The 109,896-nt window shown below is 41.6% G+C and carries 125 protein-coding genes, 1 tRNA gene, 1 rRNA gene, 3 pseudogenes and 1 riboswitch (1 of these 131 only partly in view); of the genes and pseudogenes, 47 read left to right on the top strand and 83 right to left on the bottom strand.

Annotated features, from left to right (window positions below):
* The 7 genes from CRO17_RS14325 to CRO17_RS14295 form a co-directional block, all read right to left on the bottom strand.
* Positions 1-249, bottom strand: a 16S ribosomal RNA gene (locus CRO17_RS14325); the annotation flags it as partial.
* A gap of 396 nt (positions 250-645) precedes the next feature.
* Positions 646-1,518: a nucleotidyltransferase-like protein gene (locus CRO17_RS14320; RefSeq protein WP_097043162.1), complete on the bottom strand. Its 873-nt coding sequence runs from the start codon at positions 1,516-1,518 to the stop codon at positions 646-648.
* Positions 1,519-1,666: 148 nt separating this feature from the next.
* Positions 1,667-2,110 (bottom strand): peroxide-responsive transcriptional repressor PerR, encoded by a 444-nt coding sequence (gene perR / locus CRO17_RS14315; protein WP_038558837.1) that lies wholly within the window; start codon positions 2,108-2,110, stop codon positions 1,667-1,669.
* A 121-nt stretch (positions 2,111-2,231) separates the two neighbouring features.
* Positions 2,232-2,777: a cob(I)yrinic acid a,c-diamide adenosyltransferase gene (locus tag CRO17_RS14310; protein ID WP_097043161.1), complete on the bottom strand. Its 546-nt coding sequence runs from the start codon at positions 2,775-2,777 to the stop codon at positions 2,232-2,234.
* Entirely contained in the window at positions 2,777-3,733 is a 957-nt protein-coding gene (locus CRO17_RS14305; RefSeq protein ID WP_097043160.1) for a D-2-hydroxyacid dehydrogenase, read from the bottom strand. Before CRO17_RS14305 ends, CRO17_RS14310 begins: the two co-directional genes overlap by 1 nt.
* A 325-nt stretch (positions 3,734-4,058) precedes the next feature.
* On the bottom strand, positions 4,059-4,529 hold the full coding sequence (bcp, locus tag CRO17_RS14300) for a thioredoxin-dependent thiol peroxidase (protein WP_097043159.1): 471 nt from the start codon (positions 4,527-4,529) through the stop codon (positions 4,059-4,061).
* A 60-nt stretch (positions 4,530-4,589) separates the two neighbouring features.
* The gene (locus tag CRO17_RS14295; protein ID WP_245864804.1) at positions 4,590-5,015 is read right to left on the bottom strand and encodes a potassium channel family protein; all 426 of its coding nucleotides are present in this window, start codon (positions 5,013-5,015) and stop codon (positions 4,590-4,592) included.
* A 126-nt stretch (positions 5,016-5,141) separates the two neighbouring features.
* Between CRO17_RS14295 and CRO17_RS14290 the strand changes: the two genes are divergently transcribed.
* The 3 genes from CRO17_RS14290 to CRO17_RS14280 all read left to right on the top strand — a co-directional run bounded on the left by CRO17_RS14290 (position 5,142) and on the right by CRO17_RS14280 (position 8,601).
* Entirely contained in the window at positions 5,142-6,431 is a 1,290-nt protein-coding gene (locus tag CRO17_RS14290) for a glutamate-1-semialdehyde 2,1-aminomutase (protein WP_097043157.1), read from the top strand.
* Between the two features lie 140 nt (positions 6,432-6,571).
* Entirely contained in the window at positions 6,572-7,639 is a 1,068-nt protein-coding gene (locus CRO17_RS14285; protein ID WP_097043156.1) for an FUSC family protein, read from the top strand.
* A gap of 83 nt (positions 7,640-7,722) precedes the next feature.
* The gene (locus CRO17_RS14280; protein ID WP_097043155.1) at positions 7,723-8,601 is read left to right on the top strand and encodes an aminoglycoside 6-adenylyltransferase; all 879 of its coding nucleotides are present in this window, start codon (positions 7,723-7,725) and stop codon (positions 8,599-8,601) included.
* A 34-nt stretch (positions 8,602-8,635) separates the two neighbouring features.
* Here the strand turns inward: CRO17_RS14280 and CRO17_RS14275 are convergent, their stop codons facing one another.
* From CRO17_RS14275 to mutY, 4 genes are all read right to left on the bottom strand, one after another.
* Complete coding sequence (locus CRO17_RS14275) at positions 8,636-10,408, bottom strand: ABC transporter ATP-binding protein (RefSeq protein WP_097043154.1); 1,773 nt, start codon at positions 10,406-10,408, stop codon at positions 8,636-8,638.
* 72 nt (positions 10,409-10,480) lie between these two features.
* Positions 10,481-11,008: a nucleoside tri-diphosphate phosphatase gene (gene ntdP, locus CRO17_RS14270; RefSeq protein WP_097043153.1), complete on the bottom strand. Its 528-nt coding sequence runs from the start codon at positions 11,006-11,008 to the stop codon at positions 10,481-10,483.
* Between the two features lie 186 nt (positions 11,009-11,194).
* Entirely contained in the window at positions 11,195-11,473 is a 279-nt protein-coding gene (locus CRO17_RS14265; RefSeq protein WP_371747626.1) for a gamma-type small acid-soluble spore protein, read from the bottom strand.
* A 65-nt stretch (positions 11,474-11,538) separates the two neighbouring features.
* Positions 11,539-12,636, bottom strand: coding sequence for an A/G-specific adenine glycosylase (gene mutY, locus CRO17_RS14260; protein ID WP_097043152.1), 1,098 nt, complete (start codon positions 12,634-12,636; stop codon positions 11,539-11,541).
* Positions 12,637-12,702: 66 nt separating this feature from the next.
* Here mutY and CRO17_RS14255 point away from each other — a divergent pair, with 66 nt between their 5' ends.
* Positions 12,703-13,698: a metal-dependent hydrolase gene (locus tag CRO17_RS14255; protein WP_097043151.1), complete on the top strand. Its 996-nt coding sequence runs from the start codon at positions 12,703-12,705 to the stop codon at positions 13,696-13,698.
* A gap of 29 nt (positions 13,699-13,727) precedes the next feature.
* On the opposite strand, the gene CRO17_RS14250 is transcribed toward CRO17_RS14255, so the two are convergent.
* Positions 13,728-13,988, bottom strand: coding sequence for a YfhJ family protein (locus CRO17_RS14250; protein ID WP_097043150.1), 261 nt, complete (start codon positions 13,986-13,988; stop codon positions 13,728-13,730).
* Between the two features lie 102 nt (positions 13,989-14,090).
* On the opposite strand from CRO17_RS14250, the gene CRO17_RS14245 reads away from it, so the two are divergent.
* Positions 14,091-14,255, top strand: a complete 165-nt coding sequence (locus CRO17_RS14245; RefSeq protein ID WP_077304285.1) for a YpzG family protein — start codon at positions 14,091-14,093, stop codon at positions 14,253-14,255.
* Between the two features lie 31 nt (positions 14,256-14,286).
* Here the strand turns inward: CRO17_RS14245 and CRO17_RS14240 are convergent, their stop codons facing one another.
* A complete protein-coding gene (locus tag CRO17_RS14240) occupies positions 14,287-14,616 on the bottom strand; it encodes a YfhH family protein (protein ID WP_097043149.1) in 330 nt (109 codons plus the stop codon).
* A gap of 19 nt (positions 14,617-14,635) precedes the next feature.
* Positions 14,636-15,463: a recombination regulator RecX gene (gene recX / locus CRO17_RS14235; protein ID WP_097043148.1), complete on the bottom strand. Its 828-nt coding sequence runs from the start codon at positions 15,461-15,463 to the stop codon at positions 14,636-14,638.
* Positions 15,464-15,546: 83 nt separating this feature from the next.
* Between recX and CRO17_RS14230 the strand changes: the two genes are divergently transcribed.
* Positions 15,547-16,443 (top strand): TIGR01777 family oxidoreductase, encoded by an 897-nt coding sequence (locus CRO17_RS14230; RefSeq protein ID WP_097043147.1) that lies wholly within the window; start codon positions 15,547-15,549, stop codon positions 16,441-16,443.
* Positions 16,444-16,762: 319 nt separating this feature from the next.
* Positions 16,763-17,908, top strand: coding sequence for an AI-2E family transporter (locus CRO17_RS14225; RefSeq protein WP_097043146.1), 1,146 nt, complete (start codon positions 16,763-16,765; stop codon positions 17,906-17,908).
* A 40-nt stretch (positions 17,909-17,948) separates the two neighbouring features.
* On the opposite strand, the gene CRO17_RS14220 is transcribed toward CRO17_RS14225, so the two are convergent.
* Positions 17,949-19,088 carry an alcohol dehydrogenase catalytic domain-containing protein gene (locus CRO17_RS14220; RefSeq protein WP_097043184.1) on the bottom strand — a complete coding sequence of 380 codons (1,140 nt, stop codon included), beginning with the start codon at positions 19,086-19,088 and terminating at the stop codon, positions 17,949-17,951.
* A 415-nt stretch (positions 19,089-19,503) separates the two neighbouring features.
* On the opposite strand from CRO17_RS14220, the gene CRO17_RS17645 reads away from it, so the two are divergent.
* The 4 genes from CRO17_RS17645 to CRO17_RS14205 all read left to right on the top strand — a co-directional run bounded on the left by CRO17_RS17645 (position 19,504) and on the right by CRO17_RS14205 (position 23,419).
* Positions 19,504-19,677, top strand: a complete 174-nt coding sequence (locus tag CRO17_RS17645) for a hypothetical protein (protein WP_179637100.1) — start codon at positions 19,504-19,506, stop codon at positions 19,675-19,677.
* 68 nt (positions 19,678-19,745) lie between these two features.
* Positions 19,746-20,168 (top strand): YkvA family protein, encoded by a 423-nt coding sequence (locus CRO17_RS14215; protein ID WP_097043145.1) that lies wholly within the window; start codon positions 19,746-19,748, stop codon positions 20,166-20,168.
* Between the two features lie 202 nt (positions 20,169-20,370).
* Complete coding sequence (ltaS, locus tag CRO17_RS14210) at positions 20,371-22,302, top strand: lipoteichoic acid synthase (RefSeq protein WP_097043144.1); 1,932 nt, start codon at positions 20,371-20,373, stop codon at positions 22,300-22,302.
* 259 nt (positions 22,303-22,561) lie between these two features.
* Entirely contained in the window at positions 22,562-23,419 is an 858-nt protein-coding gene (locus tag CRO17_RS14205; RefSeq protein ID WP_097043143.1) for an AEC family transporter, read from the top strand.
* Positions 23,420-23,459: 40 nt separating this feature from the next.
* Here the strand turns inward: CRO17_RS14205 and CRO17_RS17640 are convergent, their stop codons facing one another.
* Genes CRO17_RS17640 through CRO17_RS14190 form a run of 4 tightly spaced genes read right to left on the bottom strand, consistent with a single transcriptional unit; the run spans position 23,460 to position 26,776 of the window.
* Entirely contained in the window at positions 23,460-23,609 is a 150-nt protein-coding gene (locus CRO17_RS17640; protein ID WP_179637098.1) for a hypothetical protein, read from the bottom strand.
* Between the two features lie 45 nt (positions 23,610-23,654).
* Positions 23,655-25,412: an ABC transporter ATP-binding protein gene (locus tag CRO17_RS14200; RefSeq protein ID WP_097043142.1), complete on the bottom strand. Its 1,758-nt coding sequence runs from the start codon at positions 25,410-25,412 to the stop codon at positions 23,655-23,657.
* Positions 25,394-25,846, bottom strand: coding sequence for a hypothetical protein (locus CRO17_RS14195; RefSeq protein ID WP_097043141.1), 453 nt, complete (start codon positions 25,844-25,846; stop codon positions 25,394-25,396). Before CRO17_RS14195 ends, CRO17_RS14200 begins: the two co-directional genes overlap by 19 nt.
* Positions 25,847-25,888: 42 nt before the next feature.
* Positions 25,889-26,776, bottom strand: coding sequence for an exonuclease domain-containing protein (locus tag CRO17_RS14190; RefSeq protein ID WP_179637096.1), 888 nt, complete (start codon positions 26,774-26,776; stop codon positions 25,889-25,891).
* A 141-nt stretch (positions 26,777-26,917) separates the two neighbouring features.
* On the opposite strand from CRO17_RS14190, the gene CRO17_RS14185 reads away from it, so the two are divergent.
* Positions 26,918-26,990 (top strand) — tRNA-Ala (locus CRO17_RS14185).
* An 81-nt stretch (positions 26,991-27,071) separates the two neighbouring features.
* Here the strand turns inward: CRO17_RS14185 and CRO17_RS14180 are convergent.
* The 6 genes from CRO17_RS14180 to CRO17_RS14155 all read right to left on the bottom strand — a co-directional run bounded on the left by CRO17_RS14180 (position 27,072) and on the right by CRO17_RS14155 (position 31,098).
* Positions 27,072-27,251, bottom strand: coding sequence for a hypothetical protein (locus CRO17_RS14180; protein ID WP_097043139.1), 180 nt, complete (start codon positions 27,249-27,251; stop codon positions 27,072-27,074).
* Between the two features lie 68 nt (positions 27,252-27,319).
* Complete coding sequence (gene nadD, locus CRO17_RS14175) at positions 27,320-27,931, bottom strand: nicotinate (nicotinamide) nucleotide adenylyltransferase (protein ID WP_097043138.1); 612 nt, start codon at positions 27,929-27,931, stop codon at positions 27,320-27,322.
* A 1-nt stretch (position 27,932) separates the two neighbouring features.
* Positions 27,933-29,393: a nicotinate phosphoribosyltransferase gene (locus CRO17_RS14170; RefSeq protein ID WP_097043137.1), complete on the bottom strand. Its 1,461-nt coding sequence runs from the start codon at positions 29,391-29,393 to the stop codon at positions 27,933-27,935.
* On the bottom strand, positions 29,390-29,953 hold the full coding sequence (locus CRO17_RS14165) for a cysteine hydrolase family protein (protein WP_097043136.1): 564 nt from the start codon (positions 29,951-29,953) through the stop codon (positions 29,390-29,392). The genes CRO17_RS14170 and CRO17_RS14165 overlap by 4 nt, the downstream gene beginning before the upstream one ends.
* 18 nt (positions 29,954-29,971) lie before the next feature.
* The gene (locus CRO17_RS14160; protein WP_097043135.1) at positions 29,972-30,748 is read right to left on the bottom strand and encodes an NUDIX hydrolase; all 777 of its coding nucleotides are present in this window, start codon (positions 30,746-30,748) and stop codon (positions 29,972-29,974) included.
* 113 nt (positions 30,749-30,861) lie between these two features.
* On the bottom strand, positions 30,862-31,098 hold the full coding sequence (locus CRO17_RS14155) for a hypothetical protein (protein ID WP_097043134.1): 237 nt from the start codon (positions 31,096-31,098) through the stop codon (positions 30,862-30,864).
* A gap of 87 nt (positions 31,099-31,185) precedes the next feature.
* On the opposite strand from CRO17_RS14155, the gene CRO17_RS14150 reads away from it, so the two are divergent.
* Complete coding sequence (locus CRO17_RS14150) at positions 31,186-31,446, top strand: hypothetical protein (protein ID WP_097043133.1); 261 nt, start codon at positions 31,186-31,188, stop codon at positions 31,444-31,446.
* Here CRO17_RS14150 and CRO17_RS14145 read toward each other — a convergent pair.
* The 3 genes from CRO17_RS14145 to CRO17_RS14135 form a co-directional block, all read right to left on the bottom strand.
* The gene (locus CRO17_RS14145; protein ID WP_097043132.1) at positions 31,439-32,023 is read right to left on the bottom strand and encodes an NAD(P)H-dependent oxidoreductase; all 585 of its coding nucleotides are present in this window, start codon (positions 32,021-32,023) and stop codon (positions 31,439-31,441) included. The genes CRO17_RS14150 and CRO17_RS14145 overlap by 8 nt on opposite strands.
* Positions 32,024-32,124: 101 nt before the next feature.
* Positions 32,125-32,355: a hypothetical protein gene (locus CRO17_RS14140; protein ID WP_097043131.1), complete on the bottom strand. Its 231-nt coding sequence runs from the start codon at positions 32,353-32,355 to the stop codon at positions 32,125-32,127.
* A 178-nt stretch (positions 32,356-32,533) separates the two neighbouring features.
* Complete coding sequence (locus tag CRO17_RS14135) at positions 32,534-33,979, bottom strand: alanine/glycine:cation symporter family protein (protein ID WP_425444457.1); 1,446 nt, start codon at positions 33,977-33,979, stop codon at positions 32,534-32,536.
* Positions 33,980-34,114: 135 nt separating this feature from the next.
* Between CRO17_RS14135 and CRO17_RS14130 the strand changes: the two genes are divergently transcribed.
* The 3 genes from CRO17_RS14130 (at position 34,115) to CRO17_RS14120 (ending at position 35,053) form a co-directional block, all read left to right on the top strand.
* Positions 34,115-34,294: a hypothetical protein gene (locus CRO17_RS14130; protein WP_097043130.1), complete on the top strand. Its 180-nt coding sequence runs from the start codon at positions 34,115-34,117 to the stop codon at positions 34,292-34,294.
* Positions 34,294-34,482, top strand: coding sequence for a hypothetical protein (locus CRO17_RS14125; RefSeq protein WP_097043129.1), 189 nt, complete (start codon positions 34,294-34,296; stop codon positions 34,480-34,482). Before CRO17_RS14130 ends, CRO17_RS14125 begins: the two co-directional genes overlap by 1 nt.
* Positions 34,483-34,744: 262 nt before the next feature.
* A complete protein-coding gene (locus CRO17_RS14120) occupies positions 34,745-35,053 on the top strand; it encodes a DUF3243 domain-containing protein (RefSeq protein WP_179637094.1) in 309 nt (102 codons plus the stop codon).
* Between the two features lie 35 nt (positions 35,054-35,088).
* On the opposite strand, the gene CRO17_RS14115 is transcribed toward CRO17_RS14120, so the two are convergent.
* Positions 35,089-35,991, bottom strand: a complete 903-nt coding sequence (locus CRO17_RS14115) for a ComEC/Rec2 family competence protein (protein WP_097043127.1) — start codon at positions 35,989-35,991, stop codon at positions 35,089-35,091.
* 126 nt (positions 35,992-36,117) lie between these two features.
* On the opposite strand from CRO17_RS14115, the gene CRO17_RS14110 reads away from it, so the two are divergent.
* The 6 genes from CRO17_RS14110 (at position 36,118) to CRO17_RS14085 (ending at position 40,330) form a co-directional block, all read left to right on the top strand.
* On the top strand, positions 36,118-36,699 hold the full coding sequence (locus CRO17_RS14110; protein WP_097043126.1) for a GNAT family N-acetyltransferase: 582 nt from the start codon (positions 36,118-36,120) through the stop codon (positions 36,697-36,699).
* Positions 36,700-36,789: 90 nt separating this feature from the next.
* Positions 36,790-37,635 carry a glycosyltransferase family 8 protein gene (locus CRO17_RS14105; RefSeq protein ID WP_097043125.1) on the top strand — a complete coding sequence of 282 codons (846 nt, stop codon included), beginning with the start codon at positions 36,790-36,792 and terminating at the stop codon, positions 37,633-37,635.
* Positions 37,636-37,751: 116 nt separating this feature from the next.
* Positions 37,752-38,267 (top strand): signal peptidase I, encoded by a 516-nt coding sequence (gene lepB, locus CRO17_RS14100; RefSeq protein WP_245864803.1) that lies wholly within the window; start codon positions 37,752-37,754, stop codon positions 38,265-38,267.
* A gap of 136 nt (positions 38,268-38,403) precedes the next feature.
* The gene (locus tag CRO17_RS14095) at positions 38,404-38,772 is read left to right on the top strand and encodes a GntR family transcriptional regulator (RefSeq protein ID WP_097043182.1); all 369 of its coding nucleotides are present in this window, start codon (positions 38,404-38,406) and stop codon (positions 38,770-38,772) included.
* Positions 38,769-39,629 (top strand): ABC transporter ATP-binding protein, encoded by an 861-nt coding sequence (locus CRO17_RS14090; protein ID WP_097043123.1) that lies wholly within the window; start codon positions 38,769-38,771, stop codon positions 39,627-39,629. Before CRO17_RS14095 ends, CRO17_RS14090 begins: the two co-directional genes overlap by 4 nt.
* Complete coding sequence (locus CRO17_RS14085; protein WP_097043122.1) at positions 39,629-40,330, top strand: hypothetical protein; 702 nt, start codon at positions 39,629-39,631, stop codon at positions 40,328-40,330. Before CRO17_RS14090 ends, CRO17_RS14085 begins: the two co-directional genes overlap by 1 nt.
* A gap of 39 nt (positions 40,331-40,369) precedes the next feature.
* On the opposite strand, the gene CRO17_RS14080 is transcribed toward CRO17_RS14085, so the two are convergent.
* The 4 genes from CRO17_RS14080 to CRO17_RS14065 form a co-directional block, all read right to left on the bottom strand.
* Positions 40,370-42,511 (bottom strand): ATP-dependent Clp protease ATP-binding subunit, encoded by a 2,142-nt coding sequence (locus CRO17_RS14080; RefSeq protein WP_097043121.1) that lies wholly within the window; start codon positions 42,509-42,511, stop codon positions 40,370-40,372.
* A 455-nt stretch (positions 42,512-42,966) separates the two neighbouring features.
* Complete coding sequence (mbcS, locus tag CRO17_RS14075) at positions 42,967-44,547, bottom strand: acyl-CoA synthetase MbcS (RefSeq protein ID WP_097043120.1); 1,581 nt, start codon at positions 44,545-44,547, stop codon at positions 42,967-42,969.
* Positions 44,548-44,658: 111 nt separating this feature from the next.
* The gene (locus tag CRO17_RS14070) at positions 44,659-45,531 is read right to left on the bottom strand and encodes a DNA-3-methyladenine glycosylase family protein (RefSeq protein WP_245864802.1); all 873 of its coding nucleotides are present in this window, start codon (positions 45,529-45,531) and stop codon (positions 44,659-44,661) included.
* Between the two features lie 12 nt (positions 45,532-45,543).
* Positions 45,544-46,431 carry a LysR family transcriptional regulator gene (locus CRO17_RS14065; RefSeq protein ID WP_097043180.1) on the bottom strand — a complete coding sequence of 296 codons (888 nt, stop codon included), beginning with the start codon at positions 46,429-46,431 and terminating at the stop codon, positions 45,544-45,546.
* A 113-nt stretch (positions 46,432-46,544) separates the two neighbouring features.
* Between CRO17_RS14065 and CRO17_RS14060 the strand changes: the two genes are divergently transcribed.
* Entirely contained in the window at positions 46,545-47,081 is a 537-nt protein-coding gene (locus CRO17_RS14060; protein ID WP_097043119.1) for a flavodoxin family protein, read from the top strand.
* A gap of 102 nt (positions 47,082-47,183) precedes the next feature.
* Here the strand turns inward: CRO17_RS14060 and pdaA are convergent, their stop codons facing one another.
* The 4 genes from pdaA to CRO17_RS14040 all read right to left on the bottom strand — a co-directional run bounded on the left by pdaA (position 47,184) and on the right by CRO17_RS14040 (position 49,546).
* Positions 47,184-47,975, bottom strand: coding sequence for a delta-lactam-biosynthetic de-N-acetylase (pdaA, locus tag CRO17_RS14055; protein ID WP_097043118.1), 792 nt, complete (start codon positions 47,973-47,975; stop codon positions 47,184-47,186).
* Between the two features lie 89 nt (positions 47,976-48,064).
* A complete protein-coding gene (locus CRO17_RS17635; RefSeq protein WP_179637092.1) occupies positions 48,065-48,217 on the bottom strand; it encodes an SE1561 family protein in 153 nt (50 codons plus the stop codon).
* Between the two features lie 71 nt (positions 48,218-48,288).
* Complete coding sequence (locus CRO17_RS14045) at positions 48,289-49,086, bottom strand: YfkD famly protein (RefSeq protein WP_097043116.1); 798 nt, start codon at positions 49,084-49,086, stop codon at positions 48,289-48,291.
* A gap of 64 nt (positions 49,087-49,150) precedes the next feature.
* Complete coding sequence (locus CRO17_RS14040; protein WP_097043115.1) at positions 49,151-49,546, bottom strand: OsmC family protein; 396 nt, start codon at positions 49,544-49,546, stop codon at positions 49,151-49,153.
* A gap of 137 nt (positions 49,547-49,683) precedes the next feature.
* Between CRO17_RS14040 and CRO17_RS14035 the strand changes: the two genes are divergently transcribed.
* Positions 49,684-50,862 carry an MFS transporter gene (locus CRO17_RS14035; protein ID WP_097043114.1) on the top strand — a complete coding sequence of 393 codons (1,179 nt, stop codon included), beginning with the start codon at positions 49,684-49,686 and terminating at the stop codon, positions 50,860-50,862.
* A gap of 35 nt (positions 50,863-50,897) precedes the next feature.
* Here CRO17_RS14035 and CRO17_RS14030 read toward each other — a convergent pair whose 3' ends face one another.
* The 3 genes from CRO17_RS14030 to CRO17_RS14020 are packed head-to-tail and all read right to left on the bottom strand — an operon-like array spanning position 50,898 to position 53,373.
* Positions 50,898-51,587, bottom strand: a complete 690-nt coding sequence (locus CRO17_RS14030) for an amino acid ABC transporter permease (protein ID WP_097043113.1) — start codon at positions 51,585-51,587, stop codon at positions 50,898-50,900.
* The gene (locus CRO17_RS14025; RefSeq protein WP_097043112.1) at positions 51,584-52,471 is read right to left on the bottom strand and encodes a transporter substrate-binding domain-containing protein; all 888 of its coding nucleotides are present in this window, start codon (positions 52,469-52,471) and stop codon (positions 51,584-51,586) included. Before CRO17_RS14025 ends, CRO17_RS14030 begins: the two co-directional genes overlap by 4 nt.
* 26 nt (positions 52,472-52,497) lie before the next feature.
* Positions 52,498-53,373, bottom strand: a complete 876-nt coding sequence (locus CRO17_RS14020; RefSeq protein ID WP_097043111.1) for a transporter substrate-binding domain-containing protein — start codon at positions 53,371-53,373, stop codon at positions 52,498-52,500.
* Positions 53,374-53,610: 237 nt separating this feature from the next.
* Here CRO17_RS14020 and CRO17_RS14015 point away from each other — a divergent pair, with 237 nt between their 5' ends.
* Positions 53,611-55,446 carry a heavy metal translocating P-type ATPase gene (locus CRO17_RS14015; protein WP_245864801.1) on the top strand — a complete coding sequence of 612 codons (1,836 nt, stop codon included), beginning with the start codon at positions 53,611-53,613 and terminating at the stop codon, positions 55,444-55,446.
* A gap of 16 nt (positions 55,447-55,462) precedes the next feature.
* Here CRO17_RS14015 and CRO17_RS14010 read toward each other — a convergent pair whose 3' ends face one another.
* Positions 55,463-56,284 (bottom strand): YihY/virulence factor BrkB family protein, encoded by an 822-nt coding sequence (locus CRO17_RS14010; protein ID WP_097043109.1) that lies wholly within the window; start codon positions 56,282-56,284, stop codon positions 55,463-55,465.
* A 45-nt stretch (positions 56,285-56,329) separates the two neighbouring features.
* A complete protein-coding gene (locus CRO17_RS14005) occupies positions 56,330-56,668 on the bottom strand; it encodes a hypothetical protein (RefSeq protein WP_097043108.1) in 339 nt (112 codons plus the stop codon).
* Positions 56,669-56,900: 232 nt separating this feature from the next.
* On the opposite strand from CRO17_RS14005, the gene CRO17_RS14000 reads away from it, so the two are divergent.
* Positions 56,901-57,926, top strand: a complete 1,026-nt coding sequence (locus CRO17_RS14000) for a S66 family peptidase (RefSeq protein WP_179637090.1) — start codon at positions 56,901-56,903, stop codon at positions 57,924-57,926.
* 18 nt (positions 57,927-57,944) lie between these two features.
* Here CRO17_RS14000 and CRO17_RS13995 read toward each other — a convergent pair whose 3' ends face one another.
* The 3 genes from CRO17_RS13995 to CRO17_RS13985 form a co-directional block, all read right to left on the bottom strand.
* Positions 57,945-59,309 (bottom strand): LLM class flavin-dependent oxidoreductase, encoded by a 1,365-nt coding sequence (locus CRO17_RS13995; RefSeq protein WP_097043106.1) that lies wholly within the window; start codon positions 59,307-59,309, stop codon positions 57,945-57,947.
* 79 nt (positions 59,310-59,388) lie between these two features.
* Positions 59,389-59,490, bottom strand: a riboswitch (SAM riboswitch).
* Positions 59,491-59,501: 11 nt separating this feature from the next.
* Positions 59,502-59,873 carry a DnaJ family domain-containing protein gene (locus CRO17_RS13990; RefSeq protein WP_097043105.1) on the bottom strand — a complete coding sequence of 124 codons (372 nt, stop codon included), beginning with the start codon at positions 59,871-59,873 and terminating at the stop codon, positions 59,502-59,504.
* A 72-nt stretch (positions 59,874-59,945) separates the two neighbouring features.
* Positions 59,946-60,926: a CAP domain-containing protein gene (locus CRO17_RS13985; RefSeq protein ID WP_097043104.1), complete on the bottom strand. Its 981-nt coding sequence runs from the start codon at positions 60,924-60,926 to the stop codon at positions 59,946-59,948.
* 500 nt (positions 60,927-61,426) lie between these two features.
* Here CRO17_RS13985 and mreBH point away from each other — a divergent pair, with 500 nt between their 5' ends.
* Positions 61,427-62,434 (top strand): rod-share determining protein MreBH, encoded by a 1,008-nt coding sequence (gene mreBH, locus CRO17_RS13980; protein WP_097043103.1) that lies wholly within the window; start codon positions 61,427-61,429, stop codon positions 62,432-62,434.
* 12 nt (positions 62,435-62,446) lie between these two features.
* On the opposite strand, the gene CRO17_RS13975 is transcribed toward mreBH, so the two are convergent.
* The 3 genes from CRO17_RS13975 to CRO17_RS13965 are packed head-to-tail and all read right to left on the bottom strand — an operon-like array spanning position 62,447 to position 63,677.
* Positions 62,447-62,812, bottom strand: coding sequence for a VOC family protein (locus CRO17_RS13975; protein ID WP_097043102.1), 366 nt, complete (start codon positions 62,810-62,812; stop codon positions 62,447-62,449).
* Between the two features lie 12 nt (positions 62,813-62,824).
* Positions 62,825-63,457 (bottom strand): uracil-DNA glycosylase, encoded by a 633-nt coding sequence (locus CRO17_RS13970; protein ID WP_097043101.1) that lies wholly within the window; start codon positions 63,455-63,457, stop codon positions 62,825-62,827.
* 1 nt (position 63,458) lies between these two features.
* On the bottom strand, positions 63,459-63,677 hold the full coding sequence (locus CRO17_RS13965) for a YdbC family protein (RefSeq protein ID WP_097043100.1): 219 nt from the start codon (positions 63,675-63,677) through the stop codon (positions 63,459-63,461).
* 86 nt (positions 63,678-63,763) lie between these two features.
* Between CRO17_RS13965 and CRO17_RS13960 the strand changes: the two genes are divergently transcribed.
* Positions 63,764-64,000 carry a DUF2164 family protein gene (locus tag CRO17_RS13960; RefSeq protein ID WP_218668034.1) on the top strand — a complete coding sequence of 79 codons (237 nt, stop codon included), beginning with the start codon at positions 63,764-63,766 and terminating at the stop codon, positions 63,998-64,000.
* On the opposite strand, the gene chbG is transcribed toward CRO17_RS13960, so the two are convergent.
* Positions 63,982-64,725 (bottom strand): chitin disaccharide deacetylase, encoded by a 744-nt coding sequence (chbG, locus tag CRO17_RS13955; protein WP_097043099.1) that lies wholly within the window; start codon positions 64,723-64,725, stop codon positions 63,982-63,984. The genes CRO17_RS13960 and chbG overlap by 19 nt on opposite strands.
* Before the next feature lie 123 nt (positions 64,726-64,848).
* Entirely contained in the window at positions 64,849-65,199 is a 351-nt protein-coding gene (locus CRO17_RS17630; protein WP_179637088.1) for an IDEAL domain-containing protein, read from the bottom strand.
* Between the two features lie 283 nt (positions 65,200-65,482).
* On the opposite strand from CRO17_RS17630, the gene corA reads away from it, so the two are divergent.
* Positions 65,483-66,439: a magnesium/cobalt transporter CorA gene (corA, locus tag CRO17_RS13945; RefSeq protein ID WP_097043097.1), complete on the top strand. Its 957-nt coding sequence runs from the start codon at positions 65,483-65,485 to the stop codon at positions 66,437-66,439.
* A gap of 33 nt (positions 66,440-66,472) precedes the next feature.
* Here corA and CRO17_RS13940 read toward each other — a convergent pair whose 3' ends face one another.
* The 4 genes from CRO17_RS13940 to CRO17_RS13925 form a co-directional block, all read right to left on the bottom strand.
* Positions 66,473-66,784, bottom strand: a complete 312-nt coding sequence (locus CRO17_RS13940) for a carboxymuconolactone decarboxylase family protein (protein ID WP_097043096.1) — start codon at positions 66,782-66,784, stop codon at positions 66,473-66,475.
* A gap of 133 nt (positions 66,785-66,917) precedes the next feature.
* Positions 66,918-67,460 (bottom strand): Rossmann-fold NAD(P)-binding domain-containing protein, encoded by a 543-nt coding sequence (locus CRO17_RS13935; protein ID WP_097043095.1) that lies wholly within the window; start codon positions 67,458-67,460, stop codon positions 66,918-66,920.
* A 53-nt stretch (positions 67,461-67,513) separates the two neighbouring features.
* The gene (locus tag CRO17_RS13930; protein WP_097043094.1) at positions 67,514-69,169 is read right to left on the bottom strand and encodes an SLC13 family permease; all 1,656 of its coding nucleotides are present in this window, start codon (positions 69,167-69,169) and stop codon (positions 67,514-67,516) included.
* Positions 69,170-69,366: 197 nt separating this feature from the next.
* Positions 69,367-70,545, bottom strand: a complete 1,179-nt coding sequence (locus tag CRO17_RS13925; RefSeq protein ID WP_097043093.1) for a M20 metallopeptidase family protein — start codon at positions 70,543-70,545, stop codon at positions 69,367-69,369.
* 315 nt (positions 70,546-70,860) lie between these two features.
* Here CRO17_RS13925 and CRO17_RS13920 point away from each other — a divergent pair, with 315 nt between their 5' ends.
* Positions 70,861-74,397 carry an alpha-L-rhamnosidase gene (locus CRO17_RS13920; RefSeq protein WP_097043092.1) on the top strand — a complete coding sequence of 1,179 codons (3,537 nt, stop codon included), beginning with the start codon at positions 70,861-70,863 and terminating at the stop codon, positions 74,395-74,397.
* Between the two features lie 32 nt (positions 74,398-74,429).
* Here the strand turns inward: CRO17_RS13920 and CRO17_RS13915 are convergent, their stop codons facing one another.
* From CRO17_RS13915 to CRO17_RS13905, 3 genes are read right to left on the bottom strand one after another with little or no spacing between them, the layout of a single operon-like run.
* The gene (locus CRO17_RS13915) at positions 74,430-75,503 is read right to left on the bottom strand and encodes a site-2 protease family protein (protein WP_097043091.1); all 1,074 of its coding nucleotides are present in this window, start codon (positions 75,501-75,503) and stop codon (positions 74,430-74,432) included.
* Positions 75,503-76,033 carry a DUF2812 domain-containing protein gene (locus tag CRO17_RS13910; RefSeq protein WP_097043090.1) on the bottom strand — a complete coding sequence of 177 codons (531 nt, stop codon included), beginning with the start codon at positions 76,031-76,033 and terminating at the stop codon, positions 75,503-75,505. The genes CRO17_RS13915 and CRO17_RS13910 overlap by 1 nt, the downstream gene beginning before the upstream one ends.
* Positions 76,033-76,365, bottom strand: a complete 333-nt coding sequence (locus tag CRO17_RS13905) for a PadR family transcriptional regulator (RefSeq protein WP_097043089.1) — start codon at positions 76,363-76,365, stop codon at positions 76,033-76,035. Before CRO17_RS13905 ends, CRO17_RS13910 begins: the two co-directional genes overlap by 1 nt.
* A gap of 131 nt (positions 76,366-76,496) precedes the next feature.
* On the opposite strand from CRO17_RS13905, the gene CRO17_RS13900 reads away from it, so the two are divergent.
* Positions 76,497-76,832 (top strand): SdpI family protein, encoded by a 336-nt coding sequence (locus tag CRO17_RS13900; RefSeq protein ID WP_097043088.1) that lies wholly within the window; start codon positions 76,497-76,499, stop codon positions 76,830-76,832.
* A 45-nt stretch (positions 76,833-76,877) separates the two neighbouring features.
* Here the strand turns inward: CRO17_RS13900 and CRO17_RS13895 are convergent, their stop codons facing one another.
* Positions 76,878-77,780: an RluA family pseudouridine synthase gene (locus CRO17_RS13895; protein ID WP_097043087.1), complete on the bottom strand. Its 903-nt coding sequence runs from the start codon at positions 77,778-77,780 to the stop codon at positions 76,878-76,880.
* Positions 77,781-77,960: 180 nt separating this feature from the next.
* Between CRO17_RS13895 and CRO17_RS13890 the strand changes: the two genes are divergently transcribed.
* Positions 77,961-78,911: a LysR family transcriptional regulator gene (locus tag CRO17_RS13890; RefSeq protein ID WP_097043086.1), complete on the top strand. Its 951-nt coding sequence runs from the start codon at positions 77,961-77,963 to the stop codon at positions 78,909-78,911.
* Here CRO17_RS13890 and CRO17_RS18080 read toward each other — a convergent pair.
* Positions 78,796-79,203, bottom strand: coding sequence for a GGDEF domain-containing protein (locus CRO17_RS18080; protein WP_425444461.1), 408 nt, complete (start codon positions 79,201-79,203; stop codon positions 78,796-78,798). The genes CRO17_RS13890 and CRO17_RS18080 overlap by 116 nt on opposite strands.
* Before the next feature lie 460 nt (positions 79,204-79,663).
* Between CRO17_RS18080 and CRO17_RS13880 the strand changes: the two genes are divergently transcribed.
* The 3 genes from CRO17_RS13880 (at position 79,664) to CRO17_RS13870 (ending at position 84,288) form a co-directional block, all read left to right on the top strand.
* A complete protein-coding gene (locus CRO17_RS13880; RefSeq protein ID WP_097043084.1) occupies positions 79,664-80,878 on the top strand; it encodes a hypothetical protein in 1,215 nt (404 codons plus the stop codon).
* Between the two features lie 18 nt (positions 80,879-80,896).
* Entirely contained in the window at positions 80,897-82,252 is a 1,356-nt protein-coding gene (locus CRO17_RS13875) for a M20/M25/M40 family metallo-hydrolase (protein WP_097043083.1), read from the top strand.
* 242 nt (positions 82,253-82,494) lie between these two features.
* Entirely contained in the window at positions 82,495-84,288 is a 1,794-nt protein-coding gene (locus CRO17_RS13870; RefSeq protein WP_097043179.1) for a rhamnogalacturonan lyase, read from the top strand.
* Positions 84,289-85,044: 756 nt separating this feature from the next.
* Here CRO17_RS13870 and CRO17_RS17625 read toward each other — a convergent pair.
* Complete coding sequence (locus CRO17_RS17625) at positions 85,045-85,185, bottom strand: hypothetical protein (RefSeq protein ID WP_179637086.1); 141 nt, start codon at positions 85,183-85,185, stop codon at positions 85,045-85,047.
* A gap of 16 nt (positions 85,186-85,201) precedes the next feature.
* Positions 85,202-86,254, bottom strand: a complete 1,053-nt coding sequence (locus CRO17_RS13865) for a tetratricopeptide repeat protein (protein ID WP_097043082.1) — start codon at positions 86,252-86,254, stop codon at positions 85,202-85,204.
* Positions 86,255-86,717: 463 nt separating this feature from the next.
* Here CRO17_RS13865 and CRO17_RS13860 point away from each other — a divergent pair, with 463 nt between their 5' ends.
* Positions 86,718-86,942, top strand: coding sequence for a cupin domain-containing protein (locus CRO17_RS13860; protein ID WP_179637084.1), 225 nt, complete (start codon positions 86,718-86,720; stop codon positions 86,940-86,942).
* A 51-nt stretch (positions 86,943-86,993) separates the two neighbouring features.
* Here the strand turns inward: CRO17_RS13860 and CRO17_RS13855 are convergent, their stop codons facing one another.
* The 6 genes and pseudogenes from CRO17_RS13855 to CRO17_RS13835 form a co-directional block, all read right to left on the bottom strand.
* The gene (locus CRO17_RS13855) at positions 86,994-88,454 is read right to left on the bottom strand and encodes an aldehyde dehydrogenase family protein (protein WP_097043081.1); all 1,461 of its coding nucleotides are present in this window, start codon (positions 88,452-88,454) and stop codon (positions 86,994-86,996) included.
* Between the two features lie 14 nt (positions 88,455-88,468).
* Positions 88,469-89,338, bottom strand: coding sequence for a methyl-accepting chemotaxis protein (locus tag CRO17_RS13850; protein ID WP_097043080.1), 870 nt, complete (start codon positions 89,336-89,338; stop codon positions 88,469-88,471).
* Between the two features lie 231 nt (positions 89,339-89,569).
* Complete coding sequence (locus CRO17_RS13845) at positions 89,570-89,761, bottom strand: hypothetical protein (RefSeq protein WP_097043079.1); 192 nt, start codon at positions 89,759-89,761, stop codon at positions 89,570-89,572.
* 14 nt (positions 89,762-89,775) lie between these two features.
* Positions 89,776-89,949, bottom strand: a pseudogene (locus CRO17_RS17375) (GNAT family N-acetyltransferase); the annotation flags it as partial.
* A 4-nt stretch (positions 89,950-89,953) separates the two neighbouring features.
* Positions 89,954-90,136 carry a hypothetical protein gene (locus tag CRO17_RS13840; RefSeq protein ID WP_097043078.1) on the bottom strand — a complete coding sequence of 61 codons (183 nt, stop codon included), beginning with the start codon at positions 90,134-90,136 and terminating at the stop codon, positions 89,954-89,956.
* Positions 90,137-90,259: 123 nt separating this feature from the next.
* The gene (locus tag CRO17_RS13835; RefSeq protein ID WP_097043178.1) at positions 90,260-90,631 is read right to left on the bottom strand and encodes a GNAT family N-acetyltransferase; all 372 of its coding nucleotides are present in this window, start codon (positions 90,629-90,631) and stop codon (positions 90,260-90,262) included.
* A gap of 187 nt (positions 90,632-90,818) precedes the next feature.
* On the opposite strand from CRO17_RS13835, the gene pabB reads away from it, so the two are divergent.
* Positions 90,819-92,549: an aminodeoxychorismate synthase component I gene (pabB, locus tag CRO17_RS13830; RefSeq protein ID WP_179637082.1), complete on the top strand. Its 1,731-nt coding sequence runs from the start codon at positions 90,819-90,821 to the stop codon at positions 92,547-92,549.
* On the opposite strand, the gene CRO17_RS13825 is transcribed toward pabB, so the two are convergent.
* The 6 genes from CRO17_RS13825 to CRO17_RS13800 form a co-directional block, all read right to left on the bottom strand.
* Entirely contained in the window at positions 92,546-93,295 is a 750-nt protein-coding gene (locus tag CRO17_RS13825) for a class I SAM-dependent methyltransferase (protein WP_097043076.1), read from the bottom strand. The genes pabB and CRO17_RS13825 overlap by 4 nt on opposite strands.
* Positions 93,296-93,441: 146 nt before the next feature.
* Entirely contained in the window at positions 93,442-93,900 is a 459-nt protein-coding gene (locus tag CRO17_RS13820; RefSeq protein WP_179637080.1) for a helix-turn-helix domain-containing protein, read from the bottom strand.
* Between the two features lie 177 nt (positions 93,901-94,077).
* Positions 94,078-94,410: a hypothetical protein gene (locus CRO17_RS13815; RefSeq protein ID WP_097043074.1), complete on the bottom strand. Its 333-nt coding sequence runs from the start codon at positions 94,408-94,410 to the stop codon at positions 94,078-94,080.
* A gap of 6 nt (positions 94,411-94,416) precedes the next feature.
* Positions 94,417-95,100: a type 1 glutamine amidotransferase gene (locus CRO17_RS13810; RefSeq protein WP_097043073.1), complete on the bottom strand. Its 684-nt coding sequence runs from the start codon at positions 95,098-95,100 to the stop codon at positions 94,417-94,419.
* 13 nt (positions 95,101-95,113) lie between these two features.
* Complete coding sequence (locus CRO17_RS13805) at positions 95,114-95,554, bottom strand: GNAT family N-acetyltransferase (RefSeq protein WP_097043072.1); 441 nt, start codon at positions 95,552-95,554, stop codon at positions 95,114-95,116.
* Between the two features lie 32 nt (positions 95,555-95,586).
* Positions 95,587-96,282, bottom strand: coding sequence for an AAA family ATPase (locus CRO17_RS13800; RefSeq protein WP_097043071.1), 696 nt, complete (start codon positions 96,280-96,282; stop codon positions 95,587-95,589).
* Positions 96,283-96,911: 629 nt separating this feature from the next.
* Here CRO17_RS13800 and CRO17_RS13790 point away from each other — a divergent pair.
* From CRO17_RS13790 to CRO17_RS18075, 4 genes are all read left to right on the top strand, one after another.
* Positions 96,912-97,817 carry a S8 family serine peptidase gene (locus CRO17_RS13790; RefSeq protein WP_097043069.1) on the top strand — a complete coding sequence of 302 codons (906 nt, stop codon included), beginning with the start codon at positions 96,912-96,914 and terminating at the stop codon, positions 97,815-97,817.
* A 13-nt stretch (positions 97,818-97,830) separates the two neighbouring features.
* Positions 97,831-98,685, top strand: a complete 855-nt coding sequence (locus CRO17_RS13785; RefSeq protein ID WP_097043068.1) for an SAR2788 family putative toxin — start codon at positions 97,831-97,833, stop codon at positions 98,683-98,685.
* A 13-nt stretch (positions 98,686-98,698) separates the two neighbouring features.
* On the top strand, positions 98,699-99,007 hold the full coding sequence (locus CRO17_RS13780; protein WP_218839530.1) for a hypothetical protein: 309 nt from the start codon (positions 98,699-98,701) through the stop codon (positions 99,005-99,007).
* Positions 99,008-99,351: 344 nt separating this feature from the next.
* On the top strand, positions 99,352-100,008 hold the full coding sequence (locus tag CRO17_RS18075) for a tyrosine-type recombinase/integrase (RefSeq protein ID WP_179637078.1): 657 nt from the start codon (positions 99,352-99,354) through the stop codon (positions 100,006-100,008).
* A gap of 217 nt (positions 100,009-100,225) precedes the next feature.
* On the opposite strand, the gene CRO17_RS13770 is transcribed toward CRO17_RS18075, so the two are convergent.
* Together CRO17_RS13770 and CRO17_RS17925 are read right to left on the bottom strand one after the other, a co-directional pair.
* Positions 100,226-100,471, bottom strand: a complete 246-nt coding sequence (locus tag CRO17_RS13770) for a hypothetical protein (RefSeq protein WP_097043065.1) — start codon at positions 100,469-100,471, stop codon at positions 100,226-100,228.
* A 300-nt stretch (positions 100,472-100,771) separates the two neighbouring features.
* Positions 100,772-100,906 (bottom strand): hypothetical protein, encoded by a 135-nt coding sequence (locus CRO17_RS17925; RefSeq protein WP_281253833.1) that lies wholly within the window; start codon positions 100,904-100,906, stop codon positions 100,772-100,774.
* 409 nt (positions 100,907-101,315) lie between these two features.
* Here CRO17_RS17925 and CRO17_RS13765 point away from each other — a divergent pair, with 409 nt between their 5' ends.
* Complete coding sequence (locus CRO17_RS13765; protein WP_097043064.1) at positions 101,316-102,083, top strand: hypothetical protein; 768 nt, start codon at positions 101,316-101,318, stop codon at positions 102,081-102,083.
* Positions 102,084-102,107: 24 nt separating this feature from the next.
* Here CRO17_RS13765 and CRO17_RS13760 read toward each other — a convergent pair whose 3' ends face one another.
* The 3 genes from CRO17_RS13760 to CRO17_RS18070 all read right to left on the bottom strand — a co-directional run bounded on the left by CRO17_RS13760 (position 102,108) and on the right by CRO17_RS18070 (position 103,875).
* Positions 102,108-102,458: a hypothetical protein gene (locus CRO17_RS13760; protein WP_097043063.1), complete on the bottom strand. Its 351-nt coding sequence runs from the start codon at positions 102,456-102,458 to the stop codon at positions 102,108-102,110.
* Positions 102,459-102,807: 349 nt separating this feature from the next.
* The gene (locus CRO17_RS13755; RefSeq protein WP_179637076.1) at positions 102,808-103,014 is read right to left on the bottom strand and encodes a winged helix-turn-helix domain-containing protein; all 207 of its coding nucleotides are present in this window, start codon (positions 103,012-103,014) and stop codon (positions 102,808-102,810) included.
* A gap of 30 nt (positions 103,015-103,044) precedes the next feature.
* Positions 103,045-103,875, bottom strand: a complete 831-nt coding sequence (locus tag CRO17_RS18070) for a PH domain-containing protein (RefSeq protein WP_425444456.1) — start codon at positions 103,873-103,875, stop codon at positions 103,045-103,047.
* Between the two features lie 318 nt (positions 103,876-104,193).
* On the opposite strand from CRO17_RS18070, the gene CRO17_RS13745 reads away from it, so the two are divergent.
* Positions 104,194-104,340 carry an aureocin A53 family class IId bacteriocin gene (locus CRO17_RS13745; RefSeq protein ID WP_097043060.1) on the top strand — a complete coding sequence of 49 codons (147 nt, stop codon included), beginning with the start codon at positions 104,194-104,196 and terminating at the stop codon, positions 104,338-104,340.
* Between the two features lie 248 nt (positions 104,341-104,588).
* Here CRO17_RS13745 and CRO17_RS13740 read toward each other — a convergent pair whose 3' ends face one another.
* Positions 104,589-104,870, bottom strand: coding sequence for a hypothetical protein (locus CRO17_RS13740; RefSeq protein WP_097043059.1), 282 nt, complete (start codon positions 104,868-104,870; stop codon positions 104,589-104,591).
* Positions 104,871-105,170, bottom strand: coding sequence for a DUF2089 family protein (locus CRO17_RS13735; protein WP_041592289.1), 300 nt, complete (start codon positions 105,168-105,170; stop codon positions 104,871-104,873). It abuts the gene before it with no gap.
* A 254-nt stretch (positions 105,171-105,424) separates the two neighbouring features.
* On the opposite strand from CRO17_RS13735, the gene CRO17_RS13730 reads away from it, so the two are divergent.
* The 3 genes from CRO17_RS13730 to CRO17_RS17965 all read left to right on the top strand — a co-directional run bounded on the left by CRO17_RS13730 (position 105,425) and on the right by CRO17_RS17965 (position 107,000).
* Complete coding sequence (locus CRO17_RS13730) at positions 105,425-106,060, top strand: hypothetical protein (RefSeq protein ID WP_245864800.1); 636 nt, start codon at positions 105,425-105,427, stop codon at positions 106,058-106,060.
* A complete protein-coding gene (locus tag CRO17_RS17970; RefSeq protein WP_342748987.1) occupies positions 106,060-106,491 on the top strand; it encodes an ATP-binding cassette domain-containing protein in 432 nt (143 codons plus the stop codon). The genes CRO17_RS13730 and CRO17_RS17970 overlap by 1 nt, the downstream gene beginning before the upstream one ends.
* Before the next feature lie 167 nt (positions 106,492-106,658).
* The gene (locus tag CRO17_RS17965) at positions 106,659-107,000 is read left to right on the top strand and encodes an ATP-binding protein DrrA1-3 family domain-containing protein (RefSeq protein ID WP_342748986.1); all 342 of its coding nucleotides are present in this window, start codon (positions 106,659-106,661) and stop codon (positions 106,998-107,000) included.
* Positions 107,001-107,915: 915 nt separating this feature from the next.
* On the opposite strand, the gene CRO17_RS17620 is transcribed toward CRO17_RS17965, so the two are convergent.
* Positions 107,916-108,086: a hypothetical protein gene (locus CRO17_RS17620; RefSeq protein ID WP_179637072.1), complete on the bottom strand. Its 171-nt coding sequence runs from the start codon at positions 108,084-108,086 to the stop codon at positions 107,916-107,918.
* A 294-nt stretch (positions 108,087-108,380) separates the two neighbouring features.
* On the opposite strand from CRO17_RS17620, the gene CRO17_RS13715 reads away from it, so the two are divergent.
* The gene (locus CRO17_RS13715; RefSeq protein WP_097043057.1) at positions 108,381-109,091 is read left to right on the top strand and encodes a hypothetical protein; all 711 of its coding nucleotides are present in this window, start codon (positions 108,381-108,383) and stop codon (positions 109,089-109,091) included.
* Between the two features lie 248 nt (positions 109,092-109,339).
* Here the strand turns inward: CRO17_RS13715 and CRO17_RS13710 are convergent.
* Together CRO17_RS13710 and CRO17_RS17920 are read right to left on the bottom strand one after the other, a co-directional pair.
* Positions 109,340-109,612 (bottom strand): annotated as a pseudogene (locus tag CRO17_RS13710) (DNA/RNA non-specific endonuclease); the annotation flags it as partial.
* Between the two features lie 96 nt (positions 109,613-109,708).
* A pseudogene (locus tag CRO17_RS17920) lies at positions 109,709-109,896 on the bottom strand (AAA family ATPase) (its annotated part continues 22 nt past the right edge of the window); the annotation flags it as partial.

The following is a 109,896-nucleotide window of genomic DNA, read 5'->3' as shown; positions in this document are numbered from 1 at the left end:
ATCTGTAAGTGACAGCCGAAACCGTCTTTCCATTTTCAATCAGGAGAAAGAAAATACTATCCGGTATTAGCCCCGGTTTCCCGGAGTTATCCCAGTCTTACAGGCAGGTTGCCCACGTGTTACTCACCCGTCCGCCGCTCATTCCACTAGAATCACCCCGAAGGGGTCATCTAGCTTCCTGCGCTCGACTTGCATGTATTAGGCACGCCGCCAGCGTTCGTCCTGAGCCAAGATCAAACTCTCCATGAAAGTGTGATGCTTTGCTTCTTGCGCTGACGTTGATCTTATAAAAGACCATGTCGTTTAGTTCGTAATTGGTTGTTTTGTTCAGTTTTCAAAGATCAATTTTGTTTTGCCGCTTAATAGGCGACTAGAACATCATATCATGTTTTGACTTTCACTGTCAACATGTTTCTTAATTTCTGTTTGTCAGCCGTTGTTGCTCATCGGCGACGCATATAAATATAACACGCTGTTTCGTCCATCGTCAACAGATTTTTTAAGAAAAACATCAAATCAATTGATACCACGAAAATAAAGCTTTTCCAGCTTACCACAGCAGCACGCTGAAAATCACGTGATACAAGCTGTTTTTACTCACTAGGACAGCTTTCAGAAAACAAAAGCCGCCCTCTTATCTAGTTATCATAATTCTTTGATTTGATACTCCCGATGGTAAATCGCTTTGCCTTTCGTCTCTGTCAGCACCGCTTCAATAATCTCTTTTTCCTCTAAATAGTTAAGGAGCGCACTCAAATCAGCAGCATATGCTTCCACTTCTGGCCTATTCTTCAGTTCGCCGAAAGTCCAAGCTTCTTCCTTCATACGCATAACGTTCAGTAGATGATGCGCCGCGGAGTGTGATCTGGCATTGATAGCCACATTGACAGCAAGCAGCATCAGCTGTACACGCTGATCAGTCTCTTCATTGCTTTGAATGAATTCTTCACAAAGCTTATATACTTCCGAATCTATTCTACGCACTTGATTCCAAACTGTTACTTCCGGATGATGTCCTTTTTCAATAATCGAAAGCCGTGCTAAATAATGCAGACATCTGACCATCCTTGTGTAAGCATCTAAATATTGTCCGCTGTCATGAAGATCCTTTGTTTCTGCATAAGCACGAATCAGTTTCGCAAACTCGATTGTCATTTTCAGCTTGCGCTTCTCATAAGGAAAGCTTGCCAGCTCATGTTTTAAGTTGTCGATATATTCATTTCGATCGAAGACGACTTTCCCCTCGAAGATCCATTCAACGGCACGTCTATATGTACTTGTATCAATCCAGTATTGAAGCAGTGACTCTTCGACAATATGCATCGCAGCAATCATTCCTTCATAACTGTAATGCTTCGTATACCATGGTTCCTTAGCATCTTTTACAATGATAAGCAGAATCATATCAAAGTTATCGGTTGTCGGGCTATTCGGTCGTGTCTTCTCTACTAATATGATTCCAAGTGTATTCGGCATACTTGCACGTTCTTGATAAATTGGTCGAAGAATGTTCTCCAAGGCAAATCCCTCCGCTGCTCTTTTCTATATATTTTAGTAATAATTCAACATACTTCTTCAAATTCCCTTTTAAAATAACAAAAAGAAAAACCTTCATCACGAAAAAAGTGACAAAGGCTTTTCTATCTATAGAAGAAATCCGCTGAGGTTAATGCTTGGTTGTTTGCTGACAATCCGGGCACGTACCATACAGTTCCAAGCGGTGATGGGTTACATCAAAGTTTGTCACCTGGGCAGCGAGTTTCTCTACTTCATAAAGGCTTGGGTAATGGAAGTCGACGATTTTGCCACATTGATCACAAATCAAGTGGTAATGTTCTTCCGTATCACAATCGAAACGGCTGGAGGAATCTCCATATGTTAATTCCCGCACCAAACCGTTCTCACGGAATACGCGAAGGTTATTATAAACCGTCGCCACGCTCATATTCGGAAACTTATCCTCCAGCGCTCGATAGATATCATCAGCGGTAGGATGGATCTTGGAATTCAGCAAGAACTCAAGCACCGCATGACGCTGTGGTGTAATTCTGACGCCAGATTCTTTTAGTCGCTCCACTGCTGCTTGTAATCTCTGTTCAGACACCGTCATGCACCTCGCTTTCACTTGTAGATAATACATTTTTTCTAAACGATGACTATTATTACATTATACTTCTTCTAAATTGTAAAGCCGTCTCCCTTATCTTGTCAATAAAAAAACACAGAGGGTATCAAATATCCGGTGCAAGCAGTACTTCATCTGTGTCATGCAGAAGATTAGCATACCTAGCCGCTGTAAAAAGATAATCCGACAAACGATTAACAAAACGAAGGACTTCTTCGGTGCGTACTTCTGTTTCGAAAGACACGATTAACCGTTCTGCTCGTCTTACGATTGTTCTTGCCTGGTGCAGTGCAGCAGCACTTGGACAGCCGCCCGGCAGAATAAATTGCTTCAATGCCGGCAGTTCGGCCGCCCACTGATCCACTTCTTTTTCCAGCATCTCGGTATGCTGCGGCGTTAGCTTCCAATGTACTTCTTTATCAGCTGGTGTTGCCAATTCACTACCAGCATGAAACAGCAATGTCTGCACGCGCTGCAAGGATTTTATAAATGATTCGTTTTCTGCAGTCAGCAGACTGACTGCAGTGCCAATGGCCGCATTCGCTTCATCCAAGGTGCCATATGCTTCTACCCGGGGATGATTTTTAGGAACACGTGCGCCATAGATAAGAGACGTATCTCCCTTATCACCTGTTTTTGTGTAGATTTTCATTAGTATCCTCTGTTCAAATCAATTTTATTTAGATATTGCTTTTCCTTTGCATCCTCGGTATAGAGGCCTAAGTTCTGCTCAAAGATATTCATTGCCCGTTCCATATAATGAGGAGATTGACCTGCCATATGCGGTGTCAGGATAACACGAGGATGATCCCAGAATGGATGGTCCTCCGGAAGCGGCTCTTCCTCAAACACATCTAGTACGGCTGCTTTTATTTTGCTTTGATTCAATGCTTCAAGCAAGACATCAGTCGCTACTGCGTCTCCGCGACCCATATTCAGGAATACTGCGTGCTTTGGCATCTGATCAAAGTGTTCTTTCTTATAGAAGTACTTCGTTTCCTTTGTACTAGGAAGAATGGAAATTAAGTAATCTGCATGCGGCAATACTGTTTCAATCTCTGTCTGCTTATACACTTCATCAAAGTGCTCTTTCGGAGAACCGCTGCGGCTCACTCCAATTGTATGCATACGAAAGGCCTTCCCTAGGCGTGCGACTTCCTGTCCAATAGCGCCAGCCCCGACTACCACGAGTTTTTTTGCGGTAATTTCGTCAATCTTCAGCTCTTTATCCCATACATGCTCTTCCTGCTTTTTCAGATAGTCACGCTCTTTACGGGCTACTGCTAGAATAGATGAAATTGCGTATTCAGCCATTTGAATACGATGAATGCCATTGGCGTTCGTCAGCATAATACCTTTTTCACTCATCAATTCAAGCGGCAGGTTATCAACTCCAGCAGAAATGACATGAACCCACTTGAGCTTATCGGCTGCGCGAATGGAGTCTTCATCCGCCCCTCTTCCGCCGGTTACTAGTATTTCTGCTTTCTTGATTAACTCAGCTACTTCTTCTTTCTCTGTACTGAAATGGAATGTTACACCTGGATAAGAACTCTCAAAATGCTGCTTCATCTGCTGATCTACTTTCAACGCTACAAGAACTTGCATATGTATCCCCTCCAAAAGTGTTTGTTGTCTTTCTTCTACTATACCTCTTTTCCTTTCTGTACGAAAAGCATCATCTCTTCATAAAAAAAGCTCAGACGATAAACGTCTGAGCAACTATCATGTAGGGGAGGTTTCGTACTGTACTTTATGCACAGCGAGCGCCCCTGGTATATGCACTTGTCACGAATCGAGAATTATCAATTTACTGAGTGTGAAAATTCCGTCTTTTATATTGAGTGTTTCATCATAAAATATCCCATACACTGGAGGACTAGCCCCGATAACATAAAAGCGATCCAACGTATGTACATTGGACCGCCATTTCTTATTGTAAATTATCTCGGATAAACGCAAGCGCTTCTTCTGTATGGCCATCAACTTTTACTTTACGGAATTCCTTCTGAAGGTTTCCTTCTTTATCAATGATAAAAGTGGAGCGCTCAATGCCGTAATATTCTTTGCCGAAGTTCTTTTTCAGCTTCCAGCATTCATAATCCTCTGCCACCGTGTGCTCCACGTCTGCAAGCAATAGGAATGGCAGATCAAATTTATTGATGAATTTCTCATGACTTTCAATCGGGTCTGGACTGACACCGATGATGATCGCATTCAGGTCAGTAAATTTCTCATGGTTGTCACGGAAACTGCATGCTTCTGTTGTACAGCCTGGTGTGTTGTCTTTTGGGTAGAAATAAAGCACGATGTTTTTGCCTTTGAAGTCCTGCAGCGATACGATATCGCCATTTGTTGCTGGCAGCGTAAAGCTTGGAGCTGCTTTGCCGATTTCTGTTGTCATGGATAGGCCTCCCTTAATACGGATATCTCTTAGCGTATCCGATTTGGACAAGGAGCACAACTATTCTCCTTCACCCTTCATCCGCTGCCGTACAACCGTATGCTGCCATACTTTCAGCACAAGACCTGAAGGAAGCAAATAGCCAATTAAAGCTTCAATTAATGCGAGTAAACGGCCAAACCCGACAGGCAGGATATCCCCGTAGCCGACAGTGAGCAGCGTGACACCGCTGAAATAAATGGAATGCAGCAAGGACCCTGCCAGCGAGGAGTCAATCAAGTCGCCGCCTTCGGCCAAAACAATGCCCTCAATGGACAGCATAAAATAGATTAAACCAAAAGCAAGCATCACACTGATATAGAGAAACAATAAGGATAAAAACAAATCTATTGAAAACATAGAAGAGGGTTTTACTTCATGTTTAAAAAAAGAATACATGCAGCCAATCAAGGCAATGAATATAAAGATTACCAGCACAAATACCATGTCCATCCCTCCGCACTATCAGTTTACGAGCAGCCTGTCCATACTATGTGCAGCAAGCTTCTTTTTTTCGAAGCTTTCTATCGATATGCTATACTGGAATAGAGAAAGATACGGAGGTTTTCCTACATGAATAAAACAAAATCAGAACAATTACATAAAGAAGCGCTCGAACATATTGTTGGCGGCGTTAACTCCCCTTCCCGCTCATTTAAAGCGGTTGGCGGCGGCTCACCAGTTTATATGGAAAAAGCGGAAGGTGCTTATTTCTGGGATGTAGACGGCAATAAATATATTGATTATCTGGCGGCATACGGTCCAATTATTACAGGACATGCTCACCCGCATATCACAGAAGCCATTACAAAAGCCGCCCAAAACGGTGTGCTATACGGAACGCCGACACGTCTGGAGAACCAATTCGCCCAAATGCTGAAGGAAGCAATCCCTTCCTTGCACAAAGTCCGTTTCACTAACTCTGGTACCGAGTCTGTTATGACGACAATCCGGGTAGCACGTGCTTACACGGGGCGCAACAAACTGATTAAGTTTGCCGGCTGTTATCACGGCCATTCCGATCCTGTACTTGTGGAAGCAGGCTCCGGTCCATCTACATTAGGCACACCCGACTCTGCAGGTGTTCCGGCATCCATAGCAGCCGATATGATTACAGTTCCTTTCAATGATACAGAAGCGTTGCACGATGCTTTGGAAAAATGGGGCGATGAGATTGCCGGTGTTCTTGTCGAACCAATTGTCGGCAACTTCGGGATCGTAACGCCGGAACCTGGATTCCTGGAAAAAGTAAATGAATATGCACATGCAAAAGGTGCTCTCGTTATTTACGATGAAGTTATTACAGCCTTCCGCTTTACTTACGGCAGTGCACAGCAGCTGCTCGGCGTTGAGCCGGATCTTACGGCAATGGGAAAAGTTATTGGCGGCGGTTTGCCAATCGGTGCCTATGGCGGTAAAAAAGAAATCATGGAACAAGTCGCACCGCTAGGTCCCGCTTATCAGGCAGGTACAATGGCCGGAAATCCAGCATCTATGGCGGCGGGAATTGCTTGCTTGGAAGTATTGCAGCAGCCAGGTGTATATGATCGCTTTGAAGAGCTTGGCGCGAAACTGGAAGCTGGCATTAAACAGCACGCTGCTGAGGCTGGCGTCACAATTACTGTTAACCGCTTGAAAGGTGCGCTTACTGTCTACTTTACAGACGAGAAGATCACGAACTATGCACAAGCTTCCAATTCAGACGGTGAGAAATTCGCTCAATTCTTCCAGCTCATGCTAGAACAAGGCATCAACCTCGCTCCATCTAAGTATGAAGCATGGTTCCTTACAACCGCACATACAGAAGAAGATATCGAACAAACATTAAAAGCTGTAAAAACAAGCTTTGAGCAAATGAAATAAGGGTACTCTAAAAGGCATTAGCACTTCCGCTGGTGCCTTTTTGGTATGAAATAATTCTGCAGTTAATACTTTATTATCTAGGAGCATTCGTGTAACATCATATAGAATAGTCTTTCATAGAAAGATCGGAGGATCCGAGCATGAAACTTGGTGCCAGAATGTTAAAAACTGGCGTGGCAATTACACTTGCCTTATATGCAGCAACTTTGCTTAACTTGACGCCGGTATTCGCTGCTATCGGAGCTGCTTTTTCGATGCGGCAGTCTGTTTATCAGTCTTATATCGGACTCATGGATCAAGTAAAAGGGAATATCGTCGGACTCGTTGTCGCTATTACGATGTTCTACACATTCGGTACGGAGCCGATTATTATTGGTGTATCGGCCATCTTAACAATTGGACTTTGTGTAAGTTTGAAGATAAAGGAAAGTGTCATTGCAATCGTTTCACTCGTGGCAGTCATGGAGAATAACAGCGGAATAGATTTTCTTCCTTTCGCTATGCTCCGTTTCTCGACATTGACACTAGGTATTCTTTCCGCTTTCTTCGTGAATTTAGTATTTCTGCCACCTAAATATGAAGTGGTATTACTACAGAAGATTGATCAATTCAGCACAGAGATTCTGCAATGGCTGCGCGTCGCGACACGCAGCTGGTCTGACCAGCCCGCTTTAAAGGATGAAATTGCAAGAATAGAAGCTGAGATCGGTAAAATAGACGATATCTATACCCGCTTCCAAGAAGAACGCACATACACGAAAAAGCAAAAACTCGTGAAAGCACGTAAATTAGTTGTCATCCGCCAGATGATTACGACCTTGAAACAATCACACGGAATCCTGGAAGAAGTCTATAATCTAGGCGATAAGATGAACGATCTGCCAACACGCTCCAGCGATACATTTGTAGAAGAGCTCGACAAAGCCATTATGTCTCACGAGAAACTAATTTTATGTGCAATGGGACGGATTAAGCTGCAGCAAGATGAGAGTACTTTAAGAGAAACTCTTGATCCCGACATCCCAGCGCTTGTCGATCTGTTAATCCATGTATTCGAAAACAAAGAGAACGAAGAGAAAATGCTTTTCCTTCCGCTCTCTTCCCGATTGATGGAATACCATCGAGAGCTTGACCACTTGAAACGACTGCTGAACAGTTACTTGCAGTACCATAATGAAGATTCTACGGTAGTCATGCCTAAGGAATAGCAATTCATACATCACTCTTATTGGGTGGTGTATTTTTTTATATACTGATACAAAGTGGTATAACAGAAGAGGAGGATTCCAAATTGAGAAACGAAAAGGATATGACGAGCTTGTTTAAATCTGTGGCTCAACGAGATGAAAGGATTCGCGCAGTGTATATGAATGGATCCAAAACGAATCCTTCTGCACCGAAAGACATTTTTCAAGATTATGATATCGTATATGTTGTATCAGAATTAACTTCCTTTCTTTCTGATTCACAGTGGCTCGAGATTTTTGGGGAAATACTGATGAAGCAAGAACCTGATAAACTAGCTTATCTCGAAAGTAAAGAACAGATTAACTCCTATGGCTATTTGATGCTTTTTCATGACGGCAATCGAATTGACCTTCGATTGCAGACAATAGCTGATATGCAGCATACCTATACAAAAGACAGCTTGACCGTCCCTATTTTGGACAAAGACTCCATTCTTCCAGCCATTCCTCCAGCTTCTGACCGAGACTATCATGTTGAAGAACCAACAGAATCTGCTTATTATGCGTGTACAAACAATTTTTGGTGGTGTTTGCAAAACGTCGCTAAAGGTATTTGGCGATCAGAGCTTCCCTATGCAAAGCAGATGTTCGAACAAGTAATTCGACCTTGTCTCGATGAAATGGCAGCTTGGCAAATAGGCTGTACCAACGATTTTCAAGTGTCCCCCGGTAAAATGGGCAAATACTTTAACATTTATCTGCCAAATGACTATTGGCAGTTATACGAATCCACATATTCTTCCGGCGAAACAGAAGCTTTCTGGAATAGCATATTTGCAGCGTGTACTTTGTTCCGCCTGCTCGCATTGGACGTTGCATCACATTTATCTTTTTCTTATGCGGAAGAAGAGGAAACCGCTATGCTTTATTACTTGCGGTCAGTTCAAGATCTGCCTAAGGATGCTTCTGCAATACTTTTATAAAAAAAGATAGATGAAAACAAGTCTCCCTGTTCATCTATCCTTTTTCTGTCGTTAATGTAGAATGATCATCAAGATGCTGAATTTGATACAAATTGAAATAGTTCCCTTTGAGCGCCATTAAGTCGACGTGCGAGCCTTGCTCGACAATTTCGCCGTTTTGCACGACGACGATACGGTCTGCATGCGTGATGGTGGCCAATCGATGGGCAACGATAAATGTTGTCCGGTCCGATGCAAGTTTTTCTAATGCTTCTTGAATCAAGTGCTCGCTTTCCAAGTCCAGCGCCGAAGTGGCTTCGTCCAAAATGAGAATCGGCGGGTTCTTCAAGAAAATGCGGGCGATAGCGATACGCTGCTTTTGGCCGCCGGATAGTTTCACACCGCGTTCGCCGACGAGTGTGTTGTATCCTTCTGAAAGATTTTCGATAAACTCATGGGCGTTCGCTGCTTTAGCCGCCGCTACCACTTCTTCATGGCTCGCTTCGGGTCTGCCAAGCTTGATATTCATTTCGACTGATTCACTGAACAGAATATTATCCTGCAGCACCATGCCGATTTTATCGCGCAAAGAACGAGACTGCACATCGCGGATATCAGTTCCATCGATTGTAATCCTGCCGCTCGTCACTTCATAAAAGCGCGGAATCAGGCTGACGATGGTTGACTTACCGCCTCCGCTCATCCCGACAAAGGCTACTGTTTCTCCTCGCTTTACATCTAGTGAGATATCTTTCAGCACAAGCTCTTCATTCTCGCCATATTGGAACGATACATTTTCTATTGCTACATCTCCAGCCACATGCTTCAATTCTGGAGCATTTGGTTTATCCTCGATATCGTATTTCTCATCAATAAATTCAAATACGCGATCCATCGAAGCGACTGCTTGCGTAAGGGTGGTTGAAGAGTTGGCCAGCCGACGGAGCGGACTGTACACACGATCCATAAAACCAGCAAAAGCAACCATTGTTCCTAAAGTTAAATTGCCTTGAATTACTTCATAAGCTGCATAGGCAATGACGATTAGCGGTGCTAAATCGGTGATTGTGTTAATAACCGCAAATGTCTTCGCGTTCCAAGATGTATGCTGAATGGCGCTATCCAGGAAGTTACGGTTTTGGGTGTCAAATTGGTGCTGTTCGTAATCCTCCAGCGCAAAACTTCTCGTTACCGGTATTCCCTGCACCCGCTCATGTAAATGACCCTGCACTTCAGCTAATGCCTGCGACCGTTTTCGTGTCAAACTCCGAAGTCGCTCATAAAAGTACTTGATGGCTACACCATATACCGGGAACAGCACAATTGCGACAAGCGTAAGCGATACGTCCATTGTAAACATAATAGCAACTGCAATAATGATGGTAGCCAAATCAAGCCAGACGTTCATCAGACCTGTCATAATGAAGTTCTTCGTCTGTTCGACATCATTAATGACCCGGGAAATAATTTCCCCTGTTTTTGTTTGCGAATAATAGCGCAAACTTAAGCGCTGAATATGGTCAAACAGCTTGTTCCGGATATCATAAAGCACCCGGTTTCCTGTCCATTGCGCTAAGTATTGACGGTAATATTCAATTGGCGGACGCAAGACGAGGAAGACTATCAATGATCCGCCAATAATCCAGAAGAGCCTTTGCACTTTTTCTTCCATCGCTAAATCTGCATTCACGATATGGTCGACAACGTATCCTAAAATTAACGGAATCAGCAAAGGTATTGCGAATTTTACTATTCCAATTAAAATTGTAAAAATGATTTTCCATTTGTACGGCTTCACAAAATATAAATACCGTTTTGTACTGCTCATACGTATCACCTCTCTGTTGTATACAACGACAAATCCCTGCCGAGGCTGGCAAGGATCTGTAGCTTACGTTATTTATCTGTAGGTTAGGAACAGCTCATACCAGGTATCAATAAAATCTGGGGAAAAAGGACCTTTTCCTTGCCGGATCCAGCTAATCAGGATGTCCACCTGATTCCACAAAATCCGTTCTATCTCGGGCGGATAGTTCATTTGGCGCTTATGAATATTAAACTCGTCCTCATCAAGCAGCGTAAAAGTCATATCGGGATATATCTTAATATCCAAATCGTAATCAATATACTTCAGCGCCTCCCCATCGTATGCATACGGGGAACTAATATTACAATAATAATAAATGCCATCTGTGCGCAGCATACCGATAATATTGAACCAGTACTTCGCATGGAAGTAGACAATGGCTGGTTCACGCGTTATCCATGTCCGTCCGTCACTTTCCGTTACCATCGTCCGATCATTGGCACCGATCAAGATCTCTGCCGTACTCTTCAATACTGTGCTGCTTTCCCATACCCGATGGAGCTGGCCATTATGTTTATAGCTCTGTATCTGAATTTTCGTACCTGTCTCTGGGCCAGCCATGCGAATCTTCCTTCCTTGGTTATTTTCCTATATGTATGATCATTTCTTCTTATTATAAAGATATTTCAGACACAATGGAAATGAAACACGCTGGCCGCCACTCTATTATGACTAAAATAGCCCCCCAGCGTGCGCTGAGGGGCTGCATTTACCTATACGAAAATAACAATTCAAACAAAATTCGCCTTACTTACGGGACTGCTGGTTCTGCTGCTGTACTTGCTGTACATCAGTTTCAGAAGCGAATTCAGTTCCGAACTGCTGGCTGCTGGAAGCGCCAGTTGCTTTCTGACGAGACTGCTGGTTCTGCTGTTGAACCTGCTGTACGTCTGTTTCAGAAGCAAATTCAGTTCCGAATTGCTGGCTGCTGGAAGCGCCAGCTGCTTTCTGACGAGACTGCTGGTTTTGTTGAGTAACGTGGTTTACTTCAGTACCAGATTGTGTCTTCTTGTTCAATGTTATCACCTCCGCCACATTACTTTCTCCCGAATGTGACGTTGTTATCCAAGAAATATAAAAAAGTAACTGGTTTATTCTGGAATGTGAATTTGCTGGATTATTTTCTGGTGCGGCACCGGAAAAGGATAATTTGCTATGTCTTCACGAGAGACAAACCGCCCCTTGTCTGGCACTTCTCCATCACTGACTGTTGTTGCACGAAGCACAATTACTTCCCAAATAATGTGCGAGAAAACATGCCGAACTGGCAATAATGTTTCCTCTACCTTAATCTCCAGTCCGTACTCCAGTTTGAACCAATAAGCCAGCTGCTCTATCGTTACTTCTGTCGCATCAGCCATTGGAAACTGCCACAAACTCGCCAGCAAGCCTTCCTCGGGTCTTTGCTCAATGAGCAGCTCCCCTTTTTCGTTTTCCACGATCACAGAAAGGTAAGGCTTGGTTCGCTGCTTCTTGCCTTTCGATTTGATTGGTAATTCTTCCTGAATCCCTTGCTTGAAAGCAGCACAATGTTCTTGAACCGGACATAGCATACAGGCTGGTTTTTTCGGCGTACAAATTAAGGCGCCCAGCTCCATGAGTCCTTGGTTGAAGGAAGAAGGGTCTTCCTGTGAAATCATTTTCTCTACTGCTGCTTCAAAGATTTTTCTCGTCTTTGGTTTGGCAATGTCTTCTGTGATGAATAATATTCTGGACAGAACGCGCATCACATTGCCATCAACTGCTGGCTGCGGAATGCCGTAAGCGATACTGAGAATCGCACCTGTTGTGTAAGGTCCCACTCCTTTCAGCTTTCCTAGCTCCTCCGCGTTAGCAGGTACTTGGCCATCATATACTGTCGCCACTTCCCGTACAGCGTTTTGAAGATTACGTGCTCGGGAATAGTAACCTAAGCCTTCCCACGCTTTCAGAACATCTTGCTCGTCTGCTTCTGCTAATGCCTGGATGGTTGGGAAACGTTCCATAAATCTGTTGTAAAAAGGGATAACCGTATCTACCTTGGTCTGCTGGAGCATAATTTCAGAAACCCAAACCCGGTACGGATCTTGATTTTCACGCCATGGCAGTGACCGTTTTTCTTGCAGAAACCAATTAATTAAGTCATCTTGAAATAAATCAATCGAAAATTGCTGAAACTTATTATATAAATCGTCTAATTCCAAATTCATTCACACTCCGTGTTACAATATAATTATTATGGGTGGTTTGGTTTGATCAGAAGGAGGACTCAACAGATGGACACTGGTACCCATATCGTCATGGGGGTAGCCCTAGGGGGGCTTGCCACACTCGATCCTGCTGTTCACCAAGATCCTGTCTTGTTCAATGCTGTACTTGCAGGCACAATCCTTGGTTCACAGGCACCAGACTTTGATACAGTACTGAAATTACGGAACAACGCTTCTTATTTGCGAAACCACCGGGGAATAACCCATTCCATTCCTGCCGTCATTTTGTGGGGATTGGCAATATCGCTTCTTTTGTATATGTCAATACCAGATATCAGCTTCCTGCATCTATGGCTATGGACTGGCGGCGCAGTAGTGCTGCACGTGTTCGTTGATGTATTCAATGCATACGGCACACAGGCATACCGGCCATTTACCCGGCGCTGGGTTGCGTATGGCTTTATTAACACATTCGATCCATTCATCTTTACGATGCATGCAATCGGGATTGTCCTATGGCTTATTGGTTTCGAACCTGGCATAACATTCCTCGTCATTTATAGTATCCTTGCGCTTTATTATGTGAAACGTTACATGGATAAACGCAGGATTATCAAACAAGTAAAGGAAGAAATACCCGATGCTCAAATCATTGCCACTTCTCCAACAATGAAACAAGGATTCTGGCGTGTTGCTATCACTGCCCCTGATCGATTCTGTGTTGGGAAGGTAGAAAATTGGCAGCTGCGTCTCATCGATGAATTCGAACGAAAACCATTGCCGGATAACGAGCTAATGGAAGTTGCCAGAGAAGACAAGAATATCTCCGCATTTCTCAGCTTCTCTCCTGTGTTTACTTGGGAAGTGAATCTGTATGATGATTTTACTGAATTGCGGCTGATTGACTTGCGCTATCACAATAGTGCACAGCATTATCCATTTAAGGCTGTTGTGCAGATTAATGACAATCATCAAGTTATGAGCTCGTATACAGGATGGATCTTCTCTGAGCAAAAGCTGCAGCGCAAGCTGTTTACAGATGATAATCCTTCCGCATTATAAAACCTGGAGAAATTTTTCTCCAGGTTTTTTTATTGCTTTCGTTGTATAAATAAATGGTGATATTTCGGGTTTCGTTCCAGGAACTCATCTAATCGTTGTCCATAATGCTGAATCCACTGCCGAACGATGGACTCTGTCATCTCTTGCCCTTCGTATTTACGTCCCGCTTTCGCACGTGTTGCCTCAAAATCTTCCCATAATATCTCCACCCAAGTGCGGGCCTCGTCCATTGTCAGCCGCTCATTTTGCTGCTTCAGCAGGTCGGCAAGTTCTTGAAATTTTGTTTCCATCATTTTTTCTTCCTTTCCAGCATAAACCCAACATAAAGATAAAAAAAGCGCACAAGCTAGTAGTATTGCGGGCCACCCAAATTGCTTGAGGAGGCAGATAACATGTCCAAGTTTGATCGTTTTTCCAAGTACGGCACCATTAATTCCATTATTCAATCCCCTCGCTCATCCGCGAAGCATGCGAATAATCAGGTGAACGGGGAAACACGTCGAACACAAACCGATATGATCGTCGCTACTCAATCAACGAAGAATAACCGCAAATAAAAGCCACCTCGGCTCTTGTGAGCCGAGGTGCTTACATAGTTGTTTTGCCTAACACACTTATCGGCAGGGCTTCCAGCTCTTGCCCTGTTTCAGTGCCTTGTCTGCGATACCCCCAAGCAAAGACACCATTCATATAATCGATTGTAAAGACATGTGAACGATCACCTTTGATTTCATACGTGGCACCAGCTTTAAAGTCATGCGGATTCAACGTATACGCTTTAGCCATCTGCCGCTTGCGCTCCAATATCTGATATTCACTGAAATTACCCATTTGCTCAGCCTTTTGCTGCTGTATCTTCAGCTGTTTCAGCTCATCTTTTAATTGCTCTATTGTCAAATCACTATAACGTAATTGCATCCTCTGCACCTGCTTTCCGTCAGTAAAGGTCTTGTTCCTTGGCTTCATCCAGATATTTTTGAATCAAATCCATCGAGAAGCCTTTCCGATACAATCCCATCTTTATTTTCTGCACCAGCTCATAGCCTTCTGCTTTTTGTACATATTTACGTACCAGCTTGTCTCCTTGGTAGCGGACAGCGTCCAGTTCAGCATCAACATCTGGTTCTGCTTCTGACAATGCCTGAGAAACAGCTTCTTTTGCTGCAGATGATGTGAATCCTTTCGTGAGAAGCTGCTGCTGCGCAAGCTGACGCTTTTCTTGTTGAGATTTCTTCGATTTGGACTGCAACTTTGTGTTTGCCAGCTTGACAGCTTTTTCGAGTTCTCTTTCAAAACTGTAAAAGGTCATTGCATCATCCGCAATCTTGCCGGTAATGCCCTTTTCCTGCAGTTCTTTGCGAATAACAAGGGGTCCTTTGCTCGTTGTATTTACTTTTGTCCGCACAAAGGCAGCAGCAAAAGCAGCATCATCCGTATACCCTTGTTCTTCAAGTCTTCTTAAAGCTTCCTCCACATGGTCGGGGTGCTGCTCTTTTTTAAGAAGATATGTCTTTATTTCTTTTTTTGAGCGCATACGGTAGCTTAAATATTGTAAGGCCAGGGTAAAGCACTTATGAGCAGCATCTTTTTCAACGAGAGATTGAAGTGCTTCTTCGGACATTTCTTTCCCTTTCGCAATTCCGCTGCGTATGAGAAGATCCTCATCTAAACCAAAGCCGAATTTCTCGCCCTTACCATCATCAAGGAAAATGTTATAACGGCCAATATTATTTTTCTGGGTCGTGATTTTTGCGATTTTCACCATTTTCGACACCTCTTATGTGTTTATTCTACCATGAAATAACGTCATGCAAAATTGTAAGCTTATGCGATAAGGAGGATTCAAAAATGAACATTGTAATTAGCGGCGGCACTGGATTCGTTGGCAAACAGCTATCTGAGACTTTAATGGAACAAGGTCATCATGTGTACATTCTGACAAGATCTCCAGAAGAAAAGCTGGATACAAAACAAGTCACCTACATTGGCTGGCTGAAGAAAGGCTATGATCCTCTTTCCCAGCTGCCGGAAATCGACGCTGCAGTGAATTTAGCAGGGACTAGTTTGTTCGGCAAATGGACAAAAGAGAAAAAGAAAAGCATTCGCAGCAGTCGTCTGGAAGCAACGGAAACACTTGTTGATATGATTGGGAAAATGCCAAAGAAACCAAAAGTCTTGGTCAGCGGTTCTGCTGTCGGATTTTATGGTACAAGTGAACAGGATTCTTACACAGAAGAAACGAATAAACGCGGAGAGGACTTTTTGGCAGATGTAACATATGAATGGGAACAAGCAGCTCTCCAAGCAAATGCTCTTGGTGTCCGGACTGTTCTGGCACGCTTTGGCATCGTCCTTGGTCATAAAGGAGCACTTCCGCTGATGCAGCTGCCTTTCCGTTACTTCGCAGGCGGTAAGATTGGCAGCGGCGAACAGTGGCTTTCTTGGATTCATGTACAAGATGCTGCGGGAATGATTGCTTATGCAATAGAACAAGAATCCATTAAAGGAGCTCTAAACGTGACTGCACCGCATCCGCGCCGAAATAAAGATTTCAGTAAGGCGCTTGCGAATACACTGCACCGCCCTTATTGGACAATTGCTCCAGCACCAATTATTCAAAAAGCATTAGGAGAAATGAGCACATTAATCCTTGAAGGCCAATGTGTGTATCCGAGAAAAGCCATGGAGAACGGGTATACTTTCCATTATCCTAATTTATCTGAAGCATTGGAACATGCGTTGTAAAGCTGGATTACGTATAGGAAAGGAATAAATGCAATTCCTGTGGAGCAGACTTGTGCACAAATATCCTTTTTATTCTTGTGGATAATGTGCATAAGTCTCTTTTTCGCTTTAATAAAAGCATAACGCATGTGGATAATATTGTTCATAACTTCATCTGTTATTTCTATCAACATTTTTATATGACGAACCCGTTTGCTTCAGTAGCTAAATTCATTTCGAACGATTACAATGAATATACGATTACTTGCCATAATTTTAGGCTATAATGGTAGAAAAACTAGAATTTTGGAATAGCAGGCCACAAGAGGAGAGGATTGCCATGCCAGATTTTCAAAGAACCAAACAAGGGAAATTTCGTAATTTTTTCTTGAATAATAAATTTGTTATTGCAATGCTGGTTCTGTTTATCATCGGTTTAAATATATTGGTCTATTCGCGTGTATCCTTTATATTTACACCGATTGTTGTCATTGTAAAAACAGTGATATTGCCTATCATACTTACCGGAATCGTCTATTATCTGACAGTTCCAATCGTCAACTATTTAGAAAAGAAACGTGTAAAACGAGTTTACTCGATTATTGCCCTCTATCTTGTGATCATTGGACTGCTTACGATTTTAATCGTTTCTGTTATTCCAGTGCTAAAAGAACAAACATTAAGTCTAATAAACAATAGTACAGAGTATTTTGATCAAGGTGTAGAGATGGTTCAATCAATAACCGGCAGCAATATTGTAAATCAATTACAGCAATCCGGGAATTTTGATCTGAACCAAGTTCTGAATGAACTGCAAACACGCGGAACAAGCTTATTAAATAATTTCTTCTCCAATTTAACGAGCTTTGTCGGTGCTGTAACAGAAGTAGTTATTTCCATCGTGACTGTACCTTTCATCCTCTTCTATTTATTGAAGGATGGAAAGAAACTGCCGGCATATATCCTGAAACTTCTTCCGGTTCGCTTCCGCAGCCAAACTTTCGAAGTGATGTCTGAAATGAACCATCAGATCAGTTCTTACATACGCGGTCAGATTATTGTCAGCTTTGTCATCGGTATTCTTTTATATATCGGCTATCTGATTATTGGTCTGGAATACGCACCAGTTCTTGCCGTTATCGCGGCGTTTACAAGTGTCGTGCCATACCTTGGCCCAGCTATTGCCATTACTCCTGCGATCATCATTGCAATCGTCACGTCGCCGTTTATGCTGCTAAAGCTTGTTATCGTCTGGACGATTGTACAGCTGGTGGAAGGAAAACTAATCACACCGCAGATTATGGGACGCAACATTCGCGTACATCCGATTACGATTATCTTTGTAATTCTGACAGCCGGAAACCTATTTGGCGTCGTCGGCGTTATTCTCGCGGTACCTGGATATGCGATTTTGAAAGTAATTGTCACGCACACATTTCACTGGTTTAAGAAAAGATCTCATCTGTATGAGGAAAAAACAAAATAAAACGAAGAAAAGGAGCTGCTTTTTTTGCAGCTCCTTTTTCTTATGGCTTTAATAATACTTTGATATTATTATCTTTTTTTTCATCAAAGATCTTATATGCCTCTTTTGCTTCGCTAATTTTCATTGTGTGGGTAATAATATCTGTCGGATCGAAGACACCCTCTTCTACCATTTGGTACAACTTAGGCATCAAGTGTATGACCGGAGCTTGTCCCATAGTCAGTGTCACATTTCGAGAAAAGAAATCGCCAATCGGAAAACCATTCGCTTCTGTTCCATACACACCCGTCAGCTGTACCGTACCAAATTTGCGCACCGATTCACTTGCGGTAATAATCGGCTGGATTGTCCCAAACTGATTCTCGTGTTCAGAACCGAATGGCACGCCGTCTGGTACAGTACCATCCATTCCAACACAATCAATTACTACATCTGCTCCTCCATTTGTTTCACTATGAAGCAAAGAGCCAATTTCTGCGTTATCAGCAAAATTGTATGTTTCCACGTTATTCATTTTCTTAGCATGATCCAGCCGATGGGGTACGCTATCTACAGCTATCACGCGTTCAGCACCTTTCAGCCAGGCAAATTTTTGTGCCATTTGGCCGATAGGTCCTGCTCCAAGAATAATAACTGTATCCCCTTTTTTGAGAGCGCTGTTTTCTACACTCCAGTACGCTGTTGGGATAACATCAGATAAAAACACTACGCTTTCATCTTTCAGCTCACTTGATTCTGGTACTTTAAAAGAGGTAAAGTCGGCATAAGGAACGCGCAAGTATTCAGCTTGCCCACCCGGATAATCGCCGAATTGGTCAGCAAAACCAAAAAGACCTCCTGCATCGGTATGCGGGTTGGAATTCGAATTATCACATTGACTCTCCATTTGGTGGCTGCAATAGTAACATTCACCGCAGCCTATGTTGAATGGAATAACAACTCGGTCACCTTTTTGCAAGTTTTTCACTTCAGAGCCTACTTCCTCTACAATTCCCATAGGCTCGTGACCAATAATATAATCTTTTTCTGGTTTAATGCCCCCATGATACAAATGAAGATCCGACCCACAAATACCTGTTGCTGTTATTTTCACTATCATATCCGTTGATTTCTGAATAGAAGGTACTTCGACTGACTTGACTTCAATATTTTCTTTGCCTTGAAATGTGACAGCTTGCATCATGAATGTCTATCTCCTTTATCATGTAGTTGCTCAACTATACCTGTTGCCTGCTGTCTCTAAACCTTGTAAAACTTTTCTTTAAAAAGTTGAAACCTTTTCCCAAAGACGTACGTCTATATATTGAGAACGAAAAATATGTATTTCTAACAACATTACCTCCCACATATTTTTGTCTTCTCACCACACTTATTTCTAACAACAACAGAAAAGCAGGCAGCCCCCGCTGCCTGCTTTTCCTCGTTTGTGAGCTTTGTCACTTTCTCTCTGTGCACACTTTCTATATAATAGATAAGTGATTCCTTTTTATCTCTGCATTTATCTATTTTTAAAGTTACCTGTTACGAATATCACACCTATGTTTTTTTGATAGAGATTTCTTTAGGGTCCTATCGATTTACGAGAGGAGAGCATCATGTTCAAAGTCATAGCAGTTGATTCGAATCAAGTGAAGCTTGAATTCGCCAGTAAGGACGGCAAGAACTTCACCTTTGAAACATATGAGGAAGCAGAATCCTTTATGCAGGAAGTAAAAGCAAAAGATACACTCCCAGAACGATATCGCGTGCTCATCAAGAAGATCGACTAACCCCTTTGTTGCATGATAGGAGACAATTCCATCATAATAGAAACAGAAGAAAACAAGGAGGCAACCAAATGAAATGGAACTTAACACAGCTCCTGGAGAAACAGCATGCTTATACACCAAAAGCAAAAGCTTTGCTGCAGGATAAGGAAAAATCAAAGGAGCTCCTTGCGAATGTTTCAACAAAAGCAAGCGACAATAAAGGCAAGTTAGCAGAGATTTGGTCGGATTTGCAGCTTATGGTTAATATACTTCGCGACTGGCGCAAAGGCACTTACAAACAGCTGCCGAAGAAGTCATTGCTCATGATTGCAGCGACGTTCCTCTATTTTCTTAGCCCGATTGATTTTGTACCTGATTTCCTACCAGGAGGATTGCTTGACGATGTCGCACTGATTGGTTTTACTTTCACACAAATACAATCAGATGTTGCAGCCTACAAAGAATGGAAAAATCAACAGCCAATTAAAACCACTTCAATAGATATTTCGTAAAGAAGAGTGCATCGGGCACTCTTTTTTAAATAGATTCATTCCTTTTACTTTCTAATTGAAATCTGTTATACTAGTAGATTAAGACCCCGATTTTATCATTTGGGTTATACTTGTTTTTTAGAAATATAATCTGATAGAATATTTGTCGCAGTTCAAATTAAAAGACATTGCCTGATAAGAAAACAAAGAGGTGAAAGATAATATGAAGAAGCTTCTTGCTTCAAAGAAAGGATTTTTTGCGCTGGCCGTTATTTTCTTATGGGCCAAGACGTATTTTTCCTACCAAACAGTATTTAATTTAGATATAACGAATGCCTTGCAGGAATTCTTGCTGGTACTCAACCCACTCAGCGCGAGTATTGTATTCCTAGGTCTTGCTTTCTTAGCGAAGGGCCGACGGATGGGGATTTGGCTCCTTGTCTTAGATTTCCTAATGAGTTTCTTGCTTTACGCCAACGTCTTGTACTACCGATTCTTCAATGACTTCGTTACGCTTCCAACTTTGAAGCAGACGGACAATTTAGGTTCCGGTATGGGCGGAAGTATCTTTGGCCTGATGGAAGGCTATGATTTTGTCTACTTCTTAGACATTGCCTTGCTTATTGTGTTGTATGTTTTTACCAGAAAGAATTGGAGCACCGAGCGTCTTGCATTCCGAAAGACTGCTATGGTAGTAATCTCCGGTGTCGCTCTATTCGCAGTCAATCTTGGACTAGCAGAGGCCGATCGTCCGCAGCTGCTGCAGCGAACGTTCGACCGTACGTACTTGGTGAAATACCTAGGACCGTACAACTACACAATTTATGATGCTGTACAGAACGCTAAGACTTCCACACAGCGTGTTATGGCTAGCCCGAATGATATTAACGAAGTAAAAGAATACACAGATGCAAATTACGCCGAACCAAACCCAGAATACTTTGGGAATGCAGAAGGCATGAACGTAATTAAGATCCATCTGGAAAGCTTCCAAAGCTTTTTGATTGATTACAAACTTCACGGTGAAGAAGTAACACCGTTCTTGAATTCGTTGGTGCATGATAAGGAAGTAACCTATTTCGATAACTTCTTCCACCAGACAGAACAAGGAAAAACAGCTGATGCAGAGCTGCTGATGGATAACTCACTTTACGGACTGCCGCAAGGCTCTGCCTTCTCGGTTAAAGGTACAAACACATACCAAGCAGCACCTGCTATCCTGAATCAGGAGCAAGGCTATACAAGTGCAGTATTCCACGGTGACGAGAAAACATTCTGGAACCGTGATGAAATTTACAAACAGTTTGGAGTCGATCACTTCTTTGATTCCACGTATTACAACATGGAAAACTCAGTGAACTATGGATTAAAAGATAAACCTTTCTTTGAAGAATCCATGCCACTGCTTAAATCGCTGGAAGAGCCGTATTATGCACATCTCATCACACTGACGAATCATTATCCGTTCCCGCTTGATCCGGAGGACGCAACGATCGAAAAAGCTGATACAGGTGATAGAACGGTTGATAATTACTTCCAGACTGCACGTTATTTGGATGAAGCATTAGAACAGTTCTTTAATGATCTGAAGGAATCTGGTATGTATGAGAATTCTGTCATCCTGCTTTACGGAGACCACTACGGTATTTCGACGAACCATAACAGAGCAATGGAACAAATTATGGGTAAAGAAATTACCGAATATCAAAATGCGCAAATGCAGCGTGTACCGCTTATGATCAAGGCACCAGGTCTTGAAGGCGGCGTAAATCATACGTATGCTGGTGAACTCGATGTGCTGCCAACATTAGAGCATTTGCTTGGCATTGACAGTTCAAAATATATTCAGTTCGGAACAGATATATTGTCCGAAGAGCATGATGGCACAGTCGGCCTACGTAACGGTAACTTTATCAGCAAGGACTATACTGTACTTGGTGATGATTATTACGATACTGCTACCGGCGAAGTGATTGAAGATGAAGCTAAGATCAAAGAGATTAAAGCACAGAAAGAAAAGCTTGCGAAAGAATTAAGCCTTAACGATAAAATTCTTTATGGCGACTTGCTTCGCTTCTACGATCCAGAAGGCTGGACACCAGTTGATCCAAGTAACTACGATTACAACAATCGTTCAGAATCAGAGGAAGAATAAAAAAATTGCACCTGCCATCATGGCAGGTGTTTTTTTATGACTTAATAATTTCTTTAGACAATACCTTCTAACATCGATACAATGAACAATGCTGTATATAATAGAAAACAGGGAATACATTAGCTGAAAGGAGGAAAGCCTTATCGCAAGCTTTATTTATGCTATATCCATCATTCTTATTGGACTTATCATCGGCAGAGTTATACGGCTTATTGCCGAAAAATACCGGCTTCCGGAGTGGTTTTCACTCAATTATTTTATGAACACACTTATTCGGATTGTGCTGCTTGTCCTCAATCCAATTATCTTAATCAGCGCCTTCTGGTCAGCTGACTTAACAAATATCCGGCTCATTTACTTGCCGGTATTCGGTATCGCGACAATCTTCCTAGGTGCGGGCTTCGCGTACGCATTTGCCAAGTGGAAGCGTCTGCCAAACGATCAGATTGGTTCTATGTTTGTATCCGGTGCTTTTTTGAATCTAGGAAGCTTTGGCATGCTGTTTTGTGTGCTGTTTATCGGTGAAGAAGCAGTAGCCTATGCAGCCATGTTCCGTCTCCTAGAAGAATTTACGTACTATACAATTATTTATCCAATTGCGAAGTCGTATGGCTCTAGTGTAGAAAATGCAGCAGGATCGCGTTTTATGCGTATTCTAAAAGATCCTTTCATTATGATTACCTTCTTCTCTATCGTCATTGGCGCCATACTAAATCTATCTCCAATTGACCGATTTGGCTGGCTTGGTGCGAGCAACTCCGCATTGGTTGCTTTAGCATCCATCTTGCTTCTTGTACCAATTGGCTTTAGCATGCGTATCGTATCGGTTAAAACATATTGGAAACGCAGCATCTGGCTTATCCCGCTCAAATTCTTGGTTGTACCGCTTATCATTACTGGTACTGCTTACCTTATTGGCCTTGGTAATCTATATGACGGCATTCTGTTACAAGTTTTGCTTATCATGTCCGCCATGCCGCCAGCAGTCGCATCGCTCGTACCTCCACGGCTGTACAACCTTGATATGGAATTGGCCAACTCAAATTGGATTGTAACGACTTCCTCGCTTATTTTTGTACTGCCAATTCTTTTTATAGTCGTTCATTGGATGGCATAGAAAAAGCAGGAGCCTCTCTTCTGAGGGGCTCCTGCTTTTTTTAATCTTCCTTAGCAGAAATATATTCGTTTTCTGCACCGCCAGATCCATTAACATTATTTTTGAACTGGCTCAATCGGCCATTCCGCTTCTCGCCATGATTTTTGTTTTCCTTGAATTGATGATCATTATTGGCTTTTTTCTTCGGCATTGTGTGAACCCCCTTTTCCGCTTAGTATGCGGAAAAGAAATTATGTTAATCCACCTTTCCAGCTAATAATTGCTGCTGGGAGGCAAACTGACGGTACAGTTCATGGCGTTCAAATAGCTCCCCATGTGTTCCAATACCAGTAATACGTCCTCTTTCAATGAAGACAATTTGATCCGCATCCACGATTGTAGATAATCGGTGCGCTATCACGAATGTAGTTCTGTTTTGCATTAAGTTTTGCAGAGCTCGTTGGACATAGATCTCTGAGCTGCTATCCAAACTTGATGTCGCTTCATCCAGCATTAGTATTTGTGGGTCACGCAAAAGTGCCCTGGCTATTGCGATTCGCTGGCGCTGTCCTCCCGAAAGTTTAACACCCCGCTCGCCAACTTTTGTTTCAAAGCCTTCCGGCAATTCCTCAATAAATTGCTTTGCGTAAGCCATTTCTGAAACACGTTCCAGTTCTTCCTGCGGTATTTCCCGTTCCAGCCCATAACAGATATTCTCTCGAATCGTACCAGACAATAAAGCAGTTTCCTGTGCGACATAGCCAATTTGACGGCGCCAGTCTTGCAGCTTGAAATTGCTGATGGGTTCCGTTCCCAACCGAATCACTCCGCTTGTTGGCTCATAGTAACGTTCCAATAAACCAAACAAAGTCGATTTTCCGCCCCCACTTGGTCCAGCAATAGCGGTTACTTTACCTGCTGGTGCTGAGAAGCTGAGGTTGTGCAGTACTTGCTCTGCTTGATAGGCAAAGCTCACCTCATCCATGTGCAGATCACCGTCAACGTGCGTGATCGGTTTGCCTTTCTCCGCATCCTCCGTCTCTTCTCCCAGGACATCGTAAATACGCTCTGTTGCTCCCATCGCCTTTTGCAAATGTGTGAAGAACATCGACAGTTGTGTCATTGGCATAATGATTTGGAACAAGTACAAGATGAACGCGACCATATCTCCCGCCGATAAAGCGCCTGAAGCAACACGAACGCCGCCATAACCGATAATCGTCACAAGAAGCAGCATCATAATAAACAGCATAAGAGGAGACAGCAGCGCCTGGATTTTGGCTTCCTTCAGCCCGTAGGTGAATAAAGTACGGATGCCTTTATTGCCGCGTTCCTGCTCAACATGCTCTGCATTTGAAGCTTTAACAAGTTTCATTTCCGGCAGCACTTGGTTGAGCACTGCAGTGAATTTGGCTGTTTCTTCCTGCATCATCTTCGATACACGGTACATTTGGCGTCCAAGCACCATAATAATAATGATTGCTACAGGAACAGCCAGCAGCATGACGATCGTCATTTTCCAATCCAAAATAAGCAAGATGATAATCGATCCAACAATCGAAATAATACCAGTAACGAAACTAGTTAAATGTTCGGTAATTAACTCTTTTACGATGCTTGTATCATTTGTAACACGGCTGAGTGTTTCGCCTGTATCGTTATTATGATGAAAGCGGACCGGCAAACGAAGCAATTTATCCCATAATTTCTCTCGCAGTTTGGCGACTACATGATGCCCCACTTTAGCAAGCAGATAAATGGATAACCCGCTTGCGAGAGCCTGCAGCACAAACGCAGCGACCAAGATGGCAATCTGATTTCCCGTAAACGACTGTCCGGAAAAGCCATCAACGAGTCTCTTCGTAAACAACGGAACAGCAAACCCAACACCTGTCGTCAGCAAGCTCATTACAAGCGCCGTAATCATAATTCCGCGCGGTGGATTCGTTCCCTTTACTAAAGCAAGAAACAACCGCCAATCAAATTTTTTCTTTTCTACTCGGTTTTGTTCCATTTTGTCCCCCTAAGTTCTGCTAGATATCTATCTTCTGCAAACAGCATGGCGTACCCTTCATGTGCATTTGTCACGAAATATTCCTTCCCTTTTTTCAAAAAGGTCAAATCCTCTGGGAGCGCTGGCTGCTGCCAGTGAAAGATGCTTTCGGCCGCCCGCAGCAGCACGTCTTGGGATTCTTTACATAGATGGTATTCGTAATTCGGCACCGACATATGTGAATCGAATAGATTTGCTCTTGTACCATTTGTATGTACAATCTCTTTTAAATATGGTTCCAGTTCCTCTAGTATGCGACACAGCGTTACACTCGGTTTCCCCATCATACACTTTGGCAGCACAGCAAAGGTAAAAGTATCGCAAACGTCACACATTCTGTTTAGCAAAGGCTTATACGCTTCAGCAGTTAAGTCTGTTTCCATTATTTCATACATAGTATTCCCCCATTAAAAAGGAGTCCTCACACCGAGAACTCCTTATACTAAGGATAGAAATTTTTCTTCTGAGATGATGCGCAGCGGTCGTCCGCTCTCAATCATGCGCTCCGCCTGCACAAGCTTACTCGTTTTCTTTCCGCTGGCGAATTTCTCATAGTCTCTTGCACCGATAATCACATAACGTGTTGATGCATCCATCTTGTCTGTATGCACGCCGCCGACGTTAACCAATCTTTGAATAGCATCTTTTCGCTTCATGCTTTTCATCGTACCTGTGAACATTACTTGCTTCCGATAAAATGGATGCGAGGGGTCAAATTGATCTGTCTGCGGTTTAATATCGCCATAACGCGATTTGCTGCCCGAAGAACTTGTATCATGAATACTTTTCCGCTTTACTTTTAAAGCTTGCGTCAGATCTTCAATCGTCTGGACACCGCAATCTGCCATCGCATGAAGGAAGATATTTGCTGCCACTCGGGCATCTTCCATTGCATTATGGTGCTGGAACGTAATCTCCTTACTAGCAGCTAGCGTATTCAGCCGATGATTCTCCATATCCGGCCATACTTTTTTTCCGATAATCCGTGTGCATAAATAGTCAAAGTCCGGCATCTCCAATCCGAAGCGCGCAACTGCTTTCCGGATAACACCCATATCAAAACTCGCATTATGTGCAATCACCACATTGCCAGCCAAGTAGCTGCTCAGTTTGGGCCAGATCTCTTTGAACGTTGGCGCATCCTCTACATCACGCGGTAAAATGCCGTGCACTTGTATATTCTGACTTTCAAACTCCATCAGCGGATTGATCAAGGTATACCATTCATCAACCACACCAGTCTCATCCGCAACTGCCACCCCGACTGAACAAGCACTCGACCAATACCGATTCGCCGTCTCAAAATCTATACTTACAAACCGCACTAGCTCGTCCTCCACATACTCTATTAGTAAGACAATTATAGCATAGCAGCCGATAGATTCTTACATTGCGTGCTTGAGAAAAAATATTGCCAAGCGAGGAAGGAAGCGCTATAATATCTTTGTGACGAATCAATTACATACGGGGCATTAGCTCAGCTGGGAGAGCGCTTCGCTGGCAGCGAAGAGGTCAGCGGTTCGAGCCCGCTATGCTCCATCTATGAAAACCCTTTTCTTAAAGGGTTTTTTCTATAATAAAAAAAGTCCCCCAGCATATGCAAGAGAACCTTAACTTCTACTATACAAAAACATCCCACACGAACGGCACCATCAATACAAGCATAATTGATCCGAACTTCCATCGGTAGCTCCATTCTTTATGTGTCTGCTTCTCTTTTTTATACCAATACACACACATATAGGCGAACGAGATAACGATAAACAGTACAGACCAGACTGTCACAAACAAAGTACTCATGCTTATACCTCCCTGCATTCTGTCTAATCTTAGGTTACCACATTCGCCCTTCTGTTAATATATCCCTTTTATTTATAAATCTCATGCTCTTTAATATACTGATAACAACTCTCGGGCAGCAAATACCTTGGCTCCCCTTCCATTGCGAACTCATCGCGAATATAAGAAGAGCTGATCTCCATTGCCAAGCCTTTATCAATAAGATGGAAAGTGTGCCCGTCGTCATGGTTGCGCAGGAGCGGAGAATGGCTGATAACTTTTAGCATGTCGATGTCGTTGCGGGCCATGACAATAAAACGGTTGTCACGGACGAGCTCTTCGCTGTTGTGCCATTTACCTGCACCGATATCTTCCAGCAGGTCAGCTCCCATAATGAAGTAAATTTCATCGTCAGGATAAAGCTCACTAAAATGGGCTAGTGTTTTTTCGGTATACACATCCCAAGCTTCCTGCTTCATTTCATAGTCGTTCGCTTCATACAGCGCATTGTTCTGGATTGCCATATTAACCATGTTCCAGCGATGTTCGTCCGTCGTATGCAGCTGTTTGTCTTTCCGTTTGCTGGAGCATGGCAGGAAAATGACTTTATCCAGTTTGCAGCGATGCGCAACAGTACTGGCTGTCCATAAGTGTACGTTTGTAACCGGATCAAAGGAGGAGCCATAGATACCTATTTTCACGTTATTTCACCTCCAGTTTCGCTTTTATTCGATCTATCAGTTCCATTTTGTTGTTCCAGCAAGCCGTGCTCAAATCAACAGGATAAGCTTCTGGATTATGTGTCCGCTTATATTCCTCCCATAGGAAAGTTAAGCTGTGTGTGACGTGTTCACGGATTTCCTGAAGAGAAGGCAGTTTGTATACGAGCTCTCCGCTTTGGAATATTGGTTGCTGTAATTCTATTGCATCAAAGTCGGTGACAAATTTGCTGATATAAGAGTATGTTGGATGGAACATTTTGAGCCGCTCTTCTTCTTGCGGCCTTTCATCTTTCAGCGCAATATAGTCACCTTCTGACTTTTGATTCACGCGGTTAATAATTCGGTAAACACGTTTCAGTCCTGGTGTTGATACTTTCTCTGGGTTCGCACTAATTTTGATTGTATCGACCATTTCACCATTGTCGTCCTCCACAGAAACAATCTTATACACTGCTCCCAATGCTGGCTGATCGTATGCTGTAATCAGTTTTGTTCCAATGCCCCAGTTATCAATTTTCGCACCCTGCGCTTTTAAAGCACCAATTGTTTCTTCATCCAAATCATTAGATGCGGTAATTTTCGTTTCCGTAAAGCCTGCTTCATCCAGCATCTCCCGCGCCCGTTTGGACAAATAAGCCAAGTCGCCGCTATCTAAGCGAATGGCGTTAAAACGGATTTTACCGCCCATTTCTTTTGCTACTTTAATAGCATTTGGAACGCCCGACTTTAATGTGTCGTACGTATCCACCAGAAATGTACAGTCTACATGACTTTCAGCATACTTCGTAAATGCCTCATATTCGTCTCGGTATGCTTGCACAAGCGAATGCGCATGTGTGCCGGCAACCGGAATGCCAAACTTCTTCCCAGCACGAACGTTAGAGGTTGCATGGAACCCGCCGATATAAGCAGCTCTTGAACCCCATATTGCTGCATCCATTTCCTGCGCGCGTCTAGATCCGAATTCCATTGCAGTATCTTTTTCGTCCAGCACATGCATAATCCGGGCTGCTTTCGTTGCAATCAGCGTTTGATAGTTCACGATATTGAGTAAAGCTGTTTCAATCAATTGCGCCTGAGCAAGTGGTGCTTCCACCCGGATAATTGGCTCCGTTCCAAACACGAGCTCGCCTTCCTGCATACTGTATACATCACCCGTGAAACGAAGATCCCGCAAATAAGCAATGAAGTCTTTGTCGTACCCGATTTCTTGTTCTAAGTAATCTAAATCTGATCTGGAAAAACGGAATTCCTGGAGATAATTAATTACCCGCTCTAGACCGGCAAAAACAGCGTAGCCATTGCCAAAGGGCTGTTTACGGAAAAACAGCTCAAACACTGCTTTGCGATTATGCTTGCCATCTTTCCAATACGTTTGTGCCATGTTGATCTGATAGAGGTCTGTATGCAGTGCAGTACTGTCATCTTGAAAGTTTGTCATTTGCTTACTCCTCCTTCTATAATCTCTGCTCCTAATACGTTCTTGAAATGATGCAGTGCATACGCATGCCCTTGTTGGTGAAAGCTTGCGACTGCATCGGCGTGTACAACCATCTGAAAGCCGTAATTATAGGCATCGACCAATGTGTGCAAAACACAAATATCTGTTGCAACACCGACTACATGTATTTCTTTTATGCCCCGTTCATTTAAGCGCTGCAGCAGATCGGTGCCTGCAAACGCGCTGTATCTTGTTTTATCCATATAATAAACGTTTGCTTTCTGTTTCGCTGCGTCATATACAGCTGCCAGCTTTCCATACAAATTACGTCCATCTGTTCCTGCAATATTATGTGGTGGATACAGCTTTGTTTCTGGGTGGCAGGCATCCGCTGCTTCGTGTTTATCGATGGCAAACACAACATAATCGCCCGCTTCAATGCATGCAGAGGTAATGGCTGTTAAGCGCTCCTCAATTTTTTGTCCGGGCTCCCCACAAGTCAGTGCTCCGTTTTCAGCAACAAAGTCATTTGTATAGTCAATGTTAATCAATGCTTTCATCTTGCATCCCCCTTTATATTAGTGACGAGCTGTATAAATTGATTGCTTTACTTCCGCATCAATAAAACGATAAAGCTGTGTTGGCAGCTTTGATGTACGCTGTGTTTTCTGCCCTTTAACCGCTTCGATAAAAGGAAGACTCTTAATTTTACGAGCAAATGCTTGATCATTTTGTATCGCTTTATCATCTGTTACCGTCAGCAGGACCGCTTGCAGCTCAGAGTAAGTAAACATCTCCGGCAGAAACTGCTTTGCTACTGTAGTTTGCAGTAAATCCCGCGTTATATGAGTGAGAGCGTCTTGGATGATATTTTTATGATCAAAAGCTAATACCTGCTCGCTTAGCTCCGCTACAGAGAACAGTTCCACATCAACTGCATCATCACTCGCTTTTCTTTCCGATAATCGATATTCCGGAACGATTGCATAATGGGCATTGGAGATAATCCAGCCTCGCGGATCGCGTCCTGGCTGATCATATACGCCGAATTGCTTGAGATGAATGCCTGCTATACCGGCTTCCTCCTCCAGCTCTCTGCTGGCTGCGGCGCATGCCGTTTCCTCTGGTGTTACAAAACCTCCCGGCAATGCCCATTTTCCAGATTCGATGTTCGGATTTCCCTCTGTGTCATGTTCTGCTCGCTGAATAAGCATCAGCTTTAGGACCATTTTTGGCGGTGCGTATGCTTTTGTCTGTTCTGAGGTTATGGTGAAAACAGCGATATCTGACGTATATCCATCAGGTGTGCGGTAACGGCTGGCATCATACTGTGCTTCTGTATTATTCGACTTCAAACTGTCAATCCCCTTTTAATTAACAATGTGTTAAATGTTAATTGTATTATATGCAAGAAGACTACCTACTGTCAAGGATAAACAAAAAAGCCTCCTCCTATAAGGAGAAGACTTTAAGCTTGCGTTAAAATTAGATATGTCGCACTGACTGTAATAACGAAGACGATTAGATATAAACCAGCTATGAGCTTCTTTTTGTTCATAATTGCTTCAATTGAAAACAGTAAAAACATAATAGATAAAAGCGGCAGAATGAACTGCGGATTTACTTCATAGTCTTTATCAATTAAGCGATATACGCCTATACCGATAATGATAAGCGCGAGCAGTCCATTTATTTTACGTAACATTTGCATTCTCCCTTTCCAGGACGCATGATAGATCATAGACAGTATAACAGGACATTGCTCCTTAATGAATAGAAAGGGGTATGAAACATGCCGACTCATGACGAATGGCAAGTAACGTACAAAGAAACCGCACTCCGTGAAATCCAGAAATATTTTCGTCTTTACGAAATCGGAAGTATCACAGAAGCCGTACTAGAAACAGGTTCTGCGCGTGTCGCACAGCAAGCTGACCGGATTGATGACACTGTTTTCGCTTCCCTGCTGGAACAGATCAGCCGCAGCATTGCAGTTAATCATATCCAAGATGTTCGAAATAAATACTACGAACTGGAACAGCTGCCTATTTAGCCAGTTTGCGAAAATACGCTGCCGTCTGATCCAAGTACTTTTGCTGCTTCCCGTTCTTTTTTTCCATGCCGCCAAACTCGAATAGCTTTACTTTGCGAATGCCAACAAACTGAAACAGCGCTTTTTTCATAAGTACTTTATGCGCATTATGTAAGAAAAAGCGACTGTAAAAACGCGGTCCTTTCATCGTTGATACACACACTGCCCGCTTTCCTGCAAGCAGTCCCTCTGGCAGTAAACTGTCATGACGATAAGCAAAGTTCGCAGCGAAAACTTGGTCGATAAAGCCTAGAAGCATCGCTGGCGGCCTTCCCCAAAATATTGGATAGACGAAGACTAGCAGATCTGCTTGCTTGATTTTCTTTCGATAAACTTCAAGTTCTGGATCTTTATGCATATCGCGGCGGCGCTTGTTTTCATGAAAAACCAAAACAGGGTCAAACTTTTCCGCATACAGGTCCAGCATATCTATTTCATGAATGGCAGCATTTTGCTGCATACCCTTCTGCGCTGCCTCGAAGAAGGCATAGTTTAACGAACGATGATTCGGATGGGCATATATAAGTAGCGCTCTCATTTCCTTTTGCCTCCAATAATGATGATAACAATGCATACGCGATTGACTAGAAAAAGTTACAAAAAAAAAGAATGCATGCGTTTGTCACGCTGCATTCTTTTTTATGCTGTCAGAAGAATAACTGCTATTCCTACAATCTGATAGCCCGCTCCAATAATGCTGGCAGCTAAGCCGCCAATAGCCATCTTTTTTTCTTTTCCTTCTGTATTCCTGTCTTTCCTTATAATATGTAAGGCAAGAATAAATCCTACAATTCCAAAGAAAATGCCATACACAGAAAGAAACAGACTAATGATACCAAATACAAGTGATAGCAAGGATCTATTTTTCACGATAACATCTCCTTGTTCTGTAATCTTACTTCCATTGTAGTCTTTTCCCCTAAATCAATCCAATTACTTAACTAATCTAAGTGTTTGGAAGTTAGATAAAAGCAAAAAACCGAACGCGTGCGAAGTCTAAAGGAAGATTTCGCACGCGTTCGGTTTTTTAACTAAAACAAAATCATTTTTATTCAGGTGATTCGTCTTTTTTCGGCCATGCATCAATGTTCTTAAGGCCTTTAATGCTGTCAGCATAAAATACTGGGTCTTTCCCTGCTTTGCGCTGACGCTTATAGTCACGCAAAGCTTTAACCGCTGTATTACTCAAGAGAGCAATAACAATCAAGTTCAAGACAGCCATCAAGCCCATGAACAAATCGGCAAGCGTCCAAACAAAATCAAGGCTGGCAAGTGAACCGAATGCGACCATTCCAATCACCGCTAAACGATAAACGAAAAGCCAAACCTTGCTGTGTTTTATAAACTCGATATTCGATTCGCCGTAATAGTAGTTGCTGATTACAGAACTGAATGCGAATAATAATACGATAATAGCTAAGAAGATACCCGCCCATTGACCAACACCCGACTGAAGCGCTTCCTGTGTAAGGACGATACCGTCACTTTCAGTGGACTTATGCATCCCAGAGAGCAGAATAATAAATGCTGTAGAGCTGCAGATCATCAGTGTATCAACAAACACACCCATCGCTTGTATCAATCCCTGCTTCGCTGGGTGAGAAACAGTTGCAGATGCAGCCGCATTTGGCGCACTACCCATACCCGCTTCGTTGGAATAAAGTCCGCGTTTAATCCCTTGCATCATAGCAGCACCTAGCGCACCGGCACCAATCTGCTTTATTCCATCCCAAGCATCAGAAAAAATAAGTGCGATAACATTCGGTAATTCAGTGATATTCATAATCATGATAACAATCGCAATTAAGATATAAGCTCCGGCCATTACTGGAACGATTACTTCAGATAATCTTGCAACTAATTTAACACCGCCAAAAATAATAGCAGCGGTAATGACACATAAAATAACTGTCATGATGTTCTTATCCAAACCAAAAGAACTCTCAAAAGCATTCGTAATGGTATTCGCTTGAACCGAGTTGAATGCCAACCCAAATGTAATAGTAATCAGAACAGCAAAAATAATACCTAACCAGCGTGCACGCAAGGCTTTTTGCATATAATATGCCGGTCCGCCTCGGAAAGTGGAGCCGTCTTTTGTTTTATAAATCTGCGCAAGTGTACTTTCTACAAATGCGGAGGCAGAACCAATCAAAGCAATGAGCCACATCCAGAAAACGGCTCCCGGTCCACCAGCAGTAATTGCAAGTGCAACCCCAGCCAAGTTACCTGTACCTACCCTAGCTGCTGTACTGATACAGAAAGCCTGAAAAGAACTTACGCCTGTCTTTCTTCCTTGCCCGCTTTCACCTAAAAGACGAATCATCTCCGGAATCATGCGGAACTGCACAAACCCTAATCGAATTGTAAAGTAGATTCCTAGACCAATTAATAGAATAATAAGTAGACTTGACCATAGTAGATCACTAGAAGTTGTCACGATTTTTGTAATTTCATCACCAATCGTGTGCATCATATCATTAAAACCCTGCATATCGAACCTCCATCTTTAGCATACATATACAATCTAATGTAACATTATCTAACATGGTACGCAATGTTTATTACTTCCAAAGAGCAGTGCCTTTCGTGCTATACTAGGAAGTACTTAGACAAGGTGGTAATAGAAATGAAGCGTTCAAAAGAAAAGAAACCTTTCCGTTATCCTTTAGCATTCACTGTCGGCATTATCGCAGCAATACTGTTTAGCATCGCTTTTCAAAGTCCATCCTTCGGCATATTTATGGGCTTGTTACTTGGTATTGTGTTCGGATCCATGCCAAAAGGGAGAAATAAGAAGGATTCGTAATGATCACATTCAGACTTATGAAGCAGCAGACTTGGACAGCGTTATGGCTTTGCTTCACGAGGAAGGCTGGCATACGCTGGCAGCTGATTCTGATTGTTTTAATCAGTTCATGGTCGCCATCCATGACGGGCGCATTTGCGGCTATATTCGTTGTGAACAAACGAATTCATTACACTGTTTGCGGCTGAATTGCTTGTTGATTCTCAGCTTCGCGGCCTCGGAATTGGCGGTGCGCTGCTCCCAGCTTGTCACGATTTGTATCCTTCAACAAGGATGGAGATTCTAGCGACGAGTACATGAAAATCATATTATGAACAGAAAAAATTCCGCCTCTTTACGGATTCCGCAAAACCTAGAATAACTAGTCCAAATGACACATTTTATTATAAAATGTTTGTCTAGCTGTGTGCTGGGAATACATTACTAACTCAACAAGAGGAGGTAATGAAAATGGCACAAGAAGATCGCGCACAACAAGCTGTGGAAAATCTATCTCAAGAAGATAAGAATGAAATTCTGAACAATTTCAAGAACTTCCAAGATTATTTAGGAAACAAAGTAAAACAAGGTGAACGTCTTGGTTTAAGTGAAGATGCCTTGACGAAAGCTGCTCAACGAGTTGCTGATTACTTGGCAGACAAAGAAGAACCTCGCAACCGTGAGGAATATTTACTTAAACAACTATGGCTCGCAGCAGATGAAGAAAATAAAAAGCCGCTTGCGAATACACTCGTTAAGCTTGCTGACCAAACAAATTAATAAAAAGAGCGGATTTTTCATCAGATCCGCTCTTTTTATTTGTACTCGTATATAGGGTCTTTCTTCTCGCTGCTGATTTTACAGGACAGTCCGTTCGTTTCCATGCTGATTGTTCCGCCTTTAGCTGTGCTGTAAAGAACCGCTCCAGTTTTCCGGAGGTTTTGCACCACTTCTTTGGTTGGGTGACCTAATTGATTATCCCTTCCATAGGATACGACAGCATAAACAGGTTGTACCTTCTTCAAAAAATCCAATGTATTGCTCGTCCGAGATCCATGATGCGCTACTTTATACACTTCCGATTCCACTTCAAAAGTACGCCCGATATTCTCTTCCTGTTCCGCTTCCGCATCGCTCATGAGCAAAAAATCGACCGTTCGGTAAGTAAGGCGAAGTACCATCGACGCTTGATTATTCGATGCATCCAGATGGTTGGCGTTTAGCACTTGGATAGAAAGCAGCGGATCCAGTGTCACATATGTTCCTTCTTCTGCAATAGTCACCGGAATGTTCTTCTCTTCTAATAGTTCTGTATAACGCTGGTACGTTTTCGTTGTATATAACTTCCCACTATCAAGCACGTTCTCCACTTCTATCTCCTCTAGCACGGGCAGCAATCCGCCAATATGATCAATATCCGGATGCGTCGCCACTAAAAGATCCAGCTTTTCCACACCTCTGTTGTGAAGCTCGGTAATAACTTCCTCCCCAGCCTCACGATTTCCCCCATCAATTAAAATTGTATAGTGAGATGGTGTTTCAATCAGTATACTGTCCCCTTGACCGACATCGAGAAAATGCACAAGCAATTTCCCGGCTTCTTCTGTCTGGGAAAAGATATAATCCCATAATCCCGATCCGCTTTCTGCTGCCACATTCACTGGGGTAATGCCGCTTAGCAGCAGGACTAAACAGATAATCCGTAAGCAATACTTCATTGCGTTCCGCCCCCTTTCCCATAGGATGCAGTCCGCTTTGCTTTCATATGCATGCTGATTTCTCTCCTAATTTTAACAAATCGTCGAAAATGCTATACTTAAATCAGATGAAAGGAGCGACATATTATGTTTACACATCGTATTGATTCAGCCACTTATTTAAAGCTATTGGAAGTTCAGGACAGCGAGAAGCTTTTTCAGCTTATTGACAGCTCTCGTGAGCATTTGCGCAATTGGCTCCCTTGGGTGGATAAGAACACAACGGTTGAGGACAGCAGGCAATTTATCCAGCATACTTTGGATCAGTTTGCTGCCGGCAATGGTTTTAACGCTGGCATTTGGTATCAAGGCGCTTTAGCTGGGGTCATCGGTTTTCATAAGATTGACTGGCAAAATAGTACAACTAGTATTGGTTACTGGCTAGGCGAAGATTATACAGGTAACGGCATAATGCAGAAAGCCGTCAGCAAATGTCTGGACTATGCCTTTCTCGAGCTGCGGCTTAATCGTGTAGAAATTCGTTCTGCTATTGGGAATGTGCGCAGCCGAAGAATCCCCGAAAAACTTGGCTTTACGCTCGAAGGTACGATCCGCCAAGCAGAGAAACTCGTTTATGGCTATGTGAACCATAATGTATACGGCATGCTGCTGGAAGAATGGGAAGCTAAAGAAAACAGCAGTACATATGATGATGAGACATACGAATAAAAGATTTATTGCTAATTAATTACAATTTCTTCTTACATGTTTAGACACTTAGAGTGCAGGTAATATACACACTAAGGAGATGAGAGAACAATGAAGAAGAAAATGCATATTGTATCATCAACGGATGATAACTACGCGCAACATTTAGGTGTAACACTAAGTTCGTTACTCGAAAACACTGCGACTCCTGAGGACTTTGTCATTTCGGTTATAGATGGAGGAATAAGTGAGCAGAAAAAACAACTACTTCTAGATACAGCAGCTGCCTACAATACACCGCTTCATTATCTAGAAGTTGACTTGGACGCATATGATGGCGCGATTGCAAGCCGTCACATTTCCAAAGCAGCTTATTATCGTATCTCTATTCCCGACATGATGGATCAGTCTATTGAACGGACGCTGTATGTTGATTGCGATATGCTGATTTTTGATGATGTGAAAAAACTATTCGATATCGACATGGAAGGCAACATTGTTGCAGCTGTCAGTGATTATGGCGAGCACAATCGATTACCGAAGATGGGAATTACAAGCGAAGACCGCTATTTCAACTCTGGTCTGCTTTTGATTGATATGCAGGCATGGAGAGATCATAACATGACAGATAAAGTACTGACGTTTATAGATGAAAATCCAGACAAACTAGCTTGGCATGATCAAGATGCACTCAATGCGCTTCTTTGGGACAAGTGGCTTATTCTGCATCCAAAATGGAATGCACAAGCACATGTTACGTTAAAAGAATACAAAGCAAAATCAGTAGAGGAAGAACGTACACTGCGTACGGTGAGGGGGAATCCAGCTATCGTCCACTTTACCGGAGCTGATAAACCTTGGCAGGAAGGATGTACACACCCTTATACGGAGGCTTATTATGCATACTTGGCCAAAACACCTTTCTCGCATAAATTCAATAATTCATTAAGTGTATAAACGCAGTGTAAAACCGGAGTTAAGATAACTCCGGTTTTTTCTATATACCCTATTCCTGTGATACACTAGTTCAAAAGGAGGTGCTTTCCCTGAAAGCTAGACGCAGGCTATATGCTGTGCTGCTGCCGCTTGGCATTGTCATCGCAGTCTTGTTCATTTTTCGTTCTTATTTCTATTTTCCGAGTACTGTTTATGGTGAATCAATGGCACCAACACTGGAAGACCAGAACAAGATTATCATTAGCAGAATCGGAGATATCAAACGTTTCGATGAAATCGTCTTTCGTGCTCCTAATGAAGAAGCAAGTTATGTGAAGCGCGTCATCGGAATTCCGGGAGACACAATTGAGTACAGAAATGACGTACTCTATGTTAATGGCAAGAAGTATGCAGAGCCCTACTTGAATGAGATGAAAAAATCAATGCAGGGTGATACTTTATTTACGAATAATTTTAAACTTCGTGACGTCATCGGGGAAAATACAATTCCTGATGGTTACCTGTTCGTCATGGGAGACAATCGCAAAAATAGTAAAGACAGCAGGATGTTTGGCCTTATCCCACAAAGCTCCGTCATCGGGGAAGTAAAGTTTCGTTATTATCCTATCCCGCAAATCGGATTGACCAATTAAATAAGTTGAGTTGACGAACAGTGCAGGCAAATGCACTGTTTTTTTATTTTCTCCAAAAATTGGTTGACTTTCTAAAAAACGAGTTATATAGTTAGTTACATGAGTAATGAACCAACTACCCGAAAGAAAGGAGAGGATCAGAAAGATGCTTGATGATGCAAAACCAATCTTTCTCCAAATTAAAGAACAGCTCGAAGACTCCATTCTCAACGGGTCCATTCCTATCGGCGAACGAGTTCCATCGACTAATGAATTTGCCCAGCATTACAAAATCAATCCAGCAACTGCAGGTAAAGGAATTAATCAGCTTGTAGACGAAGGTATATTATTTAAGAAGAGAGGCGTTGGTATGTTTGTCACAGAAACAGCACAGGAGATACTTTTAGAGAAACGGAAACAACAGTTCTTTAACGCTTATATTATCCCCCTGAAACAAGAAGCAACGAAACTGCATATTGCCGAGGAAGAAATTATTCGCATGCTCAAAGAGGAGGAACAAAGATGACAATAGTCGCGGATAACCTTACAAAAGTGTATAAAACGGCGACAGCTTTAAAAGGGATTGACTTGCGAATTACGGAACCAAAGATTTACGGTCTGCTCGGGCGAAACGGCGCTGGTAAGTCTACCTTCATGCAGCTGCTGGCTGGGTTCGACAGACCAACGCAAGGTAATTTACTCGTTAACGGTATGAAGCCTTTTGATAATCAGGCAGTTACGGAGAACATCTGTTTAATCAAAGAAGCGGATAATTTTAAGAAAGATTTGACTATTGAACAAACCTTAAAGATTGCTTCTATGTTTTATACAAATTGGGATAAACAATTGGCTGCCGACCTGCTGCAAGGTTTCGATTTAGACAAAAAGCGCCGGATAAAAAATCTTTCAAAAGGAATGGAATCTGCACTAGGCATTATCGTCGGTCTGGCAAGTAATGCATCTGTTACAATGCTGGATGAACCTTACATCGGGCTCGATGCAGCATCTCGCGCTTATTTTTATGAAGTTCTGCTCGAAGAATTCGAACGCAGCCCCCGCATCATCATTCTTTCCACACATCTCATAGACGAAGTCAGCAACTTGTTTGAGGAAGTTATTATTTTTAGGAAAGGCAGTATCTTGCTTCGAAAAAGTGCCGAAGAGCTCCGGTCAGAAAGCTATTGTATTTCAGGACCGGCAGCACAAGTAAAAGCCTTTACATCAGATAAAAACATTATCAAGGAAAAAAGCTTCGCCGGAACAACACAAGTTTATCTGCTATCCTCTGATGAACTTAAACGAACTGGTGATCTGGCAGTTTCCGGAGTACCGCTTCAAGATATGATGGTTTATTTAACAGAAAATAGAGGTGTGCATGCATAATGAAACAAATACAAGCTTTGCTTTATTTCTTTACAGTTGATAGCAGACGTACAGTGACCATTTTTTGTTCTATTTTGCTTCTGATTATAACTATACTAGCAGTTCTCGGCGCTACTGTTGGTGATGTTATGTATATCAGTATTACCGCCCCAGCTTATATCTTTATGTTTATTTTCGGCTTCAGAATGATTCAAGAGAGTCTTCCATTTGCAATTAAAAGAGGTGCCACACGAAAAAGTTATCATGCAGCTGTCGGTATTTTTATCTTGCTAATCAGTTTGGTCATGGTTATGTTCCTTACTGCTGTACAGTTCGTACTGTATAGTGTATTGCGGGCGGTCGATATTAACAATATCAATATCCTCCGGCCCATTGCAGAAAATACCGTGCCAAAAAGTATCCTTTACAGCTTGCCGCTCGACTACGCTTTTCTGCTGTTTTTCTTTGCAGCCGGCTTTTTTCTCGGGATTATTGTCTACAAGTATGGATTCCTCGGCGGCGCCATTGTCAGCGGGATTGCTTTAATTGCATTAACAGTTGCAGCTGCCAGCCAAGATTGGCTCATCGATTTTCTGATGTGGGCCCAGAACTTAGCCATCCTCCCTGCATTTGGATTAATAGCTGCGATTGCAATTGTCTGCTATACCATCAGCTGGTTTTTCATCCGCACCAGCACCTCTATCGGCGAACGCGCTGCATAAAAAAGAGACTCACGCTTCCGGGCGTGAGTCTCTTTTCAATTATTTACTTACTACTGTAATTTGATCTTCCACCACGTCTACTACCATACTGCTTACATTTTCTTCTTCAAGGATGAAATCAGTAATCTTATCTTCTACTTCACTTTGGATTACCCGACGTAATGGGCGGGCACCAAATCGCGGGTCATAGCCTTTTTTCGCTAAGAAGTGTTTTGCTGCTTCTGTTACTTCAAGCTGATAACCTTCTTCTGTCATATTGTTGGCCAAGTCACCAATCATAAGCTCGACAATTTGTACAAGGTCTTCCTCTTTTAATTCATCGAAACTAATAATAGAATCAAAACGATTTAGGAATTCTGGTTTAAAGTAAGCGCCAAGCTTCTCAATAACAGATACCGCTTCGTTGCTTGTATTTGTAAAACCGACAGAAATCTGTTTATCTCCTGTACCAGCATTACTTGTCATGATAATAACTGTATCTTTAAAGCTGACTTTCCGGCCTTGGCTATCCGTTAAGTGACCGTCTTCCATGATTTGCAAGAACATATGCTGCACATCCGGATGTGCTTTTTCAATCTCATCCAAAAGTACGATTGTGTAAGGATTACGACGCACACGCTCGGTGAGCTGACCAGCTTCTTCATGTCCTACATATCCTGGAGGAGAACCAATTAGTTTCGCAACAGAATGACGTTCCATGTACTCACTCATATCTAAGCGAATGAACGATTCGCGCGTTCCGAACATCTCTTCTGCCAATGCTCGGGTGAGCTCTGTTTTACCTACCCCTGTCGGACCTACAAAGAGGAAAGATCCAATCGGACGCTGCTTAGATTTCAACCCAGCACGGCTGCGTCGAATTGCTTTAGCCACTCGTTCAACTGCCTGCTGCTGGCCAATTACTTTGCTGGACAAATTGGCAGCCAAGTTTTTCATTTTGTTTTGTTCTTCAGATTGAATCTTCGTTACAGGAATGCCTGTTTTTTCTTCCACGATCTGCTGGATGACTTCAATAGTCACTTTGCCTTTTTCTTCATCCTTCGGTTGTTCCAGCTTTTGTTCTAGCTGGATCTCCTCCTGACGAAGATACGCGGCACGTTCGTAATCCTCACGCGATGCAGCTTCTTCCTTCTCTTTGGAGATTTGTGCCAGACGCGTTTGGATAGCATCTTCATCAGTTGTTACAGTTAACAAGTTAATGCGAGAACCTGCTTCATCTAGCAAGTCAATTGCTTTATCCGGCAAGAAACGATCTTGGATATAGCGCTGAGACAAGTTGACGCTGGCATGAACCGCATCTTCACTGTAAGCAACTTGATGGTACGCTTCGTATTTTTCTTGCAGCCCTTTTAGAATCTCGATCGCCTGATCAGTTGTCGGTTCTTTAACCATGACAGGCTGGAAACGGCGTTCAAGCGCTGCGTCTTTCTCTATTTGACGATACTCTTTTAATGTTGTAGCACCAATCAACTGCAGTTCACCGCGAGCAAGTGCAGGTTTCAAAATATTCCCCGCATCCATTTGTGAGCTCTCAGCAGTACCTGCGCCGACTAACAAATGAATTTCGTCAACGAACAGAATGACATTTTTACGCTGCTGCAATTCAGAAATGAGCTGTTTCATTTTTTCTTCAAACTGCCCGCGCATTCCCGTGTTAGCAACGAGCGATGCAACATCAAGCAAGTAAATCTCTTTGTTTTGCAGCTTCACAGGGACATTACCCTCAACAATTTGCAAAGCTAGTCCTTCTGCAATAGCTGTTTTACCTACCCCTGGTTCTCCGATTAGAACTGGGTTATTTTTATTACGTCGGTTTAGTGTTTCAATGACGCGTTTCACTTCTTGTTCACGGCCAATAACCGGATCAATCAGACCCGCTCGTGCACCGTCTGTTACGTTTTTACCAAGTGAATCAAGCAATCCGCCGCGTCCGCGACCATTACCGCCCGCTTGTGCTTGCTGATTACCGCCAGCTTGGGAACCGGACTGAAATCCTCCGAACATATTTTTAAAGAAATCATCCATTGTTCCGCCATTAGAAGCGAAACCAGCTGGGTTTTTAGATGTATTTTTTATTTCATTATAGCAAGTATGGCAGAGCTGTAATTGCTGTTTTTGGTTATTGAACTGCATTAGCAAGTTCACGTTTGCTTCTCGTTCACCACAATGTTGACATTTCATATTACAATTACCTCCCCAATAGGTTAAATCTTTTTTAATTTGGCCAAGCGTCAATTTGACTTTGACTATCTTTGACCTTGTAAACCTATTATAGTCTGACCTTCTTTGACTTTCAAGTCTTTTGCATTACTTTTTTTATCATTATTTTAGATTAGCGGTTAGAAGGAGAAGTAGCTGTTCTATAGGAGAAAGATATATTTATAAAGAGAGGTTTAGTTCAAGGAGACATAACAGGGGGCCTTTTTACAGCAGAGAAATAATCCATCCTTTGTCTATCTTCAAAGCATGAACAGCATAATTCCAGGTTGTCCGGTTTACTCTCTTAAAACTGACGGCGTCTCTTTTCTTTCATTCACCGTATTCACTTTCTTACGAAAAAATAAACCTAAACAAAAAAGGCTGCCGAGATTTACTCGACAGCCTGCACCGCTGTTTAACTTTAGCGCAGTTTCTATTTATTTCGCGTTTCGTTTTTCATTGTTGCGAAGTTCAACTCGTCTGATTTTACCAGAAGATGTTTTCGGCAGATCTTTAACGAATTCAATCTTACGCGGGTACTTGTATGGTGCAGTTGTATTTTTCACATGTGTTTGCAATTCTTTCACCAGACCTGGTTCGTTCTCGTCTACACCTTCGCGCAGAATGATAAATGCTTTGACGACGTTGCCGCGAATTTCATCTGGACTTGCTACGACAGCACATTCTGCAACAGCAGGGTGCTTCACTAAAGCGTCTTCGACTTCGAATGGTCCAATTGTATATCCAGAGCTGATGATAATATCATCGCTGCGGCCTTCAAACCAGAAGTAGCCGTCTTCATCAATGGATGCCTGGTCACCCGTCACGAAATAGCCGTTGCGTTCCGCTGCCGTCCGGCGTTCCGGCTCACGGAAGTAGGTTTTGAACAAGGCAGGACTGTCGAGTTTCAAAGCGATATCGCCAACTTCTCCTGTTTTAACTTTATTCCCATCTTCATCAATGACAACTACTTCATTTCCTGGTGTCGGTTTACCCATAGAGCCCGGTCTCGGCTCCATGCCTTTCATAATACCTAAAAGCAATGTGCTTTCTGTCTGACCATACCCATCACGCACAATAATGTTAAAGTGCTTTTGAAATACGTCGATTACTTCTCTGTTCAATGGCTCACCAGCTGAAACCGCACTGTGCAGCTCATTTAAATTATAGCTGCCAAGATCCGTTACTTTCGCCATAAGACGATACTCGGTCGGCGTACAGCAAAGTACATTGATCTTATAGTCCTCTAATAGAGAAAGATACGTTTTTGCATCAAAACGTCCCATATAAACGAAGCCGGTTGCTCCTGTTCCTAATACAGAAAGGAACGGACTCCATACCCATTTCTGCCAGCCTGGTGCAGCTGTAGCCCATACGATATCTCCTTCAGAAGCAGACAGCCAATTTTCAGCAGCTGTGCGCAAATGCGCATATCCCCAGCCGTGTGTATGCACGACCGCTTTTGGATTACCTGTTGTTCCGCTCGTATAAGACAGCAATGCTAAGTCGTCTCTTGTAGTCTGTACTGTTTCCAATTCAGCTGACGCTGTTTCTTTTAGTGCTTCAAGATTGTGCCAGCCCGCAGCAGAGCCGCCGATAGCAAGCTTAATCAAGCTATCTTGATTTTCAATAGCTTCAAACTGCTCAGTAAACGCGTGATAGCTAATAATGCTTTTCACTTTTCCGTGATCAATGCGATATTGCAGGTCCTTTGTTTTCAGCATTTCGGAGCTAGGAATGATTACAAGTCCGAGCTTCAATGCCGCAGCGTAAATGTGATACGCCTCTACGACTCGCGGTACCATAACTAGAATCGCATCGCCTTTTTCCAAGCCCAGCTGTTTCAGAACATTACCGGTGCGGTTCACATCCTGAAATAACGTTTTATACGTTACCTCCTTTTTAATTCCCGCTTCATCCATCCAAATAAGCGCCTTTCGTTCTTCATCTGTAACGAATCGCTCCATTTCATTCACGATGTTGTACTGTTCTGGTGCAATCAAATCTTTTCTTTCCATACTTACGCCTCCTAAATGGCTGCCTGTTTTAACTAATGCACCTATTATAGCAGACGAGGGCGTGAGTTCCCACTAATAATTGTTACCAAATTATAAAGCTTGATATTAGTATCAGGTCTCAATACTTCTCCAAAGGGTTACAGCCGCATAGCTGCGGTACGGAGCCCATCTTCCTCCTCGCTCATAAATGCTTGCTGGTGTTGGTTTCGCAGGCAAATCTTCATAAAACTTCAACGCTTTTTGAATTCCGATATCAGCAGCTGGTAATAAGTCTTCACGGCCTAACCCAGAGAGCATCCAGTTCTGAGCAGACCAGCTCCCCAGACCGCGAATTTTTGTCAGTTCTGCTGCAATTGTCTCATCTGATTCAGTTGATAATAATCCAAGATCCAGCATCTCTTCTGCAATAAGGCGGCTTGTATCAATCACATACTCCGCTTTTCGCTGGGAGAACTGCATGCTGCGTAAGTCTTCATATGATAAGGAAGCAATTCGATCCGGTGACGGATAAAACCAGACGCCTTCCTCGTATGTTCCATACGCTTCTACAAAACGATTGGTAAGTGTATAAGCGAACTTTAAATTCAATTGCTGATGAATGATTGTCTTCATTAAACAATAATAGAGGTCCGTATCTTTTACGATTGGAGTACCTGCGTGCGCGAAAAAAAGCTGTTCCAGATCTGATTCAACAAAATGGGCGGCAACCTCTGCCAAATCTCTGTCCCATTGCAGCCAGTTTTTCACCCATGAGATGATCTCTTCACTTCTTAAAGCATCAGCAGAAGCCACCCGCACAGCAGGCGCTGTAATCGGTCCGCTGAATTGCAGCAGAACAATATGTCTTGATCCATCTCCTAAAACAACCGGAAGCTTTATAAGATGCTCATCCATATCCACAACGTTTAATTCATCCATTTTCCATCTTTTCATTAAATAATAGTAGTCGTATGTATGCTTTCCGATAAGGTCTTTTTCCCACACAAATAGCCTCTCCTATCCCGCTTGATTTATAACAAATTCAATTGTATCCCGCATAACTTGCGACAGCCGTTTGTCCTTATGCCACAGCAGCTTTGTAGTAGGCTGATGGATCGTTTCATCTATAGCTAATGAGGTAAGTGAGCCTTCCTGTAATTCTTTCTCCACAGTCATTAGGGGTAAGTAAGATAGCCCTAAACCAGCAAGTACACATTGTTTAATGGCTTCGATACTGCCAAATTCAATTACATTCTCTGAATAGAGTTTTTTTCCCTTTATAACCTGCTCTAACTCTGTTCTATAAGAACAGCCTGATTCCGTCAGTATCAGCGGATGCTTCATTATCTCCGCCAGGCTTGTTTTTATTTGATTTGCCAAAGGATGATGCAATGATCCGACAAATACAATTTTCTCGCGAGTGAGAGAAACAGATTCAAGCAAATGATAAGACTTTTCCCGATCCATAATAAAAGCTAAATCCAAGTCACCTTCCTGCAGCATCATCTCCGCGGCACTGCTGGAGGGGACAGGTCTCAATATAACCTGAACCTTTGGATAGTGTTCTCGAATGTAATACAGTAATTGGGGCAATCGGTAAATACATTGACTTTCACAGGCACCTATCACGAGCGTGCCTTTTTCCGCTAGACTGGCTCCTACCTCTTCTTTCATTTCTTCATGCAGCGTTAATATCCTTTTTGCGTAATGCTTCATTTTCACCCCGGCTTCTGTAAGGTATATCCTCTTGCCAAGCCTTTGAAATAATTCAGCTTCATACTCCTTTTCCAGCGCTTTAATCTGTGCAGTAACGCTCGATTGTGCATAATCCAACAGCTGTGCAGTTTTCGTGAAATTGAGTGTTTCTGCTGCTACTATAAAGGTCTTTAAATGGTTGATATGCACATACATCACTCCTAAATCGATTTTACCGATGATAACAATCAAATTATTCAGCTTTTCCTATATATGGATGCAGTATACACTTTCTATAGAAAAATTGGAAAGGATGAGATGTCGTGACTATTGGATTGATAATTGGAAGCACCCGTAAAAACAGCAACAGCAGGCTGCTTGGTGAAAAGCTCGTAGCCGGGACTGAATCCCATATACTGGAAACGAAGGATTTAGATTTGGTGGATTATGAGGATTCCCGGCATGAGGATGCGCCGGCATCACTTGATGAACACGCAAAACTATTGCTGGAATTCCTGCTGGAGAATGATGTAATAGTTTTCGCTGTACCGATTTACTGGTATGGTATACCCGGAAAGTTAAAAGGACTTCTCGATCGGCTGAGCTACGTTTTCAGGCAGCCTGACTTTAAACACAAAAAGCCTATAGAAGCAATTGTATTGGCAGTTGGCGGTGACAGGCCTCGATTTAAAGGACTGCCTTTAATAATGCAGTTTCAGCATATGTTTGACCTTCTCGGCATACACTTTTCACACTATATCTTGGCAGAAGGCAACAAACCTGGAGATGTAATGAATGATGAAAAGGCGTTGGCTGAAGTTAAATGGCTGCACAGCTATTTAAAAGGAGAGGTACAATGATGGAGGGACAGCCGCGGAAAACCTGGTGTGACTATTTCTTGGAGATTGTCAGAAGTGTTATTGAGCGAAAGTAAATAAAGCTGATCCCCAGTTCGGATCAGCTTAAAATTGGGTAACAGCTTTTGGCAGGATATCCTGCTTAACTAAGTCATCAAGTGTACGGAAAGAATAACCTTGCTTTTTAAGTTCAATGATTAATTTCTCCAGAGCCACGGCATTGTCCTCAGAAACGCTATGCAGCAAAACCACTGCTCCTGGATGCATTTGCGCCATAACTTGCTCATACGCATGCTGCCAGCCTTTTTGCTCGCCCGTCTTCCAATCTGTATAAGCCAGCGACCAGAATACATTGGTGTAGCCCATGTCTTCCGACCACTTTAGGGAACGCGCACTGAAAGTACCGCGAGGCGACCGGAGGTAATGCATCTCATCCTGTTCCGTTAAGTCTGCTACCGCAGTTTCCAGCATGTCGAGCTCTTTTTGCATTTTCTCTTTGGAAACCTTGGTTAAGTCAGGATGATGATAAGAGTGATTACCTATAATATGTCCATCCTCCACCATTCGTTTGACCAATTCTGGCGCAGAATCTACATAGTGACCAGTTATAAAAAAGGCAGCTGGAACTTCATGCTTTTTCAGCACGTCCAAGATGTCATCGGTATAGCCTTGTTCATAGCCATTATCAAACGTAATATAAACTGTTTTATCTCCAGAAGCGTCCAAATAATAGCTATGGTATTTGTCCAATAGCTGTTGATACTTCCCTATCTCGGGGATGCTGCCATTCTTACTTTTCACAAATCCCCATCCGTAGCTGACAGAGCTTTCAGCTGCCGTAAGTGTTGGTGCGACCAGCAGCAAGACGAGAATTAACATAAGTGATTTATATCGCATTTGTCACACGCTCCTTACTCATAGCGTGCGCTAATCAGAAGGCAAATATGCGACGTAAAAAATAGCAAAAGCCGTGCATCTGCACGGCCTTATTTAAATTTATTCTCCATGTCGTCAAGCATCCGGAGCATTTCGTCAATCTCATCAAGTGATGTCTGTTCCGGTTCCATATTGTCAAGATAGTCCATGAATGCAGCGAGCCGCTGCTTCAAGTCATCTACTTTATTCGTTGGAATTGTCAAGGCTAAAACTCCTTTAACGTATTGCCAGTTTATCATGCAGCGTATACATAATTATAGCATACCCATACATTTTATTGAACGTTGAAGGTAAAGGATAGATGATCTTGAATTGGAATCCATGCACCAATTCCCTGTTTTGTAACATTCTTAATGACAATCCGTTTCTTCGAGCCTTTTAATTCCACATACACTTCGCCAAAAGTAATCGTACCCTTCTCATTGACAGCTGGTGCATAAGCAGTAAGAATGCCCGCTTTATTCAATGGGACACCGTATTCATTCTCCTTGTTTGTTCCTTTCCCAATGACTGTCTGGAACGATAAAGGAAGCTTGGTATTCTTTTGCGCTTGCTGCAGCATCATCAGCTTAATATCTTTTGGATTTTCGATTTCAGCTGTCAAACCGCCTTTCACATAGCGTTCTTCCTGCTGCTCGTAATTCATTTGCTTAGCAGATTCGCCGCCTGCATTGCTCACTTGATTGGAATTTACTTTTTTATATTGCCAGTTAATATTTGTTTCTTCAGACGTATATTCCAACGGCCAGTGCCCCATAAATATCATACCTCGGTAGCCGATAGCCAATGGTGATGGTTTCAAAGAAGATTCGTTCAAAATGCGAATAAGCTCTGGATTTTGAATCACGATGTCGCTTTCTTCCGTTAGTTCTTTTACTAGCTCACTTGGCTCCAAAACAATTTGATCTTTATTGGAATTTGGATAGGTGTTCTCTTTGGAGATATTTAGAACGTGGTTCGGAATTTCAGTTGGATCCTTCTTTTGTACATTATCTGCCTTTCCTGTGGTTGAAAAGGAAAGTGTCAGCATGAGCAGCGCCATCATTGCAATTAAGATTCTCGTGAATTTCATAAAGAAAAGCCCCTGCCTTTCAGATTTTTCCCTAGTATCTGAAGACAGGAGCTTTCCTATACATTTAATAATGGTTCAGATGGATGACTTCCAGTTGTTCTACGATATCAATACTATCCTTGACGGATTGGACCATTGAACAGTTTTTATGTGCGAGCTGAAGATTTTTCTCCAGCTGTTCTTTATCTAAATGAAAACCGCGCACAATGTAAGTTAGTGTAATCTTGGTAATGCGGTTTGCAGCTTGCTCATCTCGCTCGACTTCTGTCAGAACTTCCATATCATCTATTTCCAAGCGCTGCTTTTCCATAACTTTGCGAAAAACAGATGCACTGCAGCCTGCTATTGAGGACACCATCAATTGATAGGGTCTGATGCCAAACGTCTCATCTCCATCGATATCCAACGTTTGATGTGGCAGATCAATCCGAAAACCATGCTGCTTCATTGTTAACTTCATTTCCCTCACCTCTTCTTCACTTTCTAAAGCATATATTCCCCATTTGACGCTGTTCTAACCTAGCTTCATTGACCATTCAAAGGAAAAACTATACAGTAGAATTGGGAATTTATCTTACATACAGGGGTAATGACAATATGAGAAATGCTTATAGTTTTTGGATCCTTGTCAGTATTGTTGCGGTCTCTGGCTTCAGCCAAGGGCTCTTGCTCCCATTGATTGCTATCATCTTTGAACAAGACGGTTTGTCTTCTTCCTTGAATGGACTAAACGCCATCGCCATTTACATCGGGATTCTGGCGATATCCCCGTTTATGGAGGCACCATTGCGCAAATTTGGTTATCGGCCGGTTATTATAACAGGAGGCCTGCTTGTTGTCGTCGCTCTGCTTGCTTTTCCTTTATGGAAATCCTTTTGGTTTTGGTTTGTACTGCGCTTATTGATCGGGATTGGAGATAATGCGCTGCATTTCGGCACGCAGACATGGATTACTTCTTCTTCACCAGAAGCTGCTCGAGGAAGAAATATCTCAATATATGGTCTGTTTTTTGGAATTGGTTTTGCCGTCGGTCCATTAATGACGTCATTGGTTAAGATTTCAGAATCCTTGCCATTTATCTTATCTGGCGGTCTTTGCTTGCTTGCATGGTTTACCCTCTTCCAGCTGCGCAACGAGTTTCCAGAGTCTCAAAATACGCAAGCTGCAAATCAGCAAGGACTTGTGCAGCGGTTTGGATCAACGTTGAAATATGCATGGGTCGCATTTCTGCCGCCTCTTGGATATGGTTTTTTGGAGTCTTCCCTCAATGGCAGTTTCCCTATCTATGGGCTTCGCCAGAATATTGGTGTTTCCGAGGTATCAGTTTTGCTAACGAGCTTTGCCATTGGAGGCATCGTGTTCCAAATTCCGCTTGGTATGCTGAGTGATAAATTTGGCCGCAAATATACGCTGCTCACTGTCATACTCCTAGGCACAATCTGTTTCGGCGCTTCTGGCATCTTGGAAGCACATTACGCCGCCTTATTGGTTTGCTTGTTCGCTGCAGGAATGATGCTGGGATCCACATTTTCACTAGGAATCAGTTATATGACAGACTTAACGCCGCGCCATTTGCTGCCTACAGGCAATCTGCTCTGCAGCATTACGTTTAGTCTCGGCAGCCTTGGCGGACCGTATCTTAGCGGGGTATTTATCGAGAAACTGCCGCATGTCAGCTTCTTTCTTATTATGACAGTCATTTTTGCCGGCATCTTTACTACTTTATTCGTTCATGCCATTTTTTCCAGACGTGCAGTCGCTGCACAACAACAGTAAAAGGGATGCACCCAAACGGGCGCATCCCTCTTGTTTTAATTAATATAACGTGAAAATTGCTTCTCCAGCCGCTCCTGGAAATAAGAGATAATAATACAAAGCGGCCAATATACCAGCGCTACCGTAATGTACATTGTCATGGAGTCAAACGTTCGTCCAGCAACAATTTGCGCCTTTTGAAACATCTCCGGTACTGTAATAACTGCAGCCAAACTTGTTGCTTTCACCAAATCAAGAAATACATTCGTCAGCGGCGGCATTGCAACCCGAACAGCTTGCGGTGTAATGACGCGTGTCAGCGTTTGCCAGTAATTCAGTCCAAGGGCGTACGAAGATTCCCATTGACCGTAAGCAATGCTGCTTAGCGCCCCCCGATTCACTTCCGCAATGTATGCAGCGCTATTCAAACCAAATGCGAGTACTGCACACGTAAAAGCATCCAATTGAATTTGGACGACAGGCAGCCCTTGGTACAGGATGAACAAAAAAACGAGAATCGGCGTTCCTCGCATGAAGGAAATGTAGAAACGTGTTGGCCACCGCAAGAAGAAGAATCTAGAGCTGCGGCCTATCGCTAAAAAGAAGCCCAGGAGCAGCCCGATTGCCATAGCGGCAAAAGCTACAGCTATTGTCATTGGCAAACCTTCTAAAATGAAAGGAAGGTTTTCCAAAGCTAATCTTGGATCAAAAAATTTGCCTATGTCCATTAGCTCAAACGGCATCATTTTGCTTCGTCTTCCTGCTGTTGCACTAATTCGTCAATAGAAGGAATGTCTTCTTCTGGCTCCTTCGATACGTCCGCGCCATCAAAGAACTTTTTCGAGAGCTCCGTTAATGTTCCGTCTTCTTTCATTTCACCAAGAACTTTGTCCACTTGCTTCTTCAGCTCAGAAGCATCGTTCGACATAATCACTGCGTTAGCAGATCCGTCAAATTTGAAATCAGGATGAATCGTAATATTGAAGTCCGGGAATGCCTGCAGCGCTAATGATTGTAAGTAATAATCATTGATGATTAAATCAGTACGGCCGTTATCAACATCACGCAAATACACATCATTGGTTGTATTACCATAAGCTACCACTTCGGCACCTAAACGTTCTGCGATTTTACTGTACCCAGTTGTTGCTTCTCCGCCAGCTTTTTTACCTTTCAGATCAGACAAACTTTCAATACCTGATAAATCATCTTTTCGTACAATCATCGTTGTGTAAGAGTATTTATACGGTTCACTATATGCAAACTTTTCTTTTCGCTCTTCTGTTATGCCAATGTCGTTGGCTGCCAAATCCACTCGGCCATTTTGTACGGAAGCAAGCATATTGTTGAAGTCAGAAGTTTTAAATTCAACTTCCAAATTCAAACGCTTGGCAATTTCTTTTACTACTTCTACATCATAACCTGAAATTTCATCCGAGCCCTCTGGATAATAACTTGCTGGATATAGTGTTCCAGAAGTTCCGACCGTAATCTTGCCTGTTTCTTTAATATTTTCCCATACCTTATCATCAGCAGCTTGCTCATGACCTTCTTTGACTTCCGAAGCACCACAAGCACTTAACACAAGGACGAATAGCAAACTGCATAGAATTATAATGCGCTTTTTCATCGTGAAGTTTCTCCTTTTCTAAATCCTTATTTTTGTTCTTCAAGCAATTCCTTCACTGTTGGCAAATTTTCTTCTGGCTCCTTGGATACATCTGCTCCGCCAAAGAACTTCTCAGACAGTTTCGTTAATGTTCCGTCTTCGCGCATCTCATTTAATGCATTGTCCATTTGTTTTTTTAGTTCTGTTGCATCTTTTGGCAGCAGCGCTCCCTGCGTAATTTGATCAAACTTGAAATCGGGATGAATTGTAATGTTGAAATCAGAAAATGCTTGAAGTGCTAATGACTGCAGATAATAATCATTGATAATTAAATCAGTACGGCCATTGTCTACATCACGCAGATATACATCGTTTGCTGCATTATTGTATGCAACAACCTCTGCTCCTAACTGCTCTGCTATTTTACTGTGATTCGTTGCTGCTTCTCCGCCGGCACGTTTTCCTTTGAGATCCTCCAGGCTATGAATACCGGACAAATCATCCTTTCGGACAATCATAGAAGTAAAGGAATACTTATATGGTTCCGTAAAAGAAAACTGTTCTTGCCGTTCTTCAGTAATTTCAATATCGTTCGCAGCGATATCGACCCTTCCATTTTGAACGGACGCCATCGCATTACTGAAATCAGACGTTTTGAATTCCACTTCTAAGTCCAGTCGCTTAGCGATTTCTTTGATGACTTCTACATCATAACCTGTAAGCTCATCCGAGCCTTCTGGATAATACGAAGCAGGATACAATGTTCCGGATGTTCCGACTACTAGCTTACCCGCATCTTGAATTCTTTCCCATACTGCATTGCTGTCAGCGCTTTCAGAGCCGCCATCTGAATTGTCCCCGCAAGCAGCTAAAAGAAGCATAATCGTAAATAAAGATCCTATAATAGCTAATCTCTTCTTCATAAAGGCAATACACTCTCCTCTTGTTCTATTTTTATATAACCTAAAAGATAACAGGTAATTACCACTATTTCAACATTATTCTTAACTGTTTCATTTTTTTCCATTACCTGTTTCATTTTAATTGAAATAATTTCTTTTTTATATTGATTTTAATCAAATGCTTACATATGATGTAGTTAGTATTATGTAATAATTATTATAAATAACTTCTACATAGAAACATGGAGGATGATTAAAATGAAAAAACACATCGAGTTAAACGCAGCTTTATTTAGCGGTCTTCTTATATTACTTACTTATTTCTATCTGCACGAAACATATGCCGAATTTATACTTTATTGCTTCGCTTACCTTATTGGCGGATTCTTCAAGGCCAAAGAAGGTATTACCGAAACAATTATTGATCGAAAATTAAATGTAGAGATGCTGATGATTTTAGCAGCAATCGGAGCGGCTGTTATCGGGCATTGGCTCGAAGGCGCACTGCTTATCTTTATATTTGCCCTTTCTGGCGCATTAGAGACATACACCGAGAACAAAAGCAGTGCCGAATTGCATGCACTTCTTTCTCTTCAGCCGAATGAGGCAACTAGATTAACTGATGCTGGCAATGAAGTTGTCCCGGTTGATCAGCTCCAAGTAGATGACCGTGTAGTCGTGCTGTCTGGAGAACGCATTCCTGCCGACGGTATCATTACGAAAGGAATTACATGTATCGATGAAAGTGCCATTACCGGAGAAAGTATCCCGGTAACAAAGACAGAAGGCGATGAAGTATTTGCGGGTACTGTCAATTCAAGTGCTGTATTAGAAATATGTGTAACCAAGCCCGCCAAAGAAACACTGTTTCAACAAATTATTTCTATGGTGGAAACTGCGCAGTCCCAAAAATCACCCGCTCAACATTTTATTGAACGATTTGAGGGACCTTATGTCAAAACAGTCTTACTTCTCGTTTTGCTGCTTTTCCTCGTTCCGCCGATTATTTCGACTTGGACATTTACCGAGTCGTTTTACCGCGCCATGATTTTACTCGTGGTTGCCTCTCCTTGCGCATTGGTAGCTTCTGTCATGCCTGCTACTTTATCGGCCATTTCAAAAGGAGCCAGAAACGGCATCTTAGTAAAAGGCGGCACACATCTTGAAACGCTTGGAAAAGTGAAAGCTGTAGCATTTGATAAAACCGGCAGTCTGACAGTAGGCAGGCCTTCTGTGACAGACTTTGTTAGGAAGAACAATGCTGACTCTTCCGTCATACTAGAGATTGCTTATGCTATTGAATCACAATCTACGCATCCCCTCGCAAAAGCGATTGCGGCGTATGCAAAAACACACGCAGCTGAACCTGCTGTGCAAGTAAAAGATATCGCCGGAAAAGGTATGGACGGCGTTTGGAAGGGACAGACATGGCGAATTGGCAATGCTTCTTTTATGCATAACGCAATTGAAGAACATGTAGCGGAGAGGTCGAGAAAACTTGCTGACTCGGGGAAATCTCTTGTATATATGGAGAATGAAGAAGAAGTAGTCGCCGTTTTCGCCCTGCAAGATACAATTCGCCCAGAAGCAGAAGCTGCCATCCGCACTTTAACCAAGCAAGGGATAGCAACCCTCATGCTGACAGGTGATAATGAACAAACTGCGCACGCTATCGCGAAAGAAGCTGGTATTACGACATACCGAGCCAATTGCATGCCGGAGGAAAAAGCTGCCGCTATGAAAGAATTGGAAAGCAGTTACGGGACAATTGCCATGGTAGGAGATGGTATTAATGATGCTCCTGCACTCGCTACTGCTCAAATCGGAATTGCCATGGGGAATGGAACAGATGCTGCACTGGAAACGGCGGATATGGTATTGATTAAGAATGACTTAGGTAAGCTTACGGATGCTATAAAATTATCCCGAAGAATGCGCCGAGTGATTAAGCAAAATGTTGTATTTTCTGTAGCTGTGATTATGCTGCTCATTATAGCGAACGTAAGTCAGGCTCTCGGCTTACCGCTTGGCGTGGTAGGGCATGAAGGCAGTACAATTCTTGTTATATTAAACGGATTACGCTTGTTGCGATAAAAAAGAAGGCTTCCTGTCAGGAGGCCTTCTTTCCTTTTTTCCTTTCATTCAGCATAGCGTTAATTTCGCCGCCGGTAATAATAATAATGCCCGTTAAGTAGAACCAAATCATCAGAACGATGACAGCACCAAGTGATCCGTAGGTGGCTGAATAGTTTCCGAAATTATTTACATAAAACGAGAATAACAAGGATGCAATCATCCAGAAGACGGCAGCAAAGCCTGCACCTGCCATGGATTCCTTGATAGATATCTTCTTACTTGGTGCCAGCACATAAAGTGCAAGCAGCACGATGAAGAATATAATTAATGAGATTACCCAGCGTAAAGCTTCCCATACAGTAAGAAACCCTTCATCTAACCCAAAAATGGAAAAAATATAAAGACCAATTGATTTTCCGAAAATCGGCAGCAGAAATGCTACTGCAATAACCAATACCATCGCAATCGTTAAAACGACAGCAACAGCTCTGGCAACAATGAATGAGCGCTCCTCATCTACATTATACGCCTTGTTTAATGCCCGAATAATTGCATTAACTCCGTTAGAAGCTGACCACAGTGTTGCCAAGATACCAATGGATAATAAACCGCCATTATGATCACTGACGATACTTGAAATATTCTGCTCCAGCAACCGCATCGTTGAGTCTGGCGCAAATGAAGATACAGTGTTCATAATATCTTCCTGACTGACTGGTAAAAATGCAATCAGGGACACAAGGAAGATAATAAACGGAAATAGTGATAGCAGTAAAAAATAAGCCAGCTGGGCAGACAGACCGGTTACTTCATCGTTGCCGACCCGCTGCCCGAGCTGTTTAAGAAAACTCCCCATGTCTTCTCCTCCTTCTTCTCTCTCAGGTAGACACACGCTTTGTCTTTATCTAGCTGATCCTGCACCTGCCAGCTTCTTTGTTTGATTTCCTGCAGGCAGTTCCAGCTGGTCATCCAGCTTACTTACCTTCTGCAAAGCATGCTGTACTTCTTCTACGCCTCTTAACCCTTTATCTGCTGTTGTGGACAAGCTGGTCGCAACTTTTGCATACGAAGTTTTCACATCATCCACAAATACACCGGGGTTGCGAAGGTAGAACATCGTCTCTGATCCGGCACGCATCATGCTGCCACGTACATGGCGCCTCGTTTGCGCATCATATAACGAAATCAAGCCGCCGACTGTAGCACCTATCGTTAAACCTAACGTAAATTTACTTTTCATCAAACCGGCTCCCTCCATTGTATCTGTTGTTTTATTGATTTCACCGCTGCCCACTTAGTGTCGTGGATACAATGCATGTGTAAACAATAAACAACACATTTATGATGCACGCAAACCCTTCATTTTATCAAAACAGATAAATCCGTATGCCTGCTATCCCATTCCCTGCGAAAGCTGTGTTCAAACAGCCTACCTGCCATGCTATAATATGGAAAAGAAAGGAATGATAGTGATGACAATAAGGTATCCGGCAGCTTTAACAGCCACTTCTACTTTTGCCGTTACCGCTCCATCTAGCGGTGTACCCACCTCACTTCATGCACGCGTATATAAAGCCAAAAAGCAGCTGGAGCAACTTTGTGATCATGTCATTATCGGAGAAACTGTCTGGACACAAAAAGCCGCACGAAGCTGCACAGCTGAAATCCGTGCAAATGAACTAATGCGCTTTATGACAGATTCCTCCATCGATGCTGTTATGCCGCCTTGGGGCGGAGAATTGCTTGTACAAGTATTACCAAAGCTTGATTGGGAGAAGCTAGCTAACAGCAAGCCTACTTGGCTCATTGGCTATTCTGATACAAGCACGTTGCTTTGCAGCTATACACTCCAAACAAATATTGCCAGCGCCCATGCAACTAACTTTTTTGACTTACATATGGACAAGCTGGATGAAACAACAAAGCAGTGGCATAACATGCTTTCTGCTCCGTCTCGTAAAAATCTTGTCCAGCATTCATCTTCTATGTATCAGTCTTCCTGGGATGCTCTTTTTGAACAGGATGACGCGTCAGGCTTTGACTTGGACAGCAGCACACATTGGAAATCCACAACTGGTAATTCCGTGTCCTTTACCGGCCGGCTGATTGGCGGATGTCTGAATACATTAACCGTCATTGCCGGGACGAAATATGCGCCAATTGAAAAATGGCGCAATGGTTTTAAAGAGAACACCATTGTTTATTTGGAATGGAGCGACTGGCGGGCAGCTGAAGTTTATCGAAATCTTTGGCATTTACGAGAACTGGGCTGGTTTGATGGTGCAAGCGGAGCTGTATTCGGACGACCAGCCAGAAGCACTTCTACGGAAGATTATGCGATTGAACAGATGATTCATGAATTTGCAGACGAAATTGGACTCCCTATTATTTATGATGCCGATATTGGCCATATGCCGCCCCAGCTGACAATGATCAATGGTGCGCTGGCCACCATCTCTTGCCAAGACGGCAGCGGCAAATTGACTTATATGGAATAAAAAAAGAGGGGCTGACAATCAGCTCCTCTTCCTTTGTTTCGCCGGATGTCCAGACCGGAGATACGGACGGTTATATAGTTTCTCTCGAAAAGTACCTTCTTTGTACTCTTTTTTATATAACCCGCGCTCCTGGAGAATTGGGACAACTAACTCGACAAAGTCTTGCAAGTCTTTTGGTGTAATATAATGTGTTAGGTTGAATCCATCTACTCCGCTGCGAACAAAGAAATCTTCTAATTGATCCGCTACTTGTTCCGGACTGCCGACGAAAATGTCCATCTCCGCAGGCTTACTGAATTTCTCATGAATTTCTTTGACGGTAAATGGCCTAGCAGCGTCTTTTGTTAGATAAGCAGCACGAGATTGTCCTTGTTCAGTATGCTTGTATGTGAATAACTCTTCTTCATTCTCATAAGCAGCCAGGTCATACCCCGTTGAACCGCCATATTGCGCTTTAGCTGCATCGGCACTCCAGTACTTCTTAATGTCCTCATACTTGCTGTAAGCTTCTTCTTCCGTTTCAGCTACAACGACCTGCAGGAAAGTGAAGGCTTTGATTTCGTCCTTCCTTCTGCCATACGCTTCTGCACGCGCTTTAATATCTTCTATATAATAATTGATTTTTTCCGGAGTCGGTCCCCCTACAAAAACACATTCCGCATGTCTTGCAGCAAATTCCCTGCCCTTCTCAGAGGTGCCAGCTTGGTAAAGCACTGGCGTCCGCTGCGGAGAAGGTTCGCTCACATGCGGTCCTTCCACGGAAAAGTAAGTGCCTTTATGCTTAATGCGATGGACTTTAGAAGCATCAACTAGCACACCGCTATTCGGGTCTGCAATGACGGCATCCTCTTCCCAGCTATCTTCGAGAAGCTTATAAGAAACCTCTAAAAATTCATCAGCTATCTGATAACGTTCATCGTGCTTGACCATTTTTTCCAGTCCAAAATTTTGGGCTGCGTTCGGTAAATAAGAGGTAACAATATTCCATGCGACACGTCCATTGGTCAAATGATCGAGTGTCGAAAACTTACGAGCGTTATGGAACGGCTGTTCATAGGAAGTACTTACCGTTACAGCGAAAGACAAGTGATTCGTTACGGCAGCCATTGCCGGGATGACAAAGGCTGGATCATTGAGCGGTACTTGCACACCGTCGCGCAAGGCTGCGGCCTCATCTCCCCCATACACATCATAAACCCCCAGAACATCGGCGAAAAACACCGCATCAAATTTCCCTTTTTCTAAAAGTCGTGCTAACTCCATCCAATAGTCGAGCGATTTATACTCGCGGTGCCTTCTGCTTTCCGGGTGTTTCCATAGACCATGCGCATTATGCATGGCGGCTGTCATATCAAAAGCTTGCAGGATGATTTGTTTACGCATTTTGTTCAGCTCCTCTTTTCTATGTAAAAAAGCCTCTTCCGCTTAGCAGAAGAGGCTCCTTATCCAAGGTAAATCGCTCCTCTTATCTGCCAGACATTTCGTCTGCTGGAATTGGCACAGTACATTACTGCCTGCTGCCGAGGCTTCAATGGGCCAGTCCCTCCACCTCTCGTGATAAGAAAGTAAATATATTTAGGTTAGTTTATGTTCTACTTGTTCTTGGTATTGCCTGAAAGCGGCCGGTGCTTGCTTACGAAGCTTTTCAAGCAGTGCCTCGTACTGGATTTCCTTCTCGCTGATGCTTTTCCGATAAGCTGCTCGTTCCCTGTCATCGGTGCAGGTGCGAAGCAGATCCCGCATACTTATAATTTCTTTTTGCAGCTGTATCTCTGGCGGGATATATCCTGCGTTTTTCAAGATTTTATAGCTCATCCGCATATCCTCCGGCACCCCAGACAAGTCCTCAAGTTCCAAAGGTTTACCTGCACCAGAAAGGTTGCGAAATTCGCCATTGGCCTCTGCCTGCTTGATTTTTTCTTCTGCGAGCAAGGATATCAGATCCATTATTTTCCCTCCTACATACAAGAAAAGCAGCCGCAATAACTACGGCTGCTTTTCATTATATAGTAATCAGAATTATTTGCCAATAAATTGCTGTGTCCAGTAGTTACCGTTTTCGACATATCCGACTCCGATATTTGTGTAATCAGGGTTCATAATGTTTTCGCGGTGACCTTGGCTGTTCATCCATGCTTGTACTACTTCTTCTGGTGTCTTTTGACCTTGGGCGATGTTTTCACCCGCAGTTTTATAAGAGATACCGAATGATTTCATCATGTCGAAAGGAGAACCGTAAGTTGGGCTGTTGTGGTCAAAGTAACCATTGTCAGCCATATCTTGTGATTTTGCACGCGCTACTTTGCTTAGTTCAACATCTGCTTTCAAAGGACTAAGACCAGCTTTTGCACGCTCTTGGTTTGTTAAATCTACTACTTGCTGTTCGAAAGCACTTAGACCTTCTGTTGCTTGCTTTTCTTCTGTTTGCTGTTTACCAGCTGCAGGTTGCTGATTTTGAGCTGGAGCCTGTGCTTGTTCTTCTGTTGCTTGCTCTTCTTTTTGTGGTGCAGCTGCTTCCTCTTCTTGCTTAGGCGCTGCTGGGGCTTTTACTTCTTCTGCCTCTGGTGCTTGTTGTGCTGGAGTTTGTGCTTCTTCCTGCTTAGGTGCTTCCTGCGCTGGAGTTTGTGCTTCTTCCTGCTTAGGTGCTTCCTGCGCTGGAGCTTGTGCTTCTTCCTGCTTAGGTGCTTCCTGCGCTGGAGCTTGTACTTCTTTCTGCTCGGTTGTTTCTGGTGCTGGAGTTTGTGCTTGTTCTTGCTGAATTGGCTGCTGTATACCGTAACCTGCTAGCAAGCTATTAAGATTAACTTGAATTTTATAAGGTGATAGATAGTTATTCACCAAGGTATTTAAATCCTCAATAGAAGAGAAAGATCCTTTTACGACATGCACTTGTGCCTCTGTTTTTACTTGTTGAGCTGAAGCAGCATCTGCTGTTCCTGCCAAAGCACCTCCGGCTAGGATAGCTGTAGATAATGTTGTTACGAGTACTTTCTTAAACATGTATGTTGCTCCTTTCGGGGATGTGTTTTCTGGTTGCAGCAACATCATAGCATGGGTTTTTGTGTAATATTGCAGCCTAGAATTACCAACTGTGCCGTTCTTCTGGTCTAAAGCATAAAAAGTCAGACTTTATGCGGAATACTACCCGTTTAACAGATAAAGAAACTAGCAAAATCAATCTTGTATGCTAGTTTTTGGATGAAAATAGTGATTGACATACTTTTTCATTCCTAGTTTCTGTAACAATCCCTCATTATTTGTAATCTACCTGTAAATTGACTTTCCTGTATTCCTTGCTTATAATCCTTTTCTCCTAAATCTATTAGTTTTATCTGCCAAATTAGGATAAAGGTATCTCTTTAATGCTTTTATACCAGGTGATAGAATGAAATATGTTGAATCTTAGCAGCTTTTAAGCTTGTTTATCGACACACCCCCATAAAGCTTCAGTCTTAAGAGAATGAATATAGTAGAAATATGTCATTATTGGAGGAAATACAATGTTCGCTAACCCCGAAATCGGAATAGACCTTGGTACTGCAAATATACTTGTTTATACGAAACAAAAAGGAATTGTATTGAATGAGCCATCTGTTGTGGCTATTGATTTAGAAACGAAGAATGTCGTTGCTGTAGGTGCAGAAGCGAAGGAAATGGTCGGAAAGACACCGCAAAATATTGTTCCAATCCGCCCACTAAAAGATGGTGTTATCGCTGATTATGATGTTACCGCTCAATTACTGAAAGAAATACTTAAAAAAGTAAGCAAAGTGATGGGGTCTTCCCTTCGCAAACCAACAATTGTTGTCTGTACACCGTCTGGCAGTACTTCTGTCGAAAGACGTGCTATCCATAATGCAGTCAAATCGTATGGCGCAAAAAATGTTCACTTGATTGAAGAACCAATTGCAGCAGCAATTGGCGCTGATCTGCCAGTTGATGAGCCCGTTGCAAATGTGATTGTTGATATTGGCGGCGGTACAAGCGAAGTTGGCATTATTTCATTCGGCGGCGTTGTTTCCTGTCGTTCTGTCCGTATCGGCGGAGATTCAATGGACGAGGAAATTGTGCAGTATATACGCAAGCAGTACAACATTCTAATCGGTGAAAGAACTGCAGAGCAGATTAAAATGGAAATTGGCTTTGCTTTAATCGAGCATGATGAGTTGACAATGGATGTTCGCGGTCGTGATATGGTGACCGGTTTACCTAAGACAATTCAAATCTCCTCCAAGGAAGTGCAGGTTGCACTAAAAGAATCGTTAGAACAGATTCTTGAAACAATCCGCATGACCCTAGAAGACTGCCCGCCAGAGTTGAGCGGCGACATCGTAGACCATGGTGTTATCTTAACAGGCGGCGGCGCACTGCTAAAAGGTATGCAGCAATGGCTGGCTTCTGAGATTTCCGTCCCAGTTCACCTGGCACCTAACCCTTTAGAATCTGTTGCAATTGGTACAGGCCGTGCCTTGCAAATGATTACGAAACTGCAAAAAGCAGCCAAATAAACAACAGGCGTATCAGTCAGCTGATACGCCTGTTTCTTTGTATTCTACCAATCCAATACCTATGCCTACTGGGTCAGCTAAATAAGCCAGATAGAAACCGTCAAATTCCATTTTTTCACGAACAACAACGGCTCCTTCTGCCTTAGCATCCTCGATGGCCTGATCCAGATCCTCCACTTGAATCTGTATACGTGTTCCATGCGGAAAATCATACGGTCCTTTACTAATTCCCCCATTAATGGCTCCGTCTGTTTTCACATCATGATAACCCCAATTCGGTTCCGCGACCTGCCAGCCAAATACATTAGAATAGAAGCTGGCTGCCTTTTCCGGATCCTGGCTATTTAGTTCAAAACCAATCACTTTTCCTTTAACCATGTTCTCTCGCTCCTATCGATTTAAGAGTTTACGTATTGTATAGGCATGCTCTTCAATTACCGGCCGCAGTCCCGGATTATAAAATACGGACGCTGGGTGATAAGTCGGGAAGATACGATAAACTTTCTCAGAAAAGATAAAAGCATTATCCTCCAAACTTTTTAACTGCTGAATCGGTTGTTCAATGACTTTTCCAGCAACCTGTGTGATTTTCTCCTTAGAGCCAGTTATTCGCTCCCAGCCAATTCTGCCTAGCGTTATCAGCATTTCTGGTTCGGATTGGTCAATTTCATAATCTAATACAGGGGCATGAGCTAAAACTTCAGCCTTTGTTGGCGTGCGGTTGTATTTCTTCGTAATCGTTTCCCCGCGAATCTGCTTCGTTTTGTACTGGTATGGTCTGCTTCGGACCGAGCTGGATATAAATATTTCATCCCGATTAACACCGGCCCGCTCAAGAAATAGATCCAGCTCTTTACCGGCTCTGCCGCTAAATGGTATGTGCGTATGTATCTCCGTCTCGCCTGGTGCTTCTCCGACAAAAAACAGTACAGGATGTTTCGGTCCTCTGCCTGGCAGAAAACCTTCGCACGGATAAGGCGCCATTCTTTCTTTTGCCAGCTGTACTAATGCCTCTGGAAGCATGTTACTTTTGCTCCAAAAGCAGCTTACGCAGTTCATCCGCTTCTTCGGCTGATAACGTCACGCCTTTACCCATCTTCTCATGATTCGGCGCCCAATCCCGAATGTCATATTTCGGCTCCCGTCCATTCCAGCTGATCATGTTAAGTTCCTTCTGCCAACCCTTAGGAGACACTGAAAGCACGCCTAATTCCTTAACAATTTCATACGACAATTCCGCCATTTGTACTCCCACCTTTTCCCTTTTCTAAAGTCTAGCAGAACTTTTTGCTATAATAAAACGAAAACAGCTCTATGGAGGGACATGCTATGCAACAGCCAATTCAACTAAACGACGTACAGCGAAACGATATGCTGCAATCACTAAAGACTTATTTCGAACAAGAGAAAGACGAGCAGCTAGGCGACCTGGCCGCAGGTCTGCTGCTCGACTTCATCCTGGAAGAACTAGCGCCTATCTTTTATAATGCCGGAATTGAAGCATCTTATCAGTTTATGAATGAAAAGATAGAGGATCTATTTGGGATTCAAGTGCGCGAACGCTGACTCACATGGGCAAACGATACGAGTTCTGCTTCCTGACTATGTGTAAGCCAATCGATGACTCTCTTAGATGTGAGCAGTTCCACTTCATCTAGCCGCGCATAGTTATAAGAGGACCCCGTGTAGATCGCTTTATCCAAATAACCAGGATGGGACATGACTTCCAAGGTCTCGGCATCTCCGAAAATCGCAAGCAGCGCTTCTTCATTTGCCAAAGCTTTTTCGAGTGACTGCTCAAATTTGTCAGTCGATGTCTGTCTCTCAGGAAGCTGCATATTATGTCGAACTGGCAAGTCATATTTCTGGGCCAGCCGCAAGAACACATCGTCAATTATCTTATACGTATTAATATGATGATGGCTATCCAAATGCGTCGGGGTTAAACCGAAAGATAGAAAACGTTCGATTTGCGCTTCCCATTCTGCCTCTACTTCATCAGCATCAATTGTATACGCGCCTTGATAAAAGGCTAAATTCCGAAACAGACCATTACCGTCAACAATCGTGTTATGCGTTGTCAGCAGCGGCTTACCGCATGTAAGCACTAAATGAATACCTACACCTAACTCCTTATGCGCTTTTGCTAGAACAGCAGCATGCTCAGCACCTGGCATATTCGGCATCATCGTAGCCGATGTTAAAACGCCATATTGCAGGCAATCGATAATTCCATAATTGACTGCACGCGAATACCCAAAATCATCTGCGTTGATAATCAGTTTTTTCATTCGTATTGCCTCCTCTTGAAACAGCGAAAGTGTTATGCACTATTTCTCCACAACCGAAAGAAACTCCTTTACCAACACTGCTATAAAAAAAATAAAAGACCGAGCAATTTCTGCTCGATCTTCTTAGTGCGGGATATATTGTGAATCAGACGCTGCTTCCAACTCATCCAGCACTTTCAAATCCTCCGTCAAGTGTAAGAACCAATTCTTATCACCGGACATCAGGGAAAGGTCAATCAAGTTCAACAGGTGCGCACGGCTCTGTTCCTCCACTGGCGGGAAGTATTTGATTTTACTTTGGAATGTCTCGATCGTTTTTCCGATCGTATTTTTATGGTCACTTTCTGTTACATATACTTTTACGGTGTTTAATTTTGCATTTACTGCTTCTACGAAACCAGTAAATAATTCATCATTTATCGAATGTCCAGTTACCCAGTCACCAACAGTTACAAAACTTTGATTATCAGACATATCATTGTCCTCCTTCAGCTTAACCGGCTGGCTAAGCAATGGTGATTGTTGTAGGTTGAAGAATACTATAAAAGATTCACTCCAAAAGCGCAATACTTTCGCATAATAAATTTTAAAATATTCAGACAAAAAGGCTATTGCTGACTTAACAACAGTTATAATGCTTGGCTGTCTATTCATTTTATACCCCGTATGACGTTTTGTTAATCTTGCAGCTGCGAATCGTTTTCTCTCTGCAGTTGCATACGATATAATGTGGCTACATATTGCAGGAGGTTGTACCATGATACGCAGCATAGCGGTAACACGTGACAAAAAAATACGTACCGACCTGCCGTACCAGGAATTGAACAGCCCGGATATTGTCTGGTATTGGGTGGATTTCAGTATGCCGACAGAGGCTGAATCAGAGAAGCTTAGCGAAGTCTTTCATTTTCACCCGCTGGCGATTGAGGATTGTTTTCATTTTTTGCAGCGGCCAAAGCTAGATGAATACGATGGGTATCAGTTCCTTGTCCTTCATGAACTGAATCATGACACCTTCGTTTCAGATGAATTGGATATATTTCATTCTGACCGTTATATCGTTACCTTCCATTTGACGGAATCAATGGCGGCAGATCATGTCTGGAAGCGTGTGGCAGAGGATGGAGCCGCTGAACATAGCCCTTCCAAAATTGTTTATCACCTGATTGATAAATTGGTAGATGACTATTTTCCTCCTTTATACAAAATGGAGGATCGATTGAGTGAAATTGAAGACGAGGAGAGCCACAAATCACCGCAAACAGTTATTAATGAAGTATTTGATATACGCAGTGATTTGCTGCGGGCAAGACGTACGATTGCACCGATGCGGGATCTGATTTACCGTTTACTAGGCATTCAGACATTTGATTTTGTGCAGAAGCAGAAAGCCTACTTTAATGATATTTATGATCATTTATTAAAACTAACTGAAATCGTTGATTCCAACCGCGAGCTCACTTCTGATATGCGGGACAGCTACGAGTCAATCAATTCCAATCGGATGAATTCGATTATGATGACATTGACGATTGTATCCACGATCTTTATTCCACTTACCTTCATAGCAGGTGTGTACGGCATGAACTTTGTGGATATGCCAGAACTGCGCTGGGAATATGGTTATCCAGCAGCAATGTTCCTGATGGGTGTCATTGCACTTGTTATGCTGTGGCGCTTCAAACGAAAAGGCTGGTTCAATATCTTTAAATAACAAAATGCGTGCAGACTTAGTCTGCACGCATTTTCATTGGTCGTCTACTACTTCTTTAAGCAGTGACATAGCTTTTAGCGAAGGTGGAAACCCATTTAATAGTGCACAATGCTGGATTGTCTCCATGATCTCATGAACAGAAATACCGGATAGAAGAGCAGCTTCAAATTGCTGACGAAGCGCCCGCTCATCTTCATTTGTAAGAAATACAGCAATATTCAGCAAAGATAAGAATCTGCCATTGAGTTCGCTGTAATCTGACTGCCCGCTTTCCGCGACGAGATTCTCCTCTTCCTTCATCAGCTTGGCCACTAACGCCCAACCTTGATCTTTCGCTTCCTTCATGGGTAACCCTCCGCTCAATCATTGAGCAAAACTAGAACTATTTTACTAGTTGCACATGTTTATTATCGGAGTAATACACTTTATGTGAACTGTAAAAAGGAAAAAATTTAACTTTTTTCCATGTAATCTACTTTCATGATTGTGGGCGCATACTCCATGGTTCAACTGTACCGACAATATACCTCGGCAGCTTCTGTTCTGCTAAATGCAGTACACCGGCGGCTATTTCGGTGTTCGTAAGCCACCTGGGAGCTCCGTCATCCAGCTGAAATCCGAGAATTACTTCATGATAGCTGATAGAATACGAATATTGCGGAATGAAGTTTTGCTTTGGATTATGCGCATTGCTCCCTTTTATATGAAAAAATGCTATTCTATTGTTTGGTTTCTTATAATGGTTACAGAGCCATTGAACTGCATCGTTGCCGCTGCGGTGAATCCAGCTGACAATCACATCCGGTGCAGAAAGCTGCGCTAGCTGATTTGTAAAATGCTCCAATTGAAGATAGTCCGATTGAACTATGTGAAGGTTTTGAGGGGAAGCCGCACGACATACTAAACGCTTTAGCTTTTCTTTCGTCCTGGCCACTACGGTTACCGTATGGCCTTTTCGATTCCAATCCAGCACAGCATCCGCCAGCATGCCCGTCCCGCCAATCACTAGAAAGTGACTCATAAAATTCTCCATTCAAGCAGATAGAAGCCTGCAGCGAGCAGGCTCCTAGTGTTCTACTTCCACGATTCAGGATATACACTCAAATCCAGTCCCCATATCGGACCAACCAGTGTGAAGACACCAAGGATAAGGAGAAGGAGAGTAAAGATATTCAAGGCAACGCCTGTTTTGACCATATCAGCAATGGTAATTTTCCCTGTGGCAAAGATAATAGCGTTAGGAGGCGTTCCAACCGGCAGCATGAATGCACAATTAGCTGCCATTGCCGCTGGCACCATAATCGCATAAGGATGAATGTTCAGCGCTAATGCCAAGGAAGCCATAACCGGAAGGATCATCGTAGCCGTCGCTGTATTGGAGGTGATTTCAGTTAGGAACAGCACCAACGTTGCCGAGATGATAATAATAAGAATGATATTAAATCCTTCTAGAACTGCAAGCTGATCCCCAATCCATTGTGATAAACCTGAGCTCGTAAACCCGGCCGCAATCGCCAAGCCGCCTCCGAACAGAAGCAGTACGCCCCATGGCAAATCCTTTGACACTTCCCAAGTCAGCAACCTTTCCCCTTTCTTACTTAAACTCGGTATAAGAAAAAGCAGCACACCTGCCAGTACCGCGATCATTGTATCGCTTAATCCTGGTATCGCGATAATCTCCCACACAGCATCAGCTTGCCATAAGAATGTACGACTTACCCACATGAAAGCTGCAAAACTAAAGATTATGAGTACTGCTTTTTCCTCGAAGGACATTTTGCCTAATTTTCTTTTTTCCTTGAGGATTAAATCCTTCCCTCCTGGCAGTGCCTTCATATTAATTCGAAAGACTACTTTCGTCAGATATATCCAAGCAGAAAACAAAAGGATAACTACTATCGGAACCGCAACGAGCATCCAGCCGCCGAAGGAAATTTCGACACTAAACAGACTGTTCGCCATCGCCGCCAGAATGATATTCGGCGGTGTTCCGATTAGTGTACCAAGTCCGCCGATTGTTCCCGCATAACCTATGGCAAATACGAGTGTTTTTTCGAATTTCTTGCCGTCTTCTCCCATGCCCGGCTTACTTGCCTTAACTGCTTGAGTCGCTTGATAAATAATAGCAGTTCCGATTGGCAGCATCATCATAACTGCTGCTGTGTTAGATACCCACATGGATAAGAAAGCTGTTGCAATCATGAATCCTAACACAATTCGCGACGTACTCGTTCCGACTACACTGATAATATTCAGCGCTATCCGCTTATGCAAATCCCACTTTTCCATAGCCATCGCAATTAAGAATCCGCCAAGAAACAAAAATACAATCGGATCTCCATAACTGGAAGCTGCTGTTTCTCCATCCAACCCTTGCGTAAGAGGCAGTAAAATGAGCGGCAGCAAGGATGTTGCTGGAATTGGTATTGCCTCGGTAATCCACCAAGTGGCTACCCATAATGTAGTCGCCAATACCATACGGCCTTCATAACTTAATCCTTCTGGGTAATAAAAGAAAATAACAGCGAAGAAAAACAGCGGCCCTAACAGTAAGCCAATCAATTGAGGACGTTTATACGATCGAGGTGCTTTTTCAGCAGTTCCAGACTGCTCCGAAGCCTGCTCACGCTCCGCATTACCTGAGGTAGGTACAGCAAAGCGAAGTAACTGCTTCGTTTTATCATGAGCGTTCCATAAATCATTCCATACAGCTGAGATACTAGATCTCATCCAACCCCTCCTTCTAATAAAACGCTTACATAAAATACAACTTAAGCCTATTCGACTTAAGCTTGCTCGTCAACTATTTGTACTAAAAAAGCAGCGGGGAAATTTCCCCCGCTGCCTAATCTAAAGTGTTCGCTTCTTCATGCCGTCTGCGTTACTGTTCGGAATTGTAATTAAATCAGTGTAACTCGAGTTTCACTCTAAAATACAAGTTCCTCAGCAATACCTAAGAATATATTAACCCCATCTTCCATGCCTGCCTCATCTATCCGGAAATGCGGATGATGATGGGGTGCTGGAGTTGGGTTATCTGCTTCTTTGGCGCCGACAAATACAAAGCAGCCTGCAACAGTGTTGGTGAATGCAGAAAAGTCTTCGCCGCCCATAATCGCACTGCCTCGAAGTACTGCATCTTCACCAAGCCGTCGCTGAATAGCACGTTCTGCCACCGCTGTTGCTGCCTCTTCATTGTAAACAGAATCATATCCATAGATAACTTTAAAATCATAGCTGGCGCCATTTGCCTCGGTTATTCCTTTAACCATCCGCTCAATTGCTTGAATCGCGTTATTCCGTACATCCTGTTTCAAGGAACGCATGGAAGCTCCAATCTGCACTTCATTTGGAATAACATTTACTGCCTCTCCGGCGTGTAATGTAGTGATAGAGACGACCAATTCTTCATTCGGACTTGTCATGCGAGAAACAACCGACTGCATGTTGCTTATAATTTGTGCACCGATGACAATTGGATCGACAGTTTTGTCAGGTTGCGAGGAATGCCCTCCCTTTCCTTTTACTGTCACATGAAACTGATCAGAATTGGACGTAGCTGGGCCGTAAATAACGCCCACTTTCCCGCTAGGCAGCTGTGATGCAACATGCAGACCATATACCATATCGACTCCATCGGTAACCCCTGCTTCTACCATTTCTTTCGCACCGCCAGGAAGCAGTTCTTCTGCGTGCTGGAATAGAAATCGAATTTCCCCATTTATCTCTGCTTGCTTGGCACTCAGAATTTCTGCCGCTGTCAGCAGGATGGCTGTATGCGCATCATGACCGCATGCGTGCATAACGCCCTCAACTGTTGAAGCAAAGGGCAGATCTGTTTCTTCTTGGATAGGCAAAGCATCCATATCAGCTCGGAATGCAATTACCTTTCCTGGCTTTGCACCTTTCAATTTTGCCATTACACTTGTTTTTGTCGGCCGGCTTAACTCCAAGCTGCCGAAACTAGCTAGCGTATCGTAAACAAATTGAGAAGTTTGCTCCTCCTGGAAGGAGAGCTCCGGATTCGCATGTAAGTGTCTTCTCCAATTTATAAGATGCTGTTTGTGTAAATCTGTGGCCTCAAGTTCAACATGCTTGGTCTCCATATGACCCCTCCTCATTTCTTTTACTTTATATAAGTGAATAATTACATTGTATAAATTAAAGAAAATCGGTTCAAGAGACAAAAGGCGCGGAGCATTGCCGCCTAGATTCTTTCCAATTTTTACCGATAGTATAACATCCACTATTTCTCCCCCAAAACTAAGATATGTCCCCTCTATTTTTAATTTAAATTAAGATAAAATCGATTTAATGTAAGCGCTTTCCATTAGTGCATACAGCAGTTGCTGTCTATATACATGCACAGAAAGGATGTACCTTCCCGTTTTATTACCATAACGAAAAGGAGGAAAACGTGTATGAGAAGGAATCTTTATCGTCGTACGGCGTGGATTACCACTCTGCTGCTTGTATTTTCCTTGCTTCTCCCTTCTGCTTATCATCAAGCAGATGCGAAGCAGCCGAAATCAAAAGTGACCAATTTGCTGACAGATTTCAGTGAAACGCCCTTAGGTTTGGATAACCCAAACCCAACTTTCAGCTGGCAAATGGAAGCGGACTATAAGGGAGCACAGCAAAAAGCTTATCAGTTAGTTGTGAAAAAACCAGACGGCAAAACGATTTGGAACACAAAGAAACAGTATTCTGATGAGTCTGTTGCTATTGTCTATAGTGGAGATAAACTCGAACCTGCTACTCGCTATGAGTGGAATGTATCTGTGTGGAATGAATCTGGTAAGAAATCAACTGCTTCAAGCTGGTTCGAAACTGGGTTGATGAATACAGATATCTCTGCTTGGGACGGTGCAAAATGGATTGGCACCAAAACCGAGGATTTGGTGCTTCAAGCTCACTATCTTAGTGTATACAAAGTACACTACAAGCTGCAGCTTGAAAAGAAGTCCAAAACTACTAAAGCCAGCTTTATCCTCGGCGCCAATGACCCTCGTTTAATGGATAAGAACAAAAATATTTACAATCTCGAAAATGAGAAGAACAAAAGTTATGTAGAATTCGAGCTGGATATTAGCGAAGTAAAGAAAAATAAAGGGAATGCCAAGCTGGCAATTTATCGCGCTGGTTATGAACCGAATGATAACCCTGACAAACCGCTAACTGAATTGGTCATTCCGAGAGATTTGATTGACCATACGAACAAGTACGCAGCACATGACATATCGCTTTGGGGGAACTCAGGCATCTTCCATATCTTCCTGGATGGCGAGAATCGCATTACGCCTGAAAATGGTTTTAATATAAACCCTGTCGGCTCTGGAGGCAATTACATCGCATTTCCAATGTTATCTGAAATTGGATTTTCTTTGGCTGAAAAACAACAAGCAACCTTCCGTGATTTAAAAGTTACCAATTACCGCAAGCCATCCAATACGCTCTTTGAAGAGAAAATAGAGGCAGAAAGTAATTCTAGTATATTTGCGGAATCAGATGGTGTAACAATTAAATCCGGCACCTACCAAGTTGCCGGCGGAAAACACGGCGTTATTTCTGTTGCAGATCCCAGCGATAAATCAACGCCATTGCTGCGAACTGAATTCCGTACCGAAAAGAAGAAGATTCAAGATGCAAAGTTGTATGCAACAGCAAGAGGAATCTACGAACTTTATCTAAATGGTAAACGTGTTGGTGATGATTATTTTAATCCAGGACTGACACAGTACAACAAAACACAAATGTATCAAACATATGATGTTACAGATCAATTAAAGGCTGGGAAAAACAATGCCTTCGGAGCTATGCTCGGTGAAGGATGGTGGAGCGGAGCCAGTACCTTCACGACCGACAATTGGAATTACTTCGGCGATCGCAACTCTTTACTGGCAAAACTAGTCATCACATATGAAGACGGTACGACAGACACCATCACGACAAATCCTGACTGGAAATATACAACAGAAGGACCACTTGTGTACGGCAGCTTTTTCCAAGGGGAAGTGTATGATGCGAATAAAGAGATAAAAAACTGGAGTAAAGCTGGATTTAAGACAAAAGGTTGGAAGAATGCCGTTGAAGTGCCAGTAGATGACACAACAACTGCTGCTAACCTCGATTACAGTGATATGCAGATTACCGGACAAGTCGGAGACAATGCCAAGATTGTTGAAACGTTAACAGCTAAAAGCATGGAAGAAGTCCGCCCTGGTGTGTATGTTTATGATATGGGCCAAAATATGGTTGGCGTACCACAAGTCAAACTGAAAAAACAAAAAGCTGGTAAAAAAATCACGCTTCGTTACGCGGAAATGCTTTATCCAGATAATGAAGCGTCTGGCGAGAACAGCGGGATGCTTATGCAAGAGAATTTACGAGCTGCCTTGGTGCAAGATACGTATATAACCAAGAATGGCAAGCAGACAATCCAGCCGCGATTTACCTTCCATGGCTATCGCTATATTGAGATTACAGGAGTGGAAAAAGCGCCGGCGCTTAAAGATGTAAAAGGGCTGGTCATTAGTTCTATTCATGATCTGGATTCGAGCTATGAAACTTCTAATCCCACAGTAAATAAACTTTGGGAGAATATCACATGGAGCATGCGAGGAAACTTCCTCTCTATTCCAACCGATACACCAGCACGTAACGAGCGAATGGGCTGGAATGGTGATATTTCTGTATTCTCGGAAACAGCCACTTACATGGATAACGTCAATCAGTTCCTGCGCAGGCATAATCTTGCCAATCGTGACCTTCAGCGTGATAATGGCCGCTATTCCGACGTTACCCCAATCGGCCCAGGCTTTGGCGGTATCCTATGGGGAAGCGCAGGATTGACCGTACCTTGGCATGCGTATCAGCAATACGGCGATGAAACGGTTCTACAAGAACATTACAATTCAATGAAACAATATGTCGACTATCTTGATACAAAAGTAAACCCATCCACAGGGTTGATTAATGAAGGGCCCTTAGGAGACTGGTTAAGCCCGGAAAACAGTAAGACAGAGAACGTATTCTTATGGTCTGCTTACCATGTATATGATTTAGAGATTATGGCCAAAACCGCAGAGATTCTTGGCCATGACGATGATGCTGCTCAGTTTTGGGACCGCTATGAGGAGCGTAAAAATTACTTTAACGACAAGTTCATCGATCCAGGAACAAAGAAAACGTTGAAATCAGACGGCTCTGTTTCAGACAGCCAGGCTTCCTATGCGGTACCACTCGCTTTAAACGTACTAAACGAAAGCAACGCCTCGGCTGCAGCTGATCATCTAGTTGCTGCTGTAGAACGAACAAATACCGATGATGATGGCAAGAAACGTCCAGCGTATTCACTTATGACAGGTTTTATTGGAACGGCGGCAATCAGCCAAGCACTTTCAGATCATGGTCATGATGATACTGCTTATCGTCTGCTGCAGCAGACCTCCTATCCTTCCTGGCTATACTCGGTTGAAAATGGTGCGACTACAATATGGGAGCGGCTAAACTCTTATACAGAGGAAAACGGCTTCGGCGGCAACAATAGTATGAATTCCTTTAACCACTATTCGTTTGGAGCAGTTGGAGCATGGATGTACAAAGAGTCTTTAGGTATCAAACGCGATCCAGAGCATCCAGGATTCAAGCACTTCTATCTCGAACCAACACCAGATCCTGATCAAGTCATGACTTGGGCGAAAGGACATGTGGATTCCATGTATGGCCGCATAGAAAGCAGCTGGAAAGTGAATGAACAATCTTTCCGCTATGATGCTGTCATTCCAGCGAATACAACAGCGACGATCACAATTCCTGCTAAGGATACAAAATCAGTACGTATAAATAACAAACCGATTCATAAAGCAGTCGGTATTAACTTTAAAAAACATGAAAACGGAGAAATTACTTTCACGGCAGATGCCGGCAGCTACACGTTCCAATCTACTATGCCATAACAAAAAAGCTTCCCCATGGGGAAGCTTTTTTGTTATGAAACAGCTTGTTCAGCTGATTTTCGAATCCTGTTAGCAAGCATTCGAGTCCATTCTCGCTCTAAAACGCCGAATCCTCTTACTGTTTCATACGCTTTAAAAGCTTCTTTTGTATACGCCAGTGCTTCCTTATGCTTTGAACATGCCAGCATCGCTTGCATCCGGCTGTACGTCCCCTCACTCAGGCTTGATACACCCGCAGCATACTGCTGAAGCTTCTCCTCATTTACAGAAGCGCTCAGCGCATCAGCCAGCATTCGCCATTCTAAAAATGGTCCATAATAAACAGACAGCTGTTTATTGGGCTTGATCTCAAATTGCTTAAACAATCGTTCAATTGCTGGCTTTATCCCTTCCTTATCAGCTTCGATATAGAACACAAACATTACTTCCACAAAAATATCTTTCAGTTCAGCTGTATTCTCCATTTTCTTTCGGCACTCCTTATACATGGAAGCCGACCATTGCGCGGGACGCTTTGAACCATACATTTCGCCCATCAACTTAGCAGATTGAATCTTGCATATTCCTATTTTCGTTTTTCTAAGTATATGATAAAAGGCAGCCCCATCAGTTTGAAACGCACCGTTTGGCAGCGGCAGAATGGTAGCCAGAAGAATAACGCCATGAAATAAACTGCAAGTCCTGAAGAAATCAATTTCCGTAAGCTGCCAGATTGCCAGTGTAAGTAAGCTGAGCGACAAACTCATTACCGGTCCGCTAATCGTCATCATTGCTAAGTCTTTTCTGTGTCTCTCTTCCGTCCTGCTTGGAGCAGGCAGCATTAAAGCTACACCGCCAACCAAACCCCAACTACGGTTTTCCCGCACCCTTATTCCTTTTCGTCCTTTTCCAATATGAAACGGACCAACAACAAAATATCCAAAATCCATGCCCATCAGCTTACCGCCTATAACATGACCCAATTCATGCAGTGCGATTGCCCAAAAAGCCGCAATGCCGAGCTGAATCATTAAGTAAATATCCGCCTGCAGATTGGGAAGCAGGAAGCATGCCCCTGCCAGCAGGCAAACTGCCAAAATAGATCCGAAGAGTGGTCTTCTCAACATTAATCGTCACCCTTCCGAATCAGCTTAATGGTGCGATAATAGAAAGCAAGTGTCATAGCAACACTACAGATCGCAAGTATGAGAAGTATCGTGCATATGATTGTCGCTATCCAGCTATCAGCAGGATCCATAATCAAATATGCGATGACAGTAAGCATCGTCCATATCAATGCTGACTTTGGTATAAAAGAGCTAGCGCGCTTCAATTTATCCTGTTTCGTATCTGCATCGGTATAAATTGGCGCAGTATCTATCGAAGCTTCAAAAATATACATCCCATAAGAATTGCAAACGAGTGTCCATCCCGATTCATCAAACATTCCTATATACTCTTGCTCTTCCGCTGCGTCCAGCGTACGATAGTCAATCATGTATTGTACTTGCTTGGGCTCTCCTCGAACGAGCCGGTAACCCATAAAGGAAAAATCTTGTAAATGCCAGCCCTTCGCTGCCTGCTTGGAAAGCTTGCGCATATCTTGTTTCTCACTGAAAGCTAGTCCGCCAGAGGACACATACTTTTTCTGCCTCATTATTTTTTCCTCCCTTTCGCCTGCAGTACACACATACCTAAGTCGACCATTCGCTTTCGCCTCTCTACTTCTTCTTCCAGCTTGGTTATACCGGCAGCTGTCGCGGCATACGTTTTCCGCCTAGGGTCGCTTTCCGGTTCTGCTTCAATTAGTCCTGCACCTAATAACTTCTTGATAATGGTATAAAGCGTCGCCGGTCCTATCTTGAACGTTCCTTGTGTTTCTTCCTTCACATATTGCATGATTGCATACCCGTGCCTGGGCTCGACAAGAGCTATTAATATATAGAAAACAGGGTCCGTTAACTCTTCTAAGGATTTTCCCTTTGCCATATGTTCTCCTTTATATCCGTTTTTGATATATCATTTATGGATATAGTAAGGGATATGGAAGTTGCTGGCAATAGGTATAAAATCTTTTTATACTATAAGTGATCCTTTTTTAATATGAATTGAGGTGACGTATGTTAATTCTCATTTGCGGAATAGGAGCGATAATCGGCAGTTTTATGCTTAGAGCTTCCGCACATGATCATATAAATAAAGTCTTTGGTTATCGGACAAAACGTTCGATGAAGAATCGAAAGCTGTGGGAGATTTCGCAAGTGTATGCAGCTAAAATGATGTTATTTGCAGGAATAGCGAATGGATTTATTGGCGGTCTGATTATGATTGCAACTCGCTTTTTTCCTTATAAAAATGAGTACTATTTGTTCATTGAACTGCTTTGGGTAATTGTAATGTGGAGCTTGGTCTTTGCTTTAACGGAGAAAAAGTTAAAAGAAGCAGATAATGACTAGTATGATGAGCATAGAAAAAAGCAGAGCAATCTGCTCTGCTTTTTCTTATCTTGATTTAGATTTGAATAGATTGGGAATGTCCGTCACAAACCGAAGCGCTAGTCCCGTAACTGGATGGCTGAAGTTCAGCTTGCGCGCGTGCAGGCAAAGCCGTTTAATCGAGCGGTCTCCCGCTCCATATTTTCGATCTCCAGCAATTGGGTGTCCGATGTCATGCATGTGGACACGAATTTGGTTTTTCCGTCCTGTGTCCAGACTGAGTTCCATTAGTGTAAAGTTGTTATTTCCTTGCACAACTTTGTAATGCGTAATTGCCTTTTGTCCATCATTCTCGTACTTGCTGGAAAACATCTTATGCGTGCTCGTTTCCTTCAGCCATGAGGTAATGGTGCCTTCTGGCTTGGACACATTTCCTTCAACAAGCGCTACATACGCTCGCTCTTTTGTAGTTGTCCATTCTTGCTGCATTTTTTGTTTGATTTCTTCCGATCTGGCAAAAACCATAACGCCAGATGTATCCCGGTCTAGCCGGTGAACGACAAAAATCTTATTGTCACTGTGCTGTGCTTTAACATAATCAGACAGCTGACGATAAGCTGTATTCGACTTTTCATTATCGGAAGCTATAGAAAGCAATCCGGAAGCTTTTTCAATAACAATAATGGCATCATCTTCATGAAGAATTGTAATACCTGACATTGGCGGGGCTTCAGTTACCATATCTGTCCGGATGGTTACCTTCTGGCCCGGCTGAAGTTTGTCGTTAAACTGTGTAGAAACACGGCCGTCAATGGCTACCTGTCCTCTTGATAAGATAGATTTAACGGAGTTGCGGCTTTTATTTACTACTTTAATCAAAAAAGGCAATAGCTCTTCCGCTTCTGTTACATTATATTCTTTCGGCTTCGCAGGCTCGAACCCACGAGTACGCGGTCGTTTATTTTTCATAGTTGAATCCTTTCTGTACCATTTCACATGGTATCATTGCTGCATCTTTTCATCATAATTGTTATTGGAAGGAAACACAAGCTTTGCTCCAAATAGCTGCAGGAAGATTATAGAAATAACTATACTTTTTTCCTAAAAAAATATAAGATGGACTCGACAGAACGGTAGGAGTGAAGAACAATGAATATTGACGGTTTGGAGTCATTTTTAGCAGTTGTCGCTAATAAAAGTATATCCAAAGCATCAAAAGCTTTACATATTACGCAGCCAACTTTAAGTACAAGGATTCGGAAACTGGAGGAAGAACTTGACTTTATTTTATTAAACCGGAGTTGGGGCGGCATTGAACTTACCGAAGAAGGACACTTCTTCCTTCCTTATGCAGTTGAACTGTTAGGAGAATTGCAGGATGCTGCGTTCGCACTAACTGGAGACAATAAGATCAGCTATCAGCTGCTCAGCAGCATCGCCGACAGTAAAAACGAGCTTCGCATTGGAATCAACATCTGGCTGGCGCCTGTATTCAACCATGTTATTATCCCGTTTATGCAGACTCATTTTCCGCATATTACGTTTAAGTTTATTACAAGGCCCACCAACGTATTGAAGAAATTATTGGAGTACGATAGCATTCACTTTTCCATTCATTTCGAGAACTTAGCGAAAACGCCTTTTTTATGTGAGCATCTTCTTCAAGATGAAGTGGTTTTCCTTTGTCATAAGAATGACGTTCCACTCCTGGATGGCAAACTCGCAAATGCCAGCAAGCTCGATAAAAAATTCATTGTCTTCGAGCACGCAGCGCTGACAAACAATTTGGAGAAGGTCAGTTCCGTACTCAGCAAATTGCAGGAACCCGATTACCAGATGGTAGATGACGTACAGAATATGCTTGCTTTTGTCGAAAGCGGGTATGGTTTTACGACGTTACCTCGGTCTATTCTTTACCATATGAATTTCCCCAGAATGGCTAATATTGCGATCACACCTATAGAAGATATCAATCTCACAGCCTCTATCTGTTTTGAGTATCGGGAAGGCGGTCCTTTTCAAGAGGCCATTGGCCAATTGAAACAGGAATTGCAGCGCTATGCAAAAGTGATGTACAAAGAAGAAGAGCTAAGCATATGATCCGCTTAGCTCTTTTGAGCTTGACTGTATTTTGTCCGGCACGCTTTGTTTCATATATAGCTTCATCAGCTTGTCCAAGAAAGTAGGATAGCGGTTCATAAACCGTTATAGGTGCGCTATAGAAGCCAATGCTCACCGTTAATGTTGGCCGCTGCCTGAGAATAGGCAAGGTCCATATATAAGACTGGCGAACCGCTTCTGCAGTCTCCTTTAGCTTCTCATCAGGTAGATCAAAGATAGCCAGTACAAATTCCTCCCCGCTGCATCTAGCCCAGTCCTGCAACGTATACATCGTTCCCCACACTAGAAACAGAAACACAAAGAGCATCCGGCTGCGCCCAGAAGCGTGTTTCTTTCCATTAGATTCCAAACGATTAAATATTTTTCTGCCGCAAGAAAAAGTCCAATATACATTCCTGCATAAAAGCCCCCCTTCAGGCAGCTGCATAATCGTCAAAATAGCTTCAAAGAACATGATGATGACGGCAAATAATTTTGTCCACTTCCCGTTCTCCTACAGAATCAATTCACAAAGAACCTGCTTGTTTTCCTTCGTGGCAGACGGCAGCGTAAAGGCTTGCATAATCCCCATATTTCTCTTCGATTCTCTGGTAACTGTGCTGATTATACAAAAAGTCTCCTTCCAGCCTAGCTTCTATAAGGATATTTAATTGTATATTATGTTGACAATTTTCTGAATATAGTATAATTTTTATTAATATTCTTATTATGTACGATGAAGGAGAGCGCCTATGTGGAGTGAGATTAGTAGCAACCCTGTCATGATTACGCTTTTATTGATTGCTGTATTAGGTTTAGGAGAACTCATCTCTATCTGGACCAAAGCACGTATTCCTATGCTGCTGGCGGCCTTGCTGCTTTATATCTGCCTGCTCTGGACCGGAATTATTCCGAACGGACTTATGTCAGATTCTGTTGTGACGGCATTCGGTTCTTTGATTGTCGCTCCGTTTATCGTCCATCTGGGAACGCTTGTCCCTTTTTCATTGATCAGAGGACAGCTTAAACCGATTCTTATCGCTTTGGCCGGTTCCCTCACCGCTGTACTGTTCGTTTTAGCAGTCGTTCCGCTGTTTTTTGATTACCAGACAGCAGTTGCTGGTGCTGGTCCTGTTGTAGGCGGAATTGTAGCCTATCTTGTTACAAGTGAGAAGCTGACAGAACTAGGGTTATCCAGCTTAGTCATTATTCCTGCATTAGTACTCAGCATCCATAAGCTGTTTGGGATTCCGCTCGCATCTTTCTTTTTAAAGCGACATGCACTTTCTGTCAAACAGCAAGTACAATCGCGTCTTCACAGCAGTGCCGCTCTTGAAAAAGAAGCAGCTGCTGAAGTGCGTCCGAATACATTGACCAAAGCGCAGAATGAACGGAAATTACTTTTGCCGAAAAAATATCAAACATCTCTTATTCTTATCCTGCAGCTTTATTTGGGAAGTGGTATCGCCGTTGTGCTTGATGCACTTACTGGTGTCAACTACACCATCTTCTGTTTAATTATTGGTGTTATTGGGGCTTACATAGGCTTCTATCCGCCGAAGACTATGGAAAAAGCAAATGCGACGGGATTTGCCATGATTGCCGTTATCTTTATTGTCATATCCTCCATGGACGATGTTACACCAGCTGCCTTGGTTAGTTATATCCCTGAAATCCTGCTCATTTGCGCATTAGGAACAGCAGGCGTCACCTTAGGAGGACTGCTTGCCTCTAAATTGCTTGGAGTGGGTAAATATCTTGGCATGCCCGTTGCACTTACCGCACTCTTCGGATTTCCTGCAGATTACATTCTTTGTGAAGAAATCAGCCGCGAAGTAGGAGAAACAAAAGAAGAACGAGAAGCAATTATGAACGAGATTGTAACACCGATGCTCATGGGCGGATTTACTACCGTCACGACGTGTTCCATTTTAATCGCTACGGTATTGATCGGAACATTGAACTAAGCAATAAAGGAGAATTTGATGGATACTGCAAGAATGAAAGACTATATTCAAACAAATAAACAGCAGTTTTTGGATCAGCTTTTTACCCTTCTTCGCCAGCGGAGTATTAGCACACAAAATGATGGGATAGAAGAATGTGCAGTTCTTCTGCAAGGAATGATGCAGGAAATCGGCATTGATACAAAGATTCTTCCAACAGCCGGGCATCCAGTCGTCTACGGAGAGTTAATACATGATCCGGATGCTTTTACACTGCTCGTTTACGGACATTATGATGTTCAGCCGCCAGAGCCTTATGAAGCATGGGAGTCTCCCCCATTCGAGCCTGAAATACGCAATGGAAAAATTTATGCGCGTGGTGTCGGAGATAATAAAGGCCAGCTGATGGCACAGCTTTTCGGAGTGAAAAGCTACCAGGAAACGGTCGGGAACTTACCAATCAATATGAAGTTTGTCTTTGAAGGCGAGGAAGAAAAAGGGAGCACCAATCTTGCTGCATTTGTAGAAGCACACAAGGACCTGCTGCAGGCTGATCTTGTTTACACATCTGACGGTCCATCTCATAACAGCTCCTCTCCGCTTGTGCTGCTTGGCGTACGCGGTATGCTCTCTGTTGAATTCCATGCAAAAGGCGCTGATCGCGATAATCATTCTGGAAATACCGGAAATATCGTTCCGAATCCTGCCTGGAAGCTGATTGAGCTCATGCACACGATGCGCGATGCAAACGGTCATGTGAAGGTAGAAGGCTTTTATGATAACATACGGGCTTTCACCCCCTATGAAGAACAGCTGCTCACGAAACTGCCTTATGACAAGGATTCATTAGGCAAGAAAATTGGCTATCCAGCACTTTCCTTGGACGGACTTTCTTACTATCAAAAAATGACTGGCGAACCGACATTTAATATTTATGGGATGGAGAGCGGTTATACAGGAGAAGGAACGAAAACGATCATACCAGCTACCGCTAAAATTAAAATGGATATTCGGCTCGTTGTCGATCAGGACCCGCTTGATATCTTTGAAAAAATAAAAAAGCATGTCGAGACATATGCACCAGATATAAAAGTCACGTATCTTGGCAGCATGCAGCCTTCCCGAACGAAGGCCGAGCTGCCAATCGTCCAAAAAGTCGTCAGTGCTGTGGAGGTGGCCTTTCAAACAGAGCCGCTCATCCAGCCAAGCATGGGCGGATCTCTGCCGGATTATGTATGGACGAAGATACTCGGTCTTCCATCCGTCATTGTCCCTTACGCGAATTTTGACCAGCATAATCATTCACCGAATGAAAATCTGGATGTCGACTACTTCTTGAATGGCATTCATTGCACCGCCTCTGTCATCCATACATTAGGCAAGTCAGACGTATAACCACACGCATGAAGCCATGTCTCAGGACATGGCTTTTAAAATATTTACAACCACATTTGAGAAGTAACAGCTCTCTCTAATAAGATTTGCTCTTCCTTCTGCTTTATTCTATAAATGTAAGCGCTTTAAATATATAAGGAGGATTGATCATATTGAAGAAATGTCTGGTTATTTTGCTAGCTTTGCTTCTGACAGTCGCTGTCCCCTTCTCTGCTGATGCTAAAAAACTCCCCAAAAGGCAAATGGAGTATTTAGATCGAGGCGCTGTTGCTGTCGAAACAGAGGATGGTATCTTTTTAAGCTGGCGATTCCTCGGCAACGACAAGAAAAAGACTTCATTTCATATTTACCGTGATGGAAAGAAAATCACAAGAAAACCACTGAAACATGGCACGAACTACTTAGATGAAGCAGGTACTGCGGACAGCGTTTATCGAGTGGAAGCTATCGGAAAAGGTGCGGATCAAGACGACATCAAAGTGTGGCAGAACAATCAGCTGCATATTCCGCTTCAAAAACCGGCTGATGGTAAAACACCAGATGGGAAGTCCTATACGTATAAGGCGAATGATGCAAGTGTCGGCGATCTTGATGGTGACGGAGAATGGGAAATCATCCTGAAATGGGATCCATCCAACTCCCAGGATAACTCACGGTCCGGCTATACAGGAAATGTACTTATTGATGCTTATGAGATGGACGGAACGCATAAATGGCGCATCGATCTTGGTCACAACATTCGTGCGGGTGCCCATTACACGCAAATGCTTGTCTATGATTTTGATGGCAACGGCAAATCAGAATTAGTTGTGAAAACAGCAGACGGCACGACGGACGCGAAAGGGAAAGTTATTGGTGATCAAAATGCGGATTACCGTAATAGCTCTGGTTATATTCTCGAAGGCCCTGAGTACTTGAGTGTATTTGATGGCAATACAGGTATAATGAAAGAAACAGTGAATTATGAACCAGCCCGCGGCAATATTTGCGACTGGGGTGATTGTTACGGAAACCGCGGCGACCGTTTCTTGGCTGGTGTTGCTTATTTGGATGGCAAAACACCGAGTATTATTGAAGCCCGCGGCTATTATGAAAAAACAATGATCGCAGCTTACACATACAAAGATGGCAAATTAACAAAACAATGGCTATTTGATAGCGATACCGCTGGCAATGAAGCATATGCGCAGCAAGGGAATCACAATTTGAGCATCGCGGATGTAGATGAAGACGGAAAAGATGAAATCATTTACGGCTCCATGGCGCTTGACCATGACGGTACAGGTCTTTACTCGACAGGACTTGGGCATGGTGATGCTATGCATGTGAGTGATTTGGATCCAAGTCGTCCTGGATTAGAAGTTTTCCAGGTTCATGAGTCTTCCCCTAATAAAGCCGGCATTGAATTGCATGATGCCCGAACTGGTGAACTGCTGTGGGGAATTCCGACAAACAGAGACATAGGCCGCGGTCTAGCTGCCGACATCGATCCACGCTATCCAGGGGCTGAAATGTGGGCCGTCGACGGTGCATGGAACAGTCCGACAGGCGGACTATATGCAGCTTCAGGTGAGCAAATCACAACCAATATCCCTCCAGCCAATTTCGCTATTTGGTGGGATGGCGACCTGTCTCGTGAAATCCTAGACCATACTTTCGATGAATCTATACAAACCGGTACAGGATTGATCGGAAAGTGGAATCCGAAAACAGAAAAAGTCGATACATTGCTGGATGCTGAAGGCACGTACTCCAACAACGGTACAAAAGGAAATCCTGCCCTGCAAGCAGATTTGATTGGCGATTGGCGAGAAGAAGTGATCTGGCGAACAGAAGACAGCAGTGCACTTGTCCTTTACACTACAACAGACATAACGGAACAAAGACTGCCAACACTAATGCATGATCCTGTTTATCGATTAGGCGTTGCATGGCAGAACGTCGCCTATAACCAGCCGCCGCACACAAGTTATTTCTTGGGAAATAATATGAAACAGCCCGATATGCCTCGAATAGATGTTATAAAAGCTAAATAATTGCAAAAAAGCGCACAGCATCTGACACTGTGCGCTTTTGTTTGCCTATACATATTAGAATATCGGTATTACACAGGAGAAATAGATGAAAGTTTGGAGAATTTCATTTTGTAAATGGTGGTGAGTAAATGAAGAAAACATTATGGAGCAAATAGGAACTTTGATTAAGTGCGCATGAAAATGCTACATATATATCACTTTTATTGGAGAACATCTTCGAGATTAATATGATATAAATTGTTAGCAATGGAGAGTCTTCAAAATACCTTTGTCAAAATGAGGAGAAATCATTCTTATATCGCGTTCACGAGTTTTGGGATTCAACCGTTTTGATCCGTTATTGACTTTAGCCAATAGTAATGTCAGAAGTTATTTTTTATTTACTGTATCGGTTTGCTTATAATCCAGTTGCTCACACGTTGTTAGGGCTGTTCATTGTTTCTGGGATTCCGTTATGGTGGCACACGGTAAATCACTTTATTCGAGCATGAAATATCGGAGGAACCAAGCACTGCGTACAGATTAATACAGTATCAGGTGGTTAAAGACTTTTCTATTTGTTTTTTGGTGGATATTAAAAATTGTTTCTTGTCTATTATTAGGAATAATTGGGATGGTATATACCGTAGTCCAATTTGCGCTTGCCGTTGTGCGTTTCTGTAAAGTACGAAAGATAGAATCACGAAATAAGTGATTAGCATGTCTCGCTATAACGATAATTAAATGTACTTAAAGAAGACCTTGGAAAGGTCTTCTTTATTTGGCTATATTTAGTGAGAGTATGGCAGTTCCAAGATCGCCTTTTTTTTCTGCTGTTTTGTTATCATCTGCATATCCAGCTATACTGCTTAGAATAATCGTTCCTACTAGTATCAATGAGAAAACAATTTTCTTCATAATATACCCTCCTTTTTTAGATAGAAGCTAAAAGATAGTATCTTGTTGCCAGCTCGTATTGCTTAGTTTCAGTATAATGCCAGGCTAGTTCCTTTGAATAGAGTCTAACATTAAAGAAATCGTTAATTTTTCTAAAATATTCTATTCCTTCTTGCCATACGCTTTCATAGTTCATTCTATCCTCGTATTTCTTATGCAGCATTGCAAATTCCCATTTCATTGTAAGATTATCATTTTCAATGCTTTTCTGGAAACCTTCAGTATAGGCTTCTACAGCTTTTGAAGACTCATTGGTTTTCCAATAAGAATCAGCTAACAAATATAAAATCTTTAAATGGATACGTTCTTGTTTATCCATACGCGCTTCTTCCAGATAGCGAATAGCGGTTTCCGGTAATTCACGCTGCACATACAGAAGTCCAAGGTTGAGGTTAGTAGTGGTTATAAAACTCTGATTGTCTATATTTTTGTAAGATGCCAATGCTCTATGAAGGTGTTCTTCCGACATTTCAAAGTTATGAAGATCCATGTAATTCATGCCTTGCAACATTTCTGCCCGGGCAAGAAGAAACTCAAATGTTTTATATGGTTTTAGGGATTCTATTGCTCTTTCTGCATGTAAAGCAGACAAAGTAGTTATATCAAGAAAATAATAAGTCATGGCTTTACGAAGGTGAAATTCACCTATCTCTACCGGATTATTTAATTGATTTAGATATTTTTCAGCCTTCTCAAAGCAATTAAGAGCTTCTGGGTAATGTTTTTCGTCATAGAATAGTATTCCTTCTGCTAGGTGTAGATAATATTTGTGGGTATTCTTAAAGTGGACTAGGTGCTTTTTTGCATTGTCAATCGCAGCAGCGCTATTCACGAGGTGTTTTTGCATTAAGTAGAAGCGACTTTCTAGCAGAAAAAAATCAATAAGAGTATCTATAGAGAAGTCATTGGAAAATCCTTTTAAGCGGTCGTGAATACTGGCTGCAGCATCTCTTTTATCAAGACGAATACTGATAGACCAATTATCCAATTCAGCTGAAACGTTGACATGATCATAGATATTATGGCTCATATTGCAACCCTCCTTCAAAGTTGTTATCTATGAATCAATTTTACCATTTACTGCATCTTTATGTATTGGGAATCTTCGTTCTTTAACATCTATTAAAACAAGGCTATGGGAGGTGAGGTTTCCTATTCTATTACTTGTGAAATGTAGTTTATATCGGTTTAAGCCTTTTTGGGCATTGAACCCAAAGACGATTGATTCAAAAAAACGGATCAATACGCTTCGGCAGCTGCGCGCTTGTTGCTATAACCGTCGTGCTTCCTTCTCTATCCATCGTATTTCCATTATAACCAGTGGCTAAAAACCGGCGGCAAGGGCGACACATCACCAAGCAGTAACGGCAAAGCCAAGTAGGCTAAGGGAGCATAAGAAAGCACAAATCGCTTTCTAACGACTTCACTCGTTCCTGCTAGATTCTGCCGCAAGTCGCTATCTTCGCTTTGCTGCGACAGCTTAAAGAAATGATTTGGAAAGACATCCAACTACCGATCAAATCCTTCGTGCCGAATCTGGTCACGGACTAGTTCAGATGGGAGCACAGAGAGAACATTTGAATTTTCAGCAATATGTCCAAGACGACTTTGCTATTCTTGTGCCTGCAGGCATGTGGCACAATCTTATTTACGCACCGCCAGAGCATCCCTACGGAACGATTCACCGTACCAAACAAGACACCATGGCTGCTGAATAACAGGAAGAACGTAAAAGACCAACAGCCTTCGAGCTGTTGGTCTCACTTTCATTAGCTATACGGGTACTGTCTGCGATCATGCTGAATGCTGATCCATTTAGTTGTTGTAAATGCATCCAGACTCCACTCACCATTCAAGCGGCCAAGACCGGAATTTTTCACACCGCCAAATGCTACAGTTGGTTCGTCATTTATCGTACCATCGTTAATATGAATCATGCCGGTATCCATCTGCTTCGCAAGCTCTGCGCCGCGCTCAACATCTCTGGTGTGAATAGCACCGCTTAAACCATAATCACTGTTGTTCGCATATGCTAGTACTTCTTCATCACTTGTCACTTTCATAATCGATACAACAGGTGCAAATAACTCTTCATTTGCAAGCGTCATATCAGGTGTAACGTCACCGAAGACAACCGGCTCCACGATGTTGCCTTCCACTTTTCCTTTGATAAGCGGTGTTGCGCCTTCTTCGATGCCTTTCTCAATCAAAGCTACCGTTGTTTTCACTTGCTGCTCATTAATAAGCGGTCCGATGATCGTGCTCGGATCTTTTGGATCACCGCATGTGAGTGTGGAAACCTTCGCTATGTACTTTTCAACAAATTCATCGTACACATCTTCATGCACAAGCAAACGGTTAGCAGACATACAGATTTGGCCTTGATGTGTGAAACGGCTGAATACAGCTGCACTTACCGCAAGTTCCATATCTGCATCTTCTAAAACGACTAAAGCACTGTTGCCGCCTAGCTCTAGATGCGCTTCTTTTAAATTCTTACCAGCTACCATTCCGATATGTTTCCCTACTTTCGTAGAGCCTGTGAAGGACACAGCACGCGGTATTTTATGCTCCACAAAGTTATCGCCAATTTCGCTGATTTCTGTCACGATGACATTCAGCAACCCTTTAGGAAGACCTGCTTCTTCGAAAAGCTTAGCAATCATTGTTCCGCCAGTAATGGCAGTATGTTCATGCGGTTTTAACACAACACCATTTCCAGAAGCCAATGCAGTTGCTACTGATTTCATAGATAGGAAGAATGGGAAGTTAAAAGGGCTGATAACACCGACAACACCAACCGGTACGCGGTAAACACGATTCTCTTTGCCATCAATTGGCGACGGAAGAATTTGGCCATTCATGCGAAATGGGAATGTTGAAGCTTCTTTGATGATATTTGTTACAAGACCGATTTCGAATTCAGCTTTTAATCTTGTCCCGCCGATTTCCTCTATAATAGTCGCAACAAACGCTTCATGATTTGCTTCGATGTATGCAACAGCCTTTTCGAATACGGCACGCTGGGCAACAGGATTTGTTTTCGCCCATTCCTTTTGCACACGAGCTGATGCTTCATATGCTTCGTTTAAGTCGTCCAAGCTAGCAGCTTGATAAGCAGCGATAATATCACCGTTATATGGATTGCGATTCTCCATTTTCACACTGCTCTGGCCTTCGCGCCATTCACCGTTAATATATTGACTGTTCAAATGCTTGAAATTATCCATGTTGGTCACCTCTATTAGTCTTTGATTGAAACGTTATCTTTTGCTAGTTGTGCAAGCGTGTGTACATTGCCATTGATTTCTTCCATCGTAGCTGTCAGTTCTTCAATCGCAGCAGATTGTGTATCAGATTCTGCATTTGCTTCTTGGATGGAATTGCTCAGCTTAGCAATATGCGATTTGATTTGTTCCGTAATTTGGTGAATTTCTGTTACTTGGTCCTTGGACCCAGCCGCCATCTTACGGATCTCATCTGCAACCACACTGAAGCCTCGGCCATGCTCACCCGCGCGCGCTGACTCAATAGCAGCATTCAAGCCGAGCAAGTTGCTCTGATCAGCAATGCCTTTAACCACGTTGGACACTTCTTCAATTGTGTCGACACTATCAGTTACTTCGGAAGCTTTACGGGATATATATGTCATACCTTCTGCCAAACCGGAAATAGACTTCGCCATGTCTTGAATAGTAGCAGTTACATCACCGATTACGCCCGATAAGTTCGTAGCAATAGAAGACAACTGATTGGCACTCTCAATACTTAAACCAACACCGACACCGCCGATAACATTACCTGCCTCATCATGAAGCGGAATGGCACGTGCAATAATACTCACACCGAAAAGCTCTTCTGGCACGACAGCAGATTGATTCTTATTCTGACGAATTGCTGCTGCTACGATGTCACCATCTACTAAAGGATCACCAGGTGTCACATTCAATGAAAATGTCTTAGCTGGAAAATTGATGATTAGTTTCTCTGTATTATAAATACCAATGGTGACATCTTCATTTATCAGGTCCTGTAAAAAAGGGCCCACTTTCACAAAAGCGTCCAACATCGGGTGCAATGTCTGCTCCGCCTGTTCTTGTAATTGTATGCTCATGGAATCATTCTCCTGTTCATAGTTTTTAACTCTATTACTATATATCGACATTACCACGTATTTGTAAAGGAATATTGGTAAAAAAGGAATGGGGCTGTTCTAATAACAATAGGAATAAAGGTTCACAAATGAACAGAATAGCTTTATATTTCGTTCATTAACTAGCAGACAGCTCTTAATAGAGCATACAAAAAACCAGCTGATTGGTATTCCTCCCATCAGCTGGTTTTATTATCTTCTAGTCTTTCTTCTTTCACGCGCCCTCACCGTACGCCAGTATCCAACCTGGAATAAGACAACACCGATTATGATAATAGCTATTCCCGTTATAACAGCAACCTTATCATTAATTTCCCAAAATAGAATTAAGAGAATACCGATGATCTCCAACAGAACAGCGGTTATCATAAAACCTTTATTCACCTATACCCTCTCCTTCACATGAGGTCTCGAGGGTTAATCATAGCAAGAGTTTGATGATCCTGCCACTTTCCATTAATTTTAACATTCTACTTGTCAATTCCTTCTTTATGAAAGCCTGCTTTTAGCAGCACTTTAATGGACCCTAGGTTATGCGGCATCACGCCCGCCTCTATGCGGTGAAATGGCAATTAGCTAATACTCGCTCTTACCACTAAGGCGAAGTACATACATCGTCAAAGAAAGTACGATTGCTGTACAGATGAGCAAATCAGAGATCCACAATACATATCCATCTAAATTCAACCGAATACCAACCAGATAAATACATGAAAATACCCAAAAACCTACTTCTTTTAATACGTGAATTGTCCGCACGTGTAACTCCTCCTAAAAGGTTATACTTTTTCATACGGAGGAATAATGGAAAAAGTTCCAATTATTGCATGACTATTTTCCATGATATGATATACATGCATGAGAGGTATACGAATCTCCTAACTATACATTTCTTTTAAACACATAACTCACTTTATCGTAGCCCATCTTCTCTTCATAAAAGCGATGTGCTCCCTCACGTTGCAAACCCGATGACAGCGAAACGCTATTATACTGGTTTTGTGCCGCCCATTCTTGAACAAAGGTAAGCAATTTTTCTCCATAACCTTTCGAACGCTTTTGGTTGTCGGTAACGAAATCACACACCCACACAAACCGGCCATAATACAAGGTGATCATTGGCTTAAAGCCCACTACCGCAGCAATCTCGCCATCGTCATACAAGGCAAATAGTTTATATCGCTCTTTTTCTTGCGCCTCCGCCACTAACTCAAGGTAAGTATCTCTATCCAAGTGCGTTCGTAATTGGTTCATTATTGGGTATGCTTGAAGTATTTGATCAGACGTTCTTAATTCTTTGATAGCTTTCCGAAGCAGATTAATCACTCCTTTTATCAGCACTGCTAGGAATGAGCGCCTTATTCATCGCATTTTTTCGTTAAAAATGAGTTTACTAGAGTTCCTCATATGAGATACTAATACAGCAAGAAAGGAGATGCTTATGTACGCTTATTTTAATTTTGCTGATGCAGCTGGTCAGACCCAGCATCGGCAATTCACAGAGCAGCATACGTTGTTAACAGCCCATACAATTGACGAAGTTATTCCCTGCTTAGAGCAGGTGCAAGCATATACGGACCGCGGATATTACGCAGCAGGGTTTCTTTCTTATGAAGCAGCTGGAGCTTTTGATTCCAGTTATATGACAACCCCTGGCTCCCAGCTTCCTCTATTACAATTTGGCATTTATAAGCATTTTATCGCTGCGCAGCCAGAACCACTAGATTCTGCACCAGAAAAGTTAAACTGGCAGCCAGCAATTGAAAAGGCAGCATACGAAAAAGCTATTCAAACTATTAAGGAAGAAATCGCCGCAGGCAATACGTATCAAACAAATTATACGATGCGTTTGCGAACACCGTTTACCGGCGATCCTGCAGCTTTATTCCGCCAAATGCAGCGGGCGCAGCGGGCTGATTACACTGCCTACCTGGCGTGGGAAAATCATGCCATCCTCTCTGCTTCTCCGGAATTATTTTTCCGTTGGGACGGTAAACAAATACACACAAAGCCGATGAAAGGAACAATCAAACGCGGCCTTACATATGCTGAAGATCTCAAGAATCGGGAAACGCTCATACAATCGGTAAAGGATCGTGCAGAGAATGTCATGATTGTAGATTTATTGCGTAATGATATCAGCCGGGTTGCCAAGCTGGGCACTGTACAAGTTCCGGCTCTGTTTACCATTGAGAAATATCCAACTGTTTACCAGATGACATCAACGGTAACAGCAGACACAGCCCCGGGAATAACCATTACCGATATTATGCGCTCCCTTTTCCCTTGCGGCTCAATTACTGGTGCACCGAAAGCAAGTACGATGAAAGTCATAACCGATCTTGAACAGGAACCTCGTGAAGTATATTGCGGTGCAATTGGTTATATGACACCCGGTGGAGAAGCAGTCTTTAACGTACCAATTCGTACAGCCATCATTAATCAGAAACAGAAACAAGCGACTTACAGTGTTGGCGGAGGCATCACATGGGACTCGACTAGCAATGGAGAATATGAGGAGGCACTTGCGAAATCCTCCGTACTGCAGGAAAAGCTTCCTGCATTCGATCTTTTAGAAACAATTAAATACGAAGACGGCAATTACACTTTACTAGCAAAACATATCCAGCGGTTTCTTCAGTCTGCTGATTATTTCAGCATACAGCTGCAAGAAGCGGACGTTCGGCAGCATTTGCAGCAGCACCAGTTAAAGCACCCTGGTGAGTCCCATCGAATTCGCCTATTAGCGGATCAAACCGGAAAATTGAAACTTACGTATAGTGGAATGCCAGAACCGATAAATACTAAGCAACCATTTAAGCTAGCAGCCACCCCAATTGATCGGAACAATCGATTTTATTATCATAAAACGACTTACCGGGATATGTATGCCATGCACAAACAAGACCAGTCCCAACTGTTTGATACGCTGCTTTGGAATGAAGCTGGCGAACTGACTGAATTCACCATTGGCAACCTTGTCATCGAACAGGATGGCAGATTGCTTACACCACCTGTTGCTAGTGGTCTTTTGCCAGGCACATTACGGGAAGAATTGCTTGAAAACGGTAAAATCGAAGAAGTTGTTTTGACAAAAAAAACCCTGCAAACTGCTTCTCGTATTTGGCTGATTAACAGTGTACGAGGATGGATAGAAATGGAGCTCGTCTAGTAAAGACGAGCTGACTTTTTCGCTTTTAGAATAATAAAGGAAGGCCGGCGCAGTTCATGTGCAATTGGCGGCAACTGCGCAATGGCATGGTCATCTGGAATTGGTTCGTTGACTTCAAGCAGGCTGAAACCATTATGCAGCAATCCATTGCATAACGCAGCAAAGGATCGATGGTAATAAACAACACCATCTACAAACCAAGCTGCCTCACGTCTGCCTTCTTCTTGATAATTATCTACCGCGAAGTGAAGCCTGTTCCCTTCTTCATCCTCAATCCACTTCTTCCCTGTTTTTCGGGCTGTTACAATTGGATGTTCTGATGAGAATAATAGAATGCCATCATCTTTTAAGGCTGAATGAATCGAGTGAATAACTTTATCGTAGTTGGCTACATAATGCATGACGAGGGAACTTACTGCAATATCGTAATGCGCTTTCGCAAACACTGCATCCTCCAATGATGTCTGCACATAATCAATCGCTGGATGCGCATTTCTCTTTTTCGCTTCCTGCAGCATGTTTGAAGACGGGTCAATTGCGGTTACGCTCGCTGCCCCATTTTCCATACAATACATAGCCAGATCACCCATTCCGCAGCCAATATCCAATACATGCTTTTCTTTCAAATCTGGCAGCATGCTTTTCATTTGCGGCTGTTCCATGAGTTCATTGTAGTTAACTGGATTCTCGCGCAATTCTTTATAACTCTCAAAAAAGACCGCATTATCATAAATATTCTGTTTCATATAATGCCTCCTCATCTAAAATCGAATACACTTTTATTTTAGTATCAAATTAAAAAAACACTAGACTTATAATTCTGACTTTTGTATCATTTAGATTGAGGCGTATCTTCTTTAAGGTAAGAAAAGAGATCACAAGAGTGATCCGCTTAAGCCTTTTTCTTCTTAAGCTTCTCCATCTCTTTTTTCATTTGTTTCTTCAGCTGTTTGAACAGCTTTTCCCTCTCTTTCTTTACTGCTTTTTTTACTGCATGAGAGACAATCTTCTCTAATTCATCTGCGTTTAATACTTGAGAATCAACCTTCTCCGATTCATTTGACGCCAATACCGGATCTTCCAATTCCTTGGCAGGTTGTTCTGTCAATTTGTCATAACCAGTCAGCTGCTGAATTGCGTCTGCAAAAGTTCGCTTCTCTGCTAGTAATCTCTTTAATTCATCTAACGTCGTAAGATCTTTCTCTGTATAAATCCGCTGCCCTTTGCTATTCCGTTTGAACGGGTAATGAGCGCTTTCCAGTGCAATTGCCCATCGCCGTAATGTCGAAGTTGTCACCTCTAATGAAGCAGCTAAATCCTTTGCCGTGTACTGTATCTCTTGTTCAGACAAATTTACTCCCCCTTGACTATGTATGGTGGAAACTATTTCCTACAGTATACTATAGCCTGTATGGAATCCCAACAATGGCATACTTATTTCAATCCTCACTACTGACAGCCCAAAATGACACCGAATTGCCATGGTGAATTCCCCTTCCTTATTATTCTAAATTAAAAGCTGCCAGCCTTACCGCCCGGCAGTTCCATACAATAAACATAGATTTGATGGCTGATAGGTTATCGTAAACGAAGGTAACGCTTCTCGCAATTTGGCAACTAGCACTTCCCCTTTCTGGTTAAAAACTCCTTCTGTTTTATCTGCGTCATTTTTGAGTAAATCACTATCCCAGTCAATCCACTTACCAAAATCTCTAGTCCAATCTTCTAACTGTTGCTTTAAGTCTCCAGATACCGGCAACTCATCCACATCTAAGTTCACTTTACATACTGCACACCAAACTGCATCTCCAAAATCCGCTTCTATTAATAGATTTGTTGTTTTTCCACAGCTGCATTCCATCTGCTTTTACTTCCTTTCTTGCTGTTGTACGAGGGAATCCAACAGCTGGTAAAGCACCTTTTTATTAATTGTCGGGATATGGGCAGACAGCATAGTCTTCCCACTTTGAACATATTTGCCATGATCAATATTGTTTTGATCATGCGTGATTAACTTGATTATGCTTTCCTCTGTCATTTCCAAGTGGAATTGCAACCCTATTACAAAATCTTTATAGATAAAACCTTGATTCTCACATGCTGTATTACCAAAAAGTCTAATTGCTCCGTCTGGTAAGGAAAATTGCTCTCCATGCCAATGAAAAGCCGTCATCTGATCAGGCAGGAAAGAAGAAAAATGCTGGGTGAAAGTCTGAATTGGATGCCATCCTACTTCCTTATATTCTCCCTGAAAAATGTCTGCTCCTATTGCTTTGGCTATTTGCTGGGCTCCTAGACAGATACCAAAAATCGGCTGCTGTTTTGAGATTAGCTCTCGAATCAGATCACGTTCCGCTTCTAACCAATGCTCGGTATCATTTGCGCTCATCGGTCCGCCTAAGATAATGAGCATGGTTACGTCTATTGCAGCTGGAAGTACCGCCTCCTCGTACAAATGATGGATACGAAAATGATGTCCCCGATCTTGTCCCCAATCTTCTATAGCGGCCAGCCCTTCAAACGGGACGTGCTGCAATACATCAATTAGCATCTGCTTCCTCCTCTTATAAGTTCAGCTCATAATGATAAAATTGCTGATCACGCACATATCCTTTTCGCTCGTATAGTCGTTGTGCTTTTTCATTATCTGGAGCTGTACTCAGCGCGATGCTAGCAGCACCCGTTTCCATTGCCAAAGCCATAGCTGCATCAAGCAGTTTCTCTCCCACGCCTTTTTTCCTGCTGCTTTCGGCTACAAATAAATCGTTTAAGATCCAAGCCCGCTTCATACCAATCGAAGAATATGTAGGATAAAGCTGAACAAAACCAACGTATCTTTCTTCATCTTTTGCTAGGAATATAACAGATTCCTGTTTTTCCATTCTTTCTGTTAAGTAAGCCTCTGCCCCGTTAAGGTCAGATGCTTGTTTATAGAACTGGCGGTACTGGTCAAATAATGCTGCTGTTTGTTTTACGTCTTGCAAAGCTGCTTTTGTAATTTTCATATTTTTACCCCTTCGATATCTTCTACTGTTTTTCATTTTTGAAATAGATGATGTAAAAGGCTGCCTCTATCCTCAAAAAACTGCTTCATAATTCGATAATGCTGCGTGTTTTCCAGCCGTGTGTCTGCAATTCCTTCTGCATCCAGCTCAAAAATTTTTGCGTCCGGATAAGCCATTAAAAGCGGAGCATGTGTTGAGATAATGAATTGTGAACCTTGTTCTACCAGCTCATCTATTCGGGCAAGCATGGACAATTGGCGGATGGGCGATAATGCTGCTTCCGGTTCATCCAGTATGTAAAGACCGTTTCCGCTAAAACGTTCCATGAAAGCAGCAAAAAATGCCTCCCCATGTGATTGCTCATGAAGAGACTTCCCCCCATAAGAATCAATTATTCTCCGAGAGCTTCCGGGCTCTTGATCAAGCTTTTCAATTTGTGTTGCCACGTTATAAAACGTCTCTGCTCGGAAAAAGTAACCATCACGAGGTCGGTTACTACCGCGGACAACCTGCATAAATTCATGCAAATTAGAATGCGAGGCATAACTCGAAAACGAGAAGTTCTTTGACCCGCCTTCTAGGTTAAATCCAAGCGCAACAGCCAGCGCTTCAAGCAGCGTAGATTTTCCCACCCCATTTTCTCCAACAATATAAGTTACATTGGGATGAAACGAGAGTTTTCCTAGTTTTTGGATTATCGGCAGCGTGAACGGGAAATGATTAGGCAGCGGGGATTTTTCTTTTACATCATTTGTCTCACATACTGATTCATCTCATCTAATCTCATACGATTCCACCTATCTTCATAGCCAAAAGTTTTATTCCTAGAAAGGAAGAATAGAGTCATGCGAGAATACATCCTGTTTGCTATACTAATTATCTTGTTTTTAGCGGTCATTCTGTTCACCCGCTACTTGAATAAACCCGTAAAAGGTCTATTTGTTGTTTACTATCTAGCGCTTGGTATTTTATTTATTATCGTCGAGGAACGTATCGATAACAATCTTATTATTTGCGTTGTTAACGCATTATATCAACTTCTTATTCTCCGTTGTATGTCCTACTTAAAAATTCTTTTTATATCCTCAGCGGTTGTTGTTGTTTTACCTCTTCCCCCTTCTAGAACTTTGTGGATTGTAGTCACCTTCTATAGACAAATATTTACTATAGGTTTTTAAGCAAATAATGACTAATTCAATCTATCCCTTTCCATTAGTTTTTTTCTATTAACGGGGACTAAAGACACACAAAAGACATACTAGAATAGTAGATTTGTATGTGGTCATTACACATATTTACCGGTTTCATAACAATTTTGCAATATATAATTTATAAACTATACAGATGGGATAAATAAATGAAACATAAAACAAACTTAGTAATCATTCTATTATTGGTATTTTGTAGTGGTTGTCAAAAAGGAGAAGTAAAAACCTATTCATGGAAGTTCAGCGATTGTGGGGAAAACTGGGCACTATGTCTTTTGTATCCAGAAGAAGAAAATAAGATGTATTCATTGAAGGAACCTATTAAAGTAGCCGTTCTAGATAGTGGTGTTAATACAGATTTGAGTGTATTTAAGGATATGAATGTAGAATCATATAGCGCAATCGACGGAGAAAACCCTGATATTGATGATTTTGGCCATGGTACAGCTATAGCAGGTCTAATATCCTACCCTTACTACCTAAATAGAGATAAAGGAGTAAATATAAAGTTGTTAAATGTAAAAGTCTTAAACGATAAAGGGGGTGGTAAAGTTGAAGATATTGTCAAAGGAATTGAGTGGAGCATTAAACAAGATGCAGACATTATAAATATGAGCTTTGGTTTTCAGAAAGATAATCCTAAACTAAAATCGGCTATCGATTTAGCTATCGAGAATAATATTACTATCATCTCTTCAGCTGGCAACAATATAGGGCTATCTACAGATTATCCAGCTGCATATAAAGACGTTATATCAATCTCGTCTATAAACAAGGACATGAAAAGGGACAATTTAACATCGAAAGGTAAGGTGGATTTTGTGAGTCCAGGTGTGAATCTTGCAGTGTTTAAGCCTGATGGTACCAAGGATGTTGCAAGTGGTACATCACTAGCGACAGCATTAGCTACCGGTATTGTGGCAAATCTTATGACAAGGGAACAATTTGAGCGCCCGGAAGAGGTAAAACAATATTTAACAAAGAATGCAATTCCCTTAGGCGAAAAAAAAGCAGAGAACAGCTATGGATTAGGTTTAATTAGATATGATAAGTAAAGGGGAAAATTATATGAAACAGTTTATTGTAGTAATCTTAGCAATCTTTATATTTTCTAGCTTAGCTCCGAGTTACGCATCGGCACTAAGTAGTCAAAATAGTAAAGAACTGACTACTTCAGAAGAACCTAGTAATCAAGTTGAAGGCGAAACTTTGGAACTTGAGGATACATCTGTTGAGATTCAGAGCAATGAAGAAAACGATACGGCATACATAGATACAACTATAAATAGCGAGAACTTAGATGTACAAAGTGAATTAGAGCTAGATTTAGATGAAGGCGGAATGCTATTAAATGTTGAATCGGAAGATGAAAATGGTGAAATCCAAAGTCAGGAATATGAAGTTGTTATCCATGATATAAATGGAGAAGATTTTAAAGCTTCTCTTTTTGATACTACAACAGGTGAAGAATATGAAGTTAATACCGAAGAATTGCAAGCGTCTTGGATACCTTTGGTAATAATTGCTATTCACGCAGCCCGGTTTGGGGTCAAATATGCTATTAAGAAATATGGAAAATCAGCTGTTTCTAAAGCTACAAAGCAATATGGTAAGAAAGCAAGTGCTAGTAGTTTAAAGAAGGTGAAATTCGCTAATAGCAAGACGTTTGATCGTCATTGGAGAGATCATAAAAAAGAATTCCCGGGTTATACAAAAAATAGGTATCTAACTCGAGCGCAATCTCTTGCAGGAACAACCGGAAAACACATACTTACCAAAAAACGTTCCAATGGAGATATACTTAAATACAATAAAAATACTAATGAGTTGCTTATATTAAATAAAAACGATACTATAAAAACTCTTTTCAAACCAAAACATCCTAATAAATCAGCGGGATATCAGTACTTTAAGAAACAATAAAGAGGTGAATTTTTTGAATTATATTTGTCCAGTATGTGGATTTGAAAGCTTGCTCGAGCCTGCTTATAATGAATTTGATGAGGCATCATATGAGATTTGTTTATGCTGTCAGTTTCAATTTGGTGTGGATGACGATGTTGAATTAGATAATGGAGAATTTATGAAGAGAGAAGATACTCTTAAGCTGTACAGAACAAAATGGCTTAAAGACGGTGCTAGGGTATTTGATCCTTCTGATTATCCCGAAGAATTTCAAAGTGACGGAAAAGTGAAACCGGAAGCTTTGAGGAGACAACTAAAAAACATAAATATTGTATTATAAACAATATTGAAAGAATCAGGTATCTTTACCTGATTCTTTTATATGTAAAAATATAAACATTTATATTCTATTATCATAACTCCCTGCTGATTAAACAAAAATGATACTTAAAAACACTCTTTAAACCTGCATCACATGAAATTTGTTCTTTTTCAATTTGGATCTGATGATGATGATGTTGTGGGAGATGATGGTGAATTTATAAGAAGGGAAGCTGCTCACAAACTGTATAGAGCAGATTGGATTGAATCTAGGGCTGAGGTGTTCTCTCCTAAGGTCTATCCTACAGATCTGCAGTAAGGTGATAAAGTAAAACCAGAAGCATTAATGTTACATCGTATTATGTGAAGGATCCAATACACACTTATTTTAAGTCAGCTAGTGTAAATCACAAAGACAGACCTAATAGAGACCTAAATTCTACAGAAGCACTTCAACTTCTTTCCTATTATAAGGAGCATCCGATACTTCATTGTATATTCTCTATATTATTGACCACGGGGGCCAGGGTAAGAGAATTATGCCAGGCTAAGGTAAAGGATCTTAGTTATGATGAAGGTGTGTATTGGTTAAATGTCATAGGAAAAGGGGGAGAAAAAAGAGACCTACTAATTCATCCGAATGTATTCGATACAATAACAAGATTTCGGCAAAGAAGAGGAATGGATACTTTACTAAGTCCTTCAGATGATAGTCCTCTTCTAACTACAGCTAATGGAAAGCCATACACATATAAATATCTTTCTAACTATATAGGAAAGGCAATTGACCGTACAAATCTGCCTTTTCTGAAGTACAAGGAACAGACCGTGAGAGCTCATACATTGAGGCATGGGTTTGCAATCATAAGTGCAGAACAAGGTGAAGATGTCTTTAGGATAATGCAGGCACTAGGACATAAGAAAATCGAGACCACCTTTATATATCTAGAACGACATGCAGCAAGAAGGAATCATGTCGGACATGCTTGGAAGAATTCTACGATAATGGAGTCGACATAATCTAAAAGTGAAATTTTGGATGTTGCTAGGGAGCTCTCAGACGCAATTAGATAAGTTTTTAAGGATAGTTACTCAATTAATTGCCCGGTAGTTAAGAATCGTAACTTTTACCGGTACCAAATATGCTTTCTGCAAAAGTATATTATAACTTACATGGGTTTTGTTAAAGTCTCGTGTTTACATGCACCTTTTTTATTTGTATGAACCTTCATGTTCTTTAATGTCTTTGATCTTTGTTGCTTTTAAATTTATGTTCTATCGCTTTGAAAATAATATAGATTAGGTATGCTACATAACCTATAAGAAAACTCAGTCCAAAATCTTTAAATGCTAAGCCTACGTTCTTTTGTGTAATTAGACTCCATGAGAAAGGAAATACATCTAAAGCAAGTGCTACTCCAAGTCCTAAAATAGAAGGAGCTACAACAAAGGTAAATATAAAGGTTTTAAAAGATTTAAACATGATGATCTCCTTTTATATGTATTAGTCCCTTAGAATAATTCTTTTGCTCCACATTTTGCAAACATGAAAGCAAATTTAGCCGGAAGTCCTCCAGGTAAAGCAATTCCTGCCATTTTTTTAATTAATAGTTTGGTAGCCTTTTTACCTAAAGCCTTTTTCACATTTTCATAGAAAATTGAAGAAGCTTTTTTATAAGCTTTTGATTTTAACGCTTTTTTTACGTCTTTGTTATATGCTCGTTTTACAACATCTAGGCCTATTACAGATCCTGTAGAGTTGACAATACACGTTGTAAAAGAGTTAGCAGGCGAGCGAACTTGTTAGCGGATCATATCCATATTCTGCATTGACTTTATTCATATCAACACCTATTATGTCTCCATTTTCATCTAGAATTGCAGCTTCTTCATATAAGAACTCAAATTGCTCTGCCATTTCATTAATAATTTCTTCTTCACTTAAGTCCTCATTATTCTTCTCTAAAGGATTGTAATAATTGTTTTCTTGTTCAAAGGAACCCAGACCTGTTGGGTGCTCTCTCTCTATAATGACTCAGTGCATTTAAAGATTTATTTCTTCTACTTGTTGGCCATCATCAACTTGGAAACTGCCTCGACAAAATTGCCAACCGAACCACAAAGGTGGGCTAGTAATAAAATGAATGGAGGGGTTCCTTACCTAAAATTGCTTAAAAGGACATTATTTTAATAAGTGTTAGATTCATAGACCGTATACTTATTAGATAGAAAGTTTATATGTAAAGTTTTTAAATGATATGTAATTAAATAGATTAAATGCGATATTATTACAATTGAATGTATATCAAAAGGAGAGTGTTATATCAGTGCGATCTTATTTAAAAGTGGTACCATTATTTCTTAGCCTTTTACTTCTATTAAGTGCAGTTCTACCAGGTTTTGCAAGCGCTTCATCAAGTGATAATGTATCAAGCGAACCCGAATACATACAGGATGAATCTACGTATCTTAATGAGGATAGTGAGTTAGTTGACGAGGAACTGCCGACAGAAATCATTGAATTAGAAGAGGAAATAAATCATTACCTCGACGAATTTGAGTATACTGAACAAGATTTTGAGAATATGAGTGAGGAAGAATTTGAGAAGGCATATGAAGATATCTATCTTAGCTCAGAGTTTTTAAGTTTAGAAGAGGAATACAATAAAGAATTTGCAGAATATGAGGCTGAACAAGAAGCAGGAATGATGAAGCCTATGATAGCTCCAATTCTTATTCCGATAGCTGCGGCAGCTGGTAGATTTGCTATCCAAGCAGCTGCAAAGCATGGAACAAAAGTAGCGTCAAAATACCTTAAAAATAAGCTTAAGAAGGTTGGAAAGAATTACACTTTGATATGGAATGCGAAAAATAAAAATGGAAAAATCACCTCATTACTTAAAATTCAATACAAACCAACAAAGCAAATTATATTCAGAGTTGATAATGGAACAATTCCTTTGAAACCTGGATCCTCAAGTTGGTACTGGCATTATCACATTGGTAATACTGCTACTAAAATGAAGCATCATTATTCATTAAGAGCGCTGGTACCTTCTAAACATAAACCAACAAGTCAAACAACACTGTATTAAAAATGAAAGAGAGGGGAGTGCAAGTCACTCCTCCTCTCTTTTTGTGTTTTCAAATATTGTTACGACATCATAAGGTGCGTTTGGATCATTTTTCAGATTGAGAAACATACTATGATCATTTTTGTCCCCGAATTGTTCTGTGTAAGGCATTTCTAAGGAATTAAACACATCTTGGTCATTTACCATTCCTACATACACTTCATATCCTTCATCATCTGAAGAGAAGAATTTTCCACTAGCAGCAGTTCCTTGCATAAGAGCTTTATCAATTAAATTTCTAAGCTCTAGTAGAGCTTCTTTGTTACCAACAATAAAGGATTCCTGATGGTTAGAATGTTGAGCATAAACATGTAAGTGAAGTAAATCTGATGACATATGAAACCTCCTTATTTATTACATATATTAACATTACACCATAATTAACTACAGTGTCACTATAGTATTCATCTACTTTTTGTTCTTTATAGAATTGCATTCTCTCTATCTAAAAGTCTCGGTCGAGAACATGACTAATTTGAAAGTCAAACGTAAACGTTTATGTTTATATGTGCTATTAATTTAAATTGTCTTCTACAAACTTAACCATGTCTTCTTAGATGTATCTCTACTTCAGCTTGTATTGATTTTTCATTGTAACCTAGCGTGCCCATTGCCCTAAGGAACTCTTCATATCTTCTTCTTTTCTCACACTCTTTAACTAGAGCTATTTTCTCTATACTACCGGTTACAAAGTTTCTTTTCCTCGGATTGTGATTACTAGTTCTTCTTCTCTAAGAGCAGCAAGAGCCATTTGTACAGTGTTCTTATTTACATTGTAGAGTTCTGCTAGAGATAAGATACTTTGTAGTTGTTGACCAGGGTCATACTTTCCACTAATGATCTTCCTTTTTATATCTTCTGCTACTTCTTTATATATAGATATTTCGATCACTCCCTGACACCTTGGAATCTGAATTTTATGTCATGCAGACAGCTTCCCTTTTCTAACAGCATCCTCTTTAAACATACTGTATAACTCCATAGATACTTTAAGAGGAACGTCCCACATTCTTGTTGTCTTCGCAGGATTGGAGCGCGATACCATAGCAAAAGAAGATAAACCAAACATCCTTTGCATTATTGTCTGTGAAAATCTTAACTCCTCCAATCTAGATCTGGAGGTGATAATAACACTGCTCGATAATCTACACTTCTTTAATTGAATACTATCTCCTTCAAAGGAATATCCACTGTATAACCCACTTCGTATTTGACTAATCAAGGTATAGGATACTAATACAAAGGCTATGTACCAAAAGGAAGGCAAGTAGAGATATACTGTTGCTATTGCAGCTAACCATAAGCAACAAGTTCGCATAAGCTTTGGAATTATCGACTTTTTGGGAACTGTAGTTATAGATTCATGCACTCGAAATTCTGGCAACATTCCTCCGATAAGAGACCTTGCTTTCTTTTCATTAATAAAAGGAAACAAAACGTTGGAGGTCTGGACCTCTTGATTATCCCTATCATTAGTACTGATTAATCGTACCTTAACTAGACCAGTAAGTTTATATAATAGAGAGTACTTGATACTAACAGCTTGTATTTTGTTTTTTGGAATGGAAAAGTCTGTTGTATTAACTCTCCCCTTATTGATGTAGATTCTATGTTGATCAGAAGCTTCAGAAAAGTCCCCATACCTAAGGTAAGTCTTTAGGACACCGTACGCTGTAGATATGACAATCAACGTTACTATCCCTAAAGAGGTAAGCCACCAGCTACTTGTAAAGTAGCTTACTACACGTTCCACATTTAGTTCGACGGAAAAAAACCTCTCTACATTTCCATAGACTGAATAAAGTAACGTGAAGAACAAAATAAGCTTTAAGGATGTAACGGATCCAATAACAATCTCTTTATTAGAGATACGATAGATGGTTTTCCTTAATGGATGCTCTTTTGTAATTACTCCTTGTTCATTCTCTTCTATATTTACATTGTCCTTTGGTATAGAACCGTACTTAATAATTTAGATTTTTCTGGAAAAAGTGGTTGTATAATGTATTTTGCTGTTTTATATTGATTGTGCAAGCTTGCAAAATACTTAATTAAAAGGAGAATGAAAATTATGGCAGCAGCATGGGCGCTAATCGCAAGACTATCAGGGGCAGCATATAGCTGGGCATCTAGAAATATCGGTACAGTTTGGAACTGGATCAAAAATGGTGCAACTTTCGAGTGGATTAGCGATAAAATTGATTCTATCATTAACTAATACTTATAAAAAAACAGGGATAGAGTCGTAACCTCTATCCCTGTCTTTTTTGTAATAAACAGTGGGCGCTGTTTATTACCCTTCCATACTTAGCTTATTAAGGTCCCCACGACCAAAATAAGATTTGTCTCAATAGCTTTCGCTTTAGAGAATATATTGTATAGAAGAATGAAAACTGTAGCATGGGTGTATATATTATACTATAACTGTACCACCATGTATATTCTTCCAAACATATAATATGACGTTTAAAGGTCTTTTGTTTTCATGATATCCATTTCCTTTTGACGTCGTTTTTTAAGAGATTTTCTACCTCTTACCCACTCTTCTATCAATAGAATTAAGCCAATAATGAGAAGTACAACAAACATAGTGACACTTTCAATTCTGTTTGTGGTAAACATCCAAGACATCACAGCAATAAATACTATAGGTATGATAAAACCAAAAATAAAGCTGCTTCTAGTTGCCATAAAATATTGAATCGCTGACATAACAAAGATTATTAAGAATACGGATAACTCAGGCATTTAAATCCCTTCCTTTTCGTTATTGTATTTTTCGATAATTTGTCGAGCATCTTCAAGTGTTATACGTTCTTCTATTGCTAATTTCTTTATAAAACCAACTAACTGTTCTGATTCACTGTCTTCCACTAATTCTATCTTTTGTATAAGTCGATTCAATCTCAAACGTACAGTTGGATAAGATACTTCATACGCTTTAGCTAAATCCTTTAATGAACCAGAATTAAGGATGAACTTACGTATAAACTCAAGGTCTTCGGAATCCAACGATAAGATCCATGAAGGAATATCCTTCTTGTTCATCTCTTTCCCCCCCTTAGTCATAAGGGTAACACTAATTAAATAAAATTAAACCCTTTTTGAATAATTTTTTTAACTTTATTTAATAAGGGTTTAATTTTATTCAAAAAACTATGGAAGTAACTTGAATAATTTGGTACCATGCCCTTGTGAGAACCGACTTGGTATTCTAATTAAAAAAGTGATTGAAGGAGGAAACTAACTATGTTCGCTGTTTGTTTTAGAGAGTTTAAAAGCTTGTTCAAAAGTTCCGTTCATTGATTATTATAGGTGTCATCTTCGGTGTCACCCTTGGAGCAGCTAAACTTGTTAGTTCATTCCAAAGTCAACTTCAAGAATTCGGCTTGGGTGACAGCGCATATGCAACAGGCTTATTAATCTTAATTCTCATTGCTAGCCCCTTATTTGTATCCACTCTAACGCATAGTACGATAAATGAAGAAGTTAAATCCAGAACCATTAGATTTATAGCGACCAAAACCTCTAGAGAAAACATTGTATTTGGAAAGTTTCTGGGGAATTTGTTTTTCTGGATTGTTTGCTTATTCATCGCCTTATTATTGATTACCCCCTTCTCTAAAGCCTTTCACGTATCAGAATTGATGGAAGGAATAGTTTTTGTATCTTATTTTGTAGGATTGTCCCTACTGTTATCTACCCTTATCCCTAAACCCGGAGTAACTGGTTTTCTAGGAATGGCTATTGCGGTAATCGTACCTATAGTAGGCCTTTGGAGTATAGCATCTGAAAATATATTCCTTAAGATTTATAGCTACATTACTCCATACTATTTCTTTAGTCACGACAATGATTTGTACATCTACATAGTGTTGATTTACCCTATTATCTTCTTAGTTATAAGCCTAATTACAATTAGAAAGAGGGATCTATAATGTACGCTATAGAAACTAATAGCCTTACAAAAAAGTATGGTGAAAAAACAGTCGTGAACCAAGTTAATCTGAAAGTCAAAAAGGGATCGATTTTTGGTTTTCTAGGGAAAAATGGTGCTGGTAAATCAACTTTGATTAACATGGTAACGGGTTTAGCAATTCCTAGTTCGGGATCCTTCAAATTAAACTTAAAAGACACAGATTCGAAAAGAAAAGCTCAAACTAAGGTTGGAGTAATGCCCGATTATTCATCCTTTTATGATGATTTATCTGCATTGGAACATCTAAAGTATTTCAGTAAGATTCTGGGATTGAAAATGAAGAAAGAGGATTATATCGAGCTGCTTCAAAGGGTTGGATTAGAAAACGACATTAACCTAAAGGTTAAAAAGTTCTCTTTTGGTATGAAGAAAAAGCACAGACTTTATTGAATAATCCCGATATTATCTTCTTGGATGAACCAACATCCGGGGTTGATGCTAATTCTGTTCTAACTATACATTCACTTATTAAAGATATTTCAGGTGACGGTACTACGGTATTCTTAACATCACATAACTTAGACAAGGTAGAGAAGTTATGTGATGAGATATCCATAATGGATAAAGGTATCATAAAGCTCCAAGGAAGTATTGATTTATTAAAGAAAGAATTCCAAAAAAATCTTACTGTTACTGTAAAACATGGTCCCATACCTTCCCAACACAAAGAGCAATTAAAGCATAAACTCGATTCCCTCGCATCAAATGTAGAATGGGGAGAAGAACATGTACGTTTAGTTGTAACTGAAGAGAAGAAGATTCCCTCAGTGAATCGTCTATTTACTAGCTTGGATATAGACGTATATCGAATTCAAGTATATGAACCATCACTAGAAGAGATATTCTTAAATACAGGAAAAGAAGAAGCTGTTCCTTTACATTCACAAGATGCAGTTTAATCCACGATTTTTAACACTAGTGTGTTAGATCAATTATTGATTAAAGTAGTTTTATTCAAGATTAAGTCTGTAGCGTCATTAGACATGTGGTACTTGGGGAGTAGTGTAATAAGATGACCTTGCTCCAAGTAAAAGTACCAATCATCTTCTCCCCTACTAGTGATCTTAGACCACTTGAATTCAATTCTTTCATTGTTATCTCGTTTAATAATAACTAATTCCTCATTAGATATCACTGCAGTATAGCGGCCTGTAAATCTTGCAAGATTACTATCTTTCATATCTCTAGAGATAGAAGTATATTCAAGAATCCTTCTACTAAGGATTAAATGAATTATCAAAATTATTCCACCTATAAGGATGACGAGCCAACTCGGGTCATTCAGATAAATACATAGATATAGTGTAAGTATGACAGCTATACCTATGTATTTACGCTTACGGAAAGCACTTTGTACCTTATCAGAAGTGTTTATATTATATAAAAGTAACTGTTTATAATCATTTGAGTCTAATTCATAGTCAATTCTCAATCTTATGTACTCCTTTCATTCCATTATAAATTTAACATATGATTCAGTTTACTTGAAAAGCTTTTCCATCATTCTTTTAAAAATTGTGTTTAATTACTCAGTTGGAGATATCTCATTATAACATTAGTAAATTAACAGAATATCGAATTGATCAGTACCTTTATAAGCTAGTAGCAGATATGTACTTTATCGACAGAACTTAGAGTAGACTAGACTTCCTTATTAAATTATGAAAGTGGTTGTTTCATTCGATGGGAGACTTCATTCATTTGCATAACCATATTTGTATGCAAACAACACTAAACAGCCAATCACCGATACAATATCAGCATTTGGCTGTTAGTTATCCTTGGAGTTCATTCAGTTATAGTCAGCGTATCAATTAGACTTGATTATCCCCATGATTGTCATCAATACCCAGAAATGCTGAAAGCCATCTTAGTACATACCCACCTGCAGATACGGCAGTAGCTTCAGGTGCAAACCCTACAGCAGCTAGTGCAATTATACCTACACCAACCAAAGTTATGACTTTATCTTCGGTTGTAATCACTCTCGATTGATATAACTCCCATCCGTATGCTGTGCTAGTAACACGAAACTATGCCTAGATGTGAATCCATCAAAAGTAACTCATCTATTGCTAAATACCAGCGACCAGTTTGTGGTCTCATAATTGTACGAGTTTTACTTCTAGAAACTTGTGATGCATTTATGAGTATCTTTGAGGATTACGAAACGTAAAAATGGATATTATGTAACTCGGATGAATTTTGAGTATCTCATTTATTTCCTAATGCTATAATGGGGTAGTTATAATAACTTTTTAATATAGGTGATGTGAATTATGAAAGATGGTTACAAGCTTTTTATGGACAGATTTAACATTGATGAGGACGAGCTTATTAGATTTGGAATCGATGAGACTATATATGTTAATGATTCAATAGTGAAAGAGGAATGGGCACAATTAAGAAGTAATATATATGAGGGGAGACAGAAGGTATTTATTAGGGGATATGGAAGAAATGCTAAAGGAACAGAATTATATATCAATTTATATAAAGAATTGTTTGGTCACGATAACTTCTTTAAAGATGCTACGAATAACGCCGAGCCAACAAAACTAATTAGAAGGTTGACTGGCTATTCTAGACAAGAAAAGGCAACGACAAAATATAAAAGATTAAGGAATTATCAGGTATCACACATATTCGGAAAGACTAAGAATCCCTTTGCATTTACAGCTCCGTGGAACATTGTGTATGTACCCAAGATTATGGATCCATTTACAGGCCATGAAAGCAAAGGTATATTAACAGATAAGTTCCAAAAGGATTTCTTGACGAATTTTTATAATTATTACCAAGATTATATAGAGGAATTTAATGACATCATGCTAGAATTAAGGCCTCGAGTTGATAATTATTTAGAGAATAGTGAAGACCTTATAACTGAAAATTTTAAGAGTGAAGCTATTGAACAGTTTAAAAACGATGCTATAGAACAGTTTAGTCCAATTACAAAATGGAGTGACATTGGTGAGGTCCTAATATAACGGGCTCTCTAAACTATTGTAGGTTCGTAAACGTTAATATAAAAATTATTAAGTTTAGGTATTTGAAATTTCTCTTAGTTCTTAATCAATTGATATAGCTCAACCACAAAAGTGTACTTTAATGAACGCTGTTTATATTATGTTGATATCAAACAACAGTCCTCTCCTTTAAAAGGAGAGGACTGTTGTTTGATATAGTTATAATTCTTTATATATAGGATCCTAAACGCTTTAAAAGTTCTAAGGGTTTACTCACCTACCATTCCGTCATTATCACGATCGTCCATATATGGGTATAACCAATGATCCCTAGTTATTGGCATACTAAAACCTGCTGCTTTTGCTTCTTTAATCGTCACCTGTCCATTACTGTTTGTATCAACACTAGAAATATCACCATTTGTGTTTGAACTTGTCGATTCGGAAGGCTTATTACCTGTTAGACCGAGTGATTCGTTTAATTCATCAGGGTCCACATTGTCAAATGTATCAAGAATCTCGTTACCCATTAAAGTATAGGAGTTATAAAACGTCTCTGCTCGGAAAAAGTAACCATTACGAGGTCGGTTACTACCGCGGACAATTTGCATAAATTCATGTAAACAAGAATGCGAGGCATAACTCGAAAACGAGAAATTCTTTGACCCGCCTTCTGGGTTAAATCCAAGCGCAACAGCCAGCGCTTCAAGCAGCGTCGATTTTCCCATCCCGTTTTCTCCAATGATATAAGTTACATTAGGATGAAACCAGAGTTTGCCTAGTTTTTGGATTATCGGCAGTGTGAACGGGAAATGATTAGGCAGTA

The organism is Terribacillus aidingensis, assembly GCF_900215625.1.
Classification (GTDB): domain Bacteria; phylum Bacillota; class Bacilli; order Bacillales; family Amphibacillaceae; genus Terribacillus; species Terribacillus aidingensis.
This window is presented reverse-complemented; position numbering and strand designations above follow the sequence as displayed.

Coding starts and splice junctions, on each gene's coding strand:
- CRO17_RS14255 (WP_097043151.1), top strand. CDS start 12,703: ATGGACACTGGTACCCATATCGTCATGGGGGTAGCCCTAGGGGGGCTT.
- CRO17_RS17630 (WP_179637088.1), bottom strand. CDS start 65,199: ATGTCTGATAATCAAAGTTTTGTAACTGTTGGTGACTGGGTAACTGGA.
- CRO17_RS14025 (WP_097043112.1), bottom strand. CDS start 52,471: ATGAAAAAGCGCATTATAATTCTATGCAGTTTGCTATTCGTCCTTGTG.
- corA (WP_097043097.1), top strand. CDS start 65,483: ATGATACGCAGCATAGCGGTAACACGTGACAAAAAAATACGTACCGAC.
- CRO17_RS13990 (WP_097043105.1), bottom strand. CDS start 59,873: ATGGATCTGATATCCTTGCTCGCAGAAGAAAAAATCAAGCAGGCAGAG.
- CRO17_RS18080 (WP_425444461.1), bottom strand. CDS start 79,203: ATGTATACGTTGCAGGACTGGGCTAGATGCAGCGGGGAGGAATTTGTA.
- CRO17_RS13995 (WP_097043106.1), bottom strand. CDS start 59,309: ATGCGTAAACAAATCATCCTGCAAGCTTTTGATATGACAGCCGCCATG.
- CRO17_RS14305 (WP_097043160.1), bottom strand. CDS start 3,733: ATGCAAGTTCTTGTAGCGTTGAAAGTAGATCAGCAGATGAAGCAGCAT.
- CRO17_RS13985 (WP_097043104.1), bottom strand. CDS start 60,926: ATGTTTAAGAAAGTACTCGTAACAACATTATCTACAGCTATCCTAGCC.
- CRO17_RS13865 (WP_097043082.1), bottom strand. CDS start 86,254: ATGAGCCATAATATCTATGATCATGTCAACGTTTCAGCTGAATTGGAT.
- CRO17_RS13960 (WP_218668034.1), top strand. CDS start 63,764: ATGCAACAGCCAATTCAACTAAACGACGTACAGCGAAACGATATGCTG.
- CRO17_RS14230 (WP_097043147.1), top strand. CDS start 15,547: ATGAACATTGTAATTAGCGGCGGCACTGGATTCGTTGGCAAACAGCTA.
- CRO17_RS14290 (WP_097043157.1), top strand. CDS start 5,142: ATGAATAAAACAAAATCAGAACAATTACATAAAGAAGCGCTCGAACAT.
- CRO17_RS13940 (WP_097043096.1), bottom strand. CDS start 66,784: ATGAAGGAAGCGAAAGATCAAGGTTGGGCGTTAGTGGCCAAGCTGATG.
- CRO17_RS13905 (WP_097043089.1), bottom strand. CDS start 76,365: ATGGCAAAGGGAAAATCCTTAGAAGAGTTAACGGACCCTGTTTTCTAT.
- CRO17_RS17625 (WP_179637086.1), bottom strand. CDS start 85,185: ATGAAGAAAATTGTTTTCTCATTGATACTAGTAGGAACGATTATTCTA.
- CRO17_RS14085 (WP_097043122.1), top strand. CDS start 39,629: ATGAAACAAATACAAGCTTTGCTTTATTTCTTTACAGTTGATAGCAGA.
- CRO17_RS14135 (WP_425444457.1), bottom strand. CDS start 33,979: ATGCAGGGTTTTAATGATATGATGCACACGATTGGTGATGAAATTACA.
- CRO17_RS14240 (WP_097043149.1), bottom strand. CDS start 14,616: ATGCAATTACGTTATAGTGATTTGACAATAGAGCAATTAAAAGATGAG.
- CRO17_RS13825 (WP_097043076.1), bottom strand. CDS start 93,295: ATGAAACAGAATATTTATGATAATGCGGTCTTTTTTGAGAGTTATAAA.
- CRO17_RS17925 (WP_281253833.1), bottom strand. CDS start 100,906: ATGGCAGAGCAATTTGAGTTCTTATATGAAGAAGCTGCAATTCTAGAT.
- CRO17_RS14105 (WP_097043125.1), top strand. CDS start 36,790: ATGAAGAAGAAAATGCATATTGTATCATCAACGGATGATAACTACGCG.
- CRO17_RS14275 (WP_097043154.1), bottom strand. CDS start 10,408: ATGAGCAGTACAAAACGGTATTTATATTTTGTGAAGCCGTACAAATGG.
- CRO17_RS13850 (WP_097043080.1), bottom strand. CDS start 89,338: ATGAGCATACAATTACAAGAACAGGCGGAGCAGACATTGCACCCGATG.
- CRO17_RS13970 (WP_097043101.1), bottom strand. CDS start 63,457: ATGCTTCCAGAGGCATTAGTACAGCTGGCAAAAGAAAGAATGGCGCCT.
- CRO17_RS13920 (WP_097043092.1), top strand. CDS start 70,861: ATGAGAAGGAATCTTTATCGTCGTACGGCGTGGATTACCACTCTGCTG.
- CRO17_RS14155 (WP_097043134.1), bottom strand. CDS start 31,098: ATGTTACGTAAAATAAATGGACTGCTCGCGCTTATCATTATCGGTATA.
- CRO17_RS14250 (WP_097043150.1), bottom strand. CDS start 13,988: ATGGAAACAAAATTTCAAGAACTTGCCGACCTGCTGAAGCAGCAAAAT.
- CRO17_RS13965 (WP_097043100.1), bottom strand. CDS start 63,677: ATGGCGGAATTGTCGTATGAAATTGTTAAGGAATTAGGCGTGCTTTCA.
- CRO17_RS13870 (WP_097043179.1), top strand. CDS start 82,495: ATGGAGTATTTAGATCGAGGCGCTGTTGCTGTCGAAACAGAGGATGGT.
- chbG (WP_097043099.1), bottom strand. CDS start 64,725: ATGAAAAAACTGATTATCAACGCAGATGATTTTGGGTATTCGCGTGCA.
- CRO17_RS14195 (WP_097043141.1), bottom strand. CDS start 25,846: ATGTATGAAATAATGGAAACAGACTTAACTGCTGAAGCGTATAAGCCT.
- CRO17_RS13735 (WP_041592289.1), bottom strand. CDS start 105,170: ATGAACAAGAAGGATATTCCTTCATGGATCTTATCGTTGGATTCCGAA.
- bcp (WP_097043159.1), bottom strand. CDS start 4,529: ATGACAACAGAAATCGGCAAAGCAGCTCCAAGCTTTACGCTGCCAGCA.
- CRO17_RS14120 (WP_179637094.1), top strand. CDS start 34,745: ATGGCACAAGAAGATCGCGCACAACAAGCTGTGGAAAATCTATCTCAA.
- CRO17_RS13810 (WP_097043073.1), bottom strand. CDS start 95,100: ATGCTAATTGATGTATTGCAGCACGTCCCGTTTGAAGGGCTGGCCGCT.
- mutY (WP_097043152.1), bottom strand. CDS start 12,636: ATGAATTTGGAATTAGACGATTTATATAATAAGTTTCAGCAATTTTCG.
- CRO17_RS14150 (WP_097043133.1), top strand. CDS start 31,186: ATGCCGACTCATGACGAATGGCAAGTAACGTACAAAGAAACCGCACTC.
- CRO17_RS13975 (WP_097043102.1), bottom strand. CDS start 62,812: ATGGTTAAAGGAAAAGTGATTGGTTTTGAACTAAATAGCCAGGATCCG.
- CRO17_RS14220 (WP_097043184.1), bottom strand. CDS start 19,088: ATGCAAGCTGTCACATTTCAAGGCAAAGAAAATATTGAAGTCAAGTCA.
- CRO17_RS14045 (WP_097043116.1), bottom strand. CDS start 49,086: ATGAAATTCACGAGAATCTTAATTGCAATGATGGCGCTGCTCATGCTG.
- CRO17_RS14285 (WP_097043156.1), top strand. CDS start 6,572: ATGAAACTTGGTGCCAGAATGTTAAAAACTGGCGTGGCAATTACACTT.
- CRO17_RS13760 (WP_097043063.1), bottom strand. CDS start 102,458: ATGTCATCAGATTTACTTCACTTACATGTTTATGCTCAACATTCTAAC.
- CRO17_RS17965 (WP_342748986.1), top strand. CDS start 106,659: ATGGATAAAGGTATCATAAAGCTCCAAGGAAGTATTGATTTATTAAAG.
- CRO17_RS13815 (WP_097043074.1), bottom strand. CDS start 94,410: ATGGAATGCAGCTGTGGAAAAACAACAAATCTATTAATAGAAGCGGAT.
- CRO17_RS14130 (WP_097043130.1), top strand. CDS start 34,115: ATGAAGCGTTCAAAAGAAAAGAAACCTTTCCGTTATCCTTTAGCATTC.
- CRO17_RS13935 (WP_097043095.1), bottom strand. CDS start 67,460: ATGAGTCACTTTCTAGTGATTGGCGGGACGGGCATGCTGGCGGATGCT.
- CRO17_RS13930 (WP_097043094.1), bottom strand. CDS start 69,169: ATGAGATCTAGTATCTCAGCTGTATGGAATGATTTATGGAACGCTCAT.
- CRO17_RS14215 (WP_097043145.1), top strand. CDS start 19,746: ATGAAATGGAACTTAACACAGCTCCTGGAGAAACAGCATGCTTATACA.
- CRO17_RS14200 (WP_097043142.1), bottom strand. CDS start 25,412: ATGGAACAAAACCGAGTAGAAAAGAAAAAATTTGATTGGCGGTTGTTT.
- pabB (WP_179637082.1), top strand. CDS start 90,819: ATGTACGCTTATTTTAATTTTGCTGATGCAGCTGGTCAGACCCAGCAT.
- CRO17_RS14310 (WP_097043161.1), bottom strand. CDS start 2,777: ATGAAAATCTACACAAAAACAGGTGATAAGGGAGATACGTCTCTTATC.
- mreBH (WP_097043103.1), top strand. CDS start 61,427: ATGTTCGCTAACCCCGAAATCGGAATAGACCTTGGTACTGCAAATATA.
- CRO17_RS14145 (WP_097043132.1), bottom strand. CDS start 32,023: ATGAGAGCGCTACTTATATATGCCCATCCGAATCATCGTTCGTTAAAC.
- CRO17_RS14005 (WP_097043108.1), bottom strand. CDS start 56,668: ATGAAAAGTAAATTTACGTTAGGTTTAACGATAGGTGCTACAGTCGGC.
- CRO17_RS13890 (WP_097043086.1), top strand. CDS start 77,961: ATGAATATTGACGGTTTGGAGTCATTTTTAGCAGTTGTCGCTAATAAA.
- CRO17_RS14170 (WP_097043137.1), bottom strand. CDS start 29,393: ATGACAAACTTTCAAGATGACAGTACTGCACTGCATACAGACCTCTAT.
- CRO17_RS14110 (WP_097043126.1), top strand. CDS start 36,118: ATGTTTACACATCGTATTGATTCAGCCACTTATTTAAAGCTATTGGAA.
- ntdP (WP_097043153.1), bottom strand. CDS start 11,008: ATGGCTGGCCCAGAGACAGGTACGAAAATTCAGATACAGAGCTATAAA.
- CRO17_RS14180 (WP_097043139.1), bottom strand. CDS start 27,251: ATGAGTACTTTGTTTGTGACAGTCTGGTCTGTACTGTTTATCGTTATC.
- CRO17_RS13715 (WP_097043057.1), top strand. CDS start 108,381: ATGAAAGATGGTTACAAGCTTTTTATGGACAGATTTAACATTGATGAG.
- CRO17_RS14020 (WP_097043111.1), bottom strand. CDS start 53,373: ATGAAGAAGAGATTAGCTATTATAGGATCTTTATTTACGATTATGCTT.
- CRO17_RS13745 (WP_097043060.1), top strand. CDS start 104,194: ATGGCAGCAGCATGGGCGCTAATCGCAAGACTATCAGGGGCAGCATAT.
- CRO17_RS14295 (WP_245864804.1), bottom strand. CDS start 5,015: ATGGTATTTGTGCTGGTAATCTTTATATTCATTGCCTTGATTGGCTGC.
- CRO17_RS13790 (WP_097043069.1), top strand. CDS start 96,912: ATGAAACATAAAACAAACTTAGTAATCATTCTATTATTGGTATTTTGT.
- CRO17_RS14115 (WP_097043127.1), bottom strand. CDS start 35,991: ATGAAGTATTGCTTACGGATTATCTGTTTAGTCCTGCTGCTAAGCGGC.
- CRO17_RS14010 (WP_097043109.1), bottom strand. CDS start 56,284: ATGGGGAGTTTTCTTAAACAGCTCGGGCAGCGGGTCGGCAACGATGAA.
- CRO17_RS13895 (WP_097043087.1), bottom strand. CDS start 77,780: ATGAAAAATAAACGACCGCGTACTCGTGGGTTCGAGCCTGCGAAGCCG.
- CRO17_RS13740 (WP_097043059.1), bottom strand. CDS start 104,870: ATGCCTGAGTTATCCGTATTCTTAATAATCTTTGTTATGTCAGCGATT.
- CRO17_RS13855 (WP_097043081.1), bottom strand. CDS start 88,454: ATGGATAATTTCAAGCATTTGAACAGTCAATATATTAACGGTGAATGG.
- CRO17_RS13770 (WP_097043065.1), bottom strand. CDS start 100,471: ATGTTTAAATCTTTTAAAACCTTTATATTTACCTTTGTTGTAGCTCCT.
- CRO17_RS13900 (WP_097043088.1), top strand. CDS start 76,497: ATGTTAATTCTCATTTGCGGAATAGGAGCGATAATCGGCAGTTTTATG.
- pdaA (WP_097043118.1), bottom strand. CDS start 47,975: ATGCGATATAAATCACTTATGTTAATTCTCGTCTTGCTGCTGGTCGCA.
- CRO17_RS14225 (WP_097043146.1), top strand. CDS start 16,763: ATGCCAGATTTTCAAAGAACCAAACAAGGGAAATTTCGTAATTTTTTC.
- CRO17_RS14000 (WP_179637090.1), top strand. CDS start 56,901: ATGACAATAAGGTATCCGGCAGCTTTAACAGCCACTTCTACTTTTGCC.
- perR (WP_038558837.1), bottom strand. CDS start 2,110: ATGACGGTGTCTGAACAGAGATTACAAGCAGCAGTGGAGCGACTAAAA.
- CRO17_RS17645 (WP_179637100.1), top strand. CDS start 19,504: ATGTTCAAAGTCATAGCAGTTGATTCGAATCAAGTGAAGCTTGAATTC.
- CRO17_RS17970 (WP_342748987.1), top strand. CDS start 106,060: ATGTACGCTATAGAAACTAATAGCCTTACAAAAAAGTATGGTGAAAAA.
- CRO17_RS13805 (WP_097043072.1), bottom strand. CDS start 95,554: ATGAAAATTACAAAAGCAGCTTTGCAAGACGTAAAACAAACAGCAGCA.
- CRO17_RS13785 (WP_097043068.1), top strand. CDS start 97,831: ATGAAACAGTTTATTGTAGTAATCTTAGCAATCTTTATATTTTCTAGC.
- CRO17_RS14015 (WP_245864801.1), top strand. CDS start 53,611: ATGAAAAAACACATCGAGTTAAACGCAGCTTTATTTAGCGGTCTTCTT.
- CRO17_RS13915 (WP_097043091.1), bottom strand. CDS start 75,503: ATGTTGAGAAGACCACTCTTCGGATCTATTTTGGCAGTTTGCCTGCTG.
- CRO17_RS14035 (WP_097043114.1), top strand. CDS start 49,684: ATGAGAAATGCTTATAGTTTTTGGATCCTTGTCAGTATTGTTGCGGTC.
- recX (WP_097043148.1), bottom strand. CDS start 15,463: ATGGTGAAAATCGCAAAAATCACGACCCAGAAAAATAATATTGGCCGT.
- ltaS (WP_097043144.1), top strand. CDS start 20,371: ATGAAGAAGCTTCTTGCTTCAAAGAAAGGATTTTTTGCGCTGGCCGTT.
- CRO17_RS14090 (WP_097043123.1), top strand. CDS start 38,769: ATGACAATAGTCGCGGATAACCTTACAAAAGTGTATAAAACGGCGACA.
- CRO17_RS14030 (WP_097043113.1), bottom strand. CDS start 51,587: ATGATGCCGTTTGAGCTAATGGACATAGGCAAATTTTTTGATCCAAGA.
- CRO17_RS14205 (WP_097043143.1), top strand. CDS start 22,562: ATGAACACACTTATTCGGATTGTGCTGCTTGTCCTCAATCCAATTATC.
- CRO17_RS13875 (WP_097043083.1), top strand. CDS start 80,897: ATGGATACTGCAAGAATGAAAGACTATATTCAAACAAATAAACAGCAG.
- CRO17_RS14245 (WP_077304285.1), top strand. CDS start 14,091: ATGTCCAAGTTTGATCGTTTTTCCAAGTACGGCACCATTAATTCCATT.
- CRO17_RS13925 (WP_097043093.1), bottom strand. CDS start 70,545: ATGGAGACCAAGCATGTTGAACTTGAGGCCACAGATTTACACAAACAG.
- CRO17_RS13910 (WP_097043090.1), bottom strand. CDS start 76,033: ATGAGGCAGAAAAAGTATGTGTCCTCTGGCGGACTAGCTTTCAGTGAG.
- CRO17_RS13835 (WP_097043178.1), bottom strand. CDS start 90,631: ATGAACCAATTACGAACGCACTTGGATAGAGATACTTACCTTGAGTTA.
- CRO17_RS14165 (WP_097043136.1), bottom strand. CDS start 29,953: ATGAAAGCATTGATTAACATTGACTATACAAATGACTTTGTTGCTGAA.
- CRO17_RS17640 (WP_179637098.1), bottom strand. CDS start 23,609: ATGCCGAAGAAAAAAGCCAATAATGATCATCAATTCAAGGAAAACAAA.
- mbcS (WP_097043120.1), bottom strand. CDS start 44,547: ATGGAAAGAAAAGATTTGATTGCACCAGAACAGTACAACATCGTGAAT.
- CRO17_RS14125 (WP_097043129.1), top strand. CDS start 34,294: ATGATCACATTCAGACTTATGAAGCAGCAGACTTGGACAGCGTTATGG.
- CRO17_RS13880 (WP_097043084.1), top strand. CDS start 79,664: ATGTGGAGTGAGATTAGTAGCAACCCTGTCATGATTACGCTTTTATTG.
- CRO17_RS14080 (WP_097043121.1), bottom strand. CDS start 42,511: ATGAAATGTCAACATTGTGGTGAACGAGAAGCAAACGTGAACTTGCTA.
- CRO17_RS14040 (WP_097043115.1), bottom strand. CDS start 49,546: ATGAAGTTAACAATGAAGCAGCATGGTTTTCGGATTGATCTGCCACAT.